Raw genomic sequence first — 115,343 nt, 5'->3', positions numbered from 1 at the left:
AAATTTGTTATAGTAGAATTAGGACCTGGTAAGGGAACATTAATAAGTGATATCATTAGAGTTTTGAAAAAATTTGAACAATGCCATGCAGCAACGATTGTTTATCTTGTTGAAGTAAGTCCTGTATTAGAAAAATTACAACGAAGTGTTTTGAAAGATGAGAAGATATTCTGGTGTAAGGATATAAAAGATGTGCCAGATTATCCGGTATTATTTGTAGCAAATGAATTTTTTGATGCTTTACCTATTAGACAGTTTATGTATATCGGTAATTCTTGGTGTGAGGTGTATGTTGCAGTAGAAAACAATGAATTTAAAATTGCTTATAGAAGGGTAGATAAGATGTTTAAAATATCAAGTGATATTAAAAACCCGGTAATAGAAATATGTGATGAAGCTGTTTCTATAATAAAATGTATAGAAAATAAGATTTTACAAAGTGGTGGGGCAGCAGTCATTATTGATTATGGATATGTAAATTGCCCATATGAAAGTACTATACAGTCTATAAAGAATCATAGATATAATGATTTATTTAGAAATATAGGAGAAAGTGATATAACTGCATATGTAAATTTTGATGTACTACATAACAGTTTGTCTACTCTCAGATCAATTATTATGACTCAAAGAGATTTTTTATACAGTTTTGGTATTAAAGAAAGACTACAAGTACTTATTGAAAATGCTACAGAAACTCAAAAACAGAATTTAATGACAGGTTTTTTAAGATTGACTGAGAATATGGGTAGTATGTTTAAAGTACTTTTAGTAAATCCACGATAAAGTTGTAGTTTTGCTATGATTGAGAGAAAATATGAAATCATACTTGTCCATGTCACACTAATACTGCTTTGTATGTTTTGTTAAGTTGTAATAATTATAATTATCAATGGGTTTCACATACTTCTTCTGTGTTTTTTATGATAGCATGAATGTATTTCTATAAGCTCTACTGAAAAAAATAATGTGATGTGTTCCATTAGGATACATCTGACTATCACTTATTCATGTTACATTAATACCTGTGTTTTGTAAATTATGGTAGTTGTGATTATCAATAAGTTTCATTCCTCCTGCCGTGTTTTTATAGTAGCATGTTATTCCACGGACTTTATTGAAAATGGTGTGCTATACTCTATTTAAAATCTTATCTAATCATAATTAGATGGCTGCAATTGCATTATGTGCTAGATTTGGTTATCATAACCTTCTATTATTCTATAGTGAATTGTAGCTCTATTTATTATAGTAAAAAAAATAGCTTTGTTATTAAAAGATTATACTGTCTGTAGTATGTAGCATGAATGTTGTTGATATTATCAAAAGTAGAATTAAGCTATCTGATGTAGTTGGGCAGAGAGTTAAATTGACTGGAAGAGGTAATAGTGTTATTGGGTTATGTCCATTTCATAGTGAAAAGACACCTTCTTTTACTGTAAGTGATGAGAAGGGGTTATACTATTGTTTCGGTTGTGGAGCAAATGGGGATGTTATACAATTTATTTCTGATATTAATGCTTTAGATTTTAGGGGTGCAATAGACTACTTAGCAGAGATGTATGGTATTGATTTGCCACAAAATACTAATAAGAAAGTAAGTTTAAGTCCTATATTGGATGCTGCAACATTGTGGTTTGAAAAACAATTGTATACTAATCATATAGCCATAGAATATATAAAAAGTCGAAAGATTTTTGGTAGTACAGTAAAGAAGTTTAGGTTAGGGTATGCTCCAGCATATGGTTTGAGTAAATACTTATTATCTTTAGGATTTAATGTCGATGATATTAGAAGTACAGGATTATTAAATTCTCAAGATCAAGATTATTTCTATAATAGGATCATTTTCCCTATTTGTAATTTTTCTGGAAATGTTATAGGGTTTGGTGGGCGATCAATTGTTGATATACAGACTCCTAAGTATTTGAATTCTAAAGGAAATGTTTTTTTTCAAAAGAGAGAAAATCTCTATGCATCACATCTTGCTATACGTGATGCAAAGAAACAAGGAAAAATTATAGTGGTAGAAGGGTATATGGATGTTCTAATGCTTCATCAGATAGGAATTAGTAATGTAGTTGGGTTGTTAGGAACATCAATGACTTCTGAACATCTAGTATATTTATGGGGAATAACTTCGGAAATTATAGTGTGGATGGATGGTGATGTTGCTGGGAAAATAGCTTCCATTAAATCTGCATCTCTTGCATTATCTTTGGTTAAACCTGGATGTATTATAAAATTTGTTGATGTTTTTACAGGAAAGGATCCCTATGATATCTGTATCAATGGTGGTATTGATAGTGCAATTACTTTGTTAGATAATGCAAAATTATTATCGGAGTTCATTTGGGATTATGAGCTTGCTAAGGTTAGTGTTAATAAGAATACTATTATGCCTGAACAATGTGTCATGTTAGAAGCAAAAATTAAACGTTATCTTGACCAGATTGGTGATAATAGTGTTATGAAATATTACAAGAAATATTTTTATTCTCAAATTCGTAATTTACAGTATTCAAAGGATAAAAGTAAGACTTTAGATAGTGGTAGTTCAGTTAACCGAGCAAATAATAAGCTAAAGTATATAAATGATGAATTTTTGTTAGAAGAATATAATCAGTTAAGAGTAGTATACATCATAATGGAATTTCCAGAACTGCTTGATGATCCAATTATTTTTGATCAATTTTCTAATTTTAATATAAGTAATAAGGATGTATATAGACTACAACAGAATATTATTAATATAAAAGTTACTTTATGTAACCATGTGATATCTAAGGAGATTTTACTTTTAGAGTTAAAGAAAAGTAATTTAGATGATATAGCAGATTTTGTTTCAAAAAAAATGTCTACATCAAATTTTATGTTACTACAAAATAGAAACTATAATATAGATGTTTCAAAGAAAGAAGTAGAAAAAATAATGCTTTTAAATCATTTACAATGTATTCAAACAGAAATCTTGGATTTGCAATTGCAAGGAAAACGGGATCTTGCTGAAAAGTTATCTAATCAAGCACAGGAAATAGACAACAGATTAAGAGAGTTATGGAATTATTAAAAGTTGAAAAGTGGGTGTTTGTATAAGGGAATTTTATAATCTTATATATATTGTTAAAAGAAAAATAGTTTTTGTATTACTCTAATGTATTTATTTTTTGATGTATTTTGGTTTTAGGGATAACTTGTATGTATATTACGTAGATTGTGCAATAACAGTTTGAGAAAATTGATAAGAGATTTTATGAATGCTTTTATGATGTTAAACAGCGTTTATATTAAAATATCACAGTTAGTATAGATGTGTTGTGAGTTTTGTATAGAAGAATCAAAAATGTTTTTGAATAGTTAAGATATATCATTGCAGGTTGTAGAGTTTTTATTTTCTTAAAGGATATTTGTGAATTTTTACATATTAGTATAAACGTTTAGTTATATTGTTTATAATGTCTTGTACATTATGTATTATTTTGATGACTTCAATTTTTATGAACGAGAACCTATTAATTTTTTGTATAGGTAGATATATTTGGAAAAACTGTACCGTTATATATTTCCAGTTTATAAAATTACATGTACTTTTAAAATTAATAATCACTTAAGAGGTAGATATTAGAAGAATCCTCTAAGCTTTCTTGCACGACTTGGATGACGTAATTTGCGTAAAGCTTTTGCCTCAATTTGTCGTATGCGTTCTCTTGTTACATTGAATAATTTTCCTACTTCTTCCAAAGTATGATCTTTTCCTCCTTTACCTATTCCAAACCGCATACGCAAAATTCTCTCTTCTTTTGGTGTTAATGTTGATAATACTTTTGTAGTTATTTCTCGTAAATCTGCGAGTATTGCTGCATCTTCTGGTTTTACTGCACGCTTATCTTCTATGCAATCACCAAAAGTACTACTATCATCATCTCCTATAGGACTTTCTAAGCTTACAGGATCTTTAACTATTTTCATTACCTTGCGTATCTTATCTACATTAATATTTAATCTTGCTGATAATTCTTCTAGGGTTGGTTCTCTACCCATTTCATGTAACATTTGTCTCAATGTGCGATTGATTTTATTTACAGTTTCAATCATGTGTACAGGAATCCTAATGGTTCGTGCTTGGTCTGCTATTGCTCTAGTAATTGCCTGTCTCACCCACCATGTTGCATAAGTTGAGAATTTATATCCACGTTTATAATCAAATTTATCTACTGCTTTCATTAATCCAATATTTCCTTCTTGTACTAGATCTAAAAACTGTAGGCCTCGATTTGAATATTTTTTTGCAATGGATACTACTAATCTTAAATTTGCTTTTATCATCTCCTGCTTTGCTTGATTTGCTGCACGCTCGTGCTTTTGTATTTTTGTGACTAACGCTTTAAATTCGGTGAGGTTGTCTTCTCCAGAAAGTAATTTAATTTTGCTATACATACTTATTATATTGCCTTCTTCATTTAATAACATATTATCCCATTGAGGAGAAATACCTTTTTTCTTCAATACAGAATTAGTATTATATGCATCTAAAAAGTCTTTGCGTTGTATACCGTAACTCTCTGCGAGAGAAATAATTTTTGCTTCTTCTGCTGCAATTGATTTACTTAAACTATAGATTTGTTGTGTGATTGATAGTACGGCAGAATTACTGAGTTTAATTTGATATATCATTTCCCATATACTGTCATGTAGATCATTGTATTGTTTTTCAATATCTTTGTTGATTTTGCCTTGATGTTGTTTCTTGAGTTCTAAAATTTTTTCTGCTGATGCAATAACTGAGTCTAGGATACTTATTACTTTGGGTAATAACGCATTTTCCATTTCTAGTATTGAAGTATTTATTGAAACGTTTTCTTCATCTTCATCTTCTGATATATCTGGGTCTTCGTCAGGTTCATCTATTAAATCTTTATCATAATCTAAAACGCTAGCTTCATCAGTATCTGAAAATTTTTCTGGGAACTCGTATCTATAATTTGCGTCTAAATCTATTAAATCTCTTAACATTATTTGTTCGTTTACTAAATCATCTCGCCATGACATAAATGTGCGTAATACTACTGGAGATTCTACTAGTGATCTGAGCATATTTACTTTTTCTGATTTTATTTTTTTTGCAATCTCAATTTCTCCTTCACGAGATAGTAACTCAACTGAACTCATTTCACATAGGTACATGCGTATAGGATCATCCGTTTGCCCAAAATCCCAAGATTTTATGTTTGTATCTGATACCTCATCCTCATCCATATCCTCTTTGATTCTGTTTTCTTCTACTATACTATTTGCTTCATCTTCATCGCTTTGTTCAAGTACATTAATACCTGAATCCTGAAGCATTGATATAGTTTCATCTATGTTGTCAGATGATAATACATAATCAGAGAAAACATCGTTGATATCGTTAAATGTAACAAACCCTTGTTTTAGTCCCTTGCTTACAAGAGTCCTGAGTAATTCTTTATCTGTTTGTAGATCTTTCATAAAATAATTAATATTCAGAAACGACAAACTCAACCTGATATCATACTATAAATATATTGTCAATCATAAAATTTTATAGGGCATGTGTATTAAACAAACAATTAGATATTTGTTTATCATTTTAAACAAAAATATGTTTCTGATGTAGAATACTGAATTTGTAAAAAAGCACGTTTCCAATATGAAATGTTATTGGATACATGTATTAAAGTGACAATTAAATGTTAATTTACTGTGTAAAAAAAGATATTAATTTTGTGAAAAGAAATCTGTTATTTTATCTCTAATAAAATTGTGGTCATTTGAGCAATTTATTTGAGATCTAAATTCTGCTGAATTATCTAGAGAAGCACTATACCATCCTATGTGTTTTTTTGATATTTTCGTTCCGATGTCTTTTCCATAATATTCTATCATGTGATCATAGTGATTTGTGATAATTTGCAATTTTTCTGATGGAGAAGGATCAGGTAAAATAGTACCTGATTTTATAAAATGTAAAGCTTGATTAATAAACCACGGCTTTCCGTATATTCCTCTTCCTATCATAATACCATCTGCTTGTGATTCTTTTAGTGATGTTTTTATATCATGTAAGTTTTTTATATCTCCATTGGCTATCACAGGAATTTTTACACATTTCTTGATATTGCTAATAAATTTCCAATCTGCCTTTCCAGTAAACATTTGTGTTCTTGTTCTACCGTGTATTGTTATCATTTTTATTCCAGTTTCTTCAGCAATCTTAGCCAATTGAGGTGAATTTAGGTGATTACTATCCCATCCAGTACGCATTTTTAGTGTTACTGGAATCTTGACTGCCTTTACTACAGATTCTAGGATTTTTGCAGCTGTAATTTCATCTTTCATTAGTGCTGAGCCAGCATAACTGTTGACTACTTTCTTAACAGGACATCCAAAATTTATATCTATAATTTTTGTTCCCATGTCTTCATTAAGTTTTGCAGCTTCTGCCATTATTGTGGGGTTGCATCCGGATAGTTGTACAGCAGTGTTAGTTTGAATTTGTGATTTTTGCAAACTTTGTTTAGTTTGTATAATCATTGCATGACTTGCGATCATTTCTGATACTAATAGTCCAGCACCCAGGTTCTTTATAAGAGTACGAAATGGAAGATCAGTCACACCAGACATTGGTGCTAATATTACTGGGTAGTCTGATATGAATTGGCTAATATCCATATACTTGTTAATCTTTTTGTTTATATACTGATGTAAATAAAAATGCCCCAATTTGATAGAAAAGGTCTATTTTGCTATGGGGTGTTTGTATTATAAATTAATTAGTAATAATAAACAAGTACTGATGAAATATTTTTAATATATTGTTGTACTATTTAAAGATACCAGATTTTGATAGAATTTCTTGATATATTAAAGAGAGTAATAAACTATTTGGGTAATAGGTAAGCAAATTGTAGTACAGAGTTTCCAATTAGTTATGGTTATTTTCCTAATGATATACTTTTTATAATTATATGTTGCAGTGTTTACATCTTTAGAATTTATTAAAGGACTTTTTTATTTAGTAATCACTGAAGATACTTTACAAGCTATATGGTATGCATTATTGCTAATGTGTAGCATATTGTTGATGGTAATATAATTATGTCAAAGTTTTTAGTTAAAGCACCAGCAAAAGTTAACTTGTTTTTACATATTACTGGTAAACGAGATGATCAATATCATTATTTAGAATCATTGTTTGTTTTTGTGAATGTTTACGATATATTGGAAGTTGATGTTGGTGCTTCAAAGAGTGGGGTCTATTTCTCAAATTTTAAGATTAGTCAGTATAATAATACTGTATATAAAGCAATAGAATTGTTATTGAAGCATAGTGCTATACGTCCTAATGTTTCTGTAAGTATTATAAAAAACATTTTAGTATCTGCAGGCTTAGCAGGTGGGTCAGCTGATGCTGCTGCTATTATGCGTTTATTAGGTAATATGTGGAATATTGATTACAGATTATTACAGGATTTAGCTTTAAAAATTGGAAGTGATGTTCCAGCATGTTTAGAATCAAAGACCCTTTTCGCTAAAGGGGTAGGGGAAGATATATTGTTATTACCTGATTTGTTATTGCCAAAATATATTATACTTGTTGCTCCAAGAGGTAAGGCATTAAGTACAGCAAAAATCTTTAATAATTATCAGAGTTGTACTTACTCTCCTTCAATATGTGATAAACTTCCTGTAAAAGGAGATGATTGGATGGAATTAATTTATAATTCTAAAAATGATTTATTAGAGGTAGCATTAAGGTTTGTTCCTGAAATAGAAGAAATATTGTTTGTATTAAAGAAATTAAAAAATTCCGTGATTGCACGTATGACTGGTAGTGGTGTAACATGTTTTGCTTTGTTTAACGAATTAAGTCATGCTGAAGATGCAGCTAGGAAATTACAAATGACACGTCCTGATTGGATAGTTTTTAATGCTAAAATACTTTAGATTTTTAGTATTTTTCTACTGGTACTTTAGTAGTACAATTACCTAATTTACTTGTATAAATTTATCATTTGCATTAGCGGATTTATGAAACAGTACAATGGTTTATCCACTGTATAAATTTATCATTTGCATTAATTGAATCTATCGTAATGATTGCAGGTATTATACTATATGGGATAAGATAGATTTTATCTGCTACTGGAGTAGGTTTGTCGTTTTTAATGTGATAGCGGATTTATGAAACAGTACAATGATTTACCCACTGTATAAATTTGTCATTTGCATTAATTGAATCTATCGTAATGATTGCAGGTGTACTATAATGGGATAAGATAGATTTTATCTGCTACTGGAGTAGGTTTGTCGTTTTTAATGTGATAGCGGATTTATGAAACAGTACAATGATTTACCCACTGTATAAATTTGTCATTTGCATTAATTGAATCTATAATAATGATTGCAGGAGTATCGTATGGGTGGATTTCTTGTATTTTATTTGCGGTATCTTGGACTAAGTTATTTGTTGTTTTTAATATAATAGCACATTCAGTATTATTATGTACTTCATTTTCCCAGAGGTATACTGATGTAACATTATTAAATATGTTAGCACATGCTATTAGCTTATTATCTAAAAGAATATTACTTATGTGATATGCATCTTCATAAGTAGGGGCAGTTGTATAGATTAAAGAAATATTTTGCATATATAGTTTTAATTATGATTCAGATATTTATATGTTTTTATTATAAAAATCAATCTATATATACTTTATAAGTAGCTGTGTTTTTATGTATTTTGTGAAAATGTATTAGGACCGAATTTAGTTTTGTAAATGGTTATTTGATATCTCTAATACTTTTTCTGTAAGTTGCTTAAGAGTAAAAGGTTTTGATAGGAAATTGATTTTGCTTGCATTTATGTTATTGTGTTTGTTAAATACTTCTTCGGCGTATCCAGAAATAAAAATAATTTGAATATTTGGTTTAACTTTTAGTATTTTTTCTACGATTTCTGGACCACTTATTTTTGGCATTACTACGTCACTGATAACAATATCTATAGGATATTTTTTGATTATTTCTAATGCTTGATCTCCACAGCTTATGTCTATGACTTTAAATCCTTTTTTAGTTAATGCTCTTGTAACAAATATTCTGACAGGGTCTTCGTCTTCAATTAATAAAATAGTTGTTGAAGTACTGATCTCTGGTAGTACAGTACTTACTTCGTTTGAATATTTATTGTATGGTATTTCAATGTCATTACTGCTTGATAAATGTACCGTAGGGATAAGGATAATAAAGGTGGTACCTAAATTTACTGTACTTTTAACATATATATATCCATCTGTTTGTTTTACTATTCCGTATACTGTAGATAAACCTAACCCTATACCGGCAACTGTTTCTTTTGTAGAAAAAAATGGATCAAAGATTTTTTTCATTATCTTGTCTTCCATGCCATGTCCTGTATCTGAAACTTCTATTGCAACGTATTCTCCATCTTCTATTTGTTCTTTATCCGGAGAAAACATGTCTTTTAATAATATCTTTAAAGCATCTGTTTTAGTGTTATAGGTTTTTATAGTTAATTGCCCTCCTGTTTCCATTGCAGCCCTTGCATTTACTACAAGATTAATAATTACTTGTTCTAGTTGACATAAATCTGCTTTTACTAAGTTAATATTTTGTTCATATTGAATCTTTAGTTCTATACTTTCATTAATTAATCTCTTTATCATGTGTAATAGATCTGCAATGATGTTATTTACATCAAAAATTTTAGGTTGTAAGGTTTGCTTTCTTGAGAAAGCTAATAATTGTTTTATCAAATTTGTTGCTCTATTTGCATTTTGTTTTATTTGCATTATATCTGAAAAAGAAGGGTCTGTTGCAGTATGTCTTATCAATAACAGATCGCAAAAGCCTATTATTGCTGTTAAAATATTGTTAAAATCATGTGCTATCCCTCCAGCTAATTGTCCGATAGCTTGCATTTTTTGTGATTGTTCTAATTGTATTTCTAGATTTTTACGATCTTCGCTATCAGTGATGTAGCATATAATAAACATATTATTCTGATGTATAAATTTGTTAAAATAAATTTTTACATATAAATTGTTATAGAGTTGTGCTTCTAATGACATATTTTTTACAATATTATTTTGGAAATATTTTTTAATTTTTTTATTGTATGAAGGTAATATGTATTCAAAAATATACTCTTTACTATGTTTAACTAGTCTTTTTAGTGTATTATTTGATTTTAATATTTTACCATCTGTATTACATTGTAGAATAGCTATTGGTGCTTCTATAAAACATGGGTGTAAATGATAATTAAGAGTGTCGGAGTTTACTGGAGTTAGGAGACCATAAATGTAACTGTGGTTATTTTTGTCATAAAATGCAGCTTGTGATATATATGCTTTAAATTTAATTCCAGTAGTTGTTGATAAAGTAACTGTGTTATTGTCTATGATTTTTTCCTTATTATAATTTTTTGTTAAAAAATTAGCAAATGTAGTGCCATTCTCTATAGAATTTAATTCAAACATTTTCAGGAAAGTATCATTTACAGATAATATTACTCCTCTATGGTTAAGTAGATATGCGCCTACACAATGTTTCTGTATTAATCTTTCATATACTTGTTCTTTAGTAATTTTTATAGCTTTAAGTACAAAATATTCTTGTGGTCTTGCAAGTGGAGCAAAGAACAGATTTGTAGTTTTTACATAACTAATTTCTATTTCTGGATTCTCTAATACTGGATCTAATATTAATGTAAAGTTAGAGATTTTATTTTTTGTATTTAAACAGAAGTATGTATTAACAGATAACTTGTTTTTTAGTGCGTTTTTAAATGCTTCAATTTCTTGCTTACTAATATTACCTAGTTTTAATATATCAAATAGATCTAATTTCTTTTCTTGATTTTTTATAAATCTTTCGTAAAACCTTGCGTCAGCATATACAACTTTCCCATCATTTTTTATTATCAGGCAGAATTCCGTATTATGATTTAAGGAATTAGCGAAGATCATGTTTTGGTATTCTATAGAAGCAATGATATACAAGTATTGCCGTAATTGTATTGATATTGCCAATATACTGATGCTGGTGAATATGAAATTAATAATTATGTTTATATAACTATCGTATATATTAAAGAGATATAAACTGGATATGCACAATAATGGAGCTATTAAAAAAATAGATAATTTACATACTGATAATCCATATTTTCTTATTACAAAGTCTACTTTATTGTCTTGTGTGTTATCAGTATGCCTTTTTTTCATTTTAACATAACTATAATACTTACTAAAAGTATATAATAATATAAATGCCTAAGATTGCTATATGAATATTGTACTGCGAGGTGAAAGATAATTACGTAATTTAATTTTTTATTAATATCCAATGTTAAAAATGTTTAGAATAATTTCAGTGCAATTGTCATGCCTTCTTCTGTAGGAAGTAAAGTTGTGAGATATTTATCTTTATCAGATAGCCTTTCATTGAAGGAGAGCATTTTATCTATTGTAGTTTTAGACACTTTTTTTATTGCGTTATTATTAGAATATACATTACCAAATAATAGTGTATTATCTGCAACTATTAAACCATTTTTCTTGATATTTGATTCTGCCCAGTCTAAGTAATCACAATATCCTGATTTATTAGCATCTATAAATATCATATCAAACGGTGACATATTGGTTAGTTTTTGTAATGCTAATGTTCCTATGTCATTTATTACTGTGATCTTGTGAGATAAGTTGTATTTTTTAAAGTTGTCTTCTGCTAATTCAGCATTTATAGTGTTTTTTTCTATAGTATATATATGCCCATTTTCTGATAATGCTTTAGCCATGCACATAGCAGATGAGCCAACAAAAGTTCCAATTTCAATTATAGATTTTATATTGTTCATCTTTATTAATAATTGTAATATTTGTCCTTCTATAAGATTAAGTTGCATTAAGGATATATCATCTTTAATAAGTTGATGTGTTGCTACAACTTCTGCGTCTGTGATTGAAAATAAATCATGTATGTATTGTAATTTTTTGCTTAGTATTTTGTTACGCATAAAACCATTTTATATAATAAAAATTACTAATATAATCCTGTTTTTCATTTAATTTGAGTTTTTATTCAATTATTAATATATCATTGCGTGGTAAATTAACAACACTTTTTCTAAAAAACATGATATATCAATAATTTTTTATATCGTTTTATTATGGTTATATGATATAATTAACATCATTAGAGATTTATATAAGAACTAATAATATAGTTAATATGGTGAGGTAGTAATAACAATGAGTTTTTACACGCATGATGTAATGAAGAAACAAGTGGCAGATACTTTTAATAAATCAGGCAATGCTACTTATTCTGTGCTGAATGATCCAGCATATCGTGATAGGTATAGGGAAAAGTTCCTTGAAGCTCAGAAAAAGGGTATGGATATGGTTGTATATTATGATGGTACTATAGCACTAATAGAAAATAAAATAGCAATGTATCAATATGGTTGGCATAAGAAAAGAAGAGAATTTGAGCGTATTAAATTTGCTACTGAAACCAAGAAAAAGAAGAGTAAATCAAGTTAATTATTATAGTTAAGTAATTTGAAAAGATGTGGTATGCATATACATATACATACAAGGTTTAATATAAAGTAATCCTTGTGTTTCTATTGGTGTATATTATACTTAAATGTATCAGTTAGAAAGTGACATTTATGGTAGTTCTAGATGGTCAGCAAGTTGTTTCTTTTGAAAAGAGTTGTGGTGTAGCCATTGATGAGCTTATTTGTAAAGCTGGAAAGGTTATAGGTGATACTATATTTAACATGTTTCCAAGGCAACCCGTGATAGTAATTTCTGGTCCTGGTAATAATGGTAGGGATGGTATTGTTGCTGCAAAGATGCTAAAAGCTCATGGGTGGCCGGTAGTTTTAATGTTATATAATTGTACTACTCATATAGATGAAGACTGGGTAGTGCCATTAACTTATGATAATATTGTTAATTCTCAGAGCTGCTTAATTGTAGATGCACTATTTGGAATAGGGTTATCACGTTATATACCTGAGGATTTATCGTGTATATTTAGCTACATTAATAATTCTAATAATAAGATTGTTGTTGCAGTTGATATTCCTAGTGGTATAAATTGTAATACCGGTCAAGTGATGGGTTGTGCAATACGTGCTGATGTTACTATAACTTTTTCTGCATTAAAAATAGGACATGTTTTATTTCCTGGTTCTAGTTATTCTGGAAAAGTGCGTGTTGTAGATATTGGGATCGGCATTGATTACAGTAAAGTTACGATACGTAAAAATACTCCTACTTTATGGAAAAATGAAATACCTAAGTTAGAGTATATAACAAATAAATATACTAGAGGATACACATTAGTGTGTTCTGTTGGGAATAAATCTATAGGGGCTTCAAAACTTGTTGCAATGTCTGCGTTAAGGGTAGGTTCTGGTATAGTAAGTATTGCTTGTGACAGTAATGCTTTTGCATTTTATGCAAGTTGTTTAACATCAATTATGTATAGGCTTTATGATGATGTAATTAATGATGATAGAATTACATCTATTATAATAGGTCCGGGATGTGGGATCAGTGAAATTACTAGACAGCGTACTATGGATGTTCTCAGTAAACAAAATTGTGTTCTAGATGCTGATTCTATATCAGTATTTTCTGATTCTTATGAAATTCTTTTTTCCAAAATTAAGCATAATGTTATCATGACTCCACATGAGGGGGAATTTAAGCGCATATTCCCATTTTTAACTGGTAGTAAAATAGAAATGGCACAGAAAGCAGCAAGTTTGTCAAAAGCTGTTATAGTTTTAAAAGGTCCAGATACTATAATTGCTGATCCTGTGGGTAATGTTGTAGTAAATAATGCCCCATTTAGTTTGGCTACGGCAGGTAGTGGAGATGTATTATCTGGAATTATTGGAGGGTTGTTATCTTCTGGTATGAATCCATTTGATGCTGCGTGTTGTGGAGTATGGATACATACAAAGTGTGCTAGAGAGTATGGGATTGGGTTAATTGCGGATGATATAATACTACAAATACCTCAAGTATTAAAAAAATTGTTTTGTTAAGATTAGTAATCTTTTTCTTAAATATATTGAATAATTATAACATATGTGGCGTATGGTGTTTTCAGTTATTTTAAGTGTTTTTTATGATATCAGAGCATGTATATAAGGTATTGTACGTTTTTTCTATGAATCTTGTATTACTTTATGAAAGGGATTAATAGTAATTGTTGTTATTATAATTCTTGTCAAATAGAAAAAAATACTAAATATATGTGATGGAGTATGGTATTGAAGTGTTTTTTAAATGTATGTAATGTAGAATACCTTGTTCTTTTTTTTTCTGGTATGTCTCTACAGTAAATTTAAAATTCTTTTCACAATTATCGTTAATAATAATGCTTATCTCTATATGAAGCATAACAAGAATGATTTTGTTAAATAGTAATTTTAGGGTGTAATAATGAGTTTAATTATAGTAGAATCCCCATCTAAAGCAAAAACTATAGGTAAATATTTAGGTAGCAAATATAAAGTAGTTGCATCATTTGGGCATATTAGAGATTTTCCAGCAAAAAGTGGTTCTGTTGATCCAGATAGAGACTTTGCTATGACTTATGAAATCATTAGTAAATCAGAAAAATATATAAATAAATTAATTCAGACAGCTAATAAAGAAACTCAAAATATTTATCTTGCAACTGATCCAGATCGTGAAGGTGAGGCAATAGCATGGCACATTGTAGAAGTATTGAAAGAAAATAATGCCATTGATAATAATGTTGTAATTAATAGAATGGTTTTTAATGAAGTAACGAAGAGTGCTATTCTTGAATCTATAAAACATCCAAGAAGTATAAATATGGATCTTGTATATGCACAGCAAGCACGTAGAGCATTGGACTATTTAGTTGGCTTTACATTATCCCCTTTATTATGGAGAAAACTTCCAGGAAGTAAATCTGCTGGTAGAGTGCAATCTGTTGCTTTAAGGTTGATATGTGATAGAGAAAGTGATATTGAAAAGTTTGTTACGCAAGAATATTGGGATATTGAAGCTAAGTGTTGCAATATAGAAGGAAAACAGTTTTCTGCGTTTTTGAGTTGTTATTCTGGTAAAAAACTAGAGAAATTTGATATTCAAAATGAAAAAGATGCACAAAAATTATCCGAGGAAGTAAAATCTCGTAGTTATTCTGTTGTAAATGTTGAAAAAAAGCATACAAGGCGCAACCCTTATCCTCCTTTTATTACATCAAGCTTGCAACAAGAAGCATCAACCAAGCTTGGGTTTAGTGCAAAAAATACTATGATTATTGCCCAGAAACTCTATGAAGGAATTGATGTTGGTGGGGAAATTATCGGGTTAATTACTTATATGAGGACAGATGGGTTTTATATTGCAGATGAAGCATTGGAGCATATTCGAAGTATCATTGTTTCTATGTTTGGTAAAGAATATTTACCAGAATCTGCTCGCAAGTATATTAAAAAAGTAAAAAATGCTCAGGAAGCACATGAGGCAATTAGGCCAACGAATATTACAATTACTCCTGATAGTTTATCAAACTATTTAACTCCAGAGCAGCTCAAGCTTTATGATCTTATATGGAAAAGAACTGTTGCTAGCCAGATGAGTTCTGCTGTAATTGATCAAGTTGTAGTAGAACTAGGATCATTGGATAAAGTAGTTACTTTACGTGCAACAGGATCTTCCTTGTTTTTTGATGGGTTTTATAAGGTATATGGTCACAATGAAGATGATGATAATAAAAACAATATGTTACCGTTACTTCATGTAGGTGATATGTGTCCTTTGAATGAAGTCATTCCTCATCAGCATTTTACTATCCCTCCTGCTAGATATAATGAAGCAAGTTTAGTAAAAAAAATGGAGGAAATAGGAATAGGCAGACCTTCAACTTATGCATCTATTATTTCTGTATTGCAGGATAGGCAATATGTTGTATTAAATCAAAAGAGGTTTTTTCCGACAGAAAGAGGTAGGATAGTAAACATTTTTCTTGTTAACTTTTTTAGTCGTTATGTAGAATATGATTTTACTGCTGATCTTGAAGAAAAACTGGATTTAATATCTAATGGAAAAATTAATTGGAAAGAAGTATTACATCAATTCTGGTTTTTATTTATTGACAATGTTGATTCAGTAAAAAAATTAGAATTTACTGAAATATTGAAAGTTATTAGCTGTGCTATGGAAGATTATATTTTTTCTTCTGATAAATCTGAGTCTGGTAAAACATGTCCTGTATGCAATGATGGAACATTAGAGCTTAATATTAGTAAGAATGGTATTTTTTTGGGATGTTCTAAATATCCAGAGTGTAAATATACGAAAAATGTTGGAGGTGATATTATTGATGATACAGACAATATACAATATCCTAAAGTTTTAGGTGTTGATATTACAACAGGAAAAGATATATATCTCAAGAAAGGCCCATATGGGATTTACTTGCAGATTGGTAGTGATAAGAATGGTAAGCGTGCAGCTATTCCAAAAGGTATGGATGCCAATTTATTAAATTTGCAAATGGCAGAGAAAATATTAAGTTTACCTATAAGGTTAGGAATTCATCCAGATACTGGTCAAGAAATTAAATTAGGATTAGGTAAGTTTGGGGCGTATATATTGTATGAAGGTAAGTATTTTTCAATTAAAAATGAGCGTAATTTTTTAGATATTAGTGTTGAAGATGCGATTAATATTATTACAAATAATTCTACTAATGGAGTTATAAAATCCCTAGGTGTTGTTGAGAATAATAATGAAGTATTTTTATGTAAAGGAAGGTATGGATTTTATTTAAAATACGCTAAGTTGAATATTGCTTTAAAAAAGGGTATAGATGTTGACCAAATATCTTTATCGGATGCTATTAAGCTTATATCAGAAAAATTATAGACTCTTAAATTTAAATAAAGCATGACGTAGTAATAGTCAGTACTATAATACAGCTATCTGTAAGAGATGTGATTTTTTAATTACAAGTAATCTGTAACTTTTTTAGACATGATCATCAATTTATATCAGAAAAATTTATAGACTCTTAAATTTAAATAAAGCATGACGTAGTAATAGTCAGTACATATAATACAGCTATCTGTAAGAGATGTGATTTTTTAATTACAAGTAATCTGTAACTTTTTTAGACATGATCATCAATTTATATCAGAAAAATTTATAGACTCTTAAATTTAAATAAAGCATGACGTAGTAATAGTCAGTACATATAATACAGCTATCTGTAAGAGATGTGATTTTTTAATTACAAGTAATCTGTAACTTTTTTAGACATGATCATCAATTTATATCAGAAAAATTATAGACTCTTAAATTTAAATAAAGCATGACGTAGTAATAGTCAGTACATATAATAAGCTATCTGTAAGAGATGTGATTTTTTAATTACAAAGTAATCTATAACTTTTTTAGACATGATTATCAATTGTAATTAGTGTGGAAATCTGTATAAGCATACATGTTTTTTATATGCTATAACTTAGATATCCATTGTCCATTGCTATATGTGTAAAGCTGATTTTTACTTTTTACCCATAAGGTTAAGCCTGTATTTGGTTGTATGAAATACCATTGGTTAATATAGTAATATGTTACATAATTTTGTTTATTTTTCCATTCTTGAATTGTTGGTACAGGTCCAATGATGTACATATCTCCAGAAGATATTTCTTTTATCGGGGTATTACATTGTAATTCTAAAATACAGTTGTTCATAAGCATATCTATTTTTATCAAAGCTTCATTTACAGTGATTTCTTTGTGTGCTTGATTATGTATGACTAGATCGAATTTAAGATTGATGGACTGTGTCGTCATATATTTGTCTCCTAAAACAATGTGCTGATAATTGGTTATATTACACTTTATGGATTCAGTGAGATGAAAATGCCACTTATAATATTGCATTTATTAACATATTCTGTAATTCAAAAAGTGATTTCTTAATTATGGGTTAGTATGCATAGTAAATAAGATTTTTTAAAGACATATGTTGTCAGTATGTATTTGTTATTTCCTGAAGAAAGCATGTTAATATGTTATATTTAGTAAATTTCAAGTATAATGTGTATAGAAATTTGTATTTGTAATATTAAATGCACATGTATAGTAAACTCCTAGTAATACAAAAACGTAATGGTATAAAGGAAGCATATGGGTGGGTAAGAAACTGTACTTCACTGAGAATGATTGAAGACGCTAGTAAGATGATACGCTGATAAACTTATTGTAGTAAAGCATAAAAATTTTATTTTTTTAAAAATGTATCGATAAAGATAATATTATCCTGATTGCCTTTTTTATCACTCTCTTCATTAGTATTATCAATATCATTACTGCAATCTTCTAATTCTTCTATATTATTGCTAGTGTATTGCTCAAGATCAAGAGCAAAACCTTGGTGGACATCTATATATTTAATAATAGAGTAATATGGGATAATAACTGTTTCTTCTTTACCTTGAAAACTCAACACTACACTAGCACTGTTGTTAAATACTTGTAAATTTCTAAATTGATGTTGTAGTATTATAGTAATTTCTCGTGGGTAATTGTTTTTTACATGATCAGGTAGTATTACTCCTTTGTAATGTGTTAGAAAGGATATAGCAATGTGTATATTATAAGAATGTGGTGACTGTGCTACAATAGTTAAGGCATCCTTGATAACGCCACAGATAGCAGTGTGCATAAGTTTTTGATATTCTATTACATTACTCATAAATAAATTTCTGATCATATAAACAAGGGTTTTTCTGTTGCCCGGAAAACCCTTAAAAACCGCGCTAATAACAAAACTAAGCAGCCACTAAGCTAGCGTTGCTACTATTATCATTAGCAAAAACGAAATTATCGTTTGCACTTATAAATTTTGAGCACTTAAACGGCTGTTTTCTCACCGAGCAAAAACTATCCCCTTTATTATGCATGTCGATCCTGTTTCACCCCCATAGTCTAAAAGTGGAGATGCCGAGCACTGCCCTCGGGTCCAATACATCTATTTTAAGATGCCTTTATTGCCATAGTGCTAAAGCACGGTATATATTGTAATACTATATTTTATATAAGTCAATAGGTTTACATAATATCTTTTTAAAATAGTAATAAGATATAATGAATATTAACGATAACTGGAATTATAGAAAGCATCATGAAGGATGCCAAAAATTATGAAATGCTCCCCGGGCCGGATTCGAACCAGCGACCAATTGGTTAACAGCCAAGTGCTCTACCACTGAGCTACCGAGGAAAAAACATATACAATATACATATTGTATTCCTTACATGCAACAAAAATTTAATAATAATTGTAGTACTTAAAAGTGGAATTATGTTAAGTAGTAAGTTTTTAATATATAATAAATACTATGAGATATAAGATAGTTCTGATTATTAAGTATGAAATTTTGTAGTGTTTTTTGTTAATGTCTAATCATGTAATAAGGAGAGTTATTGTAATATTAAGATTATGTGAGATTAACATGAGTAATATAATTTTTAAGATTATGCTTGCAGATATTTAATTGTTACATAAATTACCTGTGTTTTATAGTATTTAACTCTTTATTGTTATAGTATGTTTTATAACTCTATATATAGGACTATAAAGGCGATTGCATAGTCCTTTTCATCACTAATCGATAACTCAATTTTATGTTTTGTGCTGTTATTGTTTATGGTAATTTGTGGTTTTCCATATAAGTTATTAGATATTATAATATCTGACATTTTTATAGATTTACCAAAACCTGTTCCTAGTGCTTTCACATAGGCTTCTTTTGCTGCAAAACGTTTGGCAAAATGTCTTACTTGTGCATCGAAATTTGTATATTTTTTACTATCTTCTATTTCTTTCTCATTGAATACCCGCTTAAGAAACTTAGTACCGAATTTTTTATATAAATTCGATATACGTGGGACATAAACAATATCTGTACCAATACCTAGTATCATTTCTTAAATTTTTTTAAAAATTGTTCCATAGAAATTAAAAATGTATCTTTTGTTGATCTATTTCTTACTTCAATGAGATCTTGTTCTACTGTTGATTTTCCAACTATAATTTGCCAGGGCATACCTAGTAGATCTGTTCTTGCTAATTTAATGCCAGGGCTATCATCTGTATCATCGTATAAAATATCATCATGTAGCTGTATATGTAGGTTTTCGGAAACTTTTCTACATTTATCATTTGATGAATATAAATTTACTAAGGAAAACTTAAATGGAGCTATTTGTTCTGGCCAGATAATACCTCTATTATCATGAAATACCTCAATTATTGCTGCTACTAACCTTGATACGCCTATACCATAACATCCCATTTGTAAGGGTTTGTTATTGTTGTTATCACAAAAATTGGCATTCATTGGTTTTGAATATTTATCTCCTAGATAAAAAATATGACCTATCTCTATCCCTTTGCTTATTTTTATTTTATCTAGTGGAATAGGAGAAGTTTTAGGATCAGTCATATCATCTGCTGCAGTATAAGTATTTTTTATTTTTTCGACATCAATACTATCACTATTCATTAGCTCAATAATATCTTGATCATAGTATAAAGTACTCTCTCCGGAATTTGCTAATACATGAAATTCATGACTTAAGGTTCCTCCTACAGGACCTGGATCTGCTTTAACTGCTATTGGGGTTAAACCTAGCTTTTTAAAAATTTGTATATAAACCTTAAACATTAAGTTATAGGATGAAATAGCACTATTTAAATCTTTATCAAAACTATATGCATCTTTCATTAAAAATTCTCTACATCTCATTATACCATATCTTGGACGTAACTCATCGCGAAATTTCCATTGTATTTGATATAAAATTAGTGGTAGGTTCCTATGACTTATCGGTGTTGTTCTTAAGATGTCAGTAATCACTTCCTCATGAGTTGGTCCAAAGAGCATGTCTCGTTGATTTCTATCTGTAATACGTAACATTTCAGATCCATAATCATCATATCTTCCTGACTCTTTCCATAGACTTGCTGGTTGTATTAATGGCATTAATATTTCTAGAGCTCCTGACTTATTCATTTCTTCTCTGATAATATTTTCAATGTTTTTTAGTATCTTTAAACCTAATGGGAGCCAAGTGTATATACCAGAAGCAATTTGCCTGATAAGTCCTGCGCGTATCGAATATTGATGTGATATCACTGATATATCAGATGATGTTTCTTTTAATGTAGGTACATAATAGTTTGATAAACGCATTAAAAATATTAATTAACATGAGATTGAAGTAAGGGTAGCATATATCATATATATGTTCAATAGTCAATTGCGATGAGCATTGTTACGTAAAATAATTTTTTATATTTCTTTATTTTGGAAAGTAGTAACTTAGTATTGGAGATGCTATTATTTGCTGTATTGAAAATGGAATGAGAAGATTATAAGATTTCATAGAATAATACTAAGAATTGTGTATTTGTTGGAAAGTACTGCTTGTATTATAAGGTAGTAGTATTAAATATATTATTTTGTTAAAAAATAACAGAGAGAATTGTAATATTTGATTAATTAAATCTAGGATAATAAATTGATTAAAGATTTATTGAAATAATGTTAAACAAATGTTGTATTGTTGTTGTAAAAAGATTGTATAAATTCTACTTAAGAAAATGTTTATTGTTTATTATACTTATAACTACTATAATAAAAAGCATTTAGGTATTCACATAAACCATACTAATGGTAAATGTAATACCTGTAATTCAAGTTTAGTGTCTGTAGAGAAAATCATTGATAATAGCAATTGCTGACAAAGTTGCTTGACGTCTTCTTGCATCATTATCATCCTTAATGTCTTCTTCAGATCCTTTTATTGCATTAATTGCTAAGGCTTCTGGATGATCTTGAAATAAAATATTTCCGTGTTTATCTTCAACTGCTTCAATGATGCCATCATCAGAAAACCCTACTATCTTGTATCCAAGAGATTCTATTTTTTGTATATTTTCTTGGCTATTATTTATTACTCCTCCATGTGCATCTGGAAAATATATTGAAATCCATCCATTATCGTCTGGCTTGGTATATTTAGAAATGATACTTGATAATCTACTTCCAGGTACAACTCGCAATCTATGAAGTCCTACATCTTTTCTATGTGGATCTGGCATTGAAATAGAATGTGCAGCTACAGCCTCTTTAGATGCAATTATTGTTTTTACTCTGATAACTTCTACTCCAACTGCGTGCATTATACCTTGTAGCCCTCCGCATACTCCTATTAAATGGATATTTGGGTTGCTTTCTACAATTTTTACAATTGCATTAGTTACAAGTTGTCTGTTTGGAGTTGGTGGATAAGGCTCAGTATCTACGTTATAGTAATTTCCAGGAATAAATATTCTATTAATTTTATGTTGTTTAATGAAATTGTGAACTGCATCCTGAATTTTATTGGCTTCTACTTGTTCTAAAAGGGAAATATCATTTTTAGACTCTTCTAAAGACTCATTTTTTATTTTTTTAAAATCTAATATTGTATTGTAATCAAATAGTATAACTTCTGCCCCTAATTTTTCCAGCATTTCAGCAATGTTGTTTGAAAACGTCCATTCTTCAGGGTAGGTTTCTTTTTCTGTGCGTACAAAACCAACAACCATTTTATTTGGGACTGTTTCTAATGCAATTGCTGATATGGACAATAGAAAGAATAACATTAATATGAAATAACGCATTTAGTCTCCGTAAAACTATTAACTATGTCTATATATATGATAAATATGGCACAAAGACTTAACTAAACTCTGAAGCATAAAGAATATGTCATAAGTGGCTTGAGTTGGAATTGAACCAACGACACAAGGATTTTCAGTCCTTTGCTCTACCGACTGAGCTATCAAGCCAGCACTACATTATTGTATTACAGAGATGACATCTAATAATATGCTAACACAAGCCTGTAATTTAATATAAGTCTGTCAATTATATATTATAAATATCATCCATTCAAGTGAAAATATAAGCTTAAATTAATAGGATGTTGTGATAGAATATACTTTTATTCAATTAATGATTTTCTGTGAAGGTAGGTGTATATCCTGGTACTTTTGATCCCATTACTTTTGGTCATATTGATATTATCAAGCGAGCCTATAACTTAGTTGATAAGTTAATTATAGGAGTTGCTAGGAATTGCACAAAAAAGACTATTTTTTCTGCTGAAATTCGTGCAGAATTGATACAGCATGAGATAAAATTACTAGGTATGACAGTAGATACTGTGATTTTTGATGGATTATTAGTATATTTTGCTGAGAGAAACAATGCATCTATTATTATCAGAGGATTGCGAGCTATATCTGATTTTGATTATGAATTTCAAATGAGTTGGGTGAATTATAAGCTTACTTCTCAAATTGAAACTATATTTTTACCAGCTTCAGAAGATACCCAATTTATTTCTTCAAGTTTTGTAAAAGAGATAGCACGTTTAAATGGAGATATTAGTGCTTTTGTACCTATAAATGTACAAAAATGTTTAAAAGATTTCTATCAAAAGGCTAATTGAATAGTCGTTAATCTTTAATTATAATCCTTGCTTTTTAACTAACGATACTATGTTGGCAAGTGAAATAGCTTACTGTGATTTTCTATAAAAGTGTAGAAAATTAATTTATATTTTGATATGTGTAACAAATAATTGGACAATTGTGTATATGAGAGGGATATATCAAAGTGCATAATCAATAGTTTTAAGGTATATTACATATGGAATACAAAGAAAAGAAGATGTAACTTAGTAGACGTCTATAATCTTAGGATATTGGTAGTAAATAATATATTAATGGATGATATATCTAAAATGTGAATGATAATACTTTATATAAGTCTAGATTTTTATGTAATCATGTATACAGCTGTATTAAAAATTAAATTATGCAACACTTAGTGGTATTATTTAAGTTATGTATAAAGGAGTAAGATTTCAAGAGAAGTAACAGCAGTGAATTCTAAAGTTGATATTATCTATGGAATGTATGTACAAATGTAATATTATATAACTAAAGTTTATGTAAAGAATGCTTAATTTTACAAATTCTCATATTTTGTGAAGATTTGTACTAGTTATCATATGAATAATATAATGAATTTTTATTGTTCTGATAAAAATTTAATAGCTTCCAGCGCAGCCATACATCCCGAGCTTGCTGCAACAACAGCTTGTCTATATATTTTATCTTGTACATCACCTGCAGCAAAAATACCAGGATAACTAGTTACTGTACTGCCAGGTTTGGTAATGATGTATCCCTCATTATCTAAATCTACTATATTACTGTTATCTTTATTTTTAAGTACTTGTGTGTTTGGAGTATGCCCTATAGCAATGAATACTCCTTTTACAGAAATAATAGTGATATCTCCAGTTTTTACAGATTTTAATCTTATAGCTTCTACATTACCACTTTCTTTATTTCCTAATATTTCTTCTACAATACTATCCCATATAACATGTATTTTATTATTGCTGAATAATCTTTCTTGCATTATAGGTTCAGCTCGTAGCTTATCTCTTCTATGAACTAAAAATACCTTTGTTGCATGTCTTGTTAGATATAATGCTTCTTCTACAGCCGTATTACCCCCTCCTATTACGGCAACATCACTACCAGTAAAAAATGTTCCATCACATGTAGCGCATGCAGATACACCTCTACCTTTAAACATTTCTTCGCTTTTTATATTAAGCCATTTTGCTTGGGCTCCTGTTGCAATTATAATACTATCTGTTATGTATTGATCTCCAAATATTCCTATACATTTAAAAGGATACACATCTGAATATATCTCTTTTATTTCATCGGATATAACCTGAGCTCCAGAGTTAAGGGCTTGTTGTTTCATTTGTTCCATTAAATCTGGTCCTTGTATTGCATGGGCAAAACCTGGAAAATTTTCAACATCTGTAGTGATTGTAAGTTGTCCTCCGGGACACATCCCAGTTATTAATATGGGTTTTAAATTTGCACGGGCAGCATATATAGCAGCAGTACATCCTGCTGCTCCAGATCCTATGATTAAGACTTTTGTAGTGTATGTTTGTATCATTTATTTATCCATAGTATTCTTTTCAAGATTATCTATATGTGACTTTAAGTAATCTTCAATACCATGTTGTGATGCTTCCATTGCTGGTTCTCCTTTTATCCATCCAGCTGGACACACTTCTCCATGAACTTGATGATGTTTTATTGCATCTATTATTCTTAAAAGCTCATCTACATTCCTACCTATAGGAAGATCATTTATTGATTGATGACGTACTATAAAGTTATCATCAATGATAAAAGTTGCTCTTAATGCAATACGATTATTATGTAGTACTCCATAGTTGTTGGAGATGGAATGTGAGTCATCTGCAATTAATGGAAAGCTAATCTTATCAATTCCACCTTTGTTTACGCTAACATTACGCCAATGACTATGACAAAATTCTGAATCTGTACTGATACCAATAATTTCAGTGTTTTTTTCCATAAATTGAGGTATCCTGTTGTGCAAAGATATAATTTCTGTAGGGCACACAAACGTAAAATCTCTTGGATAGAAGATTAAGATAGCACATTTACCACTAACATATTCTTTAAAGTTAAATTCACATATTTTGTCATCTGGCATAACGGCTTTTGCTGTAAAGTCGATGGCTTGTTTTGTTATGAGATTCATAAAATTACCTAGTTAATTATATAGCAACGATCATTATAGCACTTAATACTACAATTTGATGGTTTTGCAATTATAATTTATAATAAAATACATTATGTACTGTGAAGCTTTATGTTTTTTCATTTAAAATCTTACTATAAGGTTCTTATATTATTGATTTAATGTTTATTTTGGTAGAAATGTTGTAATAAAAAAATTTTTTTATGGCATTTGTAATGTTGGGGTTATTTTTTAACTTTGTTGCCATACATTAAAATTACTAAGATAATACCTGCTATTTTGACAAATTAATGTCTTTATTTGATTTTTGTAGAGATTTAAATAAGTTGATGTATTAATACATTTGTGCAATTATGATATGAACAACAGTAATGTTGAATATTAGTTTAGGTATACTAAAAACATTTATTTATATATAGAGAAACATTAGGGTAATTATGTCGTTTATAGCTGAAAGGATGAAATGTATTAAACCTTCTCCAACACTTGAAATTGCAAATCAAGCTCAAAAATTGAAAATGTCGGGAGTAGATGTCATTTCTTTAGGTGCTGGTGAACCTGATTTTGATACTCCGCAACATATTAAGCAAGCAGCTATTGATGCAATTAATTCTGGTAAGACTAAATATACAGCAGTTGATGGGGTTATCGAACTAAAAAAGGCAATTATTAGTCGTTTTAAACAGGATCATAATTTAACTTACAATGTCAATCAAATTTCTGTTGGAAATGGTGCAAAGCAATGTATTTATAATTTATTTATGGCCACTATAAATAGTGGTGATGAAGTGATAATACCAGCTCCATATTGGGTGTCTTATCCAGATATGGTGAAAATTTCTGGGGGAAGTCCTATTATTGTTGATTGTGGTGAAGCATTTAAATTAACTCCTGATTTGTTGGAGTCTGTGATTACTGAAAAAACTAAATGGTTAATTCTGAATTCTCCAAATAATCCTACAGGATTGGTGTATACATGTGAAGAATTGAAAGGGATTGCTGAAGTTTTATTGAGATATCCAAATATTTGTGTGATGACTGATGATATATATTCAAAGATAGTATATGATGATCTTGAATTTTTTACCATTGCTCAAGTAGAACCACGTTTATACGATAGAATCTTTACAGTCAATGGGGTCTCTAAGTCCTATGCCATGACTGGATGGAGAATAGGGTATGTAGCTGGGGATTCAAAAGTTATTAATGCAATTTCTGTTATACAATCGCAAAGTACAACTAATCCTAATAGTATTGCACAAGTTGCATCAATACAGGCTTTAACTGGGGATCAAGAATTTTTAAAGGAAAGAAATAAAGTATTTTCAGCACGTCGTAATATGATGATAGATATGGTAAATAATACTCCATTATTATCTGTCAGAAATCCTCAAGGTGCGTTTTATGTGTTCATTTCCTGTAAAAAATTAATAGGTAAAAGTACAAGGAATGGTTTAATTATAAATAGTGCTATGGATTTTACTAGATACTTATTAGAAGATTATAATGTTGCTGTAGTACCAGGTGAAGCGTTTGGAGCACAAGAATTTTTTAGAATATCTTATGCCGCTTCTAATAAAAATTTATCTGAAGCGTGTAATCGTATTTTAGATGCATGTAATAAGTTGTTATAGTAAAATGTGTTGATGATTAAATGTGATATTAATCTAATATGTATTTAAAATTGTATTAGGTTATAGGATGTGTGCATTAAGATCCTAGATATTAAGGTAAAGATGTTATTAAGAGAATAATATGTTTTAGTAAACTGTATTAAATAATATACCACTTTAAACTAAGAGTGATCGTTGTTAAAATAAAGCTTTAAGATTTAGTGTCTGTACAAATATGATTTAAATGTAGCTTAATTGATTTCATATAAAAGTACATGTATCTTGTATGAATATTGAATAATATTGCTTGTTTTTTTTCAAATTGATAAATATTTAGTATAACTTTTTATAAAGTACAAGTGTTAATGATAAATAAGTATTTGTCAGGTGGGATATTCAATAGCCTCATATACTGTTTTTACATATAAGTTTTTAATTGGCAAATGCTTATTAAGAAATAGGCATAAGTTATAAAAACAGGAATTGTGTAGATATTTTTATAAGTACTTTACTAGAATGGATATTCAATAGTCTTATATATACTTTTATGTAATAAGTTTTTTAATTGGCAAAATACTTAACACAATTCTTTATGAAAAATACCGTTAAGATTATCGTACATTATCAATTAAACTTTGATTGACTTTAACAGAGTATTTTTTTATTAAATGTGTTATTAGCTGATTTTTTAGTGATTCTAAATTATCATTTGCAATTTTTTCCTGAATATTCTTGAAATCTATATTACTCACTTGATCAGTGTTTTTTATATCTTTTAACACTGCTATTAACATTTTTTGTTCTGAAGATGTGTCATGTTGATAACTCTTGCTGATTTCCCCTTTTTTTAGATGAAAAATTTCATTTATAAAATCACTAGGATAATTTTGACCAGGGTTGTCTATTGCTGCGACACTATTTCTGTAAACTATTTGATTAGGGCTTAATGATACCCCATCAATATTGTGTATGTCTATACCTGATTTAAGTTTTATAATAACTTCTTGTGTTAACTTAGATAATTTTTGAGCTTTTAAATTATGCTGCCATTCATATACTAATTGTTCTTTACTTTCATCAAAAGTTTTTTCTCGAGACGGTTCTATTTTAGTAACATTTACACTAAAGAAATAATCATCATTATAGATAAAGTTAGAAGGTTTGTTTAATTGTGCTGAAAATGCGGCTAAAATGATGGCATCATAGTTTGTCTCTGACATTTTTATTTTATGATCAGATGGGTCTTTACCTGAGATATCAGTATTTACTGTCTTTATAGATAAATTATACAATTCTGCTATCTCCTTAATGGATGTACCACTGTTAATATTATCATTTATAACTTGAATTTCTTTATATAATAGATCAGCAGCTTTTTTCTTTTTAAGATCTTGTTCAATTTTTTTACTTAATTCTTCTAAGTCTTTAGTAGATATTTTGTGAATATTTTGTATTTTTATAATATGCCATCCAAACATACTGTGTAATATAGGGCTTATTTCTCCTTCTTTTAAAGAAAATACTTGATTTCTTATATCATCAGGAAGTGTATTTTTTACAATGTTGTGTAATGTTATATCATCTAGTGTGGTATGTGCAATATTTGTAACTACACTATTGAAATCTGTACCTTCGTTGAGTTCTTTCAAAGCAATCTCAGCTTCATTTTTAGTACTGAATACTAAATTTAATATATCTCTTTGTTCATCTAATTCTTGAACTTTTATTTCATTATCTATTTCCTCTGGTGCTACATTTGTTTGATTGATAAAGGTTTCATAGTTAATTGTTACATATTCTATAACCCTATTTTCTGGAAACATGAAATTACTATCTTTTCGCTTTTCTTCATATAATTTCCTTAATTCATCAATATTTGGAACAGAAATGTTGTTAATTGTAGGTGATATCTCTATAACATCTATAGTGCGTGCTTGATGTAAATTTTGTAGAATTTGCTTTATTAGTTCTTGATGATATTGAATATAGGTATTTTGTGTACCACTAAATAAACAACTCATCAGCATAGTTATAGGGAATGCTTTTTCTAATTTGCTTATATATAACCTTTCTGTAAGTCCTGCATTTGATAGTCCTGTGTTAAACTTTGTTTTATCAAAGTTTCCATTTTCGTCTTGAAAAAACTTTATGCTTTTAATATGATTTAATATGCTTTTTTCTCCTACTTTAAGGTTTAATGAATCAGCAAATTTTGTAAGGACTTTCTTTTCGATTAGCTTGTTTAATGTAGAGAGCTTAATATTGAATTGGGCAATTTCTTCTTCTGTTAATGCACGATTTAGTATATGCTGTATATATCTTAATTCATCGTGATACGCATTTGTGTAGTCTTGTAATGATAATTTTTCGTGTCCAATTTTTGCAATGTATTTTTCGTTAGTAAAACTACCAGGAAAGAAAGATGCTCCAAATGCTATAAATACTAAAGAGCATACTAAAATTATAAGCAATGGCTTTACGAAAAAGGCTTTGGATTTCATTGTGTGTACACATATAAGTATAAGATGTTTTTAATATATCAGACAAAAAATCTCATGCAAATATTTTCATTATAATCGTGTGTGTGGGATACTGTTATTGAAAAACATTTATGTAAAACATCAGTAATTTTTTGGATTCTATATTAATAGTAATTATAATTTATTTTAGTCATGATATTTATAAATTAAGATAATTTAGTTACTATATAAAACAGTGCTTTATTGATATAGCAGTAGTTTAGTAATTAGTTTATTGTATTGAAGTATATAGGTGCAGTATTTAATGTAGGTAAATTATTTTGTAATTTGTAAGACAATAATAAAGCAGCTATTCTTGCATTAAAATTGCTTGATGTTATGGATTGTGTGTAATGTATATAATCATTATAGCTGAAGTTTTTATCTAGCGGTTTTATTTTACTTGTTGCAATGACTTTATGATTAAAAGTTTGAGAATAAAATTTATTGTGGGATACTTCAATTATTGAAAGTATCTCATCATCATTAGTTTTTGTTGAGTTTGATATCAGATATGCTTGCATTTCTAGAGTGCTTATACCATGTAAGGTAATTTTTGATGCAAGGTGTATACCTTGAGCTGCAGCTATTCCAGCTCTAATGCCTGTAAAACTTCCTGGTCCTACTACTACTCCAAGGTTTGTTATAGTGCTGTATGAATTATTGGATTTATCAAATAGTTTATGAATTAATTTGAATAGAGATTCTGAGTGTTGATTATCAGATGTACTTTCTTCATAGTGCATAGTTTGATTGTTACTAATTATAGCAACAGAGCATATAGGACCTGATGTATTAATTGCCATGATAGTCATAATTTTTGTATCTAGTGAATTACTTAATAATAGCATATAGTTAAAATGAAAGGTAGTATGAGTTTTGGAATTTTATAGATTAGAATTACGGTGATATAAACTTGTAATAATAAAATATAAATGAATAAGATTTTATCTTGGTGTAGACTTTAGAGGAACTTATTAGCAGATAATTTGTATAAAATTTAAATATACTTTTTCACAGTTTGCAGTAGAGAACTGTAAAGAAATTAGTGCACCCTGAGCGATTCGAACGCCCGACCTTTTGATCCGTAGTCAAAAACTCTATCCAGCTGAGCTAAGGGTGCTACTAGTATAGCTATATAATTTAATTCAAGTTCTGTAAATAAATTTTTAATAATAATCATAAATTATGATTGATATAATCAGTTAAATTTATTGATATACAGATCATATATATATATATGTATATTACTGCTGTTTTATATAATTAATGTAAAAAATTAATATCTTTATATAACTTACTGATATTGCTTTGTTGGGTATAATTAATATAAATAAATATGTATGCATAATTAAGTGCTTTTTGATGAAGTTAAATTCTCAATAAGAAAATTTTTTTGTTATTAATATAGAATTTTAAAAATTTCTTTATTAAAATACCTTTGCAATAAATGATATTTTTTAATATCAACATTATATTAAAATTTAATATTTTACTTTAAACAGCTGTAATTATTGGTTATTTATACGGATCTAGATTACATTTGATTTAGTTATTATACTAAGTAATTATTAATATAATACATAATAATTGATGTTTTTAGTAAGAGTGAAGTTTAATATATTGATTTTCTAAAATATTGTTTATTCATTAAGTGATTTTAGATATTTTTATTTTTAGTATCTACATTGTATTGCGTTGGAAAGTTATTAAGTTGATTTAAGTGATATGAGTTTTTTATAGTTATTGATATGTATGGCTGGATAAATTTAAATAAACCATGTGGTATAAGTTCTACCTCTGTAGTTAATCTAGTTAAGAAGATTTTGAATGTCAAAAAAGTTGGTCATGCAGGTACATTAGATCCTTTAGCCTCTGGTGTTTTGCCCATTGCTATTGGTGAAGCTACAAAAGTTATGCCCTATGCTGTTGATGTTGTGAAATCTTATTTGTTTACGGTGCAGTGGGGTGAACAAAGAACAACTGATGATGCAGAAGGAGAGATAATAGGGAAGAGTAATATAATACCTAATTTGGAAGATATAAAAAAAGCTATTCCAAATTTTATTGGATTGTTAAAGCAAGTTCCTCCTAATTTTTCAGCAGTACATGTAAATGGAATTAGGGCTTTTAAGTTGGCTAGAAGCGGTCAAGATGTAAGTTTGATTTCTAAGCATGTTTATGTATTAGAGTTAAAATTATTGTCTGTTGATAAAGAAAATAACAGGGCAGATTTTTATTTGTTGTGTAAGAAAGGTGTATATGTCCGTTCTATAGCAAGAGATTTAGGGATACAATTAGGATGTTTAGGATATGTTATAAAATTACAAAGAGTTAGAGTAGGTTATTTTAGAAAAAAAAATGCCATTACTTTAGAAATGTTAAAGATGTTACATAGTGATGGTAGAAGATGTAGTTATTTATTGCCTTTGTGTTATGTTTTGCAAGATGTAGAACATCTTGATGGTGTTTTCTCTGATATTCAGATAAAAAAGATGAAAAATGGTCAAAATATTGAGTTAAATAACTTGTGTGTCATTAGTAATTGTGATATCTGTTATGTTAGTACGGGTAATGTGCCAGTGGCAATTTGTAGTATAGTTAATAATGTCGTAAGGCCAGTACGTATTTTTAATGTTTAAAGATTTGGTATTTTAGTTATGTCAATTACACGTGAAAAAAAATCTGAATTAATAAGTGAATACTGCCTTAAGAAAGATGATACTGGTTCCTCTTTTGTGCAATGTGCAATTTTGTCAGAGAGAATACGTAATTTGACCGAGCATCTTAAAATCCACAAAAAAGATTTCCATTGTAGACGTGGTTTAATGGTATTAGTTTGTAGAAGACGTAATGTATTACAGTATGTTAGAAAAAAATACGGAGATAATGAATATTTGGCATTAATAAAGCGATTAGGTATCAGGGATATTTTTCACTGATTTAATTTATAAAAAGTAGGAAATGATATATGTTTAATTTGATAAGAAGATCTACAGAATGGGGAGGAAAGACCTTAATTTTAGAGAGTGGTAAGATAGCAAGGCAAGCTAGTGGTGCTGTTATGGTTAGTTATGCTGGTACTACAGTTTTAGCAACAGTAGTAGTAGGTAAAGCTAAAGAGCCGGTAGATTTTTTACCATTAACTGTGCAATTTGTTGCAAAGAGTTATGCTGTTGGTAAAATTCCTGGTGGTTTTTTAAAGAGAGAAGGTAAACCATCTGATAGAGAGACATTGGTTTCTCGTTTAATAGATAGGAGTGTCAGGCCTTTATTCCCTGCTGGTTTCTATGATGAAGTTAGTATAGTATGTAACTTACTTTCATACGATACAGTTACGCCTCCTGAAGTTACTGCATTAATTGGAGCAACTGCAGCTTTATCTATATCTGGTGTTCCTTTTAATGGGTCAGTAGTTGGTGCAAGAGTTGGATATTTGCCATCAGAAGATAAATATTTACTGAATGCATCTGCTGATGAAATGGTGTGTAGTTCCTTAGATTTATTTTTATCAGGTAATGAAGACTCTGTTTTAATGGTTGAATCTGAGGCATCTGAGTTATCTGAGTCTCAAATATTAGGGGCAATAGCTTTTGGGCACCAAAATTGCCAAGAAGTTATTAATTTAATTAAAGAATTTAGTCATCAAAGTGGTAAAGTGCCTGTCGAATTTATACCACATGATATTAGTTCAATTGTAAGTTATATTGAATCCTCTTATAAAGAAGACTTTAGTTTAGCATATTCTAATACCATTAAAAAAGAAAGAGCATTGAAATTGGAAGAGTTAAGAGATAAAGTCTTACTTGAGGTAACAGGAAAATATAGTGCCGATAATATAGAGTATAATGATCAAGATATAGTTAGTGCGTTAAAAACCTTTGAAAGATCATTAGTGAGGTCCAAAATCATTGATACTTCTTATAGAATAGATGGTCGTTCATTTGATGAAATACGTGATATAGAAATTGAAGTAGATGTATTACCTAAAGCACATGGTTCTGCTTTATTTACTAGAGGAAATACACAAGCATTGGTTGTGACTGCATTGGGTACGCCTCAAGATGAGCAGATAGTTGATGATTTAGATGGTGATAGGAGAGAGAATTTCTTATTACATTATAATTTTCCTCCGTATGCAGTTGGGGAATCTGCAGCTTTACGTGCTCCTGGTAGGAGAGAAATAGGTCATGGTAAGCTTGCTTGGAGAGCGATTCGTTATGTATTACCTGAAAAGTCAGATTTTCCATATACTATTAGAGTAGTTTCTGAGATTACAGAATCAGATGGTTCTTCTTCAATGGCTACAGTTTGTGGGGCATCTTTGGCTTTAATGGATACAGGTGTGCCAATTAAATCTTCTGTTGCTGGTATTGCAATGGGGCTTATTAAGGAAAATGATGAATTTATAATACTTTCAGATATATTGGGTGAAGAAGACTATCTTGGTGATATGGATTTTAAAGTAGCTGGTACTGCTGAAGGTATTACTGCTTTACAAATGGATATGAAAATTTCAGGTATTAGCATTGAGGTAATTGAAAGGGCATTGCTTCAAGCTAAAGATGGTAGAATATATATTTTAGGTAAAATGAATGCGGTAATACAAGAGTCTCGCAATTGTATAAAAAATCATGCTCCTAGGATAGAATCTATCTTTATAAATAAAGATAAGATTCGTAATGTGATAGGAAGTGGTGGAAAAAATATACGTGATATCTGTGAAAAAACAGGTGCAAAAATTGAAATAATACAAGATGGCACTGTTATGATATATGCTGTTAATAATGAGGCAGTAGAATATGCTAAAAGTATGATAATGGATATTGTAACTGAACCCGAGATAGGTAAGGTTTTTGAAGGTACTGTTGTTGAAATTGTGAAATTTGGAGCTTTTATAAGTTTCTTAGGTGGTAAAAGAGGGTTAGTACATATTAGTGAAATAAAAAATGAACACATTAGTGCAGTGGGTAGTGTAATTTCTTTAAATGATAAAGTAAAAGTATTGGTAATTGGCATAGATCGTGAACATATTCAATTGTCAATGCGTAGGGTAGATCAAGGAACTGGAGAACCTATAGATGGTGAGCTTTATAATATAAGAAAGGGTAGCTTTTCTGATGATTCAGGTAGTAGCAGTAGTACTGGCAGCAGTTTTAAGGAAAGCTACAGTAACAGCAACAGGTATGGTAGTCATGATAAAAAGCGTGGTGGAGGTAGTAATAGGTCATCACGTCGTAATAGTAATGGATCTAATTATTATAGGGAGGATTCACCATCGAGTGGATTTGGAAATAATAATCGCTCATTCAGTAATGGTAGAAATGGTAACGACGTTTCTAGAAAACCTAGGTTTTTTTAATTAAGGTTTTGCTACGTAATAAAGTCCATGCTTATTTTCGACCGTAGCCTTGTAAAGCTTTATAGAGATAGGCTATTTTATAATAAAGGTAGTAACTTTATATTTTCTGAAATTAGTGATATTTTATTAGATAAGATTAGTTTGTTTTCAGTTATTACAGGATTAGTTTTAAATATCGGTGTTAGGACTGATTCTTTTACTGAAAATCTATTACAGAAAAAGCTGATATCTTCTGAAGAACAAGTAATACAATGTGATTTATCATATTGTATGTTATACAACATGCAGAGTAGCTATAGAGTAGTAGCTGATGAGGAGGCATTACCGTTTTGTAATAATACTTTTGATATTGTTATTAGTAATGCATCACTACATAATGTCAATAATTTATTTAGTGTATTATTGAGTATATATAATATTATAAAAACCAAGGGTGTTTTTCTTGCTGCGTTGTTTGGTAGTAAAACTCTTTATGAATTAAAATATTCAATTATCAGGGCAGAGATGGGTTTTGGTGTTGCACCTAGAGTGTTGCCTTTTATTCATGTTCAAGATATTGTTTCTTTATTACAAAAAACTGGATATTCTGATATTGTAGTAGATGTTAATACTATTATGGTGGAGTATAATGATATATATACTTTATTTAGAGATTTAAAAAATATGGGAGAAGGTAATGTATTATATGCTAGAAATAAGTATCCTTTAACTAGAACTATTATTACAAAAATTTTTGAGAATTATAAACGATACTTCTCAATAGATAAAATTAGTATTCCTGCTACTTTTGAAATTATTACTTTAAAGGCAAGTAAAGTGTAGAAGCTATATAGAATGTGAGGATAAAATGGATAAGCGTAATATAAGAAATTTTGCTATAATAGCTCATATTGATCATGGTAAATCTACGTTGGCTGATCGGTTAATAGAAAAGTGTAATGGTTTGAATGAACGAGAAATGAAGGATCAAGTACTTGATTCTATGGATATTGAGAGAGAGCGTGGTATTACAATTAAGGCGCAAACTGTTAGACTGGTATATAAAGCTAAAGATGGACAAACATATTATTTAAATTTAATGGATACACCAGGACATGTGGATTTTTCATATGAGGTAAGTAGGAGTTTAGCTGCTTGTGAAGGATCATTACTTGTTGTGGATAGTAGTCAGGGAGTTGAAGCACAAACTTTAGCAAATGTATATAAGGCTATAGATAGTAATCATGAAATTATTCCAGTACTAAATAAAATAGATTTAGCATCCTCAGATCCAGATAAAGTGAAATTGCAGATAGAAGATATGATTGGCATTGATGCAAGTGAATCGCTACTTGTGTCGGCAAAATCAGGTATTGGCATACAAGATGTATTAGAAGCTATTGTTTCCAAGTTGCCAGCTCCATGTGGAAAATTAGAAAATCCATTGAAGGCTATATTAGTTGATACTTGGTATGATATATATCTTGGGATAGTAATTCTGTTACGTATTAAAGATGGTGTTATAAAAAAAGGCATGAAAATTGTTATGATGTCGAATAATGCTGTGTATCAAGTTGATAATGTAGGTATTTTTACTCCACATAAAAAAATTGTAGATCAACTTTCAGTAGGTGAAATTGGATTTATTACTGCTTCTATTAAAGAATTATCAGATTGTAAAGTGGGTGATACGATTACTGAAGAACAGAGAAGATGTAGTGAACCACTTCCTGGATTTCGGACAATTCATCCTGTAGTTTTTTGTAGTATTTTTCCAAATGAGGCTGGGGAGTTTGAAAGATTACGTGAAGCTTTAAAAAAGTTACAACTTAATGATGCAAGTTTTACTTTTGAAGTTGAGATTTCTAATGCACTGGGATATGGGTTTCGTTGTGGATTTTTAGGAATGTTACACTTAGAAGTAATTCAGGAAAGGTTGGAAAGGGAATTTAATTTAGATCTAACTGCTACAGCTCCAGGTGTAATTTATCAAGTTACTACTAAGAATGGTGATGTTCGTGAAGTACATAATCCTCATGATTTTAGTGAACAGTATATTGCTAATATTAAAGAACCATGGATCTGTGCTACTATTATGGTACCAGATCAATATTTAGGTGTTATCATGTCATTATGTAATAATAAAAGGGGTGAGAAACTGGATCTGTCGTATTCAGGTAATACAGCATTATTAAAATATAGACTACCATTATCCGAAGTTGTTTTTGATTTTTATGATAGAATAAAATCTATGTCCAAAGGTTATGCTAGTTTAGACTGGGAGATGGATGGGTATTTAGATAGTGAGATTGCTAAGTTAAGTATTTTTATAAACTCTGAGCCAGTAGATGCTCTTGCATGCATTATTCATAAAAGTAAAATAGAGCAAAGAGGACGTGAAATATGTATTAGATTAAAAGATTTAATTCCAAGACAACAATATAAGATTGCAATACAAGCAGCAATAGGTGGAAGGATTGTTGCTCGTGAAACTATCTCTCCATATCGTAAAGATGTTACAGCAAAATTATATGGTGGAGATGTTACCAGAAGGATGAAATTATTAGAAAAACAGAAAAAAGGAAAGAAAAAATTACGATCTATAGGGAATGTTAATGTTCCACATAATGCATTTATTCAAGCATTAAAAATCATAGATTAGCTGTATGTGTGTTATTTTTTTCTTAAGGTAAAGAATTTATTGTAGCTTTTCTTGGTTATAAATTATTAATTAACTAATTAGTTGATTATTTATTAATTATTTAATGTTAACTTAATTTTCAAAAGATTATATGTAAAATTTCTGTTCTGTTTTAATTTCTAATGCATCTTTATGCAAAGAAATAGTTATTAAGTTAATTTTTGTCTTGTATAATTGACTTGGGAATTTGATATTAATTTCATACAGTAATATTGGTTAAGTGATTTATATTGAAATTTATAAGTAAATATTGTGGGTATTATATTAATTTTATGATAAAAAAGCATGATTTAATGATCAACTATAGCAGTTTCATTTCTATTACTTTGGCAGTAGTAGGGTTAATACTATGTTGTACAAATACAATATCTCATAATCAAACTAGTATAGGTATATTTACGTTTTTGTTTATGATGGCAATTGTATTATTAGCTGCAAATTATAGGAAAGGCATAAATAAAAAATATATTGAGTTAAACAATTATTTAACAACATTTTCATCAGAATCTATTGACAGCCTCAATATTGATTAAATAGTTTATTTGTAGATAGTTTTAATTTTTAACTATAATGCAAGACCTACTAAGTGAATATAAGCTAGTGTATTTACAATTTCCAAAACTCAATTTCATAGGATATAAAATGAAGCTGATGTTCTTGAGTTTTATTATAAAATTTTGGATAGAAAATGTTGATTTAATGATAATGGTGTTGAGAAAGTAAAAGTATTAGAAGTAAAATAAGAATAAATATCTAGTGATAACTTTTAAATATAGTGGAAAATTATTGTGATGAATTTTGTTGTTTTATGTGATAAAATAAATGTACTAGTAAAGAGGTTTTTCTCTTTATGGGTTATGCACTCCTTGTTTTTTTCTAAGTAAAAGCTTATAATTGAAGTAAATAAATTGTATAGAATACATTATTTATTAATAAATATTATTAAAAATATTTTTATTGTTTTTGATATTTTTAGATAATAAATGAGATATTTTTTATGGAAGTTAATAGAATAATAATGACTGCGGGTAGTGTGTTAGTAACAATTGCTGCAGCTGTAGGATTAATATTAAGTTGTGTAAATGTGAGGCATAACAATTGGACTGATATTACGAATGTCATCATATTTACATTTTTACTTATAATTGGATTTGTATTACTTTGTGCTAATTATATGGGTGTGCGATATGATAGGGTTGTTAATATTTTATACTATAATACTATTCCTGATTATGTTGTGCCACCTGATAAAAGTGAGACATGTATATTTTCAAAATTGAAAAAGATTTTTGCTAGAGAAAAATCTAGCCAAGTATATGGGTTACCTGTATCTCCTATTGATCGATCAGATAGTAGTAGCTGTGATATGGCGGATCAAAGATTTCATTATGATAATTGTTCTACCTCTCTATTAACAAACCAAAATGGTTCAGATCAAGCTATTTATGAAACTGGTTTTATGGATTGTAATGATTTGGATTGTGAAAGTGTAAATTCATGTTTGGATACTGCTGATCTGAGTATGGCAGCTGCAGAAAAAATGATTGAAGAAAATATGCTACTTACTAGTGTGAGATAGTATAGTTTTTATGGATTTTAGTTGTTTTGCTGTCCATCTATTGATAGTAATCCAGTTTGCTATTGATTAGTCGTATAGCACTAGCAATCAGATTACTGATTATTTTAATTAATAAAATCTTAGTTTTTTTTAAGCATATTGTAATTCCATTTATATCGTTTAAAGAAGTAATACTATGATTCTAAGTTTTACGTGTAGGATGTTTTTATAATAAAATTTATATTTATTACTATAATATCTAATTTAAGTAAATTATTTAATAATAGTATTATTAATTGATTTATAAATTAATACCTATTTTCTGTTATAACATATTACTGTTTAGAATATTCATAATATATGTAAAAATTAATAATTTCTTTATTTACTTTATTATTAATTATTATTAAAATCTTATACTTAATAATTAATATAGAAAGTGTTTTTTTATGCTAAATTCTAATCAACGTATCATAGGTGCTTTACTTGTTCGTATACGTAAGGTGCTGTCTTCTACCCAATTAATATCGTATGTGTCAACAGTTTTATCGGGTATTGCATACCCATTTCAATATATATGTATGAAATTACTTAGCAGTAGAAATCCTACATATATTGATAATGAGCCTGTTGAAGATCTTGCATCTAGTGATAATGAGCTTGTTGATAATTTTCTTGAAGATGAGGTTAATGTTTATGCAGGATAGGCGTATGGCTACTCAATATAAACCGGAAAATAAGTTACCAGGTGCAGTTTTTAGTATTTATGGAAATTTGGTAGCTATATCACAAGATCTCAAATTGCTAATATCTCAACCATATGATGTTTCTGAGTTCAAATTTTTTTCGATGTATTATTGCAGTAATGTTTTTGATCTTGGTATAGGTTATGTTTTTGTTTTTCCGGAATTTAAGAGACATTTTGATTTCATGTTAGATAAATTAATATATTCTAACGTATTTGTTAAATCTCAGGTTGTTGAGATGAGTGATGTTGATGGTATTGATGGTGTTAATGCTGATATTGACGATATTGACGATATTGACGATATTGATGATATTGATGATATTGATGATATTGATGATATTGATGATGGTGTTGATGCTGATATTAACGATATTAATGATGTTGTTGATGCTGATCAAATTAAAGGTTTATTAGAACAAGACACTTTTACGTTTGTTATATTGGCAGCACAATTAATTGCTAGAAATGAAACTTTATATGGAGCTTATCCTAGAGATATATGTGATAAGATTATGGCGTTAGCTAATTTATCTATAAAGAATATACCATATCAACAAAGGTTAAATTCAGCTAATAAAATAATAAAATTGTTAGGAGAAAAAGCATATAATTTTGATAATCAGTATGACTTATATAAGTTTTTATCAGATGTGTCTCGTAAATACGTAATGGATCGTTTTAAATATAATTATGTATGTGGGAATGATTTACATAAGAGAAGAGTTACGAGAGAAATGAATTTAGCTTCTGATATGATGAGGTACTATGATGAGTATAGTACTGGAAATAATGTTTATATTAAGGATTATATTAAGGGTTATATTAATGATATCAGAGAATCTGGGTATAATGGTGTTGATATTAACTCAGCAATGAATTATCGTGATATAACAAATGTTCAGGAAATTATATCTGAAGTTTTTGAGCAAACTACTGTTCAAGATAATGGGACCGTCTCTTGTTTCATTGAGCAATACAATTCTAACAAAGTAAGAAGTATTAGAAAGAGTGCTTTAGAAAAATTTAGCAGAACCTATCCCGATGTTTTAAGAATGCATCCTACAAATTATGAATTTGTATGGAAATCTATTTATACTAATAACATGATATTTATTTCTAAAGAATTAAATATGGAAGCGGATCAAGAAGGATTGATGTTTAATATTTATTCTAGTCTTCGTGATTATATTATCCTAGCTGAGAGGGTTAGTAAAAGTCTTAAGGATTTTGAAGAATGTGAAGCACAAGTGACTAATGAATATCAGAAATCGGGGTATTATGTTGTATATATGCAATCAAAAATTAAGTTTGATTCATGGTTGTTTTTCTTGCGTGCTAAAATCAATCCTGATTTTCCTATCAGCCAGCATGATATAATTAGGATATGGTCTAATGTTGGCTCTCGGATAGCAAGTAATGTTAAATATATAGTATGTTATGCTAGGATTGTCTGTTGTACACCTTGTTTATTGAACTCTTATTCTAGAGATATGATTAATTGTATTAAGGTAATAGCTCGTTTGGATATACCGGGAATAGATAGTATCTATCAATCATTGTTAAAAGATATGTCATATAAGGTATGTATCTTTAAGAATAAGGATGAATTGCAACAAATGATAGATTCATGTTTAGGTTATTATGGTAAGTCTTATGGAGATTTATGTGGAAGATTAAAGTCAAATGATTCTGGAACTGTGCATTCTTTTGATATTGTATTGCTAAATTTAATGTATATGCCTCTTTATAGTTCAGGGATGGTAGAACAGTCTCTTATAGATACTGCATTTCGTAAAATGAAGGATTTAAGCATTTCTGGTTTTCAGCAATCTTGTAATCTTTTTTGGGAAGTAATTAGTAATACAGTTAACTATAAACATGATCATGTATATTTTCCACTCTATACAATAGAGTTGGAAAAAGTTCCTAGAAGGTTACATCACTCAAGCGATCTATTGCCTGATTTAGCTGTTTTAACAAATCTAGGTAATGTTGCAGCAAGTAGTGCAGTGGTTTCTGGAAATCAAAGGTGATCATTAAACTTGCTTTTGTATTATTGTATCATATAATAGGTGTTTATTCGTTAAAGTAAAGAGTAATTATATTTATAAAAGAGTCAATTGATTGTGTTGAATGAAACTAAAACGTATAACTAATAAAAATATTGTAGAGTTGTATTAATATTATATTTTATCAAAAGGAAATTATCTTGTGTTGGTGTAGACCTAAATTTCAAATTGTGGCAAAAATTACTTTTAGTTTCTTTTTAATGAGTACTATAAATTTAGGTGAAAGATTAAAGTAAGATAGTTCTAGGATTAAGTTTAGAAGATTTTTTTGATATTATTTAATAAATTTGAGGTATACTATCCCTTATAGTTCAAGTATCATAGAACAGAGTCTTTATATATAGGTGCTCCATTTAATAGAATAATACACCTTGATGGATAAGCAATAGTAAATTTATGGAGAATTCTAGGTTGTAAAATTTTAACAAATTGTTAGAAGAAACAGTGTATGGATGTGAATCCATAATTAATGATGATAAATATTTTATAATCAAGATTACAATATTGGTATCATATGTTAAATAATATTAATAATTCTTAAGTATATTAAGAATTGTGATTTTTATATTATAAGTGTATATATCTTTAAGTGACTTAAGAAAACTATTATAACTTCTTCTAATGAATTGGCAACATCTGTGATGTTTTGAGTATTTGTAAGCAGTAGTAATTATAATTATGTACAGGTTCTATTATTTAATCGAAGAGATATAGTAATATACTATAAGTTTTTTGTTGGTTTTATATTCATCATAGGAAGGATAAAATATCTAATACAAATACGGTCTAAGAAGGACTTTTATATTAAATATCCAGAAATGAAGGATGGTGTGCTATCATTGACTTGTGGTTATAGTGTTATATGTTCTACTAATGAATTTGAATTTCTATCTAAACACAGAATTTACATGTCAATTTTGTGTACTACGTATATCATTTACCATTTGATAATTAATAATACTGGTAGTGCATTAGGATATAGCTTTAAATAACTGACAATGTTAATAGTTTTAGAGATAGAGTAGAGTAGAAAGTCAGATAAGCTAATGTAGTTAGTTCATAGTAGATTGTTTAATGTGGGTAATATCCTGTAATGTTTTGATGGTAATAAAGTTAATATAATTTATATGGTAGTTATGAGAGTGTATATGAAATATACTTTTATATTAAAAATCAGGATAATATTATTATTAATTTATGGTGGATAGTAAGTATGTAATGATTAATTGATAATTTCTTTTTATTGTTAATCAAGTTTTATATTACATCTAAAAAATTTAAAATAATATCTTAATATATAAATTTGTTAATATGAACTTCTTATTTTTTAATATACTTTGCAATTTTAATGTGATATACTTATTATATATATTATAGAGAACTGGTGTTAAAAGATTATGAAAAAATCTCAGCTTTTGTATTTATTTGTAGCATGTATCATACTTATTGCTGCTATAGTTTTAACAATTTTTCTGAGTAAAATCTATGTCATACCGTCTTTCAATATAATTATTGGTGTAGCTGGTGCAGCACTAAGTGGAATTATATTATTTGGTATTACATGTGCTATCTTACATTGTCAATACCCTACAACAATTCACGATGTGTTACCATTTGTTAAAAAGAATGAGCAAGTGATGTTGTTTATACCATTGTCTGATGATCAATTAAATAAACTTGATTTAGAAAGTGATATTGTTGAGATAAAATATGATAGAGTTGAATCTGGAATAAATATCAATGAAGACAAAAACATTGTATTAAATATAACTCAAAAAAAATGTGGATTATGGGGTAAAAGAACAGTTGATGTGGTAGTAGATTCTAATCGTAAATGTATGTTGTTGGAGGATAATGTATATATTTCTCACATGAATAGTCGAGGTATTGCTGTACTAGTCAATAAAAAAATGTCCAGTATCGGGGATATTGTCCATAAGGATGGCTTTCGTATTAAATATCCAGAAATGAAGGATGGTGTGCTATCATTGGCTTGTAGTTATAATGTTATATGTTCTACTCTAAAAGATACGTTAGATATGTTGAGATATAGGGTTGAAGATCCTGAGAGTTATGATTATGGGTATAGTATATATGAATTGATATTAAAAGATCTACTTATTCGGTTTCCATATGATATTCCTACAGGAGAAAAAGATTCACGTACTGGTCAAAGTAATGGTTATAAATTGGCTATGGCTCTTTTAACGGCTTTTAGTACTTCGAAGGTGTTAGGCAATAGTCCTATAAATGAGGAATTAGTTAATAGCGTTGCATTGCTAAAGAGTTATATGGCGGAGAGTAAAGTAACTTCTTACGAAGAGTTTTACCCTGAATTATTTGAGAGAATAAGATATAAATTTTGTCAGAGACATGAAAAAATAGGAAGTTATGGTTGTTTGCATAATAATTACTATACAAAATATGGTGTAACGTTTAAGGAGATGCTAATTTCTTCTATACGCGGTGGTGATTCTGTATTAGCTTCTATGCTTGCTATTGCTTCTTGTCATAATGGTAGAGGTTTTACTAAAACAAATGATTTTTTTAAAGAAATATTATCTTCAGTTGGATGTGATGATTTAGTGGCTGAAGCGAATAGGTTAATCGCTGATGGTTTACACAGAAAAATTGATTTAAGTAGCTGTGAGTTTATTAAATGGAAAATCTTTGGTGCATTAAAAGTAATATTGACTCCATCAAATACTGCTTGTAGTCTTGATGGGTTGATATATGGTGCAAGGAGGTATATAATGAGAAAGTGTTATTCTAGTGTAACAACATTAAAATGTGTACCTTATTCTTTAATTTTTAGATCTATATATAATCCAGTTATAATGACTGGAAAAGAAAGTGAGCAAGTAGTTGGTAGTTCTAATATTGAGCATGTAGGTGTCAGTCATGCTGTTGGTATGTAAAGATGTAAATTTAATAAGGTAGAACATTGTAAAAATTACAAGGAAGGTTTAATAATATGTTGTTTAGATCTGGTCCTAAGAGTATAGGTGCTGCTATTGAGAAGTTGATATTGAATAAGTGTAATAAGAATCATATTAGCAGAGTTGAAGTACTTCTTTTTTTAAATTGGAATAGTATTGTTGGAAAAGAAATATCGCAAGTTGCTAAGCCAAGAAAGTTATCATTTTTAGATGGTATGAATACAGGAGTTCTATATATTATGGTAAATAGTGGTGGTGTTGCAATTAATATACAATATGCCATTCCAGTTATTATAGAAAAAATTTCCGTTTTTTTTGGATTTAAAGCAGTTCATGAAGTAAAAATTAGACAACATTATAATATTTGAGTAAATTTTTAAGATATTTATCATGTACATATAATAATATTTGTATAAGGTATGATGCTTTTATAAGGAATTTGCGAACGTGTTTTTTTGTTCTTGAGTTTATAAGGAACTATGTTTTTGTTGTTAGTGCTGATATAATAAATGAATCTAAATTTCCATCTAATACAGAATTTACATTGCCAGTTTCGTGTCCTGTACGTACATCCTTTACCATTTGATATGGATGCATAATGTAAGATCTGATTTGGTTACCCCATCCTATGTTGCACCTTTTATTATGTTCTTCTGCCATTTTTTTTTCTTTTTCCTGTAATTTTACTTGATATAGCCTGCTTTTTAATAAATTATGTGCTTCAGCTAAATTTTGATGTTGAGATCTATTATTTTGGCATTGTACTACAATCCCAGAGGGCATATGTGTAATCCGTACGGCACTTTCTGTTTTATTAACATGTTGTCCTCCTGCACCAGATGCTCTGTATGTATCTATTCGTAAATCTTTATCAAGGATCTCAATGTTAGTATCTTCATTAGTTGTTGGGGAAACTAATATGCTTGAGAAGGTAGTATGACGCTTAGCATTTGAGTTAAAGGGAGAAATGCGTACTAGCCTATGAATACCACTTTCAGTTTTTGTCCAGCCGTATGCATTATCTCCTGTTACCTTTATAATAGCAGACTTTAATCCTGCTTCTTCGCCATCTAGCTTGTAAACAATTTCTGTTTTAAAATTATGATATATTTCTGCCCATCTTACATACATTCGAAGAAGCATGCTAGACCAATCATTGCTTTCTGTTCCTCCAGCTCCAGATTGAATCTCTATAAAGCAATCATTATGATCTGCTTCATTAGAAAATAGGCATTCGATTTCTTTTTTTTGGATCTTTTCTTTTAATTTTGTTAGACCTACCTCTAACTCATTAAGTAGTTCATCTGAGTCATTTTTTACAATAGTTAGCAGTTCATGATAATAATTATACTCCTCTTCTAACTCTGTAAATGAGTTAAGAGTTTTGGATATTCTAGCACGTTCAGATAGAATACGTTGTGCTAAAGAATTGTCATTCCACAAGGACGTACTAGAACACTGAACACTAAGATCAGCTAATGAATTTGTTAAATTATCAATGTCAAAGGTAACCCCGAATCAACTGCAAAGCCTTGCCTAAACTTACTAATTCTTCATCAGCATAGGATTTTGTGATCATAATAGTAATAAGAAAAACTAACTGTTAGATTTTACTCGATTTATTAGAATATACAATAAAAATAAGCATAATAACAACTTTAACATAAATACCATAATCGAATAGCTAATTATAGGATACAAAACCTGTGTTACGAAGGCAAGATATAAATTATTAAAGAAAGATTAACTTTATCTGATTATTTTAAAGAAATATGAAATTTTGTTTAACAATAAATTTGTCATTTTATGTACTACTTACTATTAATTTAGGTATGTATAATATTACATTCAGTAGTAGTAAAAAATAAAGATAAAAACACTGATAATGTTGGAATACCTAACTCTCAAGTCTTAGTAATATGGTTTTAGAAGGTAAAGTTACTATCTATGTATTGTACATCATCGTTATTTTCTAATAAATCCATTAGACTTAAAATTTTCCTTTGTATTTCTTCATCTTCTATTTTTAAAATATCACTTGATTTCCAAAATAATCTAGAAAACTCAGCATCAGCAAATTTATGGAATAGGTGATCTCTTACATTACCAAAATCTTGAACATTACAAATGACGTAATACATTTTATCTTGAGTGTCATCTTGTATAATTTCTTCAACATCTAAAGCTTGTAATTCTATAGCAGTGTCAAATAATGAGTCAAAGCTATCAATGGATGAAGCTTTATAAGCTATTACTCCTACGTGATTAAAAAGGAAACTTACGCTTCCAGATTCTCCCAATTTACCATTATACTTTGATAAAGCATGTCTTAATTCAGCTGCTGTTCTATTGCGATTATTAGTTAAAGTTTGAATCATCAAAGCTATATTTCCTGGACCGTAACCCTCATATACTACTTCCTCATAATTATCATTTTGAGTATTTCCAGTTGCACTTTTGATTGCAGCATCAATTTTATCTTTAGGAAGATTCTCTTTTTTTGCTGCAATGATTGCAGATCTTAACCTAGAATTAAACTCTGGATCTGGTAATCCTTGTTTTGCAGCGACAATAATTTCCCTTGTTAGTTTTGTAAATCTTTGAGCTCTTTTTGCATCTTGAGCTCCTTTTCTGTGTTTTATGTTTGCAAATTGTGAGTGACCAGCCATGATTACCCTCTATTTTAAAATTTTGCCTGTATGTTTTTCTATAATGCTAGCTACATTTAAAATTCCTCCTTCATCATAGTAGTTACCTATTATTTGTAAAGAAAGAGGTAAATTGTTTTTTGATAACCCTATAGGAACTGAAATAGCAGGTAGTCCTGCTAAACTTGCTGGAACAGTAAATACATCATTTAAGTACATGGTTAATGTATCGAATTGTTCATTTATTGCAAAGGCTTCTTTAGGAGTAGTAGGGGTTAATATATAGTCAATTTTTTTGAATGATTCGATAAAGTCATTTGTTACTAAATGTCTGATACGCTGTGCCTTATTATAGTATGCATCATAATATCCGGATGATAATACGTATGCTCCAATTAATATTCTTCGTTTTACTTCTGTTCCAAAATTGTATCCACGTGTTAAGTCATACATCTCGTTAATATCATCGGATGGTATTCGTGTTCCATATCTTATTCCATCATATCTTGCAAGATTAGAGGATGCTTCTGCAGAACAAATAATGTAATATACAGGAAGCGCGTAGCTTGTATGTGGTAAACTAATTTCTATAATTTCAGCTCCCTCATCCTTTAGATATTGTATTCCCTTAGACCACATTTCTGAGATTTCAGTGTATTCTTGATATTTCCCTGATAACTCATATTCTTTTGGTATGCCAATGCGTTTACCTTTGATTTTATATGTGATGCTTTCAGAAAATTTAGGGACAGGTATATTAGCGGAGGTTGAATCTTGAGTATCATATCCACAAATTGACTGTAACATTAGAGCTGAATCTTCTACTGTGCGTGTTAACACGCCTGCTTGATCAAGAGAGCTAGCAAATGCTATCATACCAAATCTTGAACATCTTCCATATGTTGGTTTCAGCCCTACTATGCCACAAAATGCTGCAGGTTGACGCACTGAACCACCTGTATCACTACCTAAAGCCCCTGCGCATAAAAACCCTGCCACAGCAGCACTAGAACCACCTGATGATCCTCCAGGGACAACTTCTACTCCATCTGCTCTTATCCATGGATTTTTTACATGTCCAAAGCAACTATTAGAGTTTGATGATCCCATTGCAAATTCATCCATGTTCAACTTCCCTAACATGACAGCTCCATTATTAAGTAATTGCTTAGTAACAGTTGAATCATATTGAGGAGTAAAATTTTTTAGTATATTAGAGCATGCTGTTGTCCTGATATTTTTTGTGCAAAATAAATCTTTAATACCTACTGGAATTCCAGTTAAAGGGGTTAACTTTTCTTTTTGGTGTGTCAAGATGTAATCTGCTTTTTCAGCTGCACTTAAGGCAATTTCTGGTGTTTTAGTTACAAAAGCGTTTAACTTCTCATTATTAACAGCTTCAATATGAAATTTAGTGAGTTCTACAGCAGAAAATTCTCTTTTTTTTAATTTGTCATGCATTTCTGCAATAGATAATTTTAAAATGTCTTTCATGTTTGAGTAAATAGATAAGAGTGGCTGTAAGTTACCATATTATTGGGGATAAAACAATTAAATTTTTGATTATTTAAGAATATGGTTGACCAGTTAAGATTAATTTATTGAATATATGTGATATTTATTTTAATAGCAGGTATTATTTTGATAAAAAGCTTATGTTTTCCTTTTATGAAAATTTATTTGTGATATATAGTTTGATAAAAGCAGCTATGGTGGGGGAGATAGTTAGGTAAAATAACTTTATTATGAATTTGTAATGTATTTAAAAATCCAATTTTCCTGAAAGTTAATTAATAGTATTCAAATAAAAAAGTATAGATGTATTTATATTAAGTAAGGACCTTAATCATATGAGATATAGGTTTATTTATTGTTATTTATGAAATTGTGATCTAAGTTGCTCTTTAAAATAGGGAGATAAGATATGGTATATATGCCACACTGGCCAAAGCCTTTAGGTTTTCGACCATCTGATATGGTTCTTGATAGAATTAAGCAGGTTTTGAATAATTTAGGTAATCCTGAAAAAAAATTACCTCCAGTAGTACATGTTGCTGGAACTAATGGTAAAGGATCAACTATAGCATTTATGCGTTATATTTTAAATGCTGCGGGTTTAAAAACACATGTTTATACTTCACCACATCTAATAGAATTTAATGAAAGGGCTATAGTTGCTGGGAAAAAGATATCTGATAAATATTTATATGAGGTTCTAGAAATTTGTAGAGGAGCAAGTGTAGGTATACCTCTTACTTTTTTTGAAGGTACAACTGCAGCAATATTGCTTGCATTTTCGGAAGTTAAAGCAGATATTGTGTTACTAGAAACTGGTATGGGTGGGCGTCTTGATGCAACAAATGTAGTACATCCGATATTAAATATAATTACTGCAATATCATTAGAACACACAGAAGTATTAGGTGATACTGTTGAATTAATAGCTGCTGAGAAAGCTGGGATAATGAAGGAGAATGTTACTTGTGTGATTGCTCCTCAAGACCAAGGTTCTATAATGAAAGTTTTTGAGTATTATGCAATTAAAAACAGCGTTCCATTATATCGAGGGGGAATTGATTGGTTTTGTAAAAAGAGAGGAGATAATATGCTTTTTAAAACTAATGTTAATGAATTGTTTTTTCCTCTACCTTCATTACAAGGAGAACATCAGATAATAAATGCAGGCAATGCAATTGCTGCTTGTAGCATACTTTCTGGTAAATTTGGGTATAATATAGATTATGAAAATATTGTTCAAGGTATAATACAGGCTTATTGGCCAGCTAGGTTGGAAAGAATCAATACTGGTTTTTTATCTACAATGATACCTCAACTGTGGCAATTATTTTTGGATGGGGCTCATAATCCTGCTGGTGCCGAAATGCTGTCGCATTGGATACAGAATAATGAGTTAGGGGATTTATATATTATTATTGGAATGACTAGAGAAAAAGATAGTGTTGTGTTCTTAAGTTATTTAAAGCCTCATATAAAATTTTTATCTAGTATTTGTGTGAAGTCTGAACCGAGAGCGCAAACTGCGGAAGAACTGTTACAAACTGCATTATCATTAGGTATAAAAGCGGTCGCATCTGAGACTTTAGTAGATGCGATTTCTAAAATATTGCAGGTAGGAAATCATAATAAAAAATCTACAATTTTAATTTGTGGATCATTGTTTTTGGCTGGAGATGTTTTATTAGAGAATGGTATTAAATAGTCTCAGTACCTATGGGTGTTATGTAGTTTGATACATATATTATTAGTACTTAGGAATTTTTATAAGACAAGTATACTTTGGAATAAGTAGCATATATTTCTGTAAAATGATACTTGAGTTGATATCTGTCTGTAAACGAAATTATCACAGTACAAATGTAGGTTTGGTTTCCTAATATACTGTTTAATTATTGTTTTTAAGGATTTTGATAGAAGAAGTTATGTGTTGAAAACGAAAAATATTTTTTTTGTAAAGTACTATTGTGAATCAGTATCCGTTTAATCTAAAATTGTCATATTACAAGATTTTATATTAAAATTAATTAGGAAATAGGATGCATCATTTCTATATTGAGTTGTAGCTTTTAAGTTAGCCAAGATTTGTTGTGATTTATAATCGTGTATGCATATGTTATGTTTAATTATATAGCAAATTCATATTCAGAAACTTATTTTTTTGTTCTGTGTTTGAGTGGTAGACACATTTTTCATAGTGGTAATGGAGAGTTTAACTGGTGGTTATATTCTATAATGTGGATTCTCTCTATTCTAGTTTTATGAATATGAAATCTGTATATCTATAATGTTGTTTGATATTTGAGCAATAAGTGCATTTTTTATTGGTAATAAAAATTTTAACTAGCGGTTAATACTGTGGATTCTTTTTGTTCTAGCTTCAAGTATGAGACCTGATTTTATTATATAGTAATCTCATATTTCATAAGCTTATCTATTTATTTTATGTTTTAAAGTAGCAATTACGCTCTTATGTTATGAAGTTAAGTTTGTAATTTATGATTTTTCCGTTATTATGCTGAGGTTCTTATCTAATGTGGATGTATTATTAATATTTTACAAAGAGTTTTAAAGTTGTTGTATTTAAAATCTTAAATTGTTTTTTCAGATTTAAAATCAGGTAATGCTGAGCTTTTTTAGGCATGAGATTACAAATAATGTAAAATTTAATAACGTATTTGTTGTAATATTGAAATTTATAATATTAATTTTTATGTTTCCTTTATTCGTATAAATATGTAAATGCTGTAGCATGTAGTGTATAGTTTTGTTATTATTAAGTTATTATAATATTTTGCTAATTCATTATGAATATAAGGATTGGAACAAGAGGTAGTATTTTAGCTATAGCACAAACATTGGAAGTTAAAAATTTGTTGAACAAATATTTTCCTGAAATTAATATCCAAATTGTTAAAATTAAGACTTCCGGAGACATTAATGATAAAGTTCGCCTGAATACTATAGGTGGAAAGGGATTATTTATAAAAGAAATAGAAGAAGCATTACTAGCAGGAGAAGTGGACTTAGCTGTACATTCAGTAAAAGATATACCAGCTTTTTATTGTGAAGGATTGATCATTTCTTGTATACTAAAACGTAGTAGTCCGTGTGATGTTTTTATTTCTTCTAAGTATCAAGATATAAAGTCACTTCCTCTTAATGCAACTGTAGGTACATCTTCTGTAAGAAGAAAAGTACAATTAAATTATTTACGTCCAGATCTTCAAATAGTTCCTATTAGAGGTAATATAGATACTAGAATATTGAAGTCTAATATTGGTGAGTGTGATGGTGTAGTATTAGCTGAAGCTGGATTAATCAGAATAAATAGATGTGATGTAATCAAAGAGGTATTAGATCCTAAAATAATGTTAAGTGCAGTAGGGCAAGGGGCAATAGGTGTTCAGTGTAGAGCTAATGACTATAATATAATAGAGAAAATTAAAGTTTTGAATTGTCATAAATCTTACGTTTGTATAATGGCTGAGAGAAGTTTTTTGAGAACAATCAATGGTTCTTGTGATACGCCATTAGCAGCACTTGCTCAGTATGTTGATAATGATACAGTTTATATGTCTTGTATGCTTTCGAGTGAAAAAAATATGGTATTTTCAAATTGCTACTTTAAAGAATGTGATGCAGAAAAATCGGGTATTGATATAGGAAATGAGTTAATAGATAAGTTGAGCAAGCATTATTAAAAAATATGGTTTAAAAATTTCTTGGTGCATTACTATCTATTATATTAAAACGCTCATTTTAGATTTAAACAAATTAAGAATCATATAATTTTAGTAAATATATTATATGATATTAAGGTGTTGAGTCATTATAAATTAACAATAAGGTTATGTTAGGTGATAAAAACGTAAGATTTGTAGAATCTAATTTACAACAATAAGGTTATGTTAGGTGATAAAAACATAAGATTTGTAGAATCTAATTTACAACATTTGCGAGAGCAGAATAGTAAATTATGTAAAGAAGTAAAAAGCTTACCAGAGCTGTTAATGCAATCATGTTATTTAATAGGTGCTACTAAGTCTGATGGTAGGCTCCAGGTTAAGGTAAGTAAAACTCATCTGGATTTAGAGGTTTTTTCAAGGGAGGATGTGAATCAATGTGGTGAGCCTCTCTCTCAAGAACAAATGATGGGTATATTTCCAGTTAGTGAAGGTGACATTCCTGGGATATCACCTTTATTAGATGGAAACAGTCTTTGGATAGTGAAGTGTAAATTACCACATGAGGTATTACAGAGAAATCCAACCTTAAGGGATCTTGTATGTTCCTCTAGAATGATTTTTGGTGACAGAATAACAGTGACTTTTGATGCCAGAATAAGATTGTACTGTTTAGTTAAGCCAGAAGATTGTGAATATTTTTTCCAAAAAGTACATAAAGAATCACTAGGGTATAAATATAAGTGTATTCCAAATTTTCTTCACAAAGTACAATTGTTGTATGTTAGAGTGCGTGGAACACAGGAAGATAAGAAAATTTCTGAGTTATGTGCATTAAAAGATATTGTAGGCTTAAAAGCAGATTTTTTTGTGAGGGATGAACGCAAAGTCCTTGGTAAAAAAAGATGGTGGGTAACGAGATCGATATCTGGTGGTGATAATCCACCATTAGGTGCAGAGGGTGGAGTGTTGATCTCTAGTGGTAATGATCTACCATTAGGTGCAGATGGTGAAGTGTCGAGGTCTAAAGAAAAAACTGGTAGGCAACAAGCAGAAGTAGTATCGACAATGTTACAAAATCTTTCTATTTGTTTGGAAAGGGCGATCAGTAAAGATGAAGACTTATCGAGATCGAGTAGTAGGAAGTAGTATATATCTAATAAGGATAGTATTTTTAATCATAAAGTTTAATGCATGTTGTTGAGTATATATTGCTGGTTATTCTTATATTATTTTATATTCAATCTGTATTACTATTAGGATTATTGAAAAGTTGTTGTGTATGATTGCCATTGTATACTGAAACATAGTAGTCCGTGTGATGTTTTTATTTCTTCTAAGTATCAAGATATAAAGTCACTTCCTCTTAGTGCAACTGTAGATACATCTTCTGTAAGAAGAAAAGTACAACTAAATTATTTACGTCCAGATCTTCAAATAGTTCCTATTAGAGGTAATATAGATACTAGAATATTGAAGTCTAATATTGGTGAGTGTGATGGTGTAGTATTAGCTGAAGCTGGATTAATCAGAATAAATAGATGTGATGTAATCAAAGAGGTATTAGATCCTAAAATAATGTTAAGTGCAGTAGGGCAAGGGGCAATAGGTGTTCAGTGTAGAGCTAATGACTATAATATAATAGAGAAAATTAAAGTTTTGAATTGTCATAAATCTTACGTTTGTATAATGGCTGAGAGAAGTTTTTTGAGAACAATCAATGGTTCTTGTGATACGCCATTAGCAGCACTTGCTCAGTATGTTGATAATGATACAGTTTATATGTCTTGTATGCTTTCGAGTGAAAAAAATATGGTATTTTCAAATTGCTACTTTAAAGAATGTGATGCAGAAAAATCGGGTATTGATATAGGAAATGAGTTAATAGATAAGTTGAGCAAGCATTATTAAAAAATATGATTTAAAAATTTGTTGGTGCATTACTATCTGTTATATTAAAACGCTCATTTTAGATTTAGACAGATAAGATTTATATAATTTTAGTAAATATATTATATGATATTAAGGTGTTGAGTCATTATAAATTAACAATAAGGTTATGTTAGGTGATAAAAACGTAAGATTTGTAGAATCTAATTTACAACATTTGCGAGAGCAGAATCTTAAAATATGTCGAGAAATAAGAAGGTTACCATATCTGTTAATGAGAAAATGTCATTTAATAGGTGCTACTAGGCCTAATGGTGATTTCCAGGTTAAGGTAAGTAAAACTCATCTGGATGTAGATGTTTTTTCAAGCCGGGGTCTGGGTCAACGTGATAATACTCTCTCTCAAGAACAAATGATGGGTATATTTCCAGTTAGTGAATCTGAGATTCCTAATATATTACCTTTAGTAGCTGGAAAAAGTCTTTGGATGGTGAAGTGTAAATTATCACGTGAGATGTTACAGAAAAATTCAACCTTAAAAGATCTTATATGTTCCTCTAGAATGACTGATGATATCAAAATAACATTGTACTGTTTTATTAACCCAGAACATTCTCAATTTTTTTTCAAAGAAGTACATTCCAAGTCACTAGGGCCTGAATTTAAGACTATTCCAAATTTTCTTCAGAGAGCACAGTTGTTGTATGTTAGAGTGCGTGGAACACAGGAAGATAAGGAATTTTGTGAGTTACATGTATTAAAGGATATTGTAAACTTAAAAGCAGATTTTTTTGTGAGAGATGAACGCAAAGTCTTTGGTGAAAAAAAATGGTGGGTAGTGAGATCGATGTCTTGTAGTGATAATCCACCATTAGGTGCAGAGGGTGAAGTGTCGAGGTCTAAAGAAAAAACTGGTAGGCAACAAGCAGCAATAGTAGTGGCAGGTTTACAAAATCTTTCTGTTTGTTTGGAAAGTGCGATAAGTAAAGATGAAGACTTATCGAGATCGAGTAGTAGGAAGTAGTATATATCTAATAAGGATAGTATTTTTAATCATAAAGTTTAATGCATGTTGTTGAGTATATATATTGCTGGTTATTCTTACATTATTTTATATTCAATCTGTATTACTATTAGGACTATTGAAAAGTTGTTATGTATGATTGCTATTGTATACTGAAATGTAGTAGTTATATATAATGTATTTGTAAACATGTTCTGTGGAAGTTTTTTTAATCTTATGATAAATCTTAGTGATTGGCAGTAAATAAGATCAGGTAGTGTATATAGTGGGCTATATACAACAGTGATTTTTATTAAGCACAAGATTTAGATGATTATATAGGGTTATGTGAAAACTTTTTATTGTTAAAGCCAAAGGAGAAGGGTATTTTTTGTATATCAAAAGATAGAATAGATAAAAAAATATAGGACCTGTAATAGGTGATAGCATGTTTTAGTATCTTAGAATATAAGATATGGTATAGAAAGTTATGAACATAATAACCAGCTAAATAATGAAGAATTATAAGGTGTTATTCTTGTGTTGTATATAATGTACAGTTTAAGTTCTAGGTAAAGAAGTGCTCAGGAAAGTACGTTGCAATAAACAGGTAAATGGTGGAAGCCTTATAAGGTATTTTTCGCCTGTATGTTGAATCTGGTATTCAATATTGAACTAGTTAATTAAGGAAATAGTATTGTTATAAGAATGAAGTAGTGCTTGCTTATCAATTAAAGTTGTTGATGTTTACTATTTTTAGCTAAAAGAAAATTTTTATATTATTGTCTGGTAGCTATGGGTGGGGTTTCTTAATATGTTTCTATATCAGGGTAAGCAGTGTTCCATATGGAATTGATTATATGGCTAATGAATGGGTTGTTAATTATCTGAGGGTAACATTTTGTTTGTATAAGGTATTTATTTTATTGATGGAAAATGATGAATTTTATAAAAGTTGATATTCAAAATATTTGGATAGTTTATACTGGTGGAAACAATTTTATATTTTAAAATTTTTATAATAAGAGTTACTATATAGATAAGTGTTATAAAAATGATGGTTATATTAATATGTTTGGTGACGATCAATTAAAAGGTAGGATAGAGTATAATAATAGGTTATGTCAAAAGTTATTAGAGGAAGATATTCTTCATTTGAGAGCAGTCTATCCCATAGGTTCTACTGACTCTACAGGTCAGATGGTGGTACAGACTACTAAAAGTCATAGAGATAAACAATTACCTCTTCCAACTACAAATGGTGAGGAAAATTTATTTTTACTGAAGTGCAGATTACCAGCTGATACGGTACGTGAAGATAAAGAATTATGTGATTTGGTAGGTGGTATTCCTAAAGCATTGACTAGTCATTATAGTATAGACATATACTTTTTAACGCAATGGTATACTGAAGAGTTTCTGGAACATGTGTCATGTAATCTATCACTAGGTAAGATAAAGTTTAAAGGTTTAGGCGAATATGGAATATGTGTATTAGCTAGAGTACGTGGGGGACCTTATTGTAATGTTTTTTGTGAGAAAGAAGATTTAAAAAATGTTGCTGGGCTTGACGTACTATGTTTATCAAGTGAAGATTATAGGGAGTATACTGCTACTAAAGGGCAGCAAACAGTAAGTTCAGAGCGGGATGATATTAGTAGTGAAAGTGGTGATGTTGAACAGGTAAGAATAGATGTAATGACACAGTTAATGAATCTTTCTGTTGAGCATGTTGAGTCTAATATACAGCAGGGACCTGGAACATAATAAAACAGTATTTATTAGTTTTGTTTTTAAGTCATAACAATCTATACTTAGATATCTGAACAATTTTATGTGATATCAGTAATAGTATGAAGACATAATATAAATCCGTATTCAGACTTAAGTGACGAATAAAAAAATGTCAACTGGTGTTAACATTACTGAAGTTTACTAACTGCATTTAAAATTATTACCTAATTCTGTAATAATAAATTCAAATGCATCACTTATATGAATGTAACATAAAATTTTTCGAAGATTATGTTTGTATTAGGTTAGTAGATGGTATTTTTATACTATATAAATGTTGTAATTATAGCTTTCATATACTATTAGGCGTAAAAAAAAAATCTATAATATCAGTATGTTATAGGGAAAGCATTGTAAATTATATGGTTTAAGGTTATTTATATGCTAGGTAGTAAATGTTTAGAAAGAAAAAAACAGTATAACAGTCTTTTGTGCGAAAAGTTGTCATCTTTTAACAGCGGTTTAAAGTTAAAGTCAGCTTGTGTAATAGGTAGTTCTGGACCTAATGGTAGGCTGCGGGTACGTGTTGCTCAAAATCAAGGATAATAAGTGGTTAACTGCTCCAGGTACAGGAGATACTTTGTTTTTATTAAAAGGTTATATACCATCTGAGGCGGTAAGACGGGGTCCAGAATTACGTAAGTTAGTAGGTAGGGAATATGGGGGCCACTTACTCGTTCTGTACCATTCCATCTGTACTTTCAAGTTAACGCATTCAATCTTCCTGGATTTATGAGTGAGGTATGTAGTGCGTTAGTTGATGATAGAGATTTCTTTAAACAGAAAGGACCTACTTTTTTTAATCTTAGTCATTATGGGTATTTTGTTTTAAGTAGTATACCCGGAGGACCGAATGACCAGGATTTTGATGCATATTATGAATTGGCAAATACTGCAGAGTTAGATGCAGATTTTTCAGTAGATAAAAAAAAACATGATGATTCTTCATGCTGTCAGAGTTATTTTCCAAAAAGTAAGAAAGAATCCCAGAAAGATATGGGAGATGATGATGAAAAAGAAGACGCTAAATTAGGTCTTATGACGGTACTGATGGATACAGATCATGATTTACAATCTGCAATAGCATCTCAGCTACACTCAGAAGAAAGCAGGAGAGCATAACAAAGAGAAGAAAGAGAGAAGAGGTATAAGGTAGGAGAGGAAGTAATGACACAATTAATGCATCTTTCTATTACTGGGATTGAAAGAGATATGGGGTTATTAAAATGATTTAGAGAATAGCTATAATAATACTTGTTATATTTACCTTAAGTGAAGTGATTGTTCTATTTCTGAATTATCTATGTTAGGTATTATTTAGTATGAATATGATATAAAATTAATACCATATAACATATTAAGCTATATGGTATTAATTTCAAAAGTTTTCGTGTAGCTTGGTTTTATAAGCAGGGTTTATATCAGATGAGTATGTAAAAAAAGAGAATAAATTGCGAGTGGTGTGTCATGTGATAAACGTTTAGGAATTGTAAGGATCATAATTGAGTGCTAAAACTGGTATCTATTTTATGGAATTTAGAAAAATATAATAAAAGTGTTGGTGCATAATTACTAAATCCATAAATACATTTGATGCTTTAGGAAGGAGTCATGAGATCTAGTAAGCAGTATTCTTGGACATTTAGTAGTTATCTAAAATTGCATATGTACTTTTTAGTTCATATGGGTGGAATGTTCATGAAAATGTCTTGTGAATTTTGCTAATAAAGTGTTTCAGATATTTTGTAAATAGGAAGGGTTGGTTGGAATAGATTTCAGTAATTATAGAAATTTGTATTAATATGGTACATGGAGGCTTTATGGTAAAAATTTAGTTTTTAATGGATGTTGTATAGTTAAATGCGGATTTTATTCTAGTGAAAAGAAGATTTATTGTTATGTGCAAGAAAACAGGAATTAGAGAAATTGGTAAGTAAGTAGTGATAATTAACTTTTTCAGGTGTAGTGGTAGATATACTGTTGGTAATATGGAGAACAAATACTGAGTAAGAATAAATTATATTGTAGAGGTCCAATTCGTAGAGAAAATAATAGTTCAATATAAAATATTATATAGGTTATGCTGATGATAGAGGCAGTAGAACTTTATAAATTTTAGGCTTTTAGGATTGTTTTATATAAAAATATTAGTGCAAGAACTCATAATTGATGATTTTAGAAAATCGTACCTATACCAAGAAATATACTCTTGATATGATATTTTATATGGATGAAGTATATTGTTTTTTGATTAAAAAAAAGTTTTTAGCAGAGAAAGCTTATTTACAGTAATTATTATGTCTAATGATAGATTATGTGTGTGGTTCTAGAATTCATAAGGATAGAGAGTTATCTCTGCTGAATACAAGTAGTTTTATTTTTATTAAAAGGGTAAAATACTACATATTTTCTAGGGGTATAGTGGATTTAGTAATTATTAGGTATAATAATCACAAGGTAGATATATTTAGCTAATAAGTTGGAAGATTTATTAGTATTTAAAGGTTTTATATTTTACAACAATGTTTAATCCAATCTTGATAGTCATGGTATTTATATTGATTAGCCAACATATTGGTTCTCAATTGACAAAAATTTTTTGATGAAGTCGATAACTATATTAGTACAGAAAAATAAGTGAAATAATTACTCATATACATGATTTTTAGTCAAATAATGTGCTTTATCTAAACGATAAAGATCTTAAAGATATACTCAAATAGTAGTAATCTTCTTGAGATAATTAATGCAAAATATTATGGAAATAATCCTAATATAGAAAGAGGTTATAGTGAAAAGTAGTTTTAATTAGTAGTTAGGATTTAGAGATGTTGTGGATGTAGAACAAATTTTGTATGAAAGAGAATATCCGAAAAGGTTTATTAGTTTTATGGTGTGTAGCGGTCAGGTTTTGATTTTTAATAAACAAAAAAGATACGTGAGCTAAAAAAATATTTTTTAATAATGGTTAGCTTAGTGTTTAAATTAGGTTAAATAATATTGTTTATTAAATAATTTTTGAATTTTCAGATTTCTGTGATACAAGAGATAAAGTAGCTGTTTTTTATAATAGTTCGATATAAATTACTGTTTTTTTTATTTCATTAAAGAGTTTAAATGTTTTTGTTTTGAATAAATAGATACCAATAATTATTAAATCAGTATTTGTTGATTAGTAACATGTATGCTATAAGTTAGTGTGTAGAATTTTAAAATTTAAGAGATATTATGTTGTCACAAGGTGATTATCAGTCGATATGTAATTTAGCAATTATTGCTCATGTTGATCATGGGAAAACAACGCTATTAGATGGTATGTTAAAACAGAGTGGTACGTTTAGAGAGAATCAAGATATAGCTGAAAGGGTAATGGATAATAATGATTTAGAACGTGAACGTGGTATTACCATTTTAGCAAAATGTACGTCTGTTATTTGGCAAGGTAAGAAAATTAATATAATTGATACTCCAGGGCATGCAGATTTTGGTGGAGAAGTAGAAAGAGTATTGTCAATGGCAGATGGAGTCTTACTGCTTGTTGATGCTTCAGAAGGTCCTATGCCTCAGACTAAGTTTGTTTTGTCAAAAGCATTGAAAGCTGGGTTATTACCAATAGTGATTATAAATAAGGTTGACAGACCAGATAGTAGAATAGATGAAGTATTAGATGAAGTGTATGAGTTATTTATTAATCTAGATGCTACTAATGAACAATTAGATTTTCCAATATTATATGCATCAGGGAGAAATGGATGGTGTGTTAAAAACTTATCTGATAATAGAGAAAGTTTAGTACCATTGTTTGAAGCAATTGTTCAACATGTTAAACCTGTATCTTATGATGCTGATGCACCATTTAGTATGTTGTTGACTTTATTAGAGTCAGATAAATTTTTAGGTAGAATGTTAACAGGAAAAATATATACCGGTACAGCACGAGTTAATGACAGTGTTAAAGTCTTAAATTTATCTGGTGAAGTTGTTGAATATGGTAAGCTTACAAAGCTTTTGGCATTTTCAGGGTTAAAGCGTATATCAATTAAAGAAGCAAAAGCTGGGGATATTATTGCTGTGGCAGGTCTTGAGAAGGCTTCTGTATCTGATAGTATTCTTGATAACTCTATTAATTTTCCTATTAGATCAACTCCTGTTGATCCTCCGACAATGGCAGTTACCATTGGTGTAAATGATTCACCATTTGCTGGAACAGAAGGAGTGAAGTTAACATCAACTGTTATTAAAACACGACTTATAGCTGAAGCTGAGACAAATGTGGCGATTACGGTTAAAGAAACAGAGCAGGGTGATGCGTATGAAGTTGGTGGAAGAGGAGAACTGCAACTTGGAGTATTAATAGAAACAATGAGAAGAGAAGGTTTTGAAGTATCTGTATCTAGGCCACGTGTTTTATTAAAACAGGATGAGAAAGGACAAGTTTTAGAGCCTATAGAAGAAGTTGTTATAGATGTAGATGAAGCATATAGTGGTGTTGTTATGGAAAAGTTAAGTTTCCGTAAGGGTGATATGCAAGATTTACGTCCATCTGGAAAAGACAGAGTAAGAATGATATTTTTGGTCCCTTCACGTGGTCTTATAGGCTATCAAGGGGAATTTTTAACAGATTCTCATGGTACTGGAATTATTAACCGATTATTCCATAGTTATGCTCCACATAGAGGTCATATTCCTACTAGAAATAATGGTGTTCTTATTTCTACTGATAAAGGTGATGCAGTGGCTTATGCAATATTTAATTTACAAGATCGTGGTGTTATGTTTATCAAACCTCAAGATAAGGTATATTGTGGTATGATTGTTGGACTTCATAATCGTGAAAATGATATTGATGTGAATGTGTTAAAAGGTAAACAGTTAACTAATATAAGAGCGGCGGGTTCAGATGAGGCAATAAGGTTAGTTCCGCCAAAGATAATGACTTTAGAGGAAATGATAGCATTTATTAATGATGATGAATTAGTTGAATGTACGCCTAAGTCTATTCGTTTACGTAAAAAATATTTAGATCCTAATGAACGTAAGCGTGCTTCTCGTGCTAGTAAGAACATAATTTAATTAAATTTTTTTATTATAGAGGATCATATGACAGTGATTTTATGGTTCTCAGCTATGAGGATAAAGTTTTTTAACAAAAGTTGAATTTTTATTAACGAGATATTTTAGTATTCTTTTATCAAGTAAAAAGGTAGAGATTTATAATAACTAATCTTCTATAGAAATGTGGGAATATATTTCATGTTGATGGGGGTTTTAGTGTTTATATTGCATGATATTGTTGAGATAAAATTACAGATACTAAATGTTATTGGTATACAAATTGAGTATTTAAAACAATTAGATTTTTCAACAGTAAAAGACCTTCAGTATATAGAGCAAGAATTAGTAGATCTATTAGATTATAAGTGTAATACAATTAAATCTGATATAAGTGTTATATTATCTTGTAATAATCACGATATAATTGAATTGCTAAATAATGTATATTTAAACTATAAGAGAGCTCTAAAAATTAGAAATGAGCTGCTTGTTTGATATACTTGTGATAAAGAATTATGAATATAAATTATTGAATTCTGTCTTTTAAATTTTAATGGGTTTTGTACTTCTCAAAATATACAGAATTTTTAGTACTGCAACTATGTAAAGTAATACAGATTCATTATAAAAATTCTTTTTTAGTAAAACTGACTGTTCTTTTTTATTCTTAAATCAATAGCTTCCTCCCATACTTGTCCGTTATGAAGTAGCTTACTCTTATTATACATTAGTTCTTCTCTTGTTTCTGTTGCATATTCAAAATTTGGACCTTCTACTATTGCATCTACAGGACATGCTTCCTGACAAAAACCACAATATATACACTTTGTCATGTCTATGTCATAACGTACCGCACGACGACTACCATCATCTCGTTCTTGAGCTTCGATCGTGATTGCTTGAGCTGGACATATGGCTTCACACAATTTACATGCTATACAACGTTCTTCTCCATTCTTATATTTACGCAATACATGTTCCCCTCTAAACCTTGTGCTTAAGGGACCTTTTTCTAAAGGATAGTTTAATGTTACTTTTGGTTTAAACATGTAACGTAGAGTAATATACATACCCTTGCAATTAATGAAGAGACTCCGTATCAAGTTAATAATCAATAATCTAGGATTTTTTTTCTTGTAAATCATAATAATCCTAATTAATGGTATGCCATATTCTATTTAATCTTACTGTAAAAGGTAACACAGTATCAGATTTTTTAAATGACAATGCTACTACATGAGCCTTACCTACGATATTTTCAAGAGGTATATATCCAACATCTGTAATAAACCTACTATCTCGCGAATTGTCTCTGTTATCTCCTAAAACGAAAACATGCCCCTTGGGTACATTATAAACAGGAGTATTATCAAGTGGACTGTCTGGAACTTCATCTAACACTTCGTGAGCATTTCCATTATATAAAGTTTCTAAATAGCGAGTAATTACCTTTCCATCATCATCAATAAAATCGCCTAATTTTTCATACTTCATTTTTTGTCCATTAATGTATAAAAAGCCATCGATAAGCTGTATCTTATCACCAGGTACTCCAATAACTCTTTTTATATAATGAAGATTTAATTCCTTGGGTGGACGAAATACAACAACATCACCAGCTTTTGGTAATCTAGCAAAAATACGACCATTTATTATTGGTGGTGAAAAAGGAATAGAATGTCTGCTATAACCATAACTATACTTGCTGATAAATATGTAATCACCTACTAATAACGTACTTTTCATTGAGCCAGATGGTATGTGAAATGGCTCAAATAAAAAGACCCGCAACAATAGTGCTGCAACTAAGGCAAGAAATATGGTTGAGGAAAGCTTAAAAAAAGAATAACGTTTTTTCAAATTTATACCATTACTTATATAGAAAAGCTATTACCACATCCACATTTAGATTTTACAATTGGATTGTTTACTATAAACCTTGATCCATTGATATCTTCAATATAGTCTATTGTAGAGTGCTTTAGAAGATCATTAGATGCTTTGTCTATCAACAATAATGGCTTTCCTGTTTCTTCGTCAAAAACAGTAAATTTTGCGCTACTTCCTCCCTCTAACTCATCTTCATCATCATATTCTTCGTCATCTTCATCAAGAAAATCATAATCATCATCTTCATCATCTTCATCATCTTCATCATTAGCAAGTAATGTATTTATGTTACCAATATTGAAATTATATTGAAATCCAGAACATCCACCACCAGAAACAGATAAACATAAAAGAGAACCTGCATCTTCTTCTTGGTTAATTAAATGCTTAATTTTATTAACAGCATTTTCTGTAAGGGTTAAGTCTGCACTCTTTAAGTTTGACATATATACAATACCGAATTAAAAACTAACAAGTGAATATATCATATTTTTTTTTTGTGTCAAATTATAACTATGTTAGATTTAGTAAAATATGCATGTAATCCTACTAAAACAAAAGGTAGAGTATTTCATGAAGAGGAAGACCAGTATTGTAGTTGTTATCAAAGAGATCGTAACCGTATTATGTATTCAGGTGCATTTCGTAAATTACAGTATAAAACACAGGTATTTATTAATTATGAAAATGATTATTATAGAACACGATTAACTCATAGTCTTGAAGTTTCTCAAATAGCAAGATTATTGAGTAGAAAATTAAGGTTTAATGAAGATTTGACAGAGGCTATATCTTTAGCACATGACCTAGGTCATCCTCCATTTGGACATGCAGGAGAAGATGCTTTAAATGAAATGGCTATGCATCATTTGGGATTTGATCATAATATTCAGGCTTTGAGAATATTAACACTTTTAGAAAAAAGATATATAAAATTTGATGGTATGAACCTTACTTGGGAAACATTAGAAGGGGTAGCTAAGCATAACGGTCCTATTACAGGTAAAAATAGAGTCAATTCAAGTAAGAAAATACATAAACTTATGTTAGATTATGATTCGTATTATAAGTTAGATCTTGAGAATTTCTCTAGTGCTGAAGCACAAATTGCAGCTATTTCTGATGATATAGCTTATAACATGCATGATATTGATGATGGAATAAGGGCAAAGATTTTAGTTATAGAGGAATTATTGGAATTGCCATTAATTGGGGGAGTATTAAAGAAAGTTATAGATGATAATTTTGGATTAAATGTATCTGATAATCGAATTATACATGAATTTTTACGAAAGACTGTTGACATTATGATAGCAGATATAATATCTCAAGTTATAAATAATATTAAGGAGTATGATATATCTTCTCAAGATGATATTAGGAAACTAGGTAAGGCACTTGTTCATTTTTCTGAAGAGATGAATCAATATAAAATAGGTTTACAGAATTTTCTCAGAACAAAACTATACAATTATTATAAAGTAAAAAGAGTAAAAAACAAGGTAAAACGTATAATAAGGGAGTTATTTCAAGTTTTTTATGATGATCCACAGATTTTACCTTCTGATTGGGCTATGAAGGCAATGGATTCGAATTTAATGGATCGATCAATTGTAATTTGTGATTTTATTTCAGGAATGACTGATCGTTTTGCTATTCAAGAACATAGAAAAATTTTTGATGCAACATATGAGATGTTAGCATTTTAATAAATATTAACTGTACTATATACATTATAACAATTATATTAATTATTTTTTTAAATATTATTGATAACGTAACAAGTACGGTGTGCATGTTTTATCGAGCCACTTTAGTATGTGTAATTATTATAATATGTTTTGTTTGTAGTATTTGCATTAATGATTCAGATATGTATTGGAGGAGATTTTTATGACAGATCCAAAAAAGGATGATTTACAACAAAATCAAAGAAATCCTAATTTACAGGATAATAATCCTCCTCAAGATTCACCTCAAGGTGGGCAAGATCAGCAATTAACTGAAGGGCAAGAGCAACAGCTGAATGTAGAAGAGGATCTGTATCAGGGTATACAGGAGCTTCAATATTCTGACATTGAAACAAGTCAAAAAGATGATGGGCAAGTAAGACAACAATCAGAACAGATTGTTGAGGATATATATGCTTCACCTTTGCCTAAAAGTCAGAGACCTGCTGCTTCTCCAGTATTAGAAGAACCTTCGTTTGAAGAAGAAGAAACTCCTCCTCCACTTCCACCAAGAGATTATATTAGTGATATTGCTTATGTTGAAGAAGAAGAGGCTCCTCTTCCACCTCCACCAATGGAAGGGGAGATCAGTGATATTGCTTATGTTGAAGAAGAGGAGGCTTCTCTTTTACCTTATAATGGTCCTAGTATACGTAGCAGAGATTTGGTAGATGCGCCATATCACTCTAGTGATGGCTATGATGCTATGGAATTTCAGGATAATCAGAATTGGGAATCTGTTAGAAATGCAGTTCTAAATGATAAAGAAATAGATCCTAAAGTGTTAGTGACTTCAGGATTAATGCTGAGTCTTTGTGATCAGATAAGACAATCTAATGGGAATTTATCTGAAGAGCAAATACAAGGTATTATTCTTGCTTTAGAAACTAATGATCAAGGAGTAGCTGAGGATATTTTCAATCCAGTAAAGGTTAGAGTTGAAGGTAATCCTGTTAGTGAAGGTAGGAATCTAATGACATTACTACATTTGGCTTATGCATATAATGTTGATCAAAGGGTAATTTCAGCTATAGAAAATACGAAAGATTCATCAGGATTTTCTGGACATGATGCTTATAACCTTCAAGATACTGAAGGTAATTTACCGTTACACTTTGCTGCTCAAAATTGTGATAGTAAAACTCTAAGTCGTTGTATATCTAATACAGGAAATGATGTTATTAATCTTCGGAATTTTGGCAATGAAACTTTTATGCACGTTATGTGTCGAAATCTTGATTGTTCTGTAGAAAATGTGGCAATGGCTAAAGAGTATAATGCGGATTTTGCTGCAGTGGATGGTATGGATAAACTTCCTCTACATCATTCTGCTGCATGTTCTAGGCCTGAAGTACTAGCATTTATATTAAGGAATACAAAGGGCTGTTTTAGTTCTGAAACTGATGTAGTTAATATGCAGGATCAGCATGGACATACTCCACTTCATTGTGCTGTAATAGGGAATAATGTAGGAGCATTGCCTTTAATGTTATTACAAAATGGAATAGATGCTTGTAAACGTGATGTAGATGGATATATGCCTATACATCACGCTGTTATGGGGAATAATTTTTATACAGTAAAGGCTTTATGCTTAGCTAAAGCGAGTGTTGTTAAAGGTAAGGGTAGTGTTGCTGAATCATTATTATCAGGTGATTTTCGCGGTAATACACCTTTGCATCTTGCTTGTAGCTTAGCTGATAAAAAAGTATTTATTGTACTTAAAAAGAGTATTCAAAAGTACCATGGGAAGCAGGTCTTTTATCAGTCTTTATTAGAAGAAGGGACTGGAGGTAAAGGATTAGATTTATCTGGTTTTACTACAGAAAATACAGAATTAGGATTATTTAACGATTTATATAAGCATATACAATCGGTAGATTTCGTTGCCTCTCCAGTGCATCGTGCTATTCAACATAATAATCTATCGGTACTTAGTTTACTTTCTAATTTACCAGATGTCCTGAAACAAGAATCTTCTACTGGAGTAAATAGCTGTCATATGGCTATGTTATTTGGTAATGCTGAAACTGCAAAACTTATTGTTAATGGTGCTTCAAAGGCAGAAGTTAATGCTCAGAGTTCTAATGTAACTACTCCATTGCATTTAGCATGTATCCGGGGTGATAACAGGGTAATAAAAGTGTTGGTATCTCATAAGGGTTTGGATATTAATCAAGGTATGGGACCAAGTCGTAATACTGTATTACATTATGCAATTAGTAAAGGTGACCATTCACTTATCAAAAAAATATTAGGTAATCCTAATATTGATGTGAATGTTAAAAATGCTGCTGGTAAAACAGCTTTGCATGAAGCCGTAGATTTAGGAGATCTAAAAGTTGTAAAAGCGTTATGTGCGGCTGGTGCGGATGCTAGTGTTATGGATGGTGATGGTAAGTCTATGCTATCTCATGCAATATCTTCAGAACAGAATGAAGCCAGTGTTATTAGGATGGTTAAGATGTTATTGGGTAATGGTGCAACACTTGGTTCAAGTGAAGATAAGAATATGCTTTTAGAGAAATGTACATATTGTGGATATAATAAATTATTAAATATGTTACTAAATCATAAAGGTGTAACAACTTATCCAAGCAGTGACACGTATCCATTATCCGCTGCTGTAATATGTAATAATATGGCAGCTGCTCAGTTATTAATTAGTCATGGTGGAGATGTTAATCAAAAAGTACCTAATCCGAGTAGTATGCATTTTGGAAATAGTTTATTGATGGTTGCAGTGGAAAATTCCAACCTTGATATGGTAAAGTTGCTAGTACAGAATAAATGTGATGCTGCTATAGTTGGAAGTAATGGTATGACAGCATATCATATGGTTGCTAGTCATAAAGATGTAAAATTTGCTGAAAAAGCTTTAAAAGCCATTATGTCTAGGGATGTTAAGGTTGTGCTTTCAAGGCAAGATAATAATGGCAATACACCCCTACATTTGGCTATGGAGTCAGGTAATTTTAGGATGGCAGCTGATATGATGCGTGCTATATCTAAAAAAGATTTATCAAAGATTGTAGGAGTACAAAATCAAGATGGAAACACATTATTACATATGGCTATTCAATCTGGTAATGTAAGTATGGTTAAGTCATTGCTAAATAGCTTAGATAAAAGGCAATTAGCGAATTTAGCATGTGTACCAAATAAGCAGGGGGATACTCCATTACATTTAGCAATGCAAGGTGGTCATCCTGAATTTGTAGTATTAATGTTGAAAAGTTGTAAAAAAGTGGATTTATCTCGTGTAATGGTACCAAAAGATGCTCAAGGTAATACATTACTGCATTTAGCTTGTAAAGCTACTGGTCATTCCTCAGTTGATTCTATAGTAAAATTAGCTATAAATAAGTTAGATAAAGGAGTATTAACAGGTCTTGTTAATAACCGAAATGCAGAATTAAAGACTCCTATGCATTATGCTCTGTCACAAGATAGTAAATATTCTTCAAAATTCCTTCCATTGTGTAATACCAATACATTAGCAGTACCTGGTTCAGATGGTAAGTTATTATCAGAGTGTATTAGTCAGAAAAGTAAGTTGAGAAAAAGTAGAGGATTATTTGGGCTACAGTCTTCTTTATTTGAGTCAATAGTAAAATCTGAAGCGGTCGCTAGAAGTGCATCTGTAACTTCGAGTGAATTAACTGCATTTAATACTGGTCAATTATTAGCAGAAGAAAAAAAAGGTAGTGATGTTGAAATTTCTTCGTCTACTAGTAGTGAATCATTAGCGGAAGATAAAGAAAAATGTAAAATGTTAGAAGAAAAAGAACATAGTGTGTCAACAGAGGTTTTTGAGGAATTTAATATAGAAGATATACAATTATCAGAGTTTGCAGGGTCACTTATATCAAGCTTGAGCTCTTTTAGTACTTTTAGCAAAGGATCTTCTTCTAGTATTAGTCAATCATCTGATCAACAAGAAACACCAACGTGTCAGATGCAAGAATTAAGTGAGGAAATAGAAGGAATTGCTCAGGATATCTCTCAGGTTATGGCTGAACCTGTGGATGATCAAGCAATATCTCCTCCTAGCCTAAGTCAAAGTACTACTGCTAAAAAAAGTTCTTGCCATAGTAAGTAATTTAGTATAGTAAATATCTAGGTTCTAAAAAATTTATGGTCCTAGTAATAATGCGGGGTAGAGCAGTCTGGTAGCTCGACAGGCTCATAACCTGTAGGCCGTTGGTTCAAATCCTTCCCCCGCAACTTTTTTGCGTTAAGTTTGTAAGTTATTTATTTTGATTTTTCCTGTTATTAATTTTTTTGTGAGGTGAGGGTAATTTAGGGAAGGTGTTATCGTTATTAATAATGAGCTGTTATTTTTAATGTAGTGCAGGCTTTAAGGTAGTGGTTACTCATTAAAAGTGGTTCATTTATACAAAAATTTTAATTTGTTATTTGCTAGCTAATAGCACTATGTGTTACCTGATTTTATTCCATATCATATTAAAGTTATGTAAAGTGTAATATATAAGATAACTATTGACTTGTGTTGTCATAATTAAAGTTACGTTAATGTTGATGGTTTTTATGAGATATAGTAGTCATGCGAAGGAAGAGTTATTTAGTAAAGAACAAATTCATCGATGGCAAATGGCATATATTGTATTGTCAGTCTCATATTTAATATTATTAACTAGTGCATTTTTTCTTATTTTATATGGACCTAGCAATATAAAATTTTTAGGAGATTATCTTTTCTTAACAGTTGCAGCATTATCATTTATCTCGCAGTTTATTAATATTACATGTCATATATTGAATATAATTAATGTAAAGCGTGAATTAGGAGGAAAGCTAAAATCAACTAAAGATTCTAGTGTATCAGATGTTAAAAAGCAACTAATAGTATCATCAGGTTTTATTGGTGAATCTATAGGATTTTGTTGTATAGCTTCTATACTTCTGATCTTAGGGGCGCACTTAATGCCTTTTAATTCTATAGCTTTGCCTATGCGTGTTTTTAATATCTTAGCGTCATCATTCTCTATAATGTATGGATCTATACTTTTAATGAGAAGTATTCAAGACAATGCTGTATCAAAAAAATCTAATAGTATTGGGATAAAGTTGCATGCTAGGTGGACAGTATTGAATAGTATATTCTTTCTTTCATTAGGGATTTATAATATTTTATATGAAACAGTATTATATGAGCTTTTAGACTTTTATAGTAATCATAATCTTGCTATGCTTTTAAAAGCTACTGTCTTTATTGGATATGCAGTTGTTTTAACGTCTATCTTCTTTTCACAAGTTTTTGGGCCGCATCATGCTGTAGCAACTGAACACAGTAATACATGGACAACAAAGGAAGTATTAGAAGAAAAAGCAAAGCTAAATGAAGAATTGAGGACTTGTAATATTAAGCCGCAAGATTTGGGTTTTATAGTACAGACGGTTGATAATAAATCTGATCTGTTATTGACTGATCTTTAATGATGAAATGTACAATACTATTTGTAGATGTACATTTACTTGATGTAAAGAATTGGTTCAGATTTGAAATTAAGTAAATGTTTATCACCTAAGTTAATGAATGAATATACACTCCAAAATAATAACTTACTTTAGTCTGTTTATTGGATACTATGAAATTTAAAAGAATTATTAATGAATGTTATTGAATTTAGGAGTAAAGTGGTGGTGTATATTACTAAATCCATAAATGTATGTGTGTTTAAAATTTTTTATCTTCTCTAGTAGCTTAATAAAAAGAATGAAAAAACTGTGAAAGGATAAGTAAAATTAATCATCTATTAATAATAAAGGTTGGTTAAGTATTGAGGATACAATATCACTTAAGAATAATAGATGTTTTGTAATAATACTGATGTTAGTTTATATTTGAGTCTATTTTCATGTAAATTTTTATTCTGAATACATATATTGATGATAATTGAATAAAAAATGAAGAAACTAGCAATAAAAAAGTTAATAACAGTGATCTATATTTAATAATGAAAAATTCATTTAAGATTAGATTCTTTAGGATTAAATCCAAATATTAAGCGTTGTGACGATGGTGATATGAATAACCTATACTGTTATTTATAAAGTTCAGTATTAAAAGTAAATGTTAACTATTTCTTAATCTTAGAGAACTTATTTTAATAAATCCTTCTGCATCTCCGTGATTGTAATTCTCTGATGCGTCAAAGCTTGCTAGATCATGTGAATATAAGCTGTTTTTAGATTTTCGTCCCACGATCATAACAGATCCTTTATATAATTTTAAGCGTACAACTCCGTTTACTTTTTCTTGCGACTTATCGATGAGTGCTTGTAACATTTGTCTTTCAGTAGTCCACCAATAACCATTGTATATTAGTTTGGCATATTTTGGCATTATTTCATCTTTAAGGTGTGCTGCTTCTCTGTCTAAAGTTATACTTTCTATGGCACGGTGTGCATGTAAAAGTATTGTTCCTCCAGGAGTTTCATATACTCCTCGTGATTTTATTCCTACATAGCGATTTTCTACTATGTCTATAATTCCTATACCATGTTTACCACCTATTGTATTCAATTGTTTTAATAGATTTGCGGGTGAAAGAGGTACATTATTTATTGCATATGGATCTCCTTTTTCAAAGGAAATTTCTATATATTCTGGAGTATCACTAGCTGATTCTGGAATTACTGATCTGGAGAGCATTGTATAGTCAGGTTCAACATATGGGTCTTCTAAGGATTTTCCTTCATATGAAGTGTGCAATAGGTTTGCATCTATAGAATACGGTGGTTCACTTGCTTTGTCTAAAGGAACATCTATGTCGTGCTTTTTTGCATATTCTACTAAGCTGGTTCTTGAGGTTAATTCCCACTGACGCCAAGGTGCTATTACCTTTATATTTGGGTTGCAAGAATAGTATCCAAATTCGAATCTAATCTGATCATTTCCTTTTCCAGTTGCTCCGTGTGCTACAGCATCTGCTCCTGTGAGGTGAGCTATTTCAATTTGCCGTTTAGCTATTAGTGGCCTTGCTATAGATGTACCAAGCAAATAATATCCTTCATATACAGTATTTGCTCTAAACATGGGAAATACAAAATCTTTTACAAATTCTTCCTTTAGGTCTTCTATGAAAATTTCTTTGACGTTTAATGAAATTGCCTTTTGTCTTATAGCAGACATATCATCGTTTTGACCTAAATCTGCAGTAAATACTACTACTTCACAGTTATATTGTTCTTGAAGCCATCTTAATATAACTGAGGTATCTAACCCTCCTGAGTAAGCTAATACTATTTTTTTCATTAGATTATAATAATTATGTATAGTTTAAATTTTATTATGTTTTTATTAGAATGACAAGTTATTATTAGTTGATTATTGACATTGTAGTGGTTTGAAAGTTCGATCTTATCGAAATAAGTTGAAATATTAATAAAATTACAATGCAAATAATAATTTATATTATATTATGTATAACTATATTGATAAAATAGTGTATTCATGAAGATTATCTTGTATCTAAAAATTATACTTTTGGTATTAATTTGTTTGAAATGCAATGAAGTAATTGCAAAAGATATAGTAGGTAGCTCTATTGGCAATTTTTATATTGGTGGTTCTTATGGATATGATAAAAAAATACTAGAGTTTAAAATTGGAGATGGATATTTAGATTTTGATTTTAGTGTAAATAATGTAATTGGTTATAATGTTGAACTGTCCTTGGGTTATATATGTCCTAGTGCTTCTTCAAATAATTTTAGAACTGATTTAGAATTTGTGTATATAACTAAGAAAAAAGTACTTAATGAACAAAAGATACTTAATCAAGATAATGAAGAATCTTTGAAAAAGAAAATGTTATACTGGAATAGCAATAAGTATAAAATTTTCTTTAATTTGTACTATGATGTTGGTAATTTTTTTAGTATAAGGGACCTTACGTTTTTCTTTGGATCAGGTATTGATATCCATTATCTTATTGATTGGTTTTCAAAAAGTAGTGAATCTCTAGATCTTAAAAACAAATTAATGATACAAAATATAGTTGGTATAAAATATCAATTATTACGTAATATTGCTATGTATAGTGGTTATAGATATTTTATTGGTTATGAAAAACCCAGAGATGGTGTTAATTTGAAACATTGTTGTATTTTAGGATCTTATGGTCTTATGTTTGGTTTAGAATTTATTTTTTAATGCTATATATTGATAATTTACATTAATTATTATTTATAACATATTGGTTTTTAATTAGTAAATTTTTTACTTATTGTGATGTGAATTATAGAAATGGTTTTTCTAAAGAATTTATTATTATATTTTCATGATTAAAAACGTGTTATTAATTATACATGAGTATACATTAATTTAATTCTTAAATGTGTTATTTATCTTATTGATAATATATAAGTAATTTATAGTTAAAAATGATGCAAGATAGTAATATCTCAATAAGGTAATAGAGAAATTATTGACTTAGATTGTATTAATTGTATTGGATAATTTATCCTAATAATTTTTATGTTGACTTCATAGTAGAGATTTGTATATCAAATATATAGTTAATATTTTTACTTTTTATGAAAAATTATATATATGCCATTATATGTTTTGCAGTTATTACATTTAGTTTTGACGCTATAGCTAATCATTTTTATTTAACAGGAGGTTATAATTTTTTGGGAGATTATTCTGATAGTTTTAAGTCAGAATATATAGATTATCAGCATCTTAATATAGATATTAGTACTGCGATTGGGTATAAATTGAATAATAATTTTTTTTATGAATTTAAAATAAGGTATGCAAATATAAAACCTGCAATACAGAAATTAATGGATTTTGAAAAAATGGATTTGATTGATATATTGCAAAGGATTATTGGCAGAAAACTTTATACATCAAAGATAGAAAATATATTTGAAATTAATAGTGTTACTACTCTTGTTAATTCTGGATATGATTATGTTATTAGTAATAAATTAATGGCATACTTAAGTTGTGGGATTGGTATTGCTGGTTTATTGAATTATCAGGGATTTAGAAGTAATGCTTTGACTCATTATGGTATGAGCGTGCAGAGTGAGGTTGGATTGTGTTATATTGATAAAAAAAAAGTAAGCTTATGTATAGGATATAGCTATTTGAGAAATTATTGGAAATATGATACAAATAAAATCTATGATGAAGATGGAAATACTGTAATGTATCATTTTCAGGATTTTCAATTGAATTCTCATGTTGTATTTGTTGATTTTAAGATTATGTTATAATACTGGGTTAAGCTTTACTGTGCTTGAGGCATATAGTAATTGTTTAATGAGATTTATTTTTAAAAACATCAGTAGTATTATGATTAATTTTAGGGGCTGTCGATAAGAATATAATACTGTTTTGATTTTTTTAATAGCTTTCTTGCATTGTGTGATTATACTTTATATAACTTGAGATATATAAAAATGTTAACTTGGTAGTGTATAATGGTCAAAAATTTTTCAAAGAATCTATCTAGATTTCTTCTTTCTCCTCTTGCTCCTACTGATTTTCCTGTTATGCCTGAAATTGATGGAATTGAGTTGTATTCTTTTGCGTGTGGTATTAGAAAGACTTTGGATGGGCTTGATCTTTTAATAGTAAAAATGCCAATTAACACTAGTGTGGGAGGTGTTTTTACAACTTCTTATACAGCAAGCAGCAATGTTGAACATTGTAGGAAGATACTTCCTTATGGTAAAGCAAGAATTTTAATTGTGAATTCTGGTAATGCCAATGTTGCAGTAGGTATTGGAGGGTATAAAGTTGTTGAAGAAGTTACAAGATTATGTGCGGAAAGGTTTGGTTGTTCTACTCAAGAAGTCTATTTCTGCTCTACAGGAGTTATAGGCATTCCCTTGCCGGTTGATAAAATTAAATCTGTTATACTAGATCCTACATGGAGTAGTGCTAAAAACTCCTGGGAAGATGCTGCTAATAGTATTACTACAACTGATACTTTTATAAAAATGGTAACAAAAGAAGTATTAATTTGTGGTGAGAAAGTTACGATTAATGGGATATGTAAGGGTTCAGGTATGATTGCTCCTAATATGGCGACAATGTTAGCATATGTTTTTACTGATGCTAATATCAAGTCAGATGTATTGCAAAAATTATTAAGAGAATATGTTGATGTATCTTTTAATAATATTACTGTTGATGGAGATACTTCTACTAGTGATTCAGTTTTGATATTTGCGACAAATCTTGCTAAACATGAACAGGTGTGCTCTGTTGATGATCAAGTCATTGATGACTTTAAGATTGCTTTAAGAGATATGTTAGTGGAAATGGCACATTTGATTGTCAGAGATGGAGAAGGAGTGGAAAAATTTATTACAATTAATATTAAAAATGCTATATCATTGAATTCTGCTAGAAAATTAGGGTTTTCGGTAGCGAATTCCTTACTTGTAAAAACTGCTATAGCAGGTGGAGATGCTAATTGGGGTAGGATAATTATGGCTATAGGTAAAGCTGGAGAGCCATTTAATAAGAATGAGATTTCATTGAAAATAGGAGATAATGTTGTATTAGTAGATGGTGAAATTAGTTCTACCTATAATAAGGTTGCTGTTAATCAATACGTGAAAGATGAGCAGAATATTTATATTGAAGTTGATATTAATACTGGTAATTTTGATGCAACTATATGGACTTGTGATTTAACTCATAGATTTGTTGATATTAATAGCAAATATTTGACTTAATTATTATTGTTAATTTTAGAAATTACAATGAATTTAAAAATAGCTACGTGGAATGTTAATTCTGTTAGGAAGAGGTTGGATCATCTATGTAGTTGGCTGGTAGAGTATGATATTGATATAGCATTATTACAAGAAATAAAGTGTACAAATGAACAATTTCCTTTTTCTAATGTGGAATCATTAGGATATAGGTGTTATGTACATGGACAGAAAGCTAGAAATGGGGTAGCTATTATAACAAGGTACCCTATAGTTGGGGAATTGGTTACAAGTATTTTTTTATCTGATTACGAATCTAGTTTATGTCACAAATTAAGTTCAGAAGGTTTTATTTATAATTATAGAGAATCTCGTTATTTAGAATGTGTGATTTTATGTAATAATGTTAAAGTTTGTGTTGCTAGTGTATATGTTCCTAATGGGCAAAGTATTGATTCTGATGCGTTTCAATATAAACTTGGATTTTTTGATCAGTTAAGGGAACATATGTTCTCTTTACTTAAACAGGAAGATATTTTAATATTGGGTGGTGATTATAATGTAGGGCCTTATCCTATAGATGTGTATGCTCCTGAAATTATGGATGGTAGGCTGTGCTTTCATAAATCTGAAAGAGAAAAATTTCGATCTATTTTAAATCTAGGATTTACAGATGCTTTTCGGATATTAAATGAGTATGAGCAGAAGTTTACTTGGTGGAATTATAAAGCAGGTGCATGGCAAGAAAACAAGGGTTTAAGGATAGATCATTTATTATTATCACCACAAGCTGTAGATAAGCTGTTATCTTGTGTTATTCATGATAAACTCAGAGGGTTAGATATACCTTCTGATCATGCTCCAGTTGTATGTAGTATTGATTTAAATTCTTAGTCAGTTATATATCAATACAATGTTTGATTTATCTATATCTAGAAATTTGTGTTTTGCAATATATGGTATGTTTTAGATATAGAAATAATTTTACAGTATATTTTGAATGTTTTACCAAGAACTTAATAATGTTTTGTTTGTAATGTATGTTGTATTTGTAGTTTTACTATATGCTGCAATGTATTTTTCATGTAGATATTAATATGAGTACTTATATGATTGAAGGAGGGTTAAGATATACTTTTTAATATTTTTACCGGACTTATTAGGTATATAAATACAATGTTTTACAATGTGTGGATTTGTATTTTACTGTAGAAAAAGTCTGATTATATATTGTGAGTTTTACCTACTGTACTCGCAGCTTTCTTGATATTTAGTAAGATGTTGTCTTTCTTCTGCTATATTAGATTTTATAGCTTCTACTTGTAAATTTAATGATATTGAAGGATCATTTTCTTGCATGGTTTTCATAAGAACCATAGAAGTAATAATTGATATATATACTGAAAATAATAAGATCTTAAAAATATCAGTGCCATTATGTTTTATGAAGTAACTAACAGATGTGAAACTTACATTTGCTATTGATATAATTAATGCCGCACTCCAGTTTACCATTGACCATATTGTATATTTTGTAGATGTGTTGGTATTTTTTAATTCTTTATATTGTTTAATATTTGTGTCTAATAAAATCGAAGCATATTCTATAACAAAAAGTGAAGATAGTATATTCAATATAGAAGCAGCTATAGCAATAGGCTTGTTAATTGGAAAAATTAAAATGGTAATAGTGGATATAATATTGAGTCCTAGTAAGCTTGCTGCTTCTCCTATAAATCCCAAGTAAGAAAATAAGATTTTTTTTGCAGATTTTTTTTTGTAGTTTTTTAATGTAATATTTAAATTGTATATTATATTAATACCATAAAGCAATATTGATGATATTGATAGTATTGCAGTATATGAGAATATAAGATTTTTAACATCTTTTGGAATAATTGGTATTAATTTTATTATAAAAAAAACATTCCATAATGATAAAATTATTATCATAGCTATAAGATGAATTTTTGTGTAACTTAAGGTCTTATTTTGGGTCATGTTTGTATACTTGATATTATGTAAATTTATGATTTTTACTGCCTTATTCTTGAACTATTTTAATAATAAAACTTTTTATTTATTTAAGGTACAAGTATTATAATATATTTTTTGTTGTAGAAATATCTTTTGATATAAAAAAGTCTTTTATAATATCATTAAAATAACTTTCTGTTATGTAAGTTTATAAAAATAAGGTGTTTTTGTATAAAATAACGTGTATTGGTATAGTAAGATGGTATTAAATTGGGTTTAAAAGCATTATATAATTTTAATATTTCTTTTATTAAGTTATAAATATTAAGTTCTTTATAATTAATTACTGTATAATTATGTTGAAATTATAAGAATCATATGTTATATGAATTAGTAAAGGGCTAGGTAGCTCAGTGGTAGAGCAGAAGAATCATAATCTTTTGGCCGTGGGTTCGAATCCCTCCTTAGCCACTTACCGTATTATTTAATGTTTTGTGTTCATACTGTATTTCAGTATCTGATAGTGTTGAGTTAATAGATGATTCTATACTGAACATTATTGTGAATAAAATTATGCTAGCTGCAATGCATGATATTCTAATTATTGGTCCAAGAGGAAAGTTGTTAGGCCCATTGTTACTGTGATTCTCTGTGTCAAAGAGAGTAAAGTATTGGGTTTGTTCTAAGACATTAATGATTTTTCCAGCAAATGCTATAAAACTTATCACTAATGACACTAGAGAAAGGTAAAATAAGTATTCCATATTTTTTGTGTGTGTTATATGCTTATTTTTGTTCATTCTATGATAGTTAAAATATATCAGCAATGGTGATACTATTAATAGCTTGATTAGTATACAAGCAAAGTCTACAGCACCTTTGGTGTGGATTGCTGTTTTTTTACTTGATACTATCTCTAAATTACCTGCTGCTACTTGATATATTGCAATGACTTGTATTATTATAGCAATTGTAGTACTAATTGCTTCAGTTGTGTGTGCTACTTTTTTATATTTCATTAAAGAGTTTTTATCATCAGTATAGTGTGTACATGCTAATTCATAATACGATAGTAGACACAGCATAATGCGTGCTGATAAAACCATCAGCAGATTAATTAACAATAAATCTTTAACGCTAAGCTTAGAAGGAAACCTGATTAGTTGTATAAAAATTGCAAATAGGAACACTCCAAAGTATATGACATTAGCACAAAGTGCTATGTAGAATTTAGTTTTATGTGTTGCTTTCTTAAAAAAAAACATGCACTCTTTCTATGTTGGTTAGTACATTAACATTCCACCATTTACGTGTAAAGTCTGACCTGTAATATATCTGCTTTCATCACTAGCTAAGAATAGAACTGCAGCAGCTACTTCTTCTGGTGTACCTACCCTTTTCATAGGAATGTTTGCAATAATATTATTGCGTTGTTCTTCTGATAATACATCTGTCATTGGTGTTGCAATAAATCCTGGAGCTATACAATTTACGGTTATATTTTTACTTGCAAACTCTTTTGCTATGGATTTGCTCATGGCTATCATAGCAGCTTTGGATGCTGCATAGCTTGTTTGTCCAGGATTACCAGTAAAGGCTATAATTGAAGAGATGTTAATTATTCTGCCTTGATTATTTTTTAACATTGAACGGCATGCATTACGGTTCAGCTTAAAGGTTGTGGTCAAATTTGTATTGATAACTTTGTGCCAGTCTTCATCAGAAGTACGTAATGTGAGTTTATCTAATGTAATACCAGCATTACATACGATACCATCAATACCAGACATAATTTTACATGCATTGTCAACTAAGCCATTAATCTGTTCATTATTTGTTAAATCGCATGGTAAAGTATGTATTATACTATCTGCACTTGAAGATTGTTTTGCAATTTCCTGTAGAACAGATTCTTTAGTACCTGAAATACAAAGTGTAGCTCCTGCATCTGATAAAGTTTTAGTTATAGCCTTTCCAATGCCACCAGATGCTCCAGTGATTAAAAATCTTTTTTGTGATAGATTAAACATGTTAAACCTAAATGTACACTTTAAATATGATATGCTACTTTGTTGAAAATGATAAGTAAAGAGTTGTGTTGTAAAGTGATGCATAAATGTATATTTATGCAAGATGATGGAAGGTTATCAAGATAGTGATGTTGTGTAAATATTTGAATATACGTAATATTTTTTATATTATGGACAAATTTATAGGATATACTTATAAAATTTTATGATGTTAAATAAGTTCAGATAAACGTGTCATGATACATAATGACTAGGAAAATATGTATAATTATTATTATGTTCATGTATGGTAGCATTTGTGTGTAAATTCCTGAAATTAAAAGTAATTATAGAATGTATTTATTAGTATTCTAGAAATAAAATAGCTCGTAAGTTAGTGTATATTTTAGTTAAATAGATATTATTACCTAAAGTATTAGCTTAATGTTGTTATTGTAAAAAGGTATACAAGTTTTATATTTTTTATAGTAGTAATATGTTTTATGATGTATATTATTTATATATGGTATTAGTGCCATGTTATGTATTGTTATGTGTGTTACTATTTTATAATTCTGTTAGAATAGTTTATTTAAGATATCCATGTAACTCTTAGAAAAATAATAAAGTCGTGAATTTTTATAGAATGTTATTAATATTTATGATAAACAAAATATTTGATTTTTATTAGTGTGTTTAATTATTAACTTCATAATAAGTTTGATTAAATGTTCTAGTTGTTAACTAATATGTTGCTGTTGCAAGTGTAGGTATTAATGGGAGATATGAGAAATGATAAGTGCATTACAAGCGCCGAATGAAATACGTAAACGTATGCAGATGTTGTATCGTACAGAAGAAAATAGTTATACAAGGTATTTGACAGAGAAAACAGAAATATCGCAGGATTCTAAAATTAGGATTTATAGTGTTGCAAAACAAATAATAGAGAGAATAAGAGTAGATAGAAATTTAGGTATAATAGATGCTTTTATGCAGGAGTATGGCTTATCAAATGAAGAAGGTATAGCTCTCATGTGTTTAGCAGAATCTTTATTAAGAATACCAGATGATTGCACCATAAATGATTTAATAAAAGATAAGATAGGAAACAGTATGTGGAGTAATCATATAGGAAGTTCTTCATCAATATTTGTTAATGCAGCAACGTGGGGTTTAGTTATAGGTGGAAAAGTATTAAAAGATAGTAGTGATAGTACTCGATTGTTTGGTACTATAAATAATTTATTGAAAACAATGGGTGAGCCTATAATTAGAAAAGCAGTGCAGCAAGCAATGTGTATCTTGGGCAAGCATTTTATAAAGGGAAGAGATATAATAGAAGCACTTAACAATAGAAAAGCAGGTGAGTTATATTCATTTGATATATTAGGGGAAGCTGCAAAAACTAGAAAAGATGCAGAAAGATATTTTACTGAATATATGGCAGCGGTAGAAAGTATAGGAAAGTCTAAAATTGTTAATGGGACAGGAAATTTAATAGATTATGATGAGATATCAGTCAAAATATCTGCATTACATAGTAGATATGAGTTTTCACAAATCGATGAAGTATTAGATGAGATAGTAGATAAATTATTGCAAATATGTAGATTGGCAAAAGAGCATAACATTCGTGTATGTATTGATGCAGAAGAAGCAAGTAGATTAGAAATATCATTAATGATACTTGAAAAATTGCGGTTTGATAGTAGTTTGAATGGATGGGAAGGTCTAGGATTAGCTGTACAAGCGTATCAAAAAAGAGCATTTTCAGTGTTAGATTTTGTAGAAGATATATCAGTTAGATCTCATCATAAAATGATGCTGAGGCTTGTAAAAGGTGCATACTGGGACTATGAAATAAAGAATGCTCAAGAGTTAGGGTTAAGCAGTTATCCAGTGTTTACAAGAAAGGTGTATACTGATGTGTCATATTTAGCATGTACAAGCAAAATTTTAAGTAAGCCAAATACTTTTTCTCCATGTTTTGCTACACATAATGCTTATACATTGGCTGCAATATTGGAAATGGCAAATAAGGATCATCCAGGGTTTGAATTTCAAAGATTGCACGGTATGGGAAATAGTTTATATGAATATGTAACGCAAGAATTAGCAGCAAATGTTAAGTGTAGAGTTTATGCTCCTGTTGGAAGTTATCAGGATTTACTTCCTTATTTGATTAGAAGGTTATTAGAGAATGGAGCAAATAGTTCGTTTATTAATCAATTAAATGATAGTAGTATATCACTGGAACAGTTGATAGAAGATCCATTAGAAAAAGCAAAAGAGTTCGAATATTTACCTCATCCTAATATACCATTACCAAAGGAAATATTTGGGCCTGATAGACTTAATTCTATGGGTATTGATATTACTGATTCTGTTACTTTAGCAAGTTTTAATGAAGAAATGAAAAATTATCAAACTTGCAAGTTTAGAGCAGCTCCAATTATAGGGGGAGAAGAGCCAGATGGTAATTTTATAGAGGTATTTTCTCCAACGAATTCTGAAGATCTTATAGGAGAAGTATTATTTGCAGATTCTGCACAAGCACTATCAGCCTTAGATATAGCATATGATGCGTTTAAAGACTGGTCTAATATTCCAGTTTCTACTCGTGCTGCTATACTAGAAAAAGCAGCTAATTTACTAGAAGAAAATAAACCAAAGTTAATAACTCTACTTATCAGAGAAGGGGGTAAAGTTATTTCTGATGCTATTGCAGAAGTAAGGGAAGCTGTTGACTTTTTACGTTATTATGCACTTCTTGGAAGGCAGGAATTAGAGCAGTCAAAAAAATTACCTGGTCCTGTAGGGGAAGATAATTATCTTTACTTTAGAAGTAGAGGGGTATTTATGTGCATATCTCCTTGGAATTTCCCCTTGGCAATATTTATTGGTCCTATTGCTGCAGCATTAGTTACTGGAAATACTGTACTTGCGAAACCTGCTGAGCAAACTTCTATCATTGCATATGAGACAGTAAAGTTACTGTATGATGCTGGGGTACCGAAAGAAGTTTTACACTTATTGTTAGGTTCTGGTAAAGAATTAGGAGAAGTATTATTAAAGAATGAGAAGATAGGTGGAGTAGCATTTACTGGTTCAACAGAGACAGCTAGTATAATTAATCAATCTATTGCACAAAAAGAAGGCGGTATTATTCCATTCATAGCTGAAACAGGTGGTTTAAATACCATGATAACTGATACTTCTGCATTAATAGAGCAAGTTACAAATGATGTCATAACATCAGCATTTAAAAGTGCTGGACAAAGGTGTTCAGCATTAAGGGTATTATTTGTGCAAGAAGAAATGGCAGATAAACAAATTGAAATGATTTGTGGTGCTATGGAAAGTTTAGTCATAGGAGATCCTATGTTATTAAAGACAGATATAGGACCAGTAATAGATAAGGCATCGCAAGAAATGTTAATGTCTCATGAAAGTAAGATGTCACAAGAGGCAAAGTTATTATGTAAAGTTAAGTTAGGAGAAGATTGTAAAAAAGGTTATTTCTTTGCTCCGTGTGCATATGAGATACAAAGTATATCTCAGTTAAAAAGAGAAGTATTTGGTCCAATATTACATATAATCCGTTATAAGAAAGAAAATTTGCATAAAATTTTGAATGAGATCAATAGTACAGGATATGGGTTAACATTTGCTGTGCAGAGTAGGGTGCAAAGTAACATTGATAATATTATTGATAAAATAAATGTTGGAAATGTTTATGTAAATAGAAATCAAGTTGGAGCAGTAGTAGGGGTGCAACCTTTTGGTGGACAAGGATTATCTGGTACTGGTCCTAAAGCAGGTGGTCCATATTATTTACATAGATTCCTAACAGAAAAAGTGGTAAGTATTAACACTACAGCTTTGGGTGGAAACACTACCTTAATGTGTTTAACTGATTAGATGATTTGATAGAACATATTATTATGTGTTCTGTCTTGATTTGTTAGGAATATTTGTGTGAGTAGTATTGACTAGAAACATAAATGTTACAGTTTTGTAGTATCTAGCGCTATGCTAAAGTGGTAGGTACGTATATTTACATAGATTTTCTGATTAAGATAAGAATGTCCTATCTCCTAAAAAGTATGAACCTGAGATTTATTGGTCATAGTATTATTTTATAATGATCTAATTCTGTTTGTGCTATTGTATTTATTTAGGCTTGTGATTAAGTAGGTACGTGATTTATGTTTAATTAGATAATAACTGTAATATATATGTAGGTGTACCTTTTTATATATGATTTTTTTAATCAATTACTGTAAATATTTATGCATACTAATTTTTATACATGGTTTGATGAGGGATATCAAAATATTTGGATGCCTTATACACAAATGAAAAATTCGCCTCTACCATTAAAGGTAAAGTCTGCTAGTGGATGTTATATAACATTGGAAGATGGTACAAAGTTACTTGATGGTATATCTAGTTGGTGGAGTGTGTGTCATGGGTATTCTCATCCACATATTGTTCAAAAAATTCAAAATCAAGTTGCTAAATTATCTCATGTTATGTTTTCTGGATTAGCACATGAACAAAGTTATGTTCTAGCATCTCGACTTGTCAAAATTGCTCCAAAACAGGAAATGAGTAGAGTTTTCTTTTCAGATTCCGGATCAACTGCTGTTGAAGTTGCTATGAAAATGGCAGTGCAATATCACCAAAATTTGGGCAATGTGAACAAATGTAGTTTTATATCTTTTGTTAATGGATATCATGGGGATACAATGGGTTGTATGTCAATATCTGATCCTGAAAAAATTCATGGTACCAAATTTAAAAAGTATCACCCTTTACAGTTCATTTTGCCTTTACCGCAGACTGAAGAGGAAATTGAGAGTTTTACAAATACAATATATTCTATAAGAGATTGTATTGCTGCTATAATTTTAGAGCCAATCTTGCAAGCAGCAGGTGGGATGTTGATTCATTCTGCAAGTACTGTAAGAAGGATTTATGATATTGCAAGAAATAACAACATATTATTTATAGCAGATGAAGTAGCTACAGGCTTTGGTAGGATTGGGACTATGTTTGGATGTAATCAAGCAGACATTGTTCCAGATATTATGGTCATTGGGAAAGCATTGACAGGTGGATTTTGTACATTATCTGCAACTTTAACTACACAGGAGGTTTATAACGCATTTTTATCAGATAATATAAATGATGCTTTTATGCATGGTCCAACTTTTATGGCAAATGCTTTAGCTTGTGCTGCAGCAAATGCTTCACTTGATCTTTTTGAAAATCAGGATTTAATACAAAATGTTACTTTAATTGAAAATCAACTAAGATCGGAATTAGAAATATTTAGACAACTAAGTTATGTGACTGATATTAGAGTAAAAGGTGCAACTGGGATAATAGAGTTAGAAAGTGGCTTAATTAATAAAAACGATATTATAAGCAAAGGAGTTGAATTAAATGTGTGGATACGTCCTATTAATAATATAATATATGTTATGCCCCCTTTTATCATTAATTCTAGTGAACTTACTAAATTAATAACATCGATATATGTGATACTTAAAAACAATATATAGTATTATGGTAAGTATATATGTAAATGATAGGTAAATTATAATATTCTTTTATCTAATGTAATTACTGTGTTTTTTGTATAGTAAAAGCATTTTGTAGTATTCTGTAAGTAAGTGTTCTGTTGTGTTGTCAATTTAATTATTATTTTGGAGATGAGGTAGATAGTGCAATTATTTAAAGTTGCTAAACCATGAAAATCATGTGGTAAATTATAAAACTATATTTCTGAATGTTGAAGTACTTGTAATATTGTTAATAATAAACATGCTAGCGGGTCTAATAGTGCATTGTTTTCTGTATTTGAGGTAGTGATTCTTATTCTAAAGGAATCGCTAAGTTATAGGGAATCATATGGTAAATTGTGAAACTATATTTCTCTAATGGTGAAAGTATTTGTAATGTTGTTATTAAACCAGTGCAAGTATTGTGTCATACTATCGATCTGATCATCGTTTTGTGTATTTGGGAATGATAATAATTCTTGTTCAAAATCACTAAGCCATGGAGAGTCATATGGTAAAAATATTTTTCTAGATTCAAATATGGGAATAATTTTGTAAAATCTTGTTACTTTATTAGTTGTTGGAACAATACCTATGATGGGTGTTGTGCTAATATTACTTAATTCTTGAATGACTTGTAATCCACTTGCTTTTTTTTCTATAAGTATAGCATTAGGTTTCCAATGATTTGCTAAATTTATTATTTCTTGTTTTAATTGTTGATATTCTAGTTTTACTTTATACACCTCTAATAAGAAAAAGCAGTTGTTTGTGTAAGACCATGTTGTACATACACTATAATTACTTTTCTTGTTAGAAGAAGATGCTGTATCCCAACTTTGAGTTATATTACTATCTTCATTGTTATAGGCACTATATCTTTGAATCCATTTGTATTTTATTATGCCACTTGACAAATGAATCGGGTTTTGTTGAAATTGAGCTGCAAATGCGTATGATCCAAGTTCTGATTTTAATTCTTCTATGTATTTTTTTCCGTATTTTTTATATAGAAGATCCCCTTCTTTTCTTATATGTAAAACATTTCTTATTTTGTTTCCATGTTTAAATTTCCATGGTGAAGTAATAGAATAGAAAGTATTATTCTTTTCTGCTATTATGGGAAGTGATAGTATATGCCATTTATTATGGACCTTTTTTGACAATAAGTATCCAGTTAAATCATCTGTATGTAATCTATGCATTACTATTATAACAATGCTCTTTTTTCTATCATTTAGCCTAGTCATGAAGGATTGTTCAAACCAATGACATACACGTTGTCTGTAAGTTTTGCTTAATGCCTGCATAGGATTCATTGGATCATCTATAATTAGAATATCTCCACCTTCTCCTGTAATGCTTCCTCCTATTGATGTTGCAAATCTATAGCCTCTTTGTGTTGTTTGAAATTTTCGTTTTGTATTCTGATCTTTTGATAATATTACATGTGGAAATAGTTTTTTATACCATTCAGATTGTAATATATGTCGGTTATCTAAAGATAATCTTTCACTGAGTATTTGAGAATAACTTGCAACTATAATTCTAGCTTGAGGATTTAATCCAAAGATCCATGATGGCCATGCTATGCTAACGCATATGGATTTGATAAATCTTGGAGGCATATTAATTATTAATCGATTGATTTTTCCATTGAGGGTAGCTTCTAATCTATCTGCTATTATTTGAATATGCCAATTATTTATTATTTGATTATTTGGTGATACTGTTTTAAAGCATAATTTTAGAAAATCTAAGAAATTATGAGACATTTTTTATAAATATGATGATTTTAACATGTGAAATTTTGGTATTATTTATAATAAGTATAGTATCTTATTTTTATATGGTTTATTATTGTTAATATTAACCTTTTAAAGTATACCTGTAGAGTATATTGCCGAATCAAAGTTCGGCGGGTGAAGTTGACTAATAAACATTACTATATGTATTTTTTGTTTATTTTTTTGCAACTTTAGAATTTTTATGATTATTGTTATATATCATGTATTGTGAGTTATTTACTATGGAATTTTGTATAATAAGGTTAGCATTTAATGTGCATGAAGGCATTGGTATGATAAAATGAAATAAAAAGTTGAGTAATTTTAAAAACATGCTTTTTGATTTGCGTTTATAACTGATTTTTTTTTTAGCTTTGTTATCTCTACCAAACTTTTTTGCTCCTCTGATGTTTGAAGCCATAGTTTGTCCAGCTCGTTGCGTTGGATCCATTTCGTGAGCTATGGTTGACATTAATAAAGTTTTAACTTCTCTTTTGGTTTCTTTTTTTATATAAGTTGGTAAGTTATTTCTTTTTAATTCTTTATGTTTTTTTTTTACATTATGTGTATCAATATTTTTAGATAGTTTTTTTTGTTTATTTAAATATTTTTCTATTTTAATTAATTTTTTATGTATATATAATAGCTGGTTAATATTATCAGATTTATCAATATGGTTATATATTGCTTTAATTTTTAATTTATAAGGAAAAAGCATATTATATATAACATATGATATATCATAATATTAATATATTCATATAAATCTTTTATTAATCTAGATGTTATATTTCTATTTTTATATTATTTTTAAATATTTTAATCAGATTACTAATTACATGATGCTGATACGTGTTATCTACTTCTGCCTTGCTGATTATCTTTTTGGATTTCTAAATTAGGTAAATATGGTTGTTGTTGTTCTATATTCATATTCATATCTTTATAATCTTCAATTTTTTGATTTGTGATAGCTACTTCTAATATAAGTTTTATTTGGTTTAAAATTGTTTTAAGTAGTGCTATTGTTAAACTTGAAGAATCTTTTTTTGATCTTCCAAAGTTTTTCGCATCTTTTTTATTTGATTCAGCAGTTTCTCCTGCACGTTCTACTGGGTCCATCTTATGTGCAATAACTGACATAAGAATATTAAGTTTTAACTTTATGTTATTTTTAATATTTTTGGTCTCTTCATTTTCATTATTATTTTCTAGTATTAAGACATTTGGTGTTTGATTACTGTAAATTTCTGCTTTTTCTTTTGATGATTCCTGCTTTGTTATAGAAAGGTTTTGTAACAAGGATTCATCTTGTATTATTTTTAATAGAGCAGATATTCTTTTTTCTGCTATACAGAGTTTTTGATAGTTATTACACTTATCTATCATTTGATATATTAATTTTTGTTGTCGTAGCACTGTAATTATTTTTATAATTATTAATACATATTGAATATATATTAATTATATTAATAATTATTAAAAATTACTTTTTTGTAACTTATTAAAATTATATTAAAATTGTCAAAATTACTTGATTCATAATATCTTTCATATAACTCAACAATACATTTTGCTGATATTACTTCTTTTTTATTAATAGTTATTTTGAGTTCCATAATATCGTTGTTGAAAGAATATTGTTGTAAAAGTTGATTTGCAGGTGAGTAATCTATGATGCCATTGATTTTGAATATTACATGTTTATTCCCTGAGTTCTCTAAAGCAGTTTTCCACCCTGATAAGGAAATGTTTTTAGTATATTCATTTTTATTATGTAGGCTAATTCGTAAACTTTTTATATTATTTAAAGAGGAAAAAGAGTTATTAAAATCCTTAATTTGTAGTTGTATTGACATAAATTTTTTTTGCTAAGATATTAAAATTTAATAATGCATACGCAATTTCGTTATGCTGATTTGTATTATAACTGTATTCTGGGGCAATCTCGTATTCAAAATTAGGTATATCAGATTTATGATTGACTAGTAAATCAGTGATTAAATTTAGTATTATGTATAGTGTATTAGACTGGTAACAATAGATTTTACATGATAATTGTATTTTTGACATATTACTGTTGAACGTATTTAGTGTTTTTAAGTTACTTATGTACATATACATGTATGGTAGTGATACTTTATTGGGTATAACATCGTATATATCAGTTATAATATTAATTAAGTTATTATTAGATTTGAGTAATTTGATAATTGAGTTAAAGATTTCCTGTGTTATATTTGTCATAAAACTAACTTTAGTTCACGGAAGGGAGAGTATATGTTTTTTACAAAAGTTAAATTATTAATATTTTCTGATTCTCTGTTTTTATATGATATAGCAACATGATGTAGTATACCATATCTAATTTGTGCAGGTATTAATGCATTGTCTGTATATCCTGCTTCATATAGAATTTCTATTCTATCTCCATGAATTTGTTTATTGAATGAAATATATGATAGTAATGTATCTACGTGATAGTGTTTTTGATCTATAAATTCTTCACTTCCATTTGTATGTATTGTTTTTACATAATTAACTTTTATTATTGGATTAAATAATAGCTGTATTTTTCCAGGTATATATCTACTACAGGAGATTTCCCATGTTTGTTTCATTAATGACTTTTCAATATACCATTGTGCATATTCGGATGCCATAGTAATCAAATTATTGATTAATATATCATCTTGGTTATTATTTACACGTAAGAAAGATTTTACTTCTGATAAGGTAATAGGCAGAGATATAGGTACAGTTTTACGTGTAATACACAGCATAGAATTTTCTAGCATATAACTCCATTGTTATATTGATAATGGTTTTTTATATTGGGTTTTTATTAAAAAACTAAATTCTCTAATATACTGAGAGAAATTTTGTTAAATATTTTAGCAACAGTATCTTTTTCATGTTTATTGAGGCTTTCTAAACTGCTAGAGTTTAATAGTTGTTCTATAAGATATTTATTGAGTTCTTGAAAGTTGTGAGAGTGTATTTTTTTGATTAGTAATATTAATTCCTTTTCTAAAGAATGTTGAAAGTATGTTAGAAAATTAGATGTTATGTCTTCCATCTTGTTTTCAAATTTTATTTGGTATTTTGTAATGATATCGTCAATTGTATATGAGAACTCATCTAATTTTTTTTGTTGCGTGAAGATTCTTTCACTATTGTTAAAAGTCTTGATCATAATAATATTAATGTTGTATTTGATGTATTATATATACTTGATTTAGTATTGAGGAAGCAGTTTGTTTATGTTTTGGTTGAATATTTTTTGTATTGCTATTTGAATGACATTAAAAAATTTTGTGAGGTATATTTGCGAGTATTAAAGGGATAAGTAGAAATTTATTGAAATTTGCTTAGTAAGTTTTATAATACGTGTTATCTTCTGCGTTTTTATAGGTAACTTTATAAAAAATATAAAGTGTTGATGGGAGAGGTGGCCGAGAGGCTGAAGGCGACGGTTTGCTAAACCGTTATACGACTTAAATCGTATCGAGGGTTCGAATCCCTCTCTCTCCGCCAAAAGTATGTAATGTTGTTTTGAATATAGGAAAAAAAATGAAAGTTATTGGATCACTTAAATCTGCAAAAGTAAGGGATAAGGACTGTAGGGTTGTACGCAGGAAAGGGCGTATCTATGTAATAAATAAGAAAAATCCAAGATTTAAAGCAAGACAAGGATATTAATAAAGTATTTTTCAAGTGCTTTTGTGAAAGTTGTTTTTTAGAGTATTATAAATGCTTTTTTGATTATCTTATTCTAGAGTTGATGTCATGGATTAATTTAACGTTAGGTATTTCTTTTTTAGATAAGAATGCTAATCTAAGGTGTATATATACGTCTAAATGTAATTTTATTAGTTATAGTGCCTATTTGTTTAATGAATGCAAAGTAGAATTGGTGCGGGATGTATTTTTTATTAGCTGTTTATATTTTTAGCAATAGTTCAAATTTATCTATATTTTTATTGTAATTGAGTTATGAGTTGGATAACGTATGCACCTTTCTTATATAAAGTTGATTAATTTAAAAATTATGCATTTTATACATCTTTACTAATTCTAGCCAACATAACTCTATTTACTTCTTATATGAATAAAACAAACGAAGCTAAGCAAGAGACTAATAACACATTTTTTATTAACTAGCTATAAAACTTAAACTTTCTCTTTTGGATACAATAAAGTTTTTTACTTTAGTAAAGGCATGCATTTCTATTTGTCTGACCCTCTCCTTGGATATATTATATTCTTGGCTTAATACTTCTAAAGTATCTGGTTCTTCGATCAATCTTCTTCTAATAAATATGTCACGGTATCTTGTATTTAACGTTGATAAAGCTTGGGTAATTAAGGTCTTCTTTATGTTTAATTCTTCATTTAGTAAATATGTATCTTCTTGATTTGGAGTATCACATTTGATGATTTCTTGTAACTCAATACCATTTTGATTCTCGTTGGAGAACACTACTTCATTTAAGGACCTATCTCTGTGAGAAAAATACCTATTCATTTGTTCTACTTCTTGCTCAGAAGTTGAGCACTCATTTGCAATCAGTTTTATATCTTCTTTTGTAATATTATTGTTGTACTTAAAAAGTTTTTTCTTGATTTTTCTCAAGCTAAAAAATAATTTTCTTTGTGCTTGTGTTGTACCAATTTTAATACATGACCAAGATTTAAGAATATAGTCTTTAATGGAAGCTTTGATCCACCATATTGCATAAGTAGATAATCTAAAGCCAAGAGTAGGGTTAAATTTTTTTACAGCTTGCATCAACCCTATGTTTCCTTCCATTATCAGTTCCATAAGAGGTAATTCGTAATTTTTAAAGCTTAATGCAACTTTAACTACTAATCTTAAGTGGCTAGTAACTAATCTATGGGCATCAGCAATAACTCTATTTTCATACCAGCTTTTTGCTAACCTATCTTCTTCTTCAGGAGACAAGATAGGAAATGCGTATACTTCATTAATATAGGACATTAAATTGTCTTGAGTTAAAGAAAATATAGAATTTGTTAACATATTAACATATAAAACTTAATTACGATACTGCATTATATCAAAGCGATATAACGATGTATAGTAAATTTTTAGGGTTTTCGTGTATTAATTGTCAATATAATTTTTAAGAGTATCTATGAACATACTTATTACTGCTAGGGGCTTTGATATTACTGATAATATTAAAATTTACGTTGAAAACGCTGTACAAGATCACATAACTAAATTTTTTGCAGATGACTTAACGGTAAATATGAAAGTGATCTTATCTAAAGATGCAAACTTGTTTAAGTCTACAGTTAGTATTAGTGATGTCAAGGGTGAGTTTATTAGAATTTCTAAAACGTCAGATACAGCATATCATGCTATAGATAATGCTATTAATTATTTGCGTGATAAATTACAGAAACACAAAAGTGAGAGAATTAGTAAATATCGTCATAATAAAAACTCCATAAAGTCGCAGATGAAATGCTTTGGATATGTATTGGATAGTGATGAAGTGGAAAAATATAATGACATTGATGATTCAGGATTAGTAATAGAAGAAGATGTTATTATACAAACTATGACTATTGGGGATGCAATTATGGAAATGGAATTGTTATCTTTGCCAGCTCTTTTATTTATTAATGTAAAGAATAGTAGAATTAATATGATATATGCTAAGAGTAATGGTAATATAATATGGGTAGATCCACTAAATATATCTCCTGTTAGGTAAGTTAAGTATATTTATTTATAAAAAAAATAAAAAAATTAATATTTATTTATATATTATAATTTATTAATATTTATTTATATATTACAATTTATTAATCAAATATCATGGTTATAAATTTTTTGTAAGTGTTTTAGGTTGAAGGATATGGAAAAGCAATATTTGTATAGTGCCATTAAATATGGAGATATAGTACGTGTTAAGAGTTTCTTTGAGTCGTCAACAAATAAAGAGATATCTAGCGCAATATTTGATAATGTAGAAGGTGGAAATGGTATATTGCAATATATACTTAAGTTACATCAAAATAATAAAAGACCCGTTAATATTGAGATCTTTGGTGAAGTTTTAAGGCATTGTAGTGATGATGTAATAAACACTAAGGATGCGAATGGGGAATACCCATTGCTTATGGCTGCAAGAACTGGAGAGGATTTTTTATGTCAATTTCAAAATATTCATTTAACCCGCAAAACAAAACTTTTGAAAAAAGTTAATTGGAAAGTTACTGATAATCAAGGTCGCGGTGTATTAGCTAATGCTATACTTTCTGGTGATTCTGAATGTTGTAATCTAGTATTAAATTTACCGGATGCACTGTATCATATTCGTGCTAGAGAAAATGATAACAGCAACGTATTGCATTGTCTTTTTAATAGCTATGCTGCTAAACCTGAACAAAAAGCAGTTTTTAATTTTGTACTTAATAAACTAAAGTTGTTATATGCAAATGTTGAAAGTCTAGAATCAAGTACAGTGTTTAGTTTAAGTAAGTTGTTAGCTGAAAGAAATAAATTAGGAGAAACACCACTTCATTTACTTGCAAAATCTAGATTGATTGATAATTTAAGAGATGATATTGATTTTGAAGACATATTAAAGAGTTCTAATCTATTAGCACGTACTAAAAATAATGAGACTGTTATTGATTTAGCAGTGAAGCACAATAATAGTGTTATAGTTGATTTTGTATTAAGAAGTTCTATAAGGCATTTTGAAGAACTGCGTGATAAGAAAAATTTAGTACAGAAACAAAAATTACAACAACAGGAAAAGCAATCAGCACAATTAGTAATACAACAAGAAAAATTGTTAGATTTAGAACAGAAAGAAGAAATTAGAAGGGATGAATTGTATAGCAGATTACAAGCAGCATGTTTGGGTGAAGAGTTAAAAATCAGAAGATTGTTGCAAAGTGAAGTTGAATCAGATGAAGCTACTCTCAAAATATCCGCTATAAGTGAAGCAAAATCTAAATTAGCACTAGAAAAAGTAGCAGAAGAGCGAATACGATTACAACAAAAAATAGAGAAACTGGAAGCTGAGATTTCTAATGATAGAAAGGTACAGGAGGAAAGGGAACTAAAAGTACGTTGTCAATTTGATGATATAACAACAATACGCAGTCATGTGGAGGAAGCGGCAGAATTACAACGTAAGGTGAAGTGTGTACGGCAAGAGATTAATGAGACAGTAAAGAATGCAGAATTACCATTATTAGATGCTGTAGGAGTACTTACACTACAAATCAAATATCAAGAACTACTAAAACTAGAGAATTCACAACGTAAAGTGGAGGAACTTTTATTTAAAAAAATTGAATCTCAAGAATCTATAAGGAAAGAAGTACATTCACAGGTAGAGAAAGAACTACAAATAATACAAAAAGATCTACAAAGGAACAGACAGGAATGCTTAAAGTTTATAGCAGAAGTGTTGGAGGGCTTACAGCAAGAGTATCCACAAAGGCGAATGTATGTGGAAGGGCTAGAAGAGCTGGAAGAAGAACAAAATCAGTTAATTGAAGTTGAAAAAAAATTAACGCGAGATAGGCGAAATTTAAAAATCAAAAGCGTGTTAATGGAGCAGCTATCCTTACAAAACGAAGTATTAAACGAGATACGTGTATCACAAAATCCACAACAGGAAAGTCAACAAAAGAAGGTGGCACTATTAAATGAGAGATTAAAGTGTATTAATACATTAGTGGGGATAACAAAATCTATATTAGACACAAAGGATAGGATAGCAGAGATAGAAAGACTACAAGTAGAACTGGATCAAGTAAAAGAGCAAAAGGTAGTATCAGGATCTGCAGGATTAAGATTGTGGACAGCAAAACACATTGCGTTATTAAATATGAAAATGCGGCTACAAGAAGGTTTTGTGCAGCAGATACAAAAAGGGGAGGAAGTAGTAAAAGAAAGTAATAGACAAGCAATATTAGGTGGGATACAGGTACCATTGTTAAAAATGTTACCTCAGGAATTAGTATTAGAAGAACGCATACAAAGTATGCAATGTCAATTACTAAAATTAAGAAAATTATCATTAGAAACATTAGATAAACAATTATCAGATGACTCACTAAAACAATTAGGTAAGCAATTAGAACAACAACTCAAGAATTTAGACAAACTAAAAAAAGACAGAGATCGAATACGAAGAGACATAAAGGATATCCAAAGATCTCGATCTCAGAAAGAAGGAGGGTCAGTATCAGAAACACACATGTTGCAAGAAGAAAAAAAATATGTAGAAAAAGAATATGAACAAGTAGAAAAAACAATAGCGATATTACAAAAGGAAATAGTAGAAAAGAGAAAAGATGGAATACAAGAAATCTTACAAGAATTAAAATGTGCTCTATTTAAGAATTTAGATGATCGTAATTTTGTGATTTTATCTGAGTATAGAGAAATATTTGGGGATTACTCTTCAGATGATTCAGAATTAGTTTCAAGCATAATTAAAGGATATGAGAGGTTTAATGATGTAAAGCAATGTCGTAAATATTATGAAAAAGTTAATGATTTAGATGTTGATATTGGCAAAATAAGACATGTTATTGAATCTAGGGATATTGAATTAATTCAATACATGTTTCATAAACATAAAAGGTTATCTGATCAAAATGCTCTTATAAAAGAAGTAATTAAAGTAAAAGATTCTAATTTTTTACATGATGTAGTATCTGTTTTAGGCATTTCTACAGTGCTGGATTGTATGATAGATTGTTCAGAAAAAGAAGGTCCTTTAGACTATATGTCTCCTGAGGCTTTTATTAATATAATACATAGTCCATACATAACCAGTGATGATTATCAGAAATTAGCTAAGATATTTGCTGCAAATGGTAATTTATTTGATACTGTTATACGAGAAGCTTCATCTGATTACCTTATAGTTGATGGTATTAAAAATATTGTCTCTGCTGATCGTGGGAATTTTCCTTATGCAGCAACAATTATGTCCAAAGTGAGAAGTTTTCTATTTTTTTGTGTTAATAATGATCGAACAGAAAACCTTAAGTTGTTGTTAAGATGTTTCCCATATATGGTCTATGATATAGAAAATGGTAAAAGTTTATTAGAGACTGCGTCAGATTTACAAAATATACCTTTGGTTAAGTATATAATTTCAGTGCATAGAAAAATGGTACGACAAGCTGTAGAAGATGAAGATCATTATGCCATTGTGTCCTATCATTCGAATCTGAATATAATGCAATCTTTTGATCAAGTTTCGAGAATTAATAGCGAAGATGTTCTGAGTATTTTGAAGGAGAATAATGAATTTATTAAAGCGCTTAGTCCCTCAGCAAGGGATTTATTAATACTTAAGGTATTAGATAATGCTCAAGAATGTGGTAATGTTAAAGTCTTACAGTACTGCGCTGAAGTTTATCCTGAGTTAATAAGCAAAGATCTAGGTTATAATCTAGCGCGTATATATGATACTAAATTAAATTCAGCAACTATTAGTGCAACTCCATTAACTAAAGAAGAAAGTGCTCTAAAAGATATTTTTCCTTTATCAAGAGGTAATGTAGGCCAGTTTGGTATTTTATCACAATATATGTCAGTAATAAGAAGTGGTAATATTGAGAGGTTTCAAAAAGAGATTATTGATTTATTTAATAATAATGTAGCAAAATATGCTGAAAAAAGTCATGGAGAGATAGGGCATACTATATTTACTTTAGTAGCAGCGTTTGGAAATGTTGAGCAATGGAATAAGCTGGTAAAGGGATATCAAGATATAAAACAGAATAGAAAAACAAAGAATATATTTGCAGATATTAGTGATCCATTGAATGGAAATAGATTATCTACTCTACTTAGTCCACTTCAAGCTGCTGTTATTAAATGCAATATGCAGATGATTAAGTATTTTATAGAGAATATTACGCCTAAAGAATTAGCAGCAGTATATGGTGATAATGGTGATAATGTTTTCCATACTATGATATCGGAAGATCAATTTAACTTAGTTGAAGATATTGTACATAGTGGTAAATTTCCAGCAGATGCATTAATGAAGGCATTTTTGCAGCCTAACAAGAAAGGTGTGACACCTTTTGCTATTGCAGCTGAGAAAGGGTACAAGAGAGTTTGTATAGGTTTTATTCATGAAATTGAACAGCATAGAAAGCATGCAAAAGATTTAATGATGAATGAAGTTTTCGTCAAAGATATTGTCGATAGTAAAGATCTTGACTTACTAGAAGAGTTGTTCAACATTAAATGTTATATTGGTAAGTCTATATATAAACAGCGAATTCATTTAACAAAACATAAAATAGCAGGGCATAACTTGTTAACCTATGCTTGTAAAGTTGGAAATGAAGAGTTTATCAAAGCCCTAATGAAGTATTATAATGAAAGAGACCTATTTGATGTATTACAGGAGGTTGTTAAACCTCAGTTAAATATTAAATTTGATATATTACATCTATTTTTATCAGATCTAATTTCTAGGTCTACTGATCCTGAGATATTAAACAAAGTTTCACGGTGTGTTGTGCATAATGCTAACGCCTTAGCAGCTTTTGATGCATTGGAAAATACTTCTAGTCTTTCAATTAGCCAAAAACTCAGTATTAGAGATATTATTGAACAAAATAATTCTCAATCTTTAAGATATTTAATTGAGAAGACAGGAGAAGATTTTTGGTTAAAATGTGATGAAGGGTTAAGTTGTTTGGGGCTAGCTGTTTGTTATCCGGATATGTTAGAAATATGTTGTGACTATTTAAAGAATAATCCTGAAGTAGCACTGGGGAATGATGTACTACCTCATTCTGCAATATTATCTAATAATCTTGAATTATTAGAAGAACTTATAAAGAGGAATCCTGCTTTATTATTAGAACAATATGATGTTAGAACACCAGTATATAAGAAAATCGCTAAACAATTAAAACAGAATTATAAGTGTAATTTTAAATCTTTTGAGACATTATATGATTTTGCACGGAGAGAAAATGCTGATCCTAAAATAATAGACTATTTAGAACTAGCTTCATTGAACTATTGCAATAGTACTGTAGATTTGACAAATGGTCCAGTAGTTAATGAAAGCTTAGTACGTATGGTTGCAAAACGTACTAGTGATGTTGCAACTCTATATCCAGAATTGTATAATTACACCATTGACCAATTTAGTATAGGAGAGACTATACGTTCTGTTAATCATTTGGAAAGTAATATATTTCATTTGGTTACAAAAGAAAATGTTAAATTTTTATATGCAATAGCTGAAAGATCTTATAAACATGCAATAGATGTAAGAGATGAAAATCTTCAAAATCTTATGAGAAATATGGTTAACCAAATTAATCCTTCAAGTGGATTATCTTTTTTTCAATATCTTGCGTTGTCTGGTAACTATGATATGTATAAAAGTATTAAGTTACTTTGTGGAGATATAAATTCAAAAACATCCCAAAAAGCTAATTTAGCACATCTTTGTGCTTATAGTGGGATGAAAGATGAAAAAGGTAATTTTGAGTTTGAAAATTTAATTAAAAATGATAAAAAATTAGCAACAGCTTCAGATCGTAGGGGAAAAGGGCTGTTGTATTATGTTGCTGAGGGTCGAGTACAGGATTTAAAAGTACGTGAAGAAGCTTTTAATCTGATATTATCGCAAAAATTAGATGGTAGTATCGAGAAGCTATCACAAAATAAGTATAATAGAGAAGTCCTTAATGCTATTTTTGTTAGTGAAAGTCAAGAATTATCTAGGGCATTTTTAGAAAGAATTGGTACTAAAAAAAGATCTGATCTCATTAAGCAACAAAAAAAATTGTTGCATATAGTGAAAAATACTTCTGATCCTGTAAAGAAGGAATCCTTGCTGTCTTATGAATCTAATTTTGCAGCTTGTGCAGAAGCATTATTTGGCAATCGTAATGAGATTGGTGATTCATCAGGGGTATCTCCAGCAATATCAATAACTCAGTTAGAAGCACCTCAAGATGATACAGCAGTTTTTCCGTCTAGCCAACATGAAGGTTTATCGAGTTCATTAGCTGATGAAATGGCAAATATATTACCAGAAAGTAAAATTGTTGTTAGTAAAGATAAAAAAGAAATACTAGATAGTCAGAATGAGATAGAATCTCTAATTCAGAAAGGTGGAAGTATTCGTGAGTATACTGGAGCAATTAATAGAGCTCCTAGTGCATCAGTATTACAACTTAGAACTTTATCAGAAGAAACGTCTATTGTTGAGCGTGCTGTTTTATCTGGTAATGTTAATTTTATAGAAGCTTTGCTAAATTCTAACAAGAAATTAAATCCGAATATTACTGATAACCATGGGAATACCTTATTACATAAATGTGTAGATTTTTTAAAATGGAATCCAGACAAATTATCAGATAAGAAAGTACAGTATTTATTTACTAAACTAATAAGAAATCATGGTTTTGATATTAATTGCAGAAATGAGTGTGGTGATACAGTTCTTGATATGTTACAAGGGTTAGAAGAAAGTAGTGTTATTCCACTTATAAAGATATTGATGCAAGATTCTCGAGTAAGTGAGCATCATAATCAAAGGTTTAGTAAAGCAAAAAGTACATTTCTTGAATATGATTCTACTTATGATGTTAGCAATGAAATTAAAGCATCTAAAGTTCTACAGTGTAAATTTAGTGATTTGTGTTATGAAATTTGTAGCAATATTTTAGGTGATGAGTCTGTTAAATATAAAAGTGTTGCTGATATAAATTATGCGAGACTACGAAAAATATTGAATGATAATGTTATTAGGAAAACTTTAGTTAATACAGATGCTAATGGTGACAATATTTTGCAGAAATTGTGTAGGGACATTGCTGCTGGAAAAATCAAGAATGATAATATAAGATTGTTAGAACTTATTGAGACGATTGTACGTTGTTTAAAAGATGTAGATCCAGAATTACTACAAAATCTATTATTTGATAATAGAAATTTAAGATTTGAAAATGGGATAGAAAGTATAGCGGCTGTTCCTGGTGCATATACTTTAGTAAAAAAAATAGAAGAATTATTAGGCAAAAGAAAAATATCTGATGCATGTGATTTTAATTCTATGTTAGTAAATTGTGCTGAAGCTGGTAATGCTGATTTGTATGACTATATTCGTAAAAATTATGCGACTATTGGCATAAATAATGTGGATATACATGGTAGTTCATCTTTACATAAAGCTGTTATTACTGGTTCAAGAGAAACAGTTGAAGCAGTATTATCAACTGGAAGTAATATAAATAGAAGGGATAAAGATGGTAATACACCTTTACATAGTTTGTTGATTTTTATGATATCTTCTCCTGAAATGATAACGCTTGACCATGTTAAACTTGTAGAATTTTTAGTATCTCGCGGGGCTTTACTTTCTGTAAAAAATAAATTAGGAATTTTTCCATCTCAGATTGCAAGATTTATTGATGATTCTAAGAAAATTAGTAGAAGATTTTCAGGTGAGCAAGTTGATGTTTTACAATCTTTAATGAATGGTAGGGATAGATACTACGACATTAAGTCTCAATGTATTTCTAAACTTAAAAATTATGTTCAGTTAAAACAAAACATGAAGTATGACGATGTACGGTTTGATATAATGGGTGGTATATTGTCTACTAATATGGGTGGTGGAAAATTACAAGCAAGTAAATTATTGAATAGTAATTTTTGTCAAGAGCATAGATTACAAACAGTAAAATTTAATTTTTCTGATGAAGATAGAGGATATGTACAAAGTGTTGGTAAGAAAAGAAATTATGTTGTTACTGATGGATCTATAAAACTTAAATTATCTTGGAAACCTGTTGTTCCAAAAGGTGCAAAAGAACAAGTGGTTAATGTTATAGTCGATTCTGATGGTAGTATATCATTGGCTGATAAGGATGTAGAAAAGTATGGAAAGCATGGTGAAAGGATACATTTTGATCGCTGTTGCATTTATGTTGGTGGAATAAAATTGGAGGATGCTTTAAGGGATGGAAGATGGAAGGAGCAGAGAAATAAAGATTTTCTCAATCAGGAGGTTAAATCTACAACTTCATTAGATGAGGATCATGATTCAGAGGTTAAATCTACAACTTCATTAGATGAAGATCATGATTCAGAGGTTAAATCTACAACTTCATTAGATGAAGATCATGATTCAGAGGTTAAATCTACAACTTCATTAGATGAAGATCATGATTCAGAGGTTAAATCTACAACTTCATTAGATGAAGATCATGATTCACATGCTAGTATTGCATCTCAGCCTTTAGGGGCATGTGCATTAGATAAAGATGGTCATGATGTTGGCGCTTTAGGTCCTGATCTGCAGGCTAGTATTGCATCTCAGTCTTTAGTGGCATTTGGATCTCAAGCTAGATTAGATGCGATGGAAGAAAGTGAAACATTGTTACCACATGTAAAGTCTGAAGATATGTATTCACCTATAGATCAAGATGAAGTGTCTATGAAATTATTAGTGTTGGGTTTACCAAATACATTAGTTTTACAGGAAGAGAAATCACGCTTTTTAGATAGTAGCATGGCCTTGAAAAAACGCATAGAAATTTTTCAGGAATCTATGAATTCTTCTTTTCAGGAATCTATGAATTCTTCTGAAAGACAAAAATTACTTGAACGTCAAGTAAAATTCTTATGTAAGGAATTTAGTGGTACGTTTTTAGAATATCGAAAAATGTTATATAAATTAAGCAGTAAAGCATTCCAACGAGAGTTAATTAGTCAAACTTGTAATGCAATATTCAAACAATATAAAAATAATCTATGTATATTACATGAGAATTTAAAAGCTGTATCATGCTTAAATGTTCCATTAGCTTGTGAAGTTTTGCTGAAACAAACATATGGAGATGAATTGAAAAAATATCAAGATGTGTGTAAAAAAGTATGTCTACAGGTAGAAGGTATACATGTTGTAGGTTCATCATCTGATTTAGAGTTTTCTTTAACAACTAGATTGACAGCTATAGCATCTGTTCCTAAATCTGTACATGGCCAGTATCATCAATTAAAAACAGTGGAATCAAAAGATTCAGTAGCTGAAATTAGGGAGGGTATTTCTGATGATAATTTATTCGATAAACAAAAAGGAGAGGAACACAAGGTAAAAACTGTAGAGTATTCTCAGGATAAAAGTTATGAAAAAGTTAAGGTGTTAGGAGATACAAGAAAATCTTCATCTGCTGATAATATATATGATACCAATAAAACAATAAAAAATAGACAGAAGGTTTTAATGCCGGGATTGGTACCAAGAACTATAGACTACTCTAAAAGTAATGAAGAAGTTTCGACTACAAAACGTTCTTTGATTGGTACTGACGATGAATATATTCTCAAGCTTTCTAAGAGAGGATGGAAGCCGATGCAATATAGTGATGATGCTGTGAAAAATTTATCAGATTGTGGTATTGCTCAAAAAGATCAAGAGCAGTCACAATTGGTACCAAAAGGTGCAAAGAATAAAGGTAAAGATTACAAAGAAAATTCTAATATAATTGTTAAAAAGAGTGCGTCTTTTTCAGATTTTTGTGATTTAAGACTAGATTTAGCGCATAATAAGGGTAAGACTTTAGAAGATGTGTCTTTAAAAAAGGAGGAAAGCAAGGGAGATAGTACTGTTACTGTAAAGCAAGAACTGATTAGTAATGCTTCATTAGGTTCTGTAGTGCCTTTGCCTTCTCCTGAAGTTAAGAGAAAATCAAAAATACAAGATAGGTAATGCTATTTATGGAAGTAGCGTTTTATATTTATAAAATTCTTGTATAGCTACTAAAAGATAATATACTTTAAGCAGGTATTTTTAATTTTAGGTTTATGGCTAATCTTAAAGCTTTGTTGTCAAGAATAAAAAGCGTAAAATCTATACAAAAGACTACTAAGGTTATGCAGATGATATCTGCTGCTAAGTTGCATCGTGTCCAGCAGAAATTAGAAAATGCTAAGAAGCATTTATTAGAGCTCAGTGCTATTGTAGATTATGTTACCCCAGGTATGACACATGATCTTGTTTCTGTGTCTAAGAAAGAAAAAATTTTGTTGATTATAATGTCTTCTGACAGAGGGTTATGTGGTAACTTTAATAATTTGATAGTTAAATTTAGTAAATCTTATATCTCTAATTTAGAAAATAATAATAAAGAGGTAAAATTAATTTTTTTTGGGAAAAAAGCATATGATATGATGTGTAGCCAGTACTCAGGTAAGATATTGGATGTATTCTCTAATACCAAATCTATTACAGATTTTTTGTATTTTAAGCTTTTTGTATATAATAGCGGTATTAACTTTGATCAGTTTGATAATGTTATAATATTGTTTAATAAGTTTTATAGTACTATATTACAAAAACCTAATGCCCAAGAATTAATACCTTATAATCTTGAAATTTCGGTATTGTTAAGAGAAATGTATCAGTATGAGCCAACGTATATTGATATTTTATCTACTGTAAGTTTGGGTTATGTATTAAATTTAATGTATGTTGCTTTTTTAGAAAATTCTGCTAGTGAACATTGTTCTCGTATGATTGCTATGGAGTCTGCAAATCGGAATACTAAGGATATGTTAAATAAGTTAGCACTGGAATATAATCGTTCTAGACAAGCGTCTATAACTACTGACCTAATAGAGGTAATTAGCGGTTTTGAATCATTAAATTAATAAGTGAGAATTTATGGGAAGTAGTAAACCTTCTGATAGTGAAGCGGAAGAAGCTGTTAATTTATTAATAAGGTGGATAGGTGATGATCCAAATAGGGAAGGTCTTGTTAATACTGCTAAGCGTGTATTAGATGTTTATAAAGGTTTCTTTTCAGGATATAAAGTAGATACACTTTCTATTCGAGATTCGGTATTGCTTAATGAAGGTTACAACGATATGGTAATTTTAAAAAATACTGAATTTACTTCATATTGTGAACATCATATTGTTCCAATGAAGGGTAAAATCAGTATTGGATATATTCCTGATAAATTAATATTTGGTATTGGTAAAATTATTAAATTGATTAACTGTTTCACAAAAAGATTGCAACTTCAAGAAAGATTAACCATGGAAATAGCGAAAGCTTTAAATGATTATTTACTTCCTAAAGGAGCCATTGTTACTATTGAAGCAGTACATGATTGTGTTGCATGTTGTGAAGAAAAAGATAAGAATAATTTGAAATTACAAACGATTTATGCAATTGGAATTTTCCAAGATAACGTAGAGTTAAGGAGAGAGTTTTTTGCTAATATTAGTTAATTGGAGGATAAATTGGAGATTTTAAATGTAGCTGAAGATGCTGTAAGAAAAATAAAAAGTATTGGTTATATTGGTGATGTAGTAATTTATCAGAATAACAGGTTGTTTTTGTTACAACGTCTCCATAAAATTAGTGAAGTTATTCAATCTAAAAACTGTACTATAGGGATTAGGGTTATTGTCAATAATAATCAGTTTGCGTGTATTTCTACTAATGAATTTTCTAATATTTCAAGATTTATAGATCAAGCTGTTGCTATGGCAAAATTATCTACAGGAGATCCATATATTTCGTTATATGATGATTTTATTAATAGGGAAAGTTTGCTCACTAGTAATGATCTAATGATATTAGACAAGACTAATGTTACAGTTGATCAATGTAAAAAAATTACTGAAAGCATGGAAGATGCTGCGTTATCTTATGATAGTAAGGTTATTAATTCAGAGGGATCTTCATTTTCTAGTAGTACAACAAATATTGTTTTAGCAACTTCAAATGGGTTTATAGGTACTTATAGTAAATCTAATTTTGCAAATAGTATTTCTGTTATTGCTGGTATGGGTGATAAAATGGAAGTAGGATATGATTTTTCTTCTGTATGTAATTTAAATGATATGAAAGATCCTGTAAAAATGGGGAAAGAAGCTGCATTAAGAGCGGTTAATAGATTAGATCCTAGAAAAATACAAACCTCTAAAATGCCAGTTGTAGTCGAAAATAGAGTAGCTAGTACATTATTAAAAAACTTTGCAAGTGCTATAAGAGGGGATAATATAGCTAATGAAGCTTCGTTTTTAAGTAATCATATTAATAAAAAAATTTTTCCAGATAACATTTTTATAATAGATGATCCATTAATGGTATCTGGTCTGTCTTCTAGGCCTTTTGATGGAGAAGGAGTTATTGGAAGTAAAAAGTTAGTAGTAGAAAATGGTATATTGAGAAGTTGGATTTTAGATATACGCTCAGCTAATAAATTAAAACTTGAAACCACTGGAAATGCTATAAGGCATTCTAATGCATCAGTCACTCCTGGGGTTAGTAATTTTTATATACAAAATGGAACTTTATCTGTTCAAGAATTAATGTCAGATATAAAAAATGGGCTTTATATTACTGATCTTTTTGGTTTTGGTGTTAACTTAATTACTGGTGATTACAGTCAAGGTGCATCAGGATTTTTTATAGAAAATGGCAAAATATCTTATCCAGTAAGTGGAATTACAATTGCTAGTAAATTACAGCATATGTTTTCTGAGATGTCAATTGCAAATGATTTGGTATTTCTTGGTTCAGTAAATTCTCCTACAATAAGGATAGATGATGTTACAGTTGCTGGATAGTGAGAATTTTAATAGCGTTTTTCTTGATTTATATTCAAAAAATTATATTGGTATCTATCTTATAATAAGTTACTGTATATCATTTAATTAATAATATAGTTTAAGTATTAGCTATAGCTATTGGTATAAGTCCATTTTTTTAGATTAAAGTTTGATAGTTTATGTAAGTATTTTGAATGTAATTATTTTATTGTTTTTAAATAATATAAAAATTCTTTTTTATTAAATTATCTTATAAGGAATAGCGAATATACACATATTTTTAATGTACTTTGTTTGTTGATATTGTGTTTGGTATGTAATTTTGTGTATTTTTTATATTATAGCTTTATTATATTCATATCAACATACAGCATGCTATCAATCTTTAGGAGTTTTGAAAATTTTATGGTTCTGTGTAGTGATGTCTTCTTTGTTATTCTTTAAAGAATTAACAATATTTTTTACATTTTTTCGTATAAATTTTCTTAGTTTTGTCTTTAAAAGTTATATTTTTTTATAGTTGAATACATTGTCATGTAGTATTATTATATAATAAATTTTCTTCTTTAGTTTAAGGTATTAGCGTGAAATTTGGCTAATATATGAGAAAGATATGACTGATTATACGACTGATATTGCAGTAATAGGAGCTGGTCCTGTTGGGATATTTACTGTATTTCAAGCTGGTATGCTCAAAATGCAATGTTGTGTTATTGATGCATTAAATGAAATTGGTGGACAGTGTGTAGCATTGTATCCAGAAAAGCCAATATATGATATTCCTGGGTACCCAATAATTAGTGGTAGAGAATTAATAGATAATTTAAGAAAACAATCTGAACCTTTTAATCCTAAATATTTATTAGGACAAGTTGCTGAAAAAATAGAAGATTATTCAGATTATTTTTTAATAAGAACTAGCAAAGGAATTGTAGTACAAAGTAAAGTTATTGTAATTGCTGCTGGAGCTGGAGCATTTGGTCCAAATCGTCCTCCTATAGATAATATTCTTGATTATGAAAACAAATCAGTATTTTATCAAGTGAGGAAAATTTCAGATTTTTCTAATAAAAATATCATGATAGCAGGGGGAGGTGATTCAGCTGCTGACTGGGCAGTTGAACTTTCTAAAATTGCTAAACAATTATATATAGTACATAGGAGGAAAAATTTTCGTTGTGCTCCTAATACTGCATTACAAATGGATAATTTGTCACGAAGTGGAAAAATTAAAATTATTGTTCCGTATCAGATTAAGGAGTTATATGGTGAAGAAGGGAAATTACATTCCGTAGCTCTTAAAAATATCACGAATCAGGAAGAAATGATACTACAAGTTGATTATTTATTTCCGTTTTTTGGTATATCTGCAAATCTTGGTCCTATGTTAAATTGGGAAATAGAAATAAAAAATTATCAAATGCTTGTTGGTATTAAGACTTATCAAACAAATCGCGATAGGATATATGCAGTTGGTGATATAGCTACATATCCGGGAAAGCTTAAGTTGATATTGACAGGATTTTCAGAATCTGCAATGGCATGTCATCATATATATCATGTGATATATCCTAATTCTCCATTAAATTTTCAATATTCTACTTCAAAAGGTATACCAAAAAATTGAAAAATTTCCAGATAGTCTAGCTTGTTATGTAGATTATGTAGGTGTAATAGTGAGTATACCTTTCTTCAGATGATAATATAGGTAGCACCAATTATATATAACTTGCAATTTTACAAAATTGTTCTATTGATAGATTTTCGGGACGTAGATTATTAGCAATATTAAGAAATTGTAGAATTTCATCTGCATTATTAGTAAGTTTTTTTAATGTAGAGCGTATCATTTTGCGGCGTTCACTAAATGTTGTTTTTAATACTTGAAATAATTTATTGTGATTTACATGAAATCTAGGTTCCGATAATACAATGATATTAATCACAGATGACATTACTTTAGGTTGAGGTGAAAATATTTCTGGTCCAAAATCTTCCATTTTGTATGTATCTGATAACAATTGAATAAGTATAGATAGTACCCCATAGCTTTTGCTATTTGGCTGTGCTATTATACGATCTGCTACTTCTTTTTGAAACATTAATGTAAAACTAGTAAAAAAATTAATATAATTTGTCCATTTTATCAATAGAGGAGTTGCTATATGATAAGGTAAATTTGCTATGATTTTTACTGGAGGTTCAACGATATTCTGTAAATCAATATTTAGTGCATCTGATAATATAAATTCATATTTTCCTTGATATTCTTTAACTATTTTCTGATGTATTGATAATAATCTACTGTCTTTTTCGATAGAAATTAATTTTTTTGGATTTTGTTTTAATATAGAATAAGTCATTGTACCGAGTCCTGGACCAATTTCTATTATTGAATAATCGCTAATATTTCCAGCATAATTAACTATTTTATCTGTAATGTTAGTTGAAGAAATAAAACATTGACTTAATTCTTTTTTAGGATTTATCTTGTTAATATGATGCATAATTAAAATAATGTAATGATAAATTATGCTTATTATACATGCAAAATAATATAGTTAGATAGAAAATATGATTTCTATTGACTTTTATAACATTATATCATATAGAATTATAAAGAATTCTAGCCGGCTTAGCTCAACTGGTAGAGCATCTGATTTGTAATCAGAGGGTTATGAGTTCAATTCTTATAGCCGGCACACGTTTTATTAGTAATTTTTATGTCATTGCTCATCGTTGCTAATTGGAAGATGTATGGTGACTTTCTTACCTTTTCCTCTTTTACACAACAATTAAGTGCTAGCCTAGCTAATGTAAAGGCTGATGTAGAGATAGTGTTGTGTCCGCCTTTTATTGCATTGTCTAAGATAGTTGATTGTATTCCTAATATAAAACTTGGTGCACAGAATTGTTTTTATGAAGCTGAGGGAAAATATACAGGAGAAGTTAGTGCTAAGATGTTATATAGCTGTGGGTGTAGTTATGTAATAGTAGGTCATTCTGAAAGGAGAAACATGTTTCATGAATCTGATCATTATGTGCAGTTAAAAGCAAGTGCTGCAATGAATGCAGGATTGATACCAATCATTTGTATTGGAGAAACTTTATTGGATAGAGAAAATGGTATGTTAAGAGATACTTTGTTAAATCAATGTTATAATTCTTTTCCTAAGCATGGTAAATTCATCATTGCTTATGAGCCTGTATGGGCGATAGGAAGTAATAGTATACCTTCTATTGATATTATAATTGAGTCTTTAGATATTATTAGATCATATGATAATACATCTGACATTATATACGGTGGTGCGGTAAATCAAAATAATATAAAGGATGTTATTGGTATAAACCAGTTATCTGGTGTGTTGGTTGGTAGTGCGAGTTTAAAGTTAAATAGTTTTTGTGATATAATATATAGTGCTGTAAATGTGAGGCAAAACTAATGAAAAAAGTATTAGTTATATGTTCATTTATTATTAGTGTGCTTTTTAATAATGCAATTGCTTCACCAGATGTAGATGGTTTAGATAAACAATATATCTTGATTGGTACTGGTTCTATGACAGGAGTATATTATCTGATAGGAGGTAGTATCTGTAGATTTATGACAACTGATTATGATAAGAGTGATAGTAAGGTAATTTGTTCTATTTCTTCTACTACTGGGAGTGTATACAATCTGAATTCTATACGTTATTCAAATATGGATGTAAGCATTGTTCAATCAGACTTAGAGTACTACGCTTATAATGGATTAGGATTTTATGAGAAAATGCCTCCGATGGACAATTTAAGAATGTTAGCATCTTTGCATAGGGAATACATTACTATTGTTGTTAGAAAAGACTCTAATATGTCAGTAATTGATGATATAAAAGGCAAAAGAGTGAATATTGGTACTCCTGGTACTGGGGTAAGAGTAGCAATGTTAAAGCTATTAAAGGAAAAAGGTTGGACTAGAAAAGATTTTTCTGTTATGGCAGAATTAAAGTCGTCAGAACAAGCGCAAGCTTTATGTGACAATAAAATTGATGTAATGGTAGATGTAATTGGGCATCCTAATGCCTCTATTCAGGAAGCATCTGCAACTTGTGATATAACATTTATTTCTTTGGATGATAAATTAATAGCCGATTTACATGCTAAGTATCCTTATTATCAAAGGGATATTATCGATGGTAAATTATATAACAATCCATCAGATATACAGACTGTGTCAGTAAAGGCATCTCTGGTTACAACTACAGAATTAAGTGACGATTTAGCATATAAGATAGTAAAATCTATAGTAACTCATTTACGAGAACTACGTGGTATTACTGGAGCTTTGAAGACTCTTACTCTGCAAGATATGGCGACTAAGTCAGATATTACTCCTATGCATGATGGTGCTGAGCGTTATTATAGGGAAATTGGGGCTATAGAATAAAAAGTGTGAATAAGTCAGTAAAGATAGTATTGGGTATAGAAACAAGTTGTGATGAGACTGCTGTTGCTATTGTAAATAGTAATAAAGAGGTTTTGTCTCATAAGATTCTTTCGCAGCAAGAGCATTTAGTATATGGTGGAGTTGTTCCAGAAATTGCATCTCGTGCTCATATTAATTATTTGTGCGGTTTAATGCGTAACTGTATAGAAGAATCACAAATTTCTTTAAGTAGTATCGATGCTATTGCCGTTACTACTGGTCCAGGACTTATTGGTGGATTGATAGTTGGTATAATGATGGCTAAAGCAATTGCTAGTGTTATTGATAAGCCTATTATTGAAATTAATCATTTAGAAGCTCATGCTTTAATTATTCGTATGTTTTACGAAGTTGATTTTCCATTTCTATTATTGATAATATCTGGAGGACATTGTCAATTCTTGGTGGCTTATGATGTAGGATGTTATTATAAGTTAGGTTCTTCTTTAGATGATTCTTTGGGAGAGGTATTTGATAAAGTAGCAAGGATGTTAAATCTTGGATATCCTGGAGGACCAATTATTGAAGAAAGGTCTTTGTTTGGCGATGGTAAAAACTTTATTTTACCACGAGCATTAACTAACCGTCCTGGATGTGATTTTTCATTTTCTGGTCTTAAAACTGCTGTAAAAAATATTATTGCAAGTCAGGGATGTATAAATCATGAATTCATATGTGATATTTCAGCATCTTTTCAAGATTGTGTTGGTGATATATTAGCAAATAGAATTAATAATGCAATTGTAATGTCGAAGGCTATAGATCAGAGAATTCATAAGTTAGTAGTTACTGGTGGTGTTGCAGCTAATAAATTATTACGTAGCCGTATGTTAATGTGTGCAGATGATAATGATTTTGAAGTATTATATCCTCCAAGTAAGTTGTGTACTGATAATGGAATTATGATAGGATGGGCTGGTATTGAAAATTTAGCAAAAGGTTATATTTCAAATTTAGATTTTGCTCCAAAAGCAAGATGGCCTTTAGAAAATTTAAAATTTAGTATACCAAAGAAGTAGATAATTTTTTGTTATTCTCATAATAATTATGCGTTAGAGTAAATATATGATTCTGCTATATCTTGTATAGTAGGGGCTTTTTAAGCTTTAATTTAGATTTTACTTTAAAAGTGAAAGGTTTAGTATAGTAGAAAAGAGTATAAATTTTTATCATTCTCATAATAATTATGCACTAATGACATATAACTTTGATAATCTTGTATAGCAGGAATTTTTAAAGTTTTAGTTGAGATTTTACTTAAAAAGTAAAAGGTTCAGTATAGTAGAAAAGATTATGACTTTTTAGCATTCTCATAGTAATTATGCACTAACGATATATAACTTTGATAATCTTGTATAACAGGAACTTTTAAAGTTTTAGTTGAGGTTCTGCTTTCAAAATAAAAGGTTTAGTATAGTAGAAAAGATTATGACTTTTTAGCGTTCTCATAATAATTATGCACTAACGATATATAACTTTGATATATCTTGTATAGCAGGAATTATTAAAGTTTTAGTTGAGGTTTTACTTAAAAAGTAAAAGGTTTAGTATACTAAGGAAGATTATGAATTTTTAGTGCTCTCATGATAATTATGAATTAGATAATATCTAGCTTTGATATTAATTTTATCAGTAAAAATTGTAATATGTAAATCATTATTTAGCTTGTATTAGCGTTATTGCTTAAGTTGTAATATAAATTCTATGCTTTACTTAGCAATTCCTTTACTGATACAAGTTTTCTGTGTGTTTTAAAAGAAAGCATATTTTATATTTAGACTAAAATTAATATTGTGCAGTATATACTAGTATATTTAGATATTTTATGCGGAGAGTTTTTAGTAAAAGCTAGTGTAATTTAATAGTTATATTTTTTGGTTTTTTTGATAAATTATTGTTTGATCTGTAGTAAAAAATACTGTAACCGATAAGATATAGGTTAGTATTATGATATCTAATAACCCAGTAATCATAGTCTTGTGATATTGTGAAATAAATGGATGGTATTTATGGGTGATATAAAAAGGATAAATAACAAAAAAATTGCATCGGAAGTGTAAAATATTGATAATTTTATTACTATTATTAAAGTATTCAAATAATCTGTGGAAGAGGGTACTATTAGATCATATATGTACTGAAAATCTGAGTTCGATTTTTTGATAGAAACACGTGAAAGTACTCAAAATTGCATTTTATATACATTATGTACGTAATTTGAAATATTTATGTTAATACATGCTTTTTTTATTTTTAATAAAATCATGAGTTATGGTTATTATGATAATTTTTTAAGCTTTTATTAGTTACTACAACAGTGTTTGCTATTTTATCATGCCATGTTTGTTTACGTTTATTAAAGTTACACCATAATATTCCTAAGCATAACGGTAGTGAGGAAAAAATAGATCCAACAATACGTTTAGTTGATTGAGATAATGTTATTTTTTGCAAAGTTGTAGCATCAACAACTCTTAACCCTGTCAAAAATTTTCCTAATGTTGCAGAAAATTTAACCCAGCTATATGTAGCATATATGTAAAGTGCAATAATTTGAATAATTTGTCCACAAATGGCCTTATATACATATCTATTTTTAATTTGTTCTTCTTGTTCAGTTAATGGTGCACTCATTTTATATTTTTCTATAATTTTTATTACAGTGCTATCTGCTTGCTCATACATAAAGAAATAAGAATATACATTGTGTATAATTTGTAATATAAATATTAAAATAGTCAGATCTATTAATATACTGCTAAACCTTCTTATTCCTCCTGAATAGCAAAGTTTGTTACCATCTTGATCTTGTTTATTTTTTTTTTTAAAAGGAAAGTAATTATATAAAAACATTTTTACATTATTCTCAATTATTTCAACATTGATATTTATACTATATAAAATTAAATACAATAGTGTTTTGTAAAAAGTTATGAGTTTAACACCGAAAAAATTTATAATAAAGTAAGAATCTGTTAGGTATTTTTGTTGAATTTCTGTTAATGATAGTATACACTTGCCTTTATATTTTATTATCTATTACGTATTTAATATAACCTATTAAGATGAAAATACAAATTCATGGATTGACAACCTATTCTTATGTAGGAATACGTTGTTGGGAAAAAGTTGTAAGACAAAAAATAGTAATAGATTGTGACTTAACTCTTCGCTCTTCTGCTATATATGATATTAATGATACTGTAGATTACAGTGTATTTAGCAATAACTTGGTTAAGTTTGTTAGTTCACGGTATTTTTTGTTATTAGAAACAATGGCATCAGATTTATTGGCTTATATTATGGCAGATGAAAAGATTTGCCATTGTTATTTAAAACTATGCAAATCTTGTGCTTGTGGAACAGATAGTAATATTAGTATTGTATTGGAATCTACAGAAAGTAATAACTAGTTCAGTATTAAGTATTGTTATATATTTTGTAATTATGTAAACTTCATAAGTGTGGTTGAAGTATAGGGAAAATATGATTAAGCGTAAAAAGATTGCTCTTATTGGTGCAGGTAATATTGGAGGTATGGTAGCATATTTAGCTAGGTTAAAAAATTTGGGAGATGTGGTTTTATTAGATATTAATGATGGTGTAGCTAAAGGGAAGGCACTTGATATGGCTGAATCTTCAGCAGTAGGAAGGTATAATGGAGAAATATTAGGTGCTAGTAGTTATACTGATATC

The 115,343-nt window shown here is 29.3% G+C and carries 84 protein-coding genes, 7 tRNA genes, 1 other RNA gene and 1 pseudogene (2 of these 93 running past the window's edge); 56 read left to right on the top strand and 37 right to left on the bottom strand.

The features are described 5' to 3' along the window. Both EHF_RS03005 and dnaG read left to right on the top strand, forming a co-directional pair. On the top strand, window positions 1–786 hold the 3' portion of the coding sequence (locus tag EHF_RS03005; RefSeq protein ID WP_232228930.1) for a class I SAM-dependent methyltransferase. 174 nt of this gene lie to the left of the window's left edge; the window shows 786 of its 960 coding nt (coding positions 175–960); its start codon lies beyond the left edge, outside the window; its stop codon occupies window positions 784–786. Between the two features lie 517 nt (window positions 787–1,303). Then, a complete protein-coding gene (gene dnaG, locus EHF_RS03000) occupies window positions 1,304–3,070 on the top strand; it encodes a DNA primase (RefSeq protein ID WP_044195063.1) in 1,767 nt (588 codons plus the stop codon). A 551-nt stretch (window positions 3,071–3,621) separates the two neighbouring features. On the opposite strand, the gene rpoD is transcribed toward dnaG, so the two are convergent. Both rpoD and dusB read right to left on the bottom strand, forming a co-directional pair. Continuing rightward, the gene (rpoD, locus tag EHF_RS02995) at window positions 3,622–5,490 is read right to left on the bottom strand and encodes an RNA polymerase sigma factor RpoD (RefSeq protein WP_044195060.1); all 1,869 of its coding nucleotides are present in this window, start codon (window positions 5,488–5,490) and stop codon (window positions 3,622–3,624) included. 249 nt (window positions 5,491–5,739) lie between these two features. Continuing rightward, window positions 5,740–6,693 (bottom strand): tRNA dihydrouridine synthase DusB, encoded by a 954-nt coding sequence (dusB, locus tag EHF_RS02990; protein ID WP_044195057.1) that lies wholly within the window; start codon window positions 6,691–6,693, stop codon window positions 5,740–5,742. A gap of 426 nt (window positions 6,694–7,119) precedes the next feature. Between dusB and EHF_RS02985 the strand changes: the two genes are divergently transcribed. Further along, window positions 7,120–7,968 (top strand): 4-(cytidine 5'-diphospho)-2-C-methyl-D-erythritol kinase, encoded by an 849-nt coding sequence (locus tag EHF_RS02985; protein ID WP_044195054.1) that lies wholly within the window; start codon window positions 7,120–7,122, stop codon window positions 7,966–7,968. 386 nt (window positions 7,969–8,354) lie between these two features. Here the strand turns inward: EHF_RS02985 and cutA are convergent, their stop codons facing one another. From cutA to EHF_RS02970, 3 genes are all read right to left on the bottom strand, one after another. Further along, window positions 8,355–8,675, bottom strand: a complete 321-nt coding sequence (cutA, locus tag EHF_RS02980) for a divalent-cation tolerance protein CutA (RefSeq protein WP_044195052.1) — start codon at window positions 8,673–8,675, stop codon at window positions 8,355–8,357. 117 nt (window positions 8,676–8,792) lie between these two features. After that, entirely contained in the window at window positions 8,793–11,276 is a 2,484-nt protein-coding gene (locus EHF_RS02975; RefSeq protein WP_044195049.1) for a response regulator, read from the bottom strand. A 134-nt stretch (window positions 11,277–11,410) separates the two neighbouring features. After that, window positions 11,411–12,070 carry an O-methyltransferase gene (locus EHF_RS02970; protein ID WP_044195046.1) on the bottom strand — a complete coding sequence of 220 codons (660 nt, stop codon included), beginning with the start codon at window positions 12,068–12,070 and terminating at the stop codon, window positions 11,411–11,413. A 235-nt stretch (window positions 12,071–12,305) separates the two neighbouring features. Here EHF_RS02970 and EHF_RS02965 point away from each other — a divergent pair, with 235 nt between their 5' ends. The 3 genes from EHF_RS02965 to topA all read left to right on the top strand — a co-directional run bounded on the left by EHF_RS02965 (window position 12,306) and on the right by topA (window position 16,985). After that, entirely contained in the window at window positions 12,306–12,599 is a 294-nt protein-coding gene (locus tag EHF_RS02965; protein WP_044195043.1) for a DUF2671 domain-containing protein, read from the top strand. Window positions 12,600–12,730: 131 nt separating this feature from the next. Beyond that, window positions 12,731–14,122 carry a bifunctional ADP-dependent NAD(P)H-hydrate dehydratase/NAD(P)H-hydrate epimerase gene (locus EHF_RS02960; RefSeq protein ID WP_044195040.1) on the top strand — a complete coding sequence of 464 codons (1,392 nt, stop codon included), beginning with the start codon at window positions 12,731–12,733 and terminating at the stop codon, window positions 14,120–14,122. Between the two features lie 400 nt (window positions 14,123–14,522). Further along, entirely contained in the window at window positions 14,523–16,985 is a 2,463-nt protein-coding gene (gene topA / locus EHF_RS02955) for a type I DNA topoisomerase (protein ID WP_044195038.1), read from the top strand. A 591-nt stretch (window positions 16,986–17,576) separates the two neighbouring features. Here topA and EHF_RS02950 read toward each other — a convergent pair. Continuing rightward, a complete protein-coding gene (locus EHF_RS02950) occupies window positions 17,577–17,921 on the bottom strand; it encodes a DUF2793 domain-containing protein (protein ID WP_044195885.1) in 345 nt (114 codons plus the stop codon). 278 nt (window positions 17,922–18,199) lie between these two features. Between EHF_RS02950 and EHF_RS04890 the strand changes: the two genes are divergently transcribed. Further along, window positions 18,200–18,322 (top strand): hypothetical protein, encoded by a 123-nt coding sequence (locus EHF_RS04890; RefSeq protein ID WP_269493450.1) that lies wholly within the window; start codon window positions 18,200–18,202, stop codon window positions 18,320–18,322. Between the two features lie 29 nt (window positions 18,323–18,351). On the opposite strand, the gene EHF_RS02945 is transcribed toward EHF_RS04890, so the two are convergent. The 7 genes from EHF_RS02945 to EHF_RS02920 form a co-directional block, all read right to left on the bottom strand. Beyond that, window positions 18,352–18,843, bottom strand: coding sequence for a ClpXP protease specificity-enhancing factor SspB (locus tag EHF_RS02945; protein WP_232228929.1), 492 nt, complete (start codon window positions 18,841–18,843; stop codon window positions 18,352–18,354). Window positions 18,844–18,847: 4 nt separating this feature from the next. Continuing rightward, window positions 18,848–19,180, bottom strand: a transfer-messenger RNA (tmRNA) gene (gene ssrA / locus EHF_RS04585). A 101-nt stretch (window positions 19,181–19,281) separates the two neighbouring features. After that, a tRNA-Asn gene (locus tag EHF_RS02940) sits at window positions 19,282–19,353 on the bottom strand. A gap of 332 nt (window positions 19,354–19,685) precedes the next feature. Further along, entirely contained in the window at window positions 19,686–20,057 is a 372-nt protein-coding gene (locus tag EHF_RS02935; RefSeq protein ID WP_044195035.1) for a holo-[acyl-carrier-protein] synthase, read from the bottom strand. Further along, window positions 20,054–21,328, bottom strand: coding sequence for a proline--tRNA ligase (proS, locus tag EHF_RS02930; RefSeq protein ID WP_044195032.1), 1,275 nt, complete (start codon window positions 21,326–21,328; stop codon window positions 20,054–20,056). Before proS ends, EHF_RS02935 begins: the two co-directional genes overlap by 4 nt. 509 nt (window positions 21,329–21,837) lie before the next feature. Beyond that, window positions 21,838–22,803 carry a gamma-glutamyl-gamma-aminobutyrate hydrolase family protein gene (locus EHF_RS02925; RefSeq protein WP_052349277.1) on the bottom strand — a complete coding sequence of 322 codons (966 nt, stop codon included), beginning with the start codon at window positions 22,801–22,803 and terminating at the stop codon, window positions 21,838–21,840. Window positions 22,804–22,898: 95 nt separating this feature from the next. Then, window positions 22,899–22,971, bottom strand: a tRNA-Phe gene (locus tag EHF_RS02920). A 176-nt stretch (window positions 22,972–23,147) separates the two neighbouring features. Between EHF_RS02920 and coaD the strand changes: the two genes are divergently transcribed. After that, a complete protein-coding gene (gene coaD, locus EHF_RS02915; protein ID WP_044195028.1) occupies window positions 23,148–23,636 on the top strand; it encodes a pantetheine-phosphate adenylyltransferase in 489 nt (162 codons plus the stop codon). 584 nt (window positions 23,637–24,220) lie between these two features. Here coaD and trxB read toward each other — a convergent pair. Further along, on the bottom strand, window positions 24,221–25,177 hold the full coding sequence (gene trxB / locus EHF_RS02910) for a thioredoxin-disulfide reductase (RefSeq protein ID WP_044195025.1): 957 nt from the start codon (window positions 25,175–25,177) through the stop codon (window positions 24,221–24,223). Next, on the bottom strand, window positions 25,178–25,795 hold the full coding sequence (locus tag EHF_RS02905; protein WP_044195022.1) for a peroxiredoxin: 618 nt from the start codon (window positions 25,793–25,795) through the stop codon (window positions 25,178–25,180). Window positions 25,796–26,232: 437 nt separating this feature from the next. Between EHF_RS02905 and EHF_RS02900 the strand changes: the two genes are divergently transcribed. Continuing rightward, a complete protein-coding gene (locus EHF_RS02900) occupies window positions 26,233–27,429 on the top strand; it encodes a pyridoxal phosphate-dependent aminotransferase (protein WP_044195019.1) in 1,197 nt (398 codons plus the stop codon). A 590-nt stretch (window positions 27,430–28,019) separates the two neighbouring features. On the opposite strand, the gene EHF_RS02895 is transcribed toward EHF_RS02900, so the two are convergent. The 3 genes from EHF_RS02895 to EHF_RS02885 form a co-directional block, all read right to left on the bottom strand. Continuing rightward, a complete protein-coding gene (locus EHF_RS02895; RefSeq protein ID WP_044195016.1) occupies window positions 28,020–29,909 on the bottom strand; it encodes a SurA N-terminal domain-containing protein in 1,890 nt (629 codons plus the stop codon). Window positions 29,910–30,154: 245 nt separating this feature from the next. Beyond that, complete coding sequence (tsaB, locus tag EHF_RS02890) at window positions 30,155–30,778, bottom strand: tRNA (adenosine(37)-N6)-threonylcarbamoyltransferase complex dimerization subunit type 1 TsaB (RefSeq protein WP_232228928.1); 624 nt, start codon at window positions 30,776–30,778, stop codon at window positions 30,155–30,157. A gap of 198 nt (window positions 30,779–30,976) precedes the next feature. Further along, window positions 30,977–31,050 (bottom strand) — tRNA-Arg (locus EHF_RS02885). Window positions 31,051–31,678: 628 nt separating this feature from the next. Here EHF_RS02885 and truB point away from each other — a divergent pair. The 11 genes from truB (at window position 31,679) to EHF_RS02830 (ending at window position 45,651) form a co-directional block, all read left to right on the top strand. Beyond that, the gene (gene truB / locus EHF_RS02880; protein ID WP_044195011.1) at window positions 31,679–32,569 is read left to right on the top strand and encodes a tRNA pseudouridine(55) synthase TruB; all 891 of its coding nucleotides are present in this window, start codon (window positions 31,679–31,681) and stop codon (window positions 32,567–32,569) included. 18 nt (window positions 32,570–32,587) lie between these two features. Continuing rightward, complete coding sequence (gene rpsO / locus EHF_RS02875) at window positions 32,588–32,869, top strand: 30S ribosomal protein S15 (protein ID WP_044195008.1); 282 nt, start codon at window positions 32,588–32,590, stop codon at window positions 32,867–32,869. A 29-nt stretch (window positions 32,870–32,898) separates the two neighbouring features. After that, window positions 32,899–35,289, top strand: a complete 2,391-nt coding sequence (gene pnp, locus EHF_RS02870) for a polyribonucleotide nucleotidyltransferase (RefSeq protein WP_044195005.1) — start codon at window positions 32,899–32,901, stop codon at window positions 35,287–35,289. A gap of 27 nt (window positions 35,290–35,316) precedes the next feature. Then, on the top strand, window positions 35,317–36,111 hold the full coding sequence (locus tag EHF_RS02865; protein ID WP_044195002.1) for a methyltransferase domain-containing protein: 795 nt from the start codon (window positions 35,317–35,319) through the stop codon (window positions 36,109–36,111). Window positions 36,112–36,136: 25 nt separating this feature from the next. Next, window positions 36,137–37,930: a translation elongation factor 4 gene (lepA, locus tag EHF_RS02860; RefSeq protein WP_044194998.1), complete on the top strand. Its 1,794-nt coding sequence runs from the start codon at window positions 36,137–36,139 to the stop codon at window positions 37,928–37,930. Window positions 37,931–38,241: 311 nt separating this feature from the next. Continuing rightward, window positions 38,242–38,502 carry a hypothetical protein gene (locus tag EHF_RS02855; RefSeq protein WP_052349276.1) on the top strand — a complete coding sequence of 87 codons (261 nt, stop codon included), beginning with the start codon at window positions 38,242–38,244 and terminating at the stop codon, window positions 38,500–38,502. 464 nt (window positions 38,503–38,966) lie between these two features. Further along, window positions 38,967–39,548 (top strand): hypothetical protein, encoded by a 582-nt coding sequence (locus EHF_RS02850; protein ID WP_044194996.1) that lies wholly within the window; start codon window positions 38,967–38,969, stop codon window positions 39,546–39,548. Window positions 39,549–39,976: 428 nt separating this feature from the next. Next, window positions 39,977–40,234 carry a hypothetical protein gene (locus tag EHF_RS02845; protein ID WP_044194993.1) on the top strand — a complete coding sequence of 86 codons (258 nt, stop codon included), beginning with the start codon at window positions 39,977–39,979 and terminating at the stop codon, window positions 40,232–40,234. Further along, window positions 40,224–42,308, top strand: coding sequence for a hypothetical protein (locus EHF_RS04815; protein ID WP_198015087.1), 2,085 nt, complete (start codon window positions 40,224–40,226; stop codon window positions 42,306–42,308). The genes EHF_RS02845 and EHF_RS04815 overlap by 11 nt, the downstream gene beginning before the upstream one ends. A gap of 1,433 nt (window positions 42,309–43,741) precedes the next feature. After that, window positions 43,742–45,262: a hypothetical protein gene (locus EHF_RS02835; RefSeq protein WP_044194986.1), complete on the top strand. Its 1,521-nt coding sequence runs from the start codon at window positions 43,742–43,744 to the stop codon at window positions 45,260–45,262. 56 nt (window positions 45,263–45,318) lie between these two features. Continuing rightward, the gene (locus EHF_RS02830) at window positions 45,319–45,651 is read left to right on the top strand and encodes a DUF721 domain-containing protein (protein WP_044194982.1); all 333 of its coding nucleotides are present in this window, start codon (window positions 45,319–45,321) and stop codon (window positions 45,649–45,651) included. A gap of 109 nt (window positions 45,652–45,760) precedes the next feature. Here the strand turns inward: EHF_RS02830 and prfB are convergent. The 3 genes from prfB to gatA form a co-directional block, all read right to left on the bottom strand. Continuing rightward, a protein-coding gene (prfB, locus tag EHF_RS02825; protein WP_156928265.1) for a peptide chain release factor 2 occupies window positions 45,761–46,862 on the bottom strand; the annotation gives its coding sequence in 2 pieces (ribosomal slippage) (window positions 45,761–46,786 and window positions 46,788–46,862; 1,101 coding nt in all). 346 nt (window positions 46,863–47,208) lie between these two features. Further along, window positions 47,209–47,952, bottom strand: a complete 744-nt coding sequence (locus tag EHF_RS02820) for a YebC/PmpR family DNA-binding transcriptional regulator (RefSeq protein ID WP_044194977.1) — start codon at window positions 47,950–47,952, stop codon at window positions 47,209–47,211. Window positions 47,953–47,961: 9 nt separating this feature from the next. After that, on the bottom strand, window positions 47,962–49,425 hold the full coding sequence (gene gatA, locus EHF_RS02815) for an Asp-tRNA(Asn)/Glu-tRNA(Gln) amidotransferase subunit GatA (protein WP_044194974.1): 1,464 nt from the start codon (window positions 49,423–49,425) through the stop codon (window positions 47,962–47,964). A 430-nt stretch (window positions 49,426–49,855) separates the two neighbouring features. Here gatA and EHF_RS02810 point away from each other — a divergent pair, with 430 nt between their 5' ends. The 11 genes and pseudogenes from EHF_RS02810 (at window position 49,856) to EHF_RS02770 (ending at window position 63,369) form a co-directional block, all read left to right on the top strand. Further along, the gene (locus EHF_RS02810; RefSeq protein ID WP_044194971.1) at window positions 49,856–51,151 is read left to right on the top strand and encodes a bifunctional folylpolyglutamate synthase/dihydrofolate synthase; all 1,296 of its coding nucleotides are present in this window, start codon (window positions 49,856–49,858) and stop codon (window positions 51,149–51,151) included. A gap of 1,102 nt (window positions 51,152–52,253) precedes the next feature. Further along, complete coding sequence (gene hemC, locus EHF_RS02805; protein ID WP_044194968.1) at window positions 52,254–53,150, top strand: hydroxymethylbilane synthase; 897 nt, start codon at window positions 52,254–52,256, stop codon at window positions 53,148–53,150. A gap of 204 nt (window positions 53,151–53,354) precedes the next feature. After that, the gene (locus tag EHF_RS02800; RefSeq protein ID WP_044194967.1) at window positions 53,355–54,281 is read left to right on the top strand and encodes a DUF3023 domain-containing protein; all 927 of its coding nucleotides are present in this window, start codon (window positions 53,355–53,357) and stop codon (window positions 54,279–54,281) included. A gap of 144 nt (window positions 54,282–54,425) precedes the next feature. Further along, window positions 54,426–55,043, top strand: a pseudogene (gene hemC, locus EHF_RS02795) (hydroxymethylbilane synthase); the annotation flags it as partial. 148 nt (window positions 55,044–55,191) lie between these two features. Next, a complete protein-coding gene (locus EHF_RS02790; RefSeq protein WP_044194964.1) occupies window positions 55,192–56,046 on the top strand; it encodes a DUF3023 domain-containing protein in 855 nt (284 codons plus the stop codon). A gap of 1,050 nt (window positions 56,047–57,096) precedes the next feature. Beyond that, complete coding sequence (locus EHF_RS02785; protein WP_044194962.1) at window positions 57,097–57,792, top strand: DUF3023 domain-containing protein; 696 nt, start codon at window positions 57,097–57,099, stop codon at window positions 57,790–57,792. A 408-nt stretch (window positions 57,793–58,200) separates the two neighbouring features. Continuing rightward, entirely contained in the window at window positions 58,201–58,365 is a 165-nt protein-coding gene (locus EHF_RS04740; RefSeq protein WP_156928264.1) for a hypothetical protein, read from the top strand. After that, window positions 58,325–58,555 (top strand): DUF3023 domain-containing protein, encoded by a 231-nt coding sequence (locus EHF_RS04915; RefSeq protein ID WP_084475734.1) that lies wholly within the window; start codon window positions 58,325–58,327, stop codon window positions 58,553–58,555. The genes EHF_RS04740 and EHF_RS04915 overlap by 41 nt, the downstream gene beginning before the upstream one ends. Next, window positions 58,477–58,941, top strand: a complete 465-nt coding sequence (locus EHF_RS04885) for a DUF3023 domain-containing protein (RefSeq protein WP_084475733.1) — start codon at window positions 58,477–58,479, stop codon at window positions 58,939–58,941. Before EHF_RS04915 ends, EHF_RS04885 begins: the two co-directional genes overlap by 79 nt. A gap of 2,106 nt (window positions 58,942–61,047) precedes the next feature. Then, a complete protein-coding gene (gene typA, locus EHF_RS02775; protein ID WP_044194957.1) occupies window positions 61,048–62,892 on the top strand; it encodes a translational GTPase TypA in 1,845 nt (614 codons plus the stop codon). A gap of 180 nt (window positions 62,893–63,072) precedes the next feature. Beyond that, window positions 63,073–63,369 carry a hypothetical protein gene (locus tag EHF_RS02770; RefSeq protein ID WP_232228927.1) on the top strand — a complete coding sequence of 99 codons (297 nt, stop codon included), beginning with the start codon at window positions 63,073–63,075 and terminating at the stop codon, window positions 63,367–63,369. Window positions 63,370–63,512: 143 nt separating this feature from the next. Here EHF_RS02770 and nuoI read toward each other — a convergent pair whose 3' ends face one another. The 3 genes from nuoI to EHF_RS02755 are packed head-to-tail and all read right to left on the bottom strand — an operon-like array spanning window position 63,513 to window position 65,210. After that, window positions 63,513–64,019, bottom strand: coding sequence for an NADH-quinone oxidoreductase subunit NuoI (gene nuoI / locus EHF_RS02765; RefSeq protein WP_044194955.1), 507 nt, complete (start codon window positions 64,017–64,019; stop codon window positions 63,513–63,515). Window positions 64,020–64,026: 7 nt separating this feature from the next. Then, window positions 64,027–64,734 (bottom strand): signal peptidase I, encoded by a 708-nt coding sequence (gene lepB / locus EHF_RS02760; protein WP_044194952.1) that lies wholly within the window; start codon window positions 64,732–64,734, stop codon window positions 64,027–64,029. Window positions 64,735–64,748: 14 nt separating this feature from the next. After that, window positions 64,749–65,210, bottom strand: coding sequence for a HesB/IscA family protein (locus EHF_RS02755; protein WP_044194950.1), 462 nt, complete (start codon window positions 65,208–65,210; stop codon window positions 64,749–64,751). A 69-nt stretch (window positions 65,211–65,279) separates the two neighbouring features. Here EHF_RS02755 and EHF_RS02750 point away from each other — a divergent pair, with 69 nt between their 5' ends. From EHF_RS02750 to EHF_RS02735, 4 genes are all read left to right on the top strand, one after another. Next, a complete protein-coding gene (locus EHF_RS02750) occupies window positions 65,280–66,473 on the top strand; it encodes a deoxyguanosinetriphosphate triphosphohydrolase (RefSeq protein WP_044194947.1) in 1,194 nt (397 codons plus the stop codon). Window positions 66,474–66,657: 184 nt separating this feature from the next. Further along, a complete protein-coding gene (locus tag EHF_RS02745) occupies window positions 66,658–70,596 on the top strand; it encodes an ankyrin repeat domain-containing protein (protein ID WP_044194945.1) in 3,939 nt (1,312 codons plus the stop codon). Window positions 70,597–70,647: 51 nt separating this feature from the next. Next, a tRNA-Met gene (locus tag EHF_RS02740) sits at window positions 70,648–70,721 on the top strand. A 324-nt stretch (window positions 70,722–71,045) separates the two neighbouring features. Beyond that, window positions 71,046–71,954, top strand: a complete 909-nt coding sequence (locus EHF_RS02735; RefSeq protein ID WP_052349275.1) for a hypothetical protein — start codon at window positions 71,046–71,048, stop codon at window positions 71,952–71,954. A gap of 640 nt (window positions 71,955–72,594) precedes the next feature. Here EHF_RS02735 and EHF_RS02730 read toward each other — a convergent pair. After that, window positions 72,595–73,776, bottom strand: a complete 1,182-nt coding sequence (locus tag EHF_RS02730) for an argininosuccinate synthase (protein WP_044194939.1) — start codon at window positions 73,774–73,776, stop codon at window positions 72,595–72,597. A 246-nt stretch (window positions 73,777–74,022) separates the two neighbouring features. Between EHF_RS02730 and EHF_RS02725 the strand changes: the two genes are divergently transcribed. The 4 genes from EHF_RS02725 to xth all read left to right on the top strand — a co-directional run bounded on the left by EHF_RS02725 (window position 74,023) and on the right by xth (window position 78,098). Further along, on the top strand, window positions 74,023–74,676 hold the full coding sequence (locus EHF_RS02725) for a hypothetical protein (protein ID WP_232228926.1): 654 nt from the start codon (window positions 74,023–74,025) through the stop codon (window positions 74,674–74,676). A gap of 383 nt (window positions 74,677–75,059) precedes the next feature. Beyond that, window positions 75,060–75,752 carry a hypothetical protein gene (locus tag EHF_RS02720; RefSeq protein WP_044194934.1) on the top strand — a complete coding sequence of 231 codons (693 nt, stop codon included), beginning with the start codon at window positions 75,060–75,062 and terminating at the stop codon, window positions 75,750–75,752. 207 nt (window positions 75,753–75,959) lie between these two features. After that, window positions 75,960–77,225 carry a bifunctional glutamate N-acetyltransferase/amino-acid acetyltransferase ArgJ gene (gene argJ / locus EHF_RS02715; protein WP_044194930.1) on the top strand — a complete coding sequence of 422 codons (1,266 nt, stop codon included), beginning with the start codon at window positions 75,960–75,962 and terminating at the stop codon, window positions 77,223–77,225. A 27-nt stretch (window positions 77,226–77,252) separates the two neighbouring features. After that, window positions 77,253–78,098, top strand: coding sequence for an exodeoxyribonuclease III (gene xth / locus EHF_RS02710; RefSeq protein WP_044194927.1), 846 nt, complete (start codon window positions 77,253–77,255; stop codon window positions 78,096–78,098). 345 nt (window positions 78,099–78,443) lie between these two features. On the opposite strand, the gene EHF_RS02705 is transcribed toward xth, so the two are convergent. Continuing rightward, the gene (locus tag EHF_RS02705; protein WP_044194926.1) at window positions 78,444–79,205 is read right to left on the bottom strand and encodes a hypothetical protein; all 762 of its coding nucleotides are present in this window, start codon (window positions 79,203–79,205) and stop codon (window positions 78,444–78,446) included. 375 nt (window positions 79,206–79,580) lie between these two features. Between EHF_RS02705 and EHF_RS02700 the strand changes: the two genes are divergently transcribed. Next, a tRNA-Met gene (locus EHF_RS02700) sits at window positions 79,581–79,652 on the top strand. On the opposite strand, the gene EHF_RS04520 is transcribed toward EHF_RS02700, so the two are convergent. Further along, window positions 79,646–80,446 (bottom strand): hypothetical protein, encoded by an 801-nt coding sequence (locus tag EHF_RS04520; protein ID WP_052349291.1) that lies wholly within the window; start codon window positions 80,444–80,446, stop codon window positions 79,646–79,648. The two genes, EHF_RS02700 and EHF_RS04520, sit on opposite strands and share 7 nt — an antisense overlap. A gap of 18 nt (window positions 80,447–80,464) precedes the next feature. Further along, complete coding sequence (gene fabG, locus EHF_RS02695; RefSeq protein ID WP_044194923.1) at window positions 80,465–81,211, bottom strand: 3-oxoacyl-[acyl-carrier-protein] reductase; 747 nt, start codon at window positions 81,209–81,211, stop codon at window positions 80,465–80,467. Window positions 81,212–81,982: 771 nt separating this feature from the next. Here fabG and putA point away from each other — a divergent pair. Both putA and EHF_RS02685 read left to right on the top strand, forming a co-directional pair. Further along, window positions 81,983–85,114 carry a bifunctional proline dehydrogenase/L-glutamate gamma-semialdehyde dehydrogenase PutA gene (gene putA / locus EHF_RS02690; protein WP_044194922.1) on the top strand — a complete coding sequence of 1,044 codons (3,132 nt, stop codon included), beginning with the start codon at window positions 81,983–81,985 and terminating at the stop codon, window positions 85,112–85,114. Between the two features lie 371 nt (window positions 85,115–85,485). After that, window positions 85,486–86,763: an adenosylmethionine--8-amino-7-oxononanoate transaminase gene (locus EHF_RS02685; RefSeq protein ID WP_044194919.1), complete on the top strand. Its 1,278-nt coding sequence runs from the start codon at window positions 85,486–85,488 to the stop codon at window positions 86,761–86,763. 365 nt (window positions 86,764–87,128) lie between these two features. On the opposite strand, the gene terL is transcribed toward EHF_RS02685, so the two are convergent. The 6 genes from terL to EHF_RS02650 form a co-directional block, all read right to left on the bottom strand. After that, entirely contained in the window at window positions 87,129–88,538 is a 1,410-nt protein-coding gene (gene terL, locus EHF_RS02680; protein WP_044194916.1) for a phage terminase large subunit, read from the bottom strand. Window positions 88,539–88,725: 187 nt separating this feature from the next. Continuing rightward, the gene (locus tag EHF_RS02675) at window positions 88,726–89,268 is read right to left on the bottom strand and encodes a hypothetical protein (RefSeq protein WP_044194913.1); all 543 of its coding nucleotides are present in this window, start codon (window positions 89,266–89,268) and stop codon (window positions 88,726–88,728) included. A gap of 137 nt (window positions 89,269–89,405) precedes the next feature. After that, window positions 89,406–89,939 (bottom strand): hypothetical protein, encoded by a 534-nt coding sequence (locus EHF_RS02670; RefSeq protein ID WP_044194910.1) that lies wholly within the window; start codon window positions 89,937–89,939, stop codon window positions 89,406–89,408. An 80-nt stretch (window positions 89,940–90,019) separates the two neighbouring features. Next, the gene (locus tag EHF_RS02665) at window positions 90,020–90,409 is read right to left on the bottom strand and encodes a phage tail tube protein (RefSeq protein ID WP_044194908.1); all 390 of its coding nucleotides are present in this window, start codon (window positions 90,407–90,409) and stop codon (window positions 90,020–90,022) included. Window positions 90,410–90,793: 384 nt separating this feature from the next. Further along, entirely contained in the window at window positions 90,794–91,348 is a 555-nt protein-coding gene (locus EHF_RS02655) for a head-tail connector protein (RefSeq protein ID WP_044194903.1), read from the bottom strand. A gap of 47 nt (window positions 91,349–91,395) precedes the next feature. Continuing rightward, the gene (locus tag EHF_RS02650; protein WP_044194901.1) at window positions 91,396–91,746 is read right to left on the bottom strand and encodes an ECH_0659 family protein; all 351 of its coding nucleotides are present in this window, start codon (window positions 91,744–91,746) and stop codon (window positions 91,396–91,398) included. 249 nt (window positions 91,747–91,995) lie between these two features. Here EHF_RS02650 and EHF_RS02645 point away from each other — a divergent pair. Continuing rightward, window positions 91,996–92,087, top strand: a tRNA-Ser gene (locus EHF_RS02645). Window positions 92,088–92,123: 36 nt separating this feature from the next. After that, window positions 92,124–92,252 (top strand): type B 50S ribosomal protein L36, encoded by a 129-nt coding sequence (ykgO, locus tag EHF_RS02640; protein ID WP_006011728.1) that lies wholly within the window; start codon window positions 92,124–92,126, stop codon window positions 92,250–92,252. Window positions 92,253–92,706: 454 nt separating this feature from the next. Here ykgO and EHF_RS02635 read toward each other — a convergent pair whose 3' ends face one another. Further along, complete coding sequence (locus EHF_RS02635; protein WP_044194899.1) at window positions 92,707–93,594, bottom strand: RNA polymerase factor sigma-32; 888 nt, start codon at window positions 93,592–93,594, stop codon at window positions 92,707–92,709. Window positions 93,595–93,709: 115 nt separating this feature from the next. On the opposite strand from EHF_RS02635, the gene hpf reads away from it, so the two are divergent. From hpf to EHF_RS02605, 6 genes are all read left to right on the top strand, one after another. Further along, entirely contained in the window at window positions 93,710–94,297 is a 588-nt protein-coding gene (gene hpf, locus EHF_RS02630; protein ID WP_044194897.1) for a ribosome hibernation-promoting factor, HPF/YfiA family, read from the top strand. A 144-nt stretch (window positions 94,298–94,441) separates the two neighbouring features. Next, window positions 94,442–104,320, top strand: a complete 9,879-nt coding sequence (locus tag EHF_RS02625) for an ankyrin repeat domain-containing protein (RefSeq protein WP_044194896.1) — start codon at window positions 94,442–94,444, stop codon at window positions 104,318–104,320. A 95-nt stretch (window positions 104,321–104,415) separates the two neighbouring features. Beyond that, the gene (gene atpG, locus EHF_RS02620; RefSeq protein ID WP_044194894.1) at window positions 104,416–105,261 is read left to right on the top strand and encodes an ATP synthase F1 subunit gamma; all 846 of its coding nucleotides are present in this window, start codon (window positions 104,416–104,418) and stop codon (window positions 105,259–105,261) included. A gap of 13 nt (window positions 105,262–105,274) precedes the next feature. Then, entirely contained in the window at window positions 105,275–105,847 is a 573-nt protein-coding gene (folE, locus tag EHF_RS02615; RefSeq protein ID WP_044194892.1) for a GTP cyclohydrolase I, read from the top strand. A gap of 12 nt (window positions 105,848–105,859) precedes the next feature. Next, the gene (locus EHF_RS02610) at window positions 105,860–107,194 is read left to right on the top strand and encodes a TldD/PmbA family protein (RefSeq protein ID WP_044195871.1); all 1,335 of its coding nucleotides are present in this window, start codon (window positions 105,860–105,862) and stop codon (window positions 107,192–107,194) included. A 595-nt stretch (window positions 107,195–107,789) separates the two neighbouring features. After that, the gene (locus EHF_RS02605; RefSeq protein ID WP_044194890.1) at window positions 107,790–108,803 is read left to right on the top strand and encodes an NAD(P)/FAD-dependent oxidoreductase; all 1,014 of its coding nucleotides are present in this window, start codon (window positions 107,790–107,792) and stop codon (window positions 108,801–108,803) included. A gap of 91 nt (window positions 108,804–108,894) precedes the next feature. Here EHF_RS02605 and rsmA read toward each other — a convergent pair whose 3' ends face one another. After that, on the bottom strand, window positions 108,895–109,683 hold the full coding sequence (rsmA, locus tag EHF_RS02600) for a 16S rRNA (adenine(1518)-N(6)/adenine(1519)-N(6))-dimethyltransferase RsmA (RefSeq protein WP_044194888.1): 789 nt from the start codon (window positions 109,681–109,683) through the stop codon (window positions 108,895–108,897). Window positions 109,684–109,805: 122 nt separating this feature from the next. Between rsmA and EHF_RS02595 the strand changes: the two genes are divergently transcribed. The 4 genes from EHF_RS02595 to tsaD all read left to right on the top strand — a co-directional run bounded on the left by EHF_RS02595 (window position 109,806) and on the right by tsaD (window position 112,666). Then, window positions 109,806–109,878 (top strand) — tRNA-Thr (locus EHF_RS02595). Window positions 109,879–109,899: 21 nt separating this feature from the next. Then, complete coding sequence (locus EHF_RS02590; RefSeq protein ID WP_044195868.1) at window positions 109,900–110,622, top strand: triosephosphate isomerase; 723 nt, start codon at window positions 109,900–109,902, stop codon at window positions 110,620–110,622. Continuing rightward, a complete protein-coding gene (locus EHF_RS02585) occupies window positions 110,622–111,608 on the top strand; it encodes a TAXI family TRAP transporter solute-binding subunit (RefSeq protein WP_044194886.1) in 987 nt (328 codons plus the stop codon). Before EHF_RS02590 ends, EHF_RS02585 begins: the two co-directional genes overlap by 1 nt. 5 nt (window positions 111,609–111,613) lie before the next feature. Then, window positions 111,614–112,666: a tRNA (adenosine(37)-N6)-threonylcarbamoyltransferase complex transferase subunit TsaD gene (gene tsaD / locus EHF_RS02580; RefSeq protein ID WP_044194884.1), complete on the top strand. Its 1,053-nt coding sequence runs from the start codon at window positions 111,614–111,616 to the stop codon at window positions 112,664–112,666. Window positions 112,667–113,909: 1,243 nt separating this feature from the next. On the opposite strand, the gene EHF_RS02575 is transcribed toward tsaD, so the two are convergent. After that, the gene (locus tag EHF_RS02575; RefSeq protein WP_044194883.1) at window positions 113,910–114,500 is read right to left on the bottom strand and encodes an RDD family protein; all 591 of its coding nucleotides are present in this window, start codon (window positions 114,498–114,500) and stop codon (window positions 113,910–113,912) included. Between the two features lie 212 nt (window positions 114,501–114,712). Here EHF_RS02575 and EHF_RS02570 point away from each other — a divergent pair, with 212 nt between their 5' ends. Both EHF_RS02570 and mdh read left to right on the top strand, forming a co-directional pair. Further along, on the top strand, window positions 114,713–115,060 hold the full coding sequence (locus EHF_RS02570) for a dihydroneopterin aldolase (protein ID WP_044194879.1): 348 nt from the start codon (window positions 114,713–114,715) through the stop codon (window positions 115,058–115,060). A 73-nt stretch (window positions 115,061–115,133) separates the two neighbouring features. Next, a protein-coding gene (gene mdh, locus EHF_RS02565; RefSeq protein ID WP_044194875.1) for a malate dehydrogenase crosses the window boundary here: on the top strand, window positions 115,134–115,343 show its beginning. The gene runs 732 nt beyond the window's last position; only the first 210 of its 942 coding nucleotides appear in the window; its start codon is at window positions 115,134–115,136; its stop codon lies beyond the right edge, outside the window.

The organism is Ehrlichia japonica, from assembly GCF_000632845.1.
In the GTDB taxonomy this organism is placed as follows: domain Bacteria; phylum Pseudomonadota; class Alphaproteobacteria; order Rickettsiales; family Anaplasmataceae; genus Ehrlichia; species Ehrlichia japonica.
Note: the sequence above shows the minus strand (reverse complement) of the source record. Positions and strands in the feature narration are given on the sequence as shown.

Excerpts from the sequence above, each read along its gene's own strand:
- dnaG (WP_044195063.1), top strand. The coding sequence starts at position 1,304 with ATGAATGTTGTTGATATTATCAAAAGTAGAATTAAGCTATCTGATGTA.
- rpoD (WP_044195060.1), bottom strand. The coding sequence starts at position 5,490 with ATGAAAGATCTACAAACAGATAAAGAATTACTCAGGACTCTTGTAAGC.
- dusB (WP_044195057.1), bottom strand. The coding sequence starts at position 6,693 with ATGGATATTAGCCAATTCATATCAGACTACCCAGTAATATTAGCACCA.
- EHF_RS02985 (WP_044195054.1), top strand. The coding sequence starts at position 7,120 with ATGTCAAAGTTTTTAGTTAAAGCACCAGCAAAAGTTAACTTGTTTTTA.
- cutA (WP_044195052.1), bottom strand. The coding sequence starts at position 8,675 with ATGCAAAATATTTCTTTAATCTATACAACTGCCCCTACTTATGAAGAT.
- EHF_RS02975 (WP_044195049.1), bottom strand. The coding sequence starts at position 11,276 with ATGAAAAAAAGGCATACTGATAACACACAAGACAATAAAGTAGACTTT.
- EHF_RS02970 (WP_044195046.1), bottom strand. The coding sequence starts at position 12,070 with ATGCGTAACAAAATACTAAGCAAAAAATTACAATACATACATGATTTA.
- EHF_RS02965 (WP_044195043.1), top strand. The coding sequence starts at position 12,306 with ATGAGTTTTTACACGCATGATGTAATGAAGAAACAAGTGGCAGATACT.
- EHF_RS02960 (WP_044195040.1), top strand. The coding sequence starts at position 12,731 with ATGGTAGTTCTAGATGGTCAGCAAGTTGTTTCTTTTGAAAAGAGTTGT.
- topA (WP_044195038.1), top strand. The coding sequence starts at position 14,523 with ATGAGTTTAATTATAGTAGAATCCCCATCTAAAGCAAAAACTATAGGT.
- EHF_RS02950 (WP_044195885.1), bottom strand. The coding sequence starts at position 17,921 with ATGACGACACAGTCCATCAATCTTAAATTCGATCTAGTCATACATAAT.
- EHF_RS04890 (WP_269493450.1), top strand. The coding sequence starts at position 18,200 with ATGCACATGTATAGTAAACTCCTAGTAATACAAAAACGTAATGGTATA.
- EHF_RS02945 (WP_232228929.1), bottom strand. The coding sequence starts at position 18,843 with ATGATCAGAAATTTATTTATGAGTAATGTAATAGAATATCAAAAACTT.
- EHF_RS02935 (WP_044195035.1), bottom strand. The coding sequence starts at position 20,057 with ATGATACTAGGTATTGGTACAGATATTGTTTATGTCCCACGTATATCG.
- proS (WP_044195032.1), bottom strand. The coding sequence starts at position 21,328 with ATGCGTTTATCAAACTATTATGTACCTACATTAAAAGAAACATCATCT.
- EHF_RS02925 (WP_052349277.1), bottom strand. The coding sequence starts at position 22,803 with ATGCGTTATTTCATATTAATGTTATTCTTTCTATTGTCCATATCAGCA.
- trxB (WP_044195025.1), bottom strand. The coding sequence starts at position 25,177 with ATGATACAAACATACACTACAAAAGTCTTAATCATAGGATCTGGAGCA.
- EHF_RS02905 (WP_044195022.1), bottom strand. The coding sequence starts at position 25,795 with ATGAATCTCATAACAAAACAAGCCATCGACTTTACAGCAAAAGCCGTT.
- EHF_RS02900 (WP_044195019.1), top strand. The coding sequence starts at position 26,233 with ATGTCGTTTATAGCTGAAAGGATGAAATGTATTAAACCTTCTCCAACA.
- EHF_RS02895 (WP_044195016.1), bottom strand. The coding sequence starts at position 29,909 with ATGAAATCCAAAGCCTTTTTCGTAAAGCCATTGCTTATAATTTTAGTA.
- tsaB (WP_232228928.1), bottom strand. The coding sequence starts at position 30,778 with ATGCTATTATTAAGTAATTCACTAGATACAAAAATTATGACTATCATG.
- truB (WP_044195011.1), top strand. The coding sequence starts at position 31,679 with ATGTATGGCTGGATAAATTTAAATAAACCATGTGGTATAAGTTCTACC.
- rpsO (WP_044195008.1), top strand. The coding sequence starts at position 32,588 with ATGTCAATTACACGTGAAAAAAAATCTGAATTAATAAGTGAATACTGC.
- pnp (WP_044195005.1), top strand. The coding sequence starts at position 32,899 with ATGTTTAATTTGATAAGAAGATCTACAGAATGGGGAGGAAAGACCTTA.
- EHF_RS02865 (WP_044195002.1), top strand. The coding sequence starts at position 35,317 with ATGCTTATTTTCGACCGTAGCCTTGTAAAGCTTTATAGAGATAGGCTA.
- lepA (WP_044194998.1), top strand. The coding sequence starts at position 36,137 with ATGGATAAGCGTAATATAAGAAATTTTGCTATAATAGCTCATATTGAT.
- EHF_RS02855 (WP_052349276.1), top strand. The coding sequence starts at position 38,242 with ATGATAAAAAAGCATGATTTAATGATCAACTATAGCAGTTTCATTTCT.
- EHF_RS02850 (WP_044194996.1), top strand. The coding sequence starts at position 38,967 with ATGGAAGTTAATAGAATAATAATGACTGCGGGTAGTGTGTTAGTAACA.
- EHF_RS02845 (WP_044194993.1), top strand. The coding sequence starts at position 39,977 with ATGCTAAATTCTAATCAACGTATCATAGGTGCTTTACTTGTTCGTATA.
- EHF_RS04815 (WP_198015087.1), top strand. The coding sequence starts at position 40,224 with ATGCAGGATAGGCGTATGGCTACTCAATATAAACCGGAAAATAAGTTA.
- EHF_RS02835 (WP_044194986.1), top strand. The coding sequence starts at position 43,742 with ATGAAAAAATCTCAGCTTTTGTATTTATTTGTAGCATGTATCATACTT.
- EHF_RS02830 (WP_044194982.1), top strand. The coding sequence starts at position 45,319 with ATGTTGTTTAGATCTGGTCCTAAGAGTATAGGTGCTGCTATTGAGAAG.
- EHF_RS02820 (WP_044194977.1), bottom strand. The coding sequence starts at position 47,952 with ATGGCTGGTCACTCACAATTTGCAAACATAAAACACAGAAAAGGAGCT.
- gatA (WP_044194974.1), bottom strand. The coding sequence starts at position 49,425 with ATGAAAGACATTTTAAAATTATCTATTGCAGAAATGCATGACAAATTA.
- EHF_RS02810 (WP_044194971.1), top strand. The coding sequence starts at position 49,856 with ATGGTATATATGCCACACTGGCCAAAGCCTTTAGGTTTTCGACCATCT.
- hemC (WP_044194968.1), top strand. The coding sequence starts at position 52,254 with ATGAATATAAGGATTGGAACAAGAGGTAGTATTTTAGCTATAGCACAA.
- EHF_RS02800 (WP_044194967.1), top strand. The coding sequence starts at position 53,355 with ATGTTAGGTGATAAAAACATAAGATTTGTAGAATCTAATTTACAACAT.
- EHF_RS02790 (WP_044194964.1), top strand. The coding sequence starts at position 55,192 with ATGTTAGGTGATAAAAACGTAAGATTTGTAGAATCTAATTTACAACAT.
- EHF_RS02785 (WP_044194962.1), top strand. The coding sequence starts at position 57,097 with ATGTTTGGTGACGATCAATTAAAAGGTAGGATAGAGTATAATAATAGG.
- EHF_RS04740 (WP_156928264.1), top strand. The coding sequence starts at position 58,201 with ATGCTAGGTAGTAAATGTTTAGAAAGAAAAAAACAGTATAACAGTCTT.
- EHF_RS04915 (WP_084475734.1), top strand. The coding sequence starts at position 58,325 with ATGGTAGGCTGCGGGTACGTGTTGCTCAAAATCAAGGATAATAAGTGG.
- typA (WP_044194957.1), top strand. The coding sequence starts at position 61,048 with ATGTTGTCACAAGGTGATTATCAGTCGATATGTAATTTAGCAATTATT.
- EHF_RS02770 (WP_232228927.1), top strand. The coding sequence starts at position 63,073 with ATGTTGATGGGGGTTTTAGTGTTTATATTGCATGATATTGTTGAGATA.
- nuoI (WP_044194955.1), bottom strand. The coding sequence starts at position 64,019 with ATGATTTACAAGAAAAAAAATCCTAGATTATTGATTATTAACTTGATA.
- EHF_RS02755 (WP_044194950.1), bottom strand. The coding sequence starts at position 65,210 with ATGTCAAACTTAAAGAGTGCAGACTTAACCCTTACAGAAAATGCTGTT.
- EHF_RS02750 (WP_044194947.1), top strand. The coding sequence starts at position 65,280 with ATGTTAGATTTAGTAAAATATGCATGTAATCCTACTAAAACAAAAGGT.
- EHF_RS02745 (WP_044194945.1), top strand. The coding sequence starts at position 66,658 with ATGACAGATCCAAAAAAGGATGATTTACAACAAAATCAAAGAAATCCT.
- EHF_RS02735 (WP_052349275.1), top strand. The coding sequence starts at position 71,046 with ATGAGATATAGTAGTCATGCGAAGGAAGAGTTATTTAGTAAAGAACAA.
- EHF_RS02730 (WP_044194939.1), bottom strand. The coding sequence starts at position 73,776 with ATGAAAAAAATAGTATTAGCTTACTCAGGAGGGTTAGATACCTCAGTT.
- EHF_RS02720 (WP_044194934.1), top strand. The coding sequence starts at position 75,060 with ATGAAAAATTATATATATGCCATTATATGTTTTGCAGTTATTACATTT.
- argJ (WP_044194930.1), top strand. The coding sequence starts at position 75,960 with ATGGTCAAAAATTTTTCAAAGAATCTATCTAGATTTCTTCTTTCTCCT.
- xth (WP_044194927.1), top strand. The coding sequence starts at position 77,253 with ATGAATTTAAAAATAGCTACGTGGAATGTTAATTCTGTTAGGAAGAGG.
- EHF_RS02705 (WP_044194926.1), bottom strand. The coding sequence starts at position 79,205 with ATGACCCAAAATAAGACCTTAAGTTACACAAAAATTCATCTTATAGCT.
- EHF_RS04520 (WP_052349291.1), bottom strand. The coding sequence starts at position 80,446 with ATGTTTTTTTTTAAGAAAGCAACACATAAAACTAAATTCTACATAGCA.
- fabG (WP_044194923.1), bottom strand. The coding sequence starts at position 81,211 with ATGTTTAATCTATCACAAAAAAGATTTTTAATCACTGGAGCATCTGGT.
- putA (WP_044194922.1), top strand. The coding sequence starts at position 81,983 with ATGATAAGTGCATTACAAGCGCCGAATGAAATACGTAAACGTATGCAG.
- EHF_RS02685 (WP_044194919.1), top strand. The coding sequence starts at position 85,486 with ATGCATACTAATTTTTATACATGGTTTGATGAGGGATATCAAAATATT.
- terL (WP_044194916.1), bottom strand. The coding sequence starts at position 88,538 with ATGTCTCATAATTTCTTAGATTTTCTAAAATTATGCTTTAAAACAGTA.
- EHF_RS02675 (WP_044194913.1), bottom strand. The coding sequence starts at position 89,268 with ATGCTTTTTCCTTATAAATTAAAAATTAAAGCAATATATAACCATATT.
- EHF_RS02670 (WP_044194910.1), bottom strand. The coding sequence starts at position 89,939 with ATGATAGATAAGTGTAATAACTATCAAAAACTCTGTATAGCAGAAAAA.
- EHF_RS02665 (WP_044194908.1), bottom strand. The coding sequence starts at position 90,409 with ATGTCAATACAACTACAAATTAAGGATTTTAATAACTCTTTTTCCTCT.
- EHF_RS02655 (WP_044194903.1), bottom strand. The coding sequence starts at position 91,348 with ATGCTAGAAAATTCTATGCTGTGTATTACACGTAAAACTGTACCTATA.
- EHF_RS02650 (WP_044194901.1), bottom strand. The coding sequence starts at position 91,746 with ATGATCAAGACTTTTAACAATAGTGAAAGAATCTTCACGCAACAAAAA.
- ykgO (WP_006011728.1), top strand. The coding sequence starts at position 92,124 with ATGAAAGTTATTGGATCACTTAAATCTGCAAAAGTAAGGGATAAGGAC.
- EHF_RS02635 (WP_044194899.1), bottom strand. The coding sequence starts at position 93,594 with ATGTTAACAAATTCTATATTTTCTTTAACTCAAGACAATTTAATGTCC.
- hpf (WP_044194897.1), top strand. The coding sequence starts at position 93,710 with ATGAACATACTTATTACTGCTAGGGGCTTTGATATTACTGATAATATT.
- EHF_RS02625 (WP_044194896.1), top strand. The coding sequence starts at position 94,442 with ATGGAAAAGCAATATTTGTATAGTGCCATTAAATATGGAGATATAGTA.
- atpG (WP_044194894.1), top strand. The coding sequence starts at position 104,416 with ATGGCTAATCTTAAAGCTTTGTTGTCAAGAATAAAAAGCGTAAAATCT.
- folE (WP_044194892.1), top strand. The coding sequence starts at position 105,275 with ATGGGAAGTAGTAAACCTTCTGATAGTGAAGCGGAAGAAGCTGTTAAT.
- EHF_RS02605 (WP_044194890.1), top strand. The coding sequence starts at position 107,790 with ATGACTGATTATACGACTGATATTGCAGTAATAGGAGCTGGTCCTGTT.
- rsmA (WP_044194888.1), bottom strand. The coding sequence starts at position 109,683 with ATGCATCATATTAACAAGATAAATCCTAAAAAAGAATTAAGTCAATGT.
- EHF_RS02590 (WP_044195868.1), top strand. The coding sequence starts at position 109,900 with ATGTCATTGCTCATCGTTGCTAATTGGAAGATGTATGGTGACTTTCTT.
- EHF_RS02585 (WP_044194886.1), top strand. The coding sequence starts at position 110,622 with ATGAAAAAAGTATTAGTTATATGTTCATTTATTATTAGTGTGCTTTTT.
- EHF_RS02575 (WP_044194883.1), bottom strand. The coding sequence starts at position 114,500 with ATGTTTTTATATAATTACTTTCCTTTTAAAAAAAAAAATAAACAAGAT.
- EHF_RS02570 (WP_044194879.1), top strand. The coding sequence starts at position 114,713 with ATGAAAATACAAATTCATGGATTGACAACCTATTCTTATGTAGGAATA.